This window comes from Salegentibacter mishustinae, assembly GCF_002900095.1.
GTDB classification, from domain to species: domain Bacteria; phylum Bacteroidota; class Bacteroidia; order Flavobacteriales; family Flavobacteriaceae; genus Salegentibacter; species Salegentibacter mishustinae.
The window spans coordinates 2133840-2249182 of record NZ_LLKN01000002.1; the positions used below are offsets into that span (position 1 = coordinate 2133840).

The following is a 115343-nucleotide window of genomic DNA, read 5'->3' on the forward strand; positions in this document are numbered from 1 at the left end:
GAAGAACTATTGTGTAGAGGCTATATTCAAAGGAATTTAATGTATAGTTTTAATAATTATATCGCTTTAATTGTTTCATCTTTATTATTCGCGCTGGCTCATAGTTTTAATCCTAATCTCAGCTGGATAGCGCTTGCAGGCCTATTTGGCGCCGGAATATTATTGGGCCTTTCCTATATTTATACCAAAAACCTATGGTTTCCTATTTCCCTGCACTTTAGCTGGAATTTATTTCAAGCTTATTTTGGTTTTAATGTAAGTGGCCAGGAATTCTATTCTATCGTTGAATTTAATATTGCTGAAGAAAATATTTTAAACGGAGGAAAATTCGGGTTTGAAGCTTCTATTTTTTCTCTTATCCTACAAATAGCCTTGATTCTGCTTATTTTTAGGTACTATCAGAAAAGAAAAAATTTAACCGAAAATAGTTAGCTTCTTTACCAAAGAAAGAATTTTGAAAAACTTGTAATCTTTTAACCAAAACACATATAAAACACCTGTATTTAAGATTAAATTTGGATAAAACATATAGAATTCCTTATATTTACCGTTAGTTTTGTTAAAATTTGTTGAGAAAAACTGAATTTTTCAGGAATTAATGTTTCCAAAATCAAACTGATTTTACTTCGAAACATTTCTCAAAATCTTTGTGTAACTAAAAATATAAATATGAAAGATCGCATCAATACTTTAAAACTAGTAGGAATAATTTTTACCGCATTTATGCTGGTTATTTTCTTAGACTTTGCTTTAAAAGCTATTGTAGCAGGTTAATCTCACCCCATATTTTTTCAAACTGTGAATAAAGCAAGATTATTTGGCCTTTTTCTTATAACCGCCGGACTCATCTGGAGCTCTAATTTTCAAGCTTTTAATTTAAATTTCTTTGCGGGTATGTTAGTCGGTGCAGGAGTGCCTTTTCTGCTCACCGGCAAATTTCGCTTTTGGAAGTGGAAATTTCCAGAGGCCAAACAATAATTCGTTCAGTGCAATCCCGGTTTCAAATATGAATAAAACCACAAAAGCTGGCCTTTTAGTTCTATTGATCGGGATATTAATTTATCTCGTGTTTAGTGATGGTATCGCCGGTATTACTCGTGCAATTATCATTGGATTTTTAATCGGGATTGGTTTTGTCTTAGGTGGTCAATTAGGAAAAAACACCTGAAATAATCTATAAGAATTCTAGATCAAGTTATTTCTCACAAAACCTTCATACATCCAATCTAGATTTAATGCTTATCTTCAACGCATTGCCCTTTAAATTCGTTAATCCATGCGATTAGTTTTTATCATTTTCGGTATTCTGTTTATACTCACTCCGGTTCAGGCCCAGGAATCTACCTTTTCCTTAATAGGGAAAACTAAGGATATAAAAGATGGCAGCTGGCTGTATTTTCGGGACTTGGTTAACGGCGAAACTTTAGATTCCGCAAAAGTACAACACAACAGCTTTGAATTTAACACCAAACTCCCCGAGCCCAGAATGTGGGTAATGCTTCATACTAAAGATCGTTCTAAATTCAAAGAAGTATGGCTGCAGGATAAACCTATGTGTTTTAATGCCAGCAATGTAGATTTCCAGGATGCAGAAGTTACCGGCTCTGTTTCCCAACAACTAGTTGAGGAAGAAAAATCTATTTATAAGGGTTTTGATAAAATTAGTGATGCCGAACTTAGAAAACGCCAGGAAACTTTCATTGAAAACAATCCTAGCGCTCTAATAAGCCTTCGTATGCTTTATGAAGTTTCCGGAAAATGGGGCCAGGAAACTACCGGCAAATATTTCGAAATGTTCCCGGAAGAAATCAAGCAGAGTTCTTTTGGAAAGCGGATCCTTTCCTTTTCGAATAACGATAATATCCCACAACTTGGAGAACAGTACACCGATTTTGAATTACCCAAACCCGATGGTGCAACAAAAAAATTTTCAGAATTAACCGGGAAAGTAACCCTTTTACAATTTTGGGCATCTACCTGTTATCCCAGCAAAATGCAAAACCAAGAACTAAAAAAGCTATATCGAAAATATAAATCAGACGGACTTGAAATTGTTGCTGTTTCCCGAGACACAGAGCAGCAAGAATGGGTTAAGGCTATTGAAAAAGATAATTTAAAGTGGCCACAACTTAGCAGTCTTCAAGGCTGGGAAGGCCCGGTTTTTACCAATTACGGGATTAGAAAAACTCCTTCCAATTATCTTATAAATTCTGAAGGCAAAGTGGTTGCACGCAACCTTAGCGGAGATGAATTGGAAGAAAAAATTCAGGAATTACTATAGCAATAAGGTTTTTATTTATTTTAGATCAAAATTTTAAGCGTGATCATTTACTTCAAAAAGAAACGACTAAACTTCCGGCTATTTAATGGTATAGCTTCTTTAGTAATGGGCCTTATATCATTATTATCCGATTTTCAATTTTTCTTTGTGTATGCCTGGCTTATTCTTGGGCTTCTGGAAATTGGCACCTGGTATTATCAAAATAAATTTTAGTATTTACAAATAGAAAATAACGTTCTTACTAAAAATTCGCTTTTTCCAAAAAGTATTGAGCTATCCAAAATTACAGCGATACGAAAATACAGGAACAGTTTTCTTATAGAATCTAAAGAGAAAAACATTAAGATTTACAAAGATGTCATATCTACCGATTCCCTCTATCAGCTCACCGATCTTCTTAACGAAATTCAAGTAAAAAGCTCCGAAGTAAGCACATAAGAACTATTATTGGAAAATAAATTTTGATTTTAAAGCAATCCCCGGAACATTTAATCCCGATTACCGGGTAAAACCTCAACAGCTATAGTCCTTTTTGTTACCAGGATAATTCATAAATCTGTATTTTTAGACCTTTCTAATATCACAGAAAATGAAAAAACTGCTTTGGTTAGTTTTTATCCTCCTTATCGGTTTTATAGGACTGATTTATTTTTCAGTTTCCAGCACAGATAAAGAATTTGAGACGGTCACTATTCAGGAAGTTGATGATCTGGAAAGCATAGATTTCCGAAGACATGATTCTGTAGAGGTAGCCGCCAGTAGCTTGTATAAAGCGAATGAACTTAAGGATATCATGCAGGGTGACAATTACCGCGAAGCCTGGACTAGCCCGGTAAAAGTTCCCGTGCTTTTTCTAGATAGCCTGTATGGAGGAGTGGAGATTGTAAAAGAAGGTGGCGGCACCCAAACCCACTCGCTTCGCTTAAAAGATAAAAACGGTTTTTTATATTCCCTGCGTAGTGTAAACAAAGATCCATCCACCCACGTTCCCGAATTTGCTCGCAGCCTGGGCCTTCAAAATATCGTTATAGACGCCATTTCGGCCTCGCATCCTTATGGCGCAATTCTGGCAGCTTCTCTTTCTGAAAAAGCAGGAGTTCTGCATACTCACCCTAACGTAGTTTTTGTACCGAAACAGGAGTTTCTGGAAAAGCAATACAATGAAAAATATGGAAATCGTTTATTTCTGCTAGAGTATGAAACCGAAGGCGAAGAGAACTGGACAGACTATAAAAATGTATATAAAATCTTAGACACCAAAAACCTGCAAGAACTAAAAGAAGAAAATCCTGCACAGGTTTCCATAGATAAAAATGCATTTGTAAGAGCGCGCTTATTCGACATGCTTATTGGCGATTGGGACAGGCACGCCAAGCAATGGGGCTGGGTAGTTCAAAAGGAAGGCGAAAATTTTAAAGCCATTCCCCTGGCCGGAGATCGCGATAATGCCTTTTTTAATCTGGGCGGTGTAATTCCGGGGATAATTGCTAATAAAAATATTGAGCCGGAAGTGAGACCATTTGAGAAAGAGATCAAGCATATGCCCGGGTTGGTTTATCCTAACGATGTTTATTTCCTCACCAATACTCCGGTTGAAATCTTTACTGCGGAAGCAAAAAAACTGCAAGATTTATTGACCGATGATACTATTGCCGATGCTTTTAAAGTTTGGCCCAAAAATATCGCGGAGCAGAACAGCAAAGAGATCACTGAGAAAATAAAATCCCGAAGGGATAATTTAGTGGAATATGCAAAGGAGTTTCACCGTATTATTAACGAAAGAGAATTACTAAATACACCTCTTAAAGGCTCTGAAGATATTAAAATAAGTCCTGAATTAATGAAATGCTTTGAGTGTGGGGATTAGCAAGGCCATAGCGAGAAGGGAAGTGCCGACGTGGCAATCTGTATTTGAATAGTTAAGCGCGTCAGTTCGAGTGGCGATATTGGAGTGGAACGAAAATAGCGGCGTATCGAGAACTTTTTGAAGTTGGAACTTAAAACACTTCTCGATACATCCCGACTCACGGCGGGCCACTCGAAGTGACGAAGTCTATTCACTTTTAACAACAAAGATTGCTGCGCTCACAATGAAGGTAAAGCCGAACTGCTATTATCAAATCTCACTTAGTGAGTTAATTAATAATAATATTAGTTTTATCTACGCCAGTGTTGCCGGTTACTGGATCAAAAGCATATACGGTGATGGTGTAGTAACCTTTATCTAAACTCGTTTCTGCCTCAAAAGTACTGGCCTTATCTGTTGGCTTGAGCGCTATTTCCCTGCTTTCTTTTCCTTCGGCAGCTAGAATTGCTTTCACCTCATATTGATTGGCATCCCAGGTACCGCCTTCGGTTACGGGGCAGCCGCACATCATTACAATATTGGCTTTTAAACTTACTACTTCTGATGATTTTATACGCTCGTGGGTTTGTGGAGAAAGAATATCTACCACGAAACCGGGAACTTCCAGCACTACTCCATCGCCGGTAATATTCTTCCCGGGAATCACCCAAAGCTGAGTACTGGACACCACCCTGGTTTGCTTTTTATTAAAAGGTGCGTGGGCTTCTATTTCTATAAATATAGGTTCTGTTATATCTAATTCTGCTTTGAAACCGGCTGTTTCTTCATCGGTTAGACTACCATAACGTTCTTGCGGAGTTTTAAGAATTAGTTTGGTATCTCCAGTACTCCCGGAAGTAAAACCCTGGTCAAGGATTGCTCCTGTTTCAGCATTTCTAACAATAATTTTTGCCCCGCCAATAGAGCTTCCTATAAATTTTGCATCTTTTGCCAGTGCTCTCACCATCACTGTGGTTTCCTGTGCAGCAAGGCTTCCGAAGCAAAATAAAAGAACACTTAATAAACTGAAAACACGAAATCTGAATCTCATAAACCTAATTTCTTACTAAAATACAAAATGCCTTATTAAATCAAGAATCTAATGGCAGGCCAACGGGGAATGAACGGGAAAACCCCTTTGAAATTAAGAATTAATGCCTCTGGAGGGGTTAAAGCACGATTTCTTTCTCGTTTAGATCTTCAAATTTAAAATTCAAAGGATCGTTTTTATAGCGCTGGGCATACACCTTAATCGTGTCCATTTCTTCAGGATTTAGCTCGTTAAACTTATTGTCTTCAGCAAGTTTTAGCCAGGGTTGAACTTCATTAAAATCATATTCCCCAATGACCATAAACGGAGTACCATTTTGTACAATTACATCGTTCTCTAATTCCCACATACTGGCCCATTCGTAAATAAATTTAGCATCTTCCCTGTACATTCTTACACAACCGTGGCTGGCAGGATAACCCGGAAGGGTATATTCGTGGGTACCAATTCCTTCAAAATTCATAAAATTGAAATAATAAGGCATTACCCAGGATTCGTCTATGGTGCTTATTTTTCGCTTAGCTTTATAATTTCCGTAATAAAGACCAGATGGTGTACCTGTAGTTTGTTTTCCGGTACTCACAGGTCCCCATTGCAGTAAATTTCCGTTTTCATAAAGCGCGAATGCCTGGATACGCTGCGAAATTACCACGGTTTTCCCTATAGAATCTAAAGGATCTAAACTCTTTGGAAATGGGGAATATAAATTAAGATCATTTACCAGGGAATCGGGGATTATAAGTTGGGTTCCGGGTTTAATTCGGTGCGCATCAATTCTATTTAGCGCATACACCAGTTTTCGCTCTTCTTCAGAGAAGCTGTTTTGCAGACTGTCAAGGTGCTCCCGGCTGGAAATAGAATCCAGCCTGTAGGTAGTTTTAAAAACCGGTGGTTCCATGGCAATGGTGTCCAGTTGCGTAGTTGGCATTTCCTTTTCCTTTTGTTTTTCCTGTGTATTATCGTTCTTACAAGCGGAAAAAATTATTATAAAAAGCCCTATAAATAACAGGCTTAGTTTCGTGTATTTTTGTTTCAAGACAAGTAGGTTTAGGTTGCGTTCCCGGAAAAATCAACTTCCCGGTATACCTAACGAAATTAGGCAGTAAGCTTATTTTTCGCTGCCAAAGAAGCGTTAATAATTTGTTGGGGGTTTGGTAAAATCAGTTGGCAGTTGACAGTTATCAGTTAGCGGTTATCGGTTATCAGTTTATAGAACGTCAATGCGAGGAGGCTATGGCCGACGTGGCAATCTGTGCTATTACAGTTCTAGGTTTGTTGCTAATGGAGGCCGTCAGTTCGAGTAGCGATATTGGAGTGGAAACGAAAATAACGGTGTATCGAGAACCTTTAGAAGTGGAAACTACGAAGCACTTCTCGATACATCCCGACTCTCGTCGGGACACTCGAAGTGACGAAGTACTCGATACATCCCGACTCGCCTCGGGCCACTCAAAGTGACGAAGTGCTCGATACATCCCGACTCTCGTCGGTACACTCGAAGTGACGGAGTGCTCGCAATGACAAGAAAAAACTACCGGCTATCAATTACAGACTACTGACTACAGCCTACTGACTAATAATCACCCTTTTTACCACTACTCCTTCATTGGTAAAGATCTGCAGGGTGTAAACCGATGATTCTACGCCTTCAATAGTCATTCTGTAGAAACGGGCGATGTCTTTATACTCTTTCTGCAGAATAAAGCGTCCCCTGGAATCGAAAACACGCACCTGTTCTACTTGCATTCCTTCCGGGGTGGCGATGGTGAAAGTTCCGTTATTGGGATTAGGATAGATAAATAGAAATTCCAGGTCTTCGTTATCGGGAATTTCGCAAGCTTCCCCGTTAACTCTCACCTCAATATTTTTTTCGGCTATATTCCCATTTGCGTCTTCTACCTCAACATTTACCGTATTTAAACCTACATCTTCACAATTAAAAACCGACTTACTAAAACGGTAAATGAATTGCTGACCGCAATTATTTTCAGCTAAAACATCATCTTCTTCCAAATAAGCAAAACCTTCATCACCTAAAGTAAGTTCTACAACATCTGTATTGATAAACGGCGGAATTTCATCCCGAACTTCAACATTTATTGAACAGCTGCCGGTTTGTGCGCCGGAATAATCCAATTGAATTTGCACCATACCAAGGTCGCTACAACTAAAGTTTAACCTGCTCGCCTCCAGGGTTAGTCCGCTGGCATTACCGGTGTAAAGCTCCTGCAGACTTAGCATAGCTTCGCCATTTTCATTAAGGCTAACCACCACATTTTCGCGACACTCAAATTCACCCGAATTTTCATCTACCACTTCTACCGTGGTCTCGCAGGTATCCATATTTCCGGCATCGTCCCTAACCGTTAAAGTTATAGGCACTTCTCCAATATCGGCGCGGGTAAAATTAATTTGACTTAAAGCCATGGAAACAATTCCGCAGTTATCGGTAGAATTATTATCAAGCATTTCGGGAGCAAGAGTAGCATTGCCACTTTCATCTAAATTCACTACATAACCCGATACGCAATTCGCTACCGGGTTTTCATTGTCTACGAGGTTTACCATAAAAAAGCACTCGTCGGTTTCGCCATTTAGGGTAGCCGTAAGCTTTACCTGGGTATTTTCGTTTATCACGGTGCCTTCCGGAGGGCTCTGGGTAATAGTAGCTCCGGGAAGACTTACTTCGGCAGTATCAGTATAATCCGGTAAGGTGAAACTACAATCTTCATCCGGACTTACATTTTGATCTATCTGGCAAAAAATATTAAGCACATTGGCTTCAGTAAGCTGCAATTCAAAACTGCAACTGGCCACCTGCTCGTTAGCATCTTCAGCAAAAAGTTGTACCGTAGTGTCTTGATAGATAATTTCACCAGCTTCGGGTTCCTGCCGGAAACTTACTTCCCCGCAGTTATCAGAAAAAGTGGCCCAACTTTCATAATTAGGAACTTCAAAACCTGTTTCGGGATCAAAGTTTTCTGTTTGATCTCCCGGGCAGGAAATATTGGGTGGTAACAGGTCTACGATATTTATTGAAAAAGTGCACTCTCCTACAAGATTATTATCTTCTGCATTTATAACTTCCAGAGTAACCACAAGTGTTTCTCCAAAACGTTCTTCGGTTTGCTCAAAACGAGGCGTAAAATTTTCGGTTTCTACCAGGTAAGAATAATCGGGAATAACATTAATCTCACAATTTTCGTCCAGCCTGAGGTCCGGAATATCACCCTCAAAACATGTATAACCGGGTTCAGTAGATTGGTCGTCTTCTGCTAAAATCTCTATAGACGTTGCACATTCATCGGTATTTCCGGCAGCATCCTCTACAAATAGAGTTATATTTTTGATGCCGGGAGTTGTAAAAGTATCTTCGGAAAGCCTCCTGGCGATCTCACAATTATCTTCGGAATTTAGATCTATGGCCGATGGCGAAATTGTAACACTACCATTTTGTAATCTAAATTCCCGTCCCGGTGCTACACAATTAGCCTCTGGAAAGATAGGGTCTATTACTTCCACTCCTGCAGAGCAGTTACTACTTAAACCCGTCACAGGATCTGTAGCGGTTAAAGTCACGGTGTTTGCTCCTAAATTAGAACAGTCAAAATTCTCCTGAGACAAACTTAATTCTAAATCATCTCGCTCTCCATTATAAACCTTATTAACATCCAAAATGGCCTGTCCGTCTTCATCCAGAAAAATTTCCTGGTTTATACATTCTATTTCGGGAGCAGAAGGGTCTGTAAAGTTTAAAATCACTTCAAAATTACAGTCTACTGAAACTCCCCGATCATCAACTGCGCTGAGAATAACAGTTGTATTTTCGTCTACCACAGTTCCTGCAACTGGACTCTGCGTTACATTAATATTACCGCAACTATTTGCCAAATTGGCTAAATTGGTATAGTCAGGTATTTCAAAGGTATCATTGGCATTAGCATCTTCCGTTTGATCTCCAGGGCACGAAATTGCTAAAGCCGGACGCTGATTGGTAGCCTCAACTATAAAAGTACATTCCCGGGTTTCCCCATCAAGTTCTGCTGTTAAAGTGATCTCTGTATTTTCGGTTATAAAAGTTCCTTCCTCCGGAAATTGGGTTACCGTTGCTCCCGACGTAAAATTAGCATCATCGGTATAATCTGGAAGTTCGAATTCACATTCGCCTTGAAAATCTTCAGTCTGATCATCAGGGCAATCTATAAAAAGTTTTTCCTGAAAATTTAAAATCACTTCAAAACTACAGTCTACTGAAACTCCCCGATCATCAACTGCGCTAAGAATTATGGTTGTATTTTCATCAATCTCAGTTCCTGAAACTGGGCTCTGCGTTACATTAATATTACCGCAACTGTTTGCCACATTGGCTAAATTGGTATAGTCAGGTATTTCAAAAATATCATTAGCGTCAGCATCTTCTGTTTGATCTCCAGGGCACGAAATTGCTAATGCCGGACGCTGATTGGTAGCCTCAACTATAAAAGTACATTCCCGGGTTTCCCCATCAAGTTCTGCTGTTAAAGTGATCTCTGTATTTTCGGTTATGAAAGTTCCTTCCTCCGGAAATTGGGTTACCTTTGCTCCCAACGTAAAATTAGCATCATCGGTATAATCTGGAAGTTCGAATTCACATTCGCCTTGAAAATCTTCAGTCTGATCATCAGAGCAATCTATAAAAAGTTCTTCTTCAACCACCAAATCAAACGTGCATGCTTCAGAAATATTTCCGGTTTCATCGGTAGCGCTTATGCTTACTGTAGTCGTTTGGGTAATAGTTTCTCCAACTTCAGGAGTTTGGCTATAAGTTAGGTTTTCTACACCGCAATTATCATTAAAGCTCACTTCTCCATTTTCAATGTAATTTGGGATTACAAAACCGCTTGGAACTGTTATATCATCTTCAATGCAAATATCTCTAACCGGTTTAGTTTGATCCCATGTGGCAATAAAAGTATCTCCGTTGGCCGGAGTATTATTACATTCTGCATCTTCACCAACATTTGCACCAACACTAGCTTCTGCCGGAATACATTCATCAGTAATTTCTAGGTTTGCAGTAAAGGAATGTGGTAAACGGTTATAATATTCAATATCTACATCTACCTGTGCAGCTATCACATTAGAGCCACTAAAAACCGTATTATGAACTAATAAGGAACTGCAATTATTTAAAGCAAGATCAACCGGAAGATCAACCTCATTTTTAATAGATATTCGATAATTATTATTCTTGTCAAATACATCAATATTAAAAATTTCACCGTTAGCATCTATACCAGCTTTTATACTATTAAATACAATTGAAGCCTGAGCCGGATCAATTGTGAGAATATCCGATAAATTAATATTTTCACCAAAATCGGCCACATAAATAAAACCATAATCATCAATCACTATGCTACCTGGTGATTTTAAATTTTCGTCTTCTAAAACATCTAAAAATATTTCATTTTGAAATGTACTTACATCAAAATATTGAACACGTCCATTTCCCTCATTATCACCAAGATCAGCTATATATAAAATTTCATTATTAACAGCCAATCTATATGGGCTTTTTAACTTATTATCTCCACTTCCAAAAAACTCATCAAATTGGCCATTATCGTAGTAAATTTTTATTCTACTCGGCTCTGTAACCCCGCTATCAGTCCCATCGTAATAATCTGCTACATAAAGATTATTAAATTCATCAAAAGCTAATCCTATCGGACCATAAAACTGATCTTTTCCGCCTCCTCGTCTTCCCTCTCCGAGATATTCGTCGAAAAGTGGATTTCCATTTTCATCAAAAACTTTTACTCTTCTATCTTGAATTCGATTGTCGTTTTCATCTTCATAAGTTCCATTATCAGCAATATAAATTTTATCATCATTACTGATTGCTAAATCGTATGGGGCTGTTAAAAATTCCGCATCAATAAAATCTTCCAATTCTCCATTTACCAATTGTTTTACTCCTTCGCCTTGGGTTAGTATAAAAACTTCGTCGTTACTATTAACATCAATTGAAATGATAATTTTCTCAAATTGAAATAAGAAAAAATTACTTAAATCAACTGAATCAAGTCTTTTGTAATTTGGTGGATCTACAATAAAATCCGTAAGATCTCCATTATCCGTATTAATATCTCCCTCTTCAAAACCATTAATTGGTTCTTCAAATTCAAAAGTTAAAGGGATAGTTTGTTGCTGAGTGAAAACAGGACCTTCATCACCGTCACTAGAAATAGTAACTCCCTGCCCAAATCCAAGCGTAAAATTCAATAAAAAAATAAGGAGAAAAAGGCTGGTGTTCCGGTATAAGGGTAGTAACCGAAAAGTAAAAGTGAAGTTTGTAGGGTAAAGTTGCTTCATAACCGGAAATTAGCGCCTCCGGCAGTAAAGATAAAACTTGTGGTGGGAAAGCTTTAAAAATTACGTTAATTCTACGGTTTCCCGTAATTTAAAAGCAGCATAAAAATACCAGGCCAGGTAGTGGCCGGGAAGGTTTTGTAAAGAATTCCGGGTAGGAAAACAATGAGAGTAGCTTTTTTGCTAAAGCCTATCCTACACGTCAGGCATTCGTCTAAGTATCGTCATGCGGCCACGATAATTCGGGGACCACGTCATCCTGAACTTGTTTCAGGATCTAAGTTGTTGGTATTCCAAACATGCTAGATGCTGAAACAAGTTCAGCATGACGATAGTACGACCCGCGTGGTGCTGAAATAAATTCAGCATGACGATAAATCTTAAATGGACTAAATATACATTTAAGCCACTCTCATTATTCCCGGAAACTGAAAATCACCTCGCTTATGCTTCGGCGTTTTCCTGGTTTTTAACCACCAATCTAAATCCTTCGCCGTGAATGTTTAGAATCTCTACATTCTCGTCTTTCTTAAGGTATTTACGCAGTTTGGCGATATATACATCCATACTTCTGGAAGTAAAATAGTTGTCGTCTCTCCAAATTTTGGTAAGCGCCAATTCCCTTGGCATCAAATCGTTTTCGTGCAGGGCAAGCAAACGCAACAATTCGTTCTCTTTTGGAGATAGTTTTTGTGCTTCTTCGTCTTTAAAAGTTAAGAATCTCAACTTAGAGTTTAAATGAAAAGCACCGATCTCGAATTCAAATTGCTTAGAATCTGCAACGCTATCTGTAGCTTTACGCTGCATAATAGCTTTAATCTTCATAAGCAATACTTCGCTATCAAAAGGTTTGTTCAGGTAATCGTCTGCACCAACTTTATAACCTTTAAGCACGTCTTCTTTCATCGCTTTGGCGGTAAGGAAGATAATTGGAATTTCTTCGTTCTTTTCTCTTATCTCCTTAGCCAGCGTAAAGCCGTCTTTGTAAGGCATCATAACATCCAGGATACAAAGGTCGAAATCGTCTTTTTTAAACTTTTCAAATCCTTCCATTCCATTTTTGGCGTGCGTTACTTCGTAATCGTTCATCGCCAAATAATCTTTTAAGACAGTTCCAAAGTTTGGATCGTCTTCTACTAACAAAATTTTCTTGTCTTCAGTTTCCATATATTAAGATATTAGAGGTAATTTAATTATAAATGTGCTTCCTTTTCCTTTTTCGCTTTCTACCGAAACCTGTCCGTGGTGGTCTTCTATAATTCGCTTGGCATAAGCCAAACCTAAACCGTGACCTTTCACGTTATGGATATCGCCGGTATGTTCGCGATAAAACTTTTCAAATATTTTCTTTTGAACCAGTTTACTCATTCCTGTTCCCTGGTCGCGAATCTTAAGAATGATGTAGTTCTTTACATTTTCGGTATAAATATCAATCTTAGGCTCGTCTTCAGAGTATTTTACGGCGTTATCCAGCATATTCACGATCACATTGGTAAAATGGTCCTGGTTGGCTAAAATTGAAGAGCGCAGGGCTCCAAAATGGGTTTGTACATACCCGCCACGATCTTCTACAATAAGTTCTATGTGGGTAATGGCGTCTTCTACAATTTCGTGTAGTTGAACTCTTTCTTTTTTAAGATCAAGCTCGTTCTTTTCCAGCTTAGAAATACGCAATACATTCTCTACCTGGGCGTGCATTCTCTTATTTTCGTCCCTAATCATTTTAAGATAGCGCTTTTTCTTTTCTTCGTCGCTACTAATCTTAGGGTTTTTAATCGCGTCTAAAGCCAGGTTGATGGTGGCGATAGGCGTTTTAAATTCGTGCGTCATATTATTGATAAAATCGGTCTTTATCTGCGAGATCTGCCGTTGTTTTATCAATTGTGATAGGGCGCTGGAATACGCAATCACAATAATTAGCGTAAATATTATAGAGAGTGCCGCCATTAAAGTTACAGATGAAAGCACTACTTTTTTCTTTTCGGTAAAATTTACCAGTAACTGGTAATTGCTATTCCCCAGGTCGTCTGCAAAAAGCGGTACGCCGTAAGTGGCTGGATGACTTAGTGAAAAATCATCACTATGTAAATTCGTTGAAATACTATTGCTATACACGCCATACTCAAATTCTGAAGCGATCTCCCGGTTGCTTAATTCTTTTGTTAAGAGCGTTTTTATAGTTTCTTCGCTTACTCTTTGGTGCAGTGGTAACCTGCTGGTATGATCGGCAATATATTCTTTCAGCAAATTCTTCTCATATTCGTCCATACGAATAATACGCTCTATTTGCTGTTGTGAACTAAGGCTGCTGCCATCCAAATTATTGCGACTATTTACAATACTGGTCACCTTTTTATTGATAAGCTTGGTGAAGGGGATACTATCTCTTGCCGATTCTATAAAACCCGAAGAAACCTTATAATCTTCTTCCAGGATCGCATCAGAATGAAACAGGGTTTGATTCCTTAACTTATTTTGATTTACGTAAGAATATTCGGTAATGGTAGAAGATTCTAATCGGCTATTAGTGCTATCGGCATCCTTAAATTTCATCCAGTAATCTTCAATTTCCTGGTTTTGAATTTCGGAAGCTACGCGTAAAAGCACCTGTTTAACATCGTAGGTAAACTGCTCTTCTTTATCATCTACAGTACTCTTAATCCAGTATCCCTGAACGAAAATAATGCCAATAAGGGAGAGGCTCATTAAGATTACAAGAAGTAAGAAAAGCTTTTTATTCATGTGGCCAAAAGTAATATTTTAACATTTAGGGCTTCAAGCGTTTAACCAAATGTTAACAAAACTTCTGCTAATTTTTACCTCGTTTTAAGATAATCTCGTGTAATTCGTCAACACGAGTTCTGGTAAGGGCTAAATCGTGATTTTCTATTTCAAAATCGGCCAGTTTTTTCTTGCGTTCGTCACTCCATTGTTTAGCCATTCGGGCTTCAATTTCTTCCAGCGTGCTTTGGTCCCGTTGCCGTAATCTTTTAAGCTTTTCTTCTTTGCTGGCGGTAACCAGGATATTTAGATCGCATTTCTTATAACCGCCGGCTTCAAAGAGAATGGCGGCTTCGTAAAGCACATAGGGTGAATTTTGCTTGCTATGCCAGTTTTCAAAATCTTTGGCTACCGCAGGATGAATTATCTTATTTAAAGCATCCAGTTTTTCTGATTCCTTAAATACTACGGAAGCGATGTGTTTGCGATTGGGCGATTTCCCGGTGTATGCATCTTCACCAATTAATTCTATTACTTTTTCCCTTATTTCTGCTGAAGTTTCTAGGAGGCGTTTCCCGGCATCGTCTGCAATATAGACCGGTACGCCTTTTTCTTTAAAAAAACCAGCCACGGTGGTTTTCCCGCTGCCAATTCCGCCGGTAAGACCTACCACCATCATCGCTTTATTACAAATTGAATTTTACGCTCGTTAAGCCGAAGATTTCTTACAAAAGAGGGAGATTTAACGATGCTGGCAATTATAAAATCATCGCCTTCATCTATATCATTAAAATCACAAACCACTCTAAAATTTTCGGCTTCCACCATTTCATATTGCCTTAAATTCACCTGGAAATAGACTAAAACCTCTTTAGGGAATATAGAAATATTGGTATTCTCGGGCAGGTTCTTAATTTCTACCGGCACTGTAACGCTCCCTTCGGTAAATTTCTCTACTTCCTGGCTATAGGCAACCTCTGTGGTATAAAAGCTGAGCATCCCCAGGTTTGAGGTATCTACTTTTACGCTACCCGAAACATTAGATTTTATATTATTGATCTTTAAATAAACGGTATTTAGACTTTGTAAAGTATCAATAATCCCCTCGGGCCCGCTTACCTTTATGGAGTCGGGGCTTAATTTCACTTTCTCGCTAGCCGAATATCCAACCGCATAACTTAAATTGATTCTAGGATTGAGCTTAACCTTTTTTTCTTTTTTAGGCTGAAAATCAATAAAAAGATTGTCTTTAATAAACCTGGCTCTTTCAAAATCGATATTTACCTGGTCTTCCAGGCTCTCACGGTTAGCTTCAAAATTATAAACCAGCGCGCCGTTTTGTGTAGAAGCTTTCCCGAGGTCTAACTCTACTTCGGGTCTAAAGATCTGGTAATACCAGATAGCAAAACCCTTATCCTGGATCCTTAATTTTAAATTCTCGGGCCTTTCTTTAGAGATACTTTTATCTAAGGGGATATTCACGTAAGAAACGGGAATATCTATTATTTGCGTATATTCTTTAGAAATTTGCACCGAAAACCATATAAAAGAAGAAAACAGCAAAAAGAACCCAAAGGTCTTTAGACTGGATCTTTTTATTGAAATGCGTTTGAATTTTAAGTTTTTAAGCATTTTTAAAGAATAAATTCGGGAATTTGCGTTCCGGATCTTGTTTTAAAACTTGAATATACCAAACCGACTTTATAAAACCGTTACCATAGCCAAAAAATTGTACCAGGGCGGCATAAACTGCCAGCAAACCAATTCCTAAACTTTTATTTTTAATTGTAGCATGAGTGCCAATAAGCATAAAATATAAGGCATATAATAGAAATAGCCACCAAAATTCCAGTGCTGCAAGAATAATGGCAGTTAAAAGACCAAAAGTAAAAACCGTCGGAAACCAATACGTGATCTTAGCCGAACCCGGGTGCCACTTATTGAGAATAGGCCGTACGAGTCCGAATTTTTTGACTTGCATATAAAATTTAGACCAGTCAATTCGGCGTTTATGAAAAACCACAGCATTAGGAATTAAACACAATTTAAAACCCAGTTTTTTAAGCCTAAGGGAAAGGTCTGGATCCTCACCGGGATGAATCTGGCCAAATCCGCCTGATGCTTCAAAAGCTTTTTGGGAAATCCCCATATTAAAACTCCTGGGTTGAAAATCGTTAACCGAAGACTTCTTGCCACGAATTCCCCCGGTAGTAAAAAACGAGGTCATGGTATAATCTATGGCTTTTTGCGTATTGCTGAAAGAAGGATGTGAAGCATCTGGCCCGCCAAAACAATCGCAGTAATTTTTCTGAAGGAATTTATCTACTTCCAGCAGGTAATTTTGCGGGAGTAAAACATCTGAATCCAGAATAAGGCAATAATTGCCTTTTGCTTTTTTCATCCCAAAATTTCGGGAATCTCCGGGCCCAGAATTAGGTTTAAAATAATAGCTGATATTCAGTTTCTTCTGAAATTCTTCTACGATCTCCTTTGAAGTAATACTGGAGCCGTCTTCTACAATTACGATCTCATAATCTCGGTAAAATTGCAGCTGAAGCATACTTTCCAATAATTCCCTTACCTCTTCCGGGCGGTTATATACGGGAATTACAAAGGAATATTCCAGAGCCATGCTTTAATTAGAATTTGAAGATTTTAAATTAAATATTTCTTCTTATCGTCACCCTTTAACTTGTTTCAGGGTATAAGTTATGAGAACTTTTATTCATACTAGACGCTGAAATAAATTCAGCGTGACGTTAATTGTGAACTCTTTATTCAAAATCAATATCACGCTGAAACTACTTTTCTACTTAGCCTGAACTGGTTTTAGTGCTTGCTCCGATTTCATCGGAGGTCTAAGTCGAGGAAAAGTTTATATCATGCTAAATGCTTAAATACCCCGAATTCTCGGAGCAGCATCACGTAAAAAAAAAGTCACCCTGAACTTGTTTCAGGGTATAGGCTCTGTTAAAATCCTATTTATGAAACAAGTCCAGTGTGAAGAAATTTTACTTCTCTTCCTGCCCTTTTACAAAAGACTCCATCACTTCCTGGCTTACTCCCATATTTGAGAAACCACCATCGTGGAAAAGGTTTTGAAGCGTTACTTTTTTAGTAAGATCAGAGAACAAGCTCACGGTATAATCGGCGCACTCTAATGCAGTGGCATTACCAAGCGGCGACATTTTATCGGCATAAGCGATAAATCCGTCAAATCCTTTTACACCCTGTCCAGCAGTAGTTGGGGTTGGCGATTGTGAAATAGTGTTCACTCTTACTTTATGATCTTTTCCGAAGAAATAACCAAAACTACGCGCTATAGATTCTAAAAAGGCTTTATTATCGGCCATATCATTATAATCTGGGAATACACGTTGTGCGGCCATATAGCTAAGCGCTACAATACTTCCCCACTCGTTCATCGCTTCTTTTTTGTAAAGCACCTGCATGGTTTTATGGAAAGAAACCGCAGAAATATCCCAGCCTTTTTGAGTAAAATCGTAGTTCTGCTCGGTATAATGATTTCCTTTTCTCACGTTTACCGACATCCCGATAGCGTGAAGTACGAAGTCAATTTTTCCGCCTAGAATTTCCATAGATTTTTCAACCAGGTTTTCCAGGTCTTCAATTTTAGTAGCATCGGCAGGAATAACTTCAGAACCGGTCTTTTCAGCCAATTCTTTAATAGTTCCCATTCTTAGGGCGATAGGAGCATTGGTTAAAACAAATTCCCCGCCTTCTTCTTTAACACGTTCAGCAGTTTTCCAGGCGATAGAATTCTCATCTAAAGCGCCAAAAATAATTCCTTTTTTTCCTTTTAACAGGTTATATGACATAGTGATATATTTTTCTTGGTTGTTAGCCCATAAATTAGCTCTGCTCTTGATAATTTAATGGGAAAATTATTTAAAAACTCTATTATCGGGTAAATATAATAAAATTAGTTTCGGAACATTGTCTTAATCTAAAAGTGCACGTGCGTGAGCCCGCGCCGATTCTCCAATATTTTTGCCACCAAGCATCATCGCCAGCTCCTCTACCCGCTCGCCATCTTTTAGTTCTTCGATCTTGGTGGTAGTAGCATTAGCTGAATCTTCTTTAAAAATTTTAAAATGACTATTTCCTTTCCCGGCAATTTGCGGCAGGTGGGTAATTGCAATTACCTGCATAGAATTCCCCATGCGCTGTAAAATCCCCGCCATCTTTTGGGCGATATCTCCGGAAACCCCGGTATCTATTTCATCAAAAATTATTGTGGGCAGTTTACTTTGCGCTGCCAGGATACTTTTTACGGCCAGCATAATCCTTGAAAGTTCCCCGCCAGAAGCCGCTTTTTTAATTTCCTTAAAATCTCCGCCTTTATTCGCCGCCAGGTACCAGAATAATTCATCCTGCCCGTTAGCGAGAAAGCTTCCTGATTTTTTAAGTTCTATTTTTAATCGGGCGTTGGGCATCCCCAGGTCGTCCAATAAAGTCTCGGCTTCCTTGATAAAAGTCGGGATAATTGCCTTTCGTTTTTCGTGAAGTTTTGCAGCAACAGTTCCCAATTTGGTTTCTTGTTGTACAATGGCTTTCTCTAATTCTGAAAGTGCATTTTCGGCATTTTCACTTACCGAAACTTTTTCCTGCAATTCCTCTTTTATTTGTAGTAATTCGGCAATATTTTCTGCGGAATGTTTTTTCTGTAAATTATAGATCAACTGAAGCTTTTGATTGGTAGCTTCCAGTTCTTCAGGATTCGCTTCTACCCTATCTAAGGCATCGGTTACTTCAGTAGAAAGATCGTCCAGCTCAATAATTACACTTTCAATACGCTGATGTAAATTTTCATAATTTGAAGATAAACTGGCGATTTTGGCTAAAGCAGTGCGAGCCTGTTTTAAGCTGTCTAAACTTCCTATTTCTTCCTGCTCCAGCAAATTTAAAGCTGAACTCAGGTTTTCGGTTAACTCTTCAACATTACTCAGTTCTTCGTAACGGGTTTCCAGCTCTTCCTGCATCCCGTTTTCTAAACGTGCTTCTTCAAGTTCGTTTAGCAAAAACAAGTTATAATCGTATTCCTTGGTAGCCTGTGCCTGTTGTTCTTTTAATTCAACAAGTTGTTTTTGTAACTTTTTATAGGCTTTAAGTTCGGTTTTATATTCCAGGAGTAAAGCATCGCTATTAGCAATAGTATCGATTACCTGGAATTGGTAATCGTTATTTCCCAAACTTAAAGTTTCGTGCTGACTGTGAATATCTATTAAATACTCTCCTAGTTTATTAAGAGAAGTCAGTTTTACCGGCGTATCGTTTACAAAAGCCCGGGATTTCCCTGAAGCCAGAATTTCACGCCTAATAATGGTGTTTTCTTCATAATCCAGATCTTCGGTTAAAAAGAAATCTTTTAGCCTGTAATTAGAAATATTGAAAGAACCTTCTATCACGCATTTCTTATCGGCATCGCGAATACTTCCGTAGTCGGCACGGTTACCTAAAAGGAGACCAAGTGCGCCCAGCATAATAGATTTACCGGCACCGGTTTCTCCCGTAATAATGGTAAAACCTTCTTGAAGTTTAATATTGATATCTTCAATTAAGGCGTAATTTTTTATGGATAGAGCTGTGAGCAAAGTGAACTAAATTTGGGCTAAATATACGGGAGAAATTATTCCTAATCAACAATAAACTTTGGGTAAACCCGGAAGTTATATCAAAAGGAAAAAATTCGATTATACAGACGTTTGCTAAAGAAATAATACTTTTTAAATTAATATCGATTTCCCTCATAAAAGTTAATTTATGAAAAAATCGTCATGCTGAACTTGTTTCAGCATCTAACACGAATAGTACCTACCCAACTTAGACCTCCGACAAAAATCGAAGCAAACTCTGAAACCAGTTCAGGGTGACGTCTGAATTTTAAAGTATGAGTGTTTACGAATATTCAACTTTTAAACCGCGACGATCGAGTAAAAATCTATTATTGAATATTTCTCCAGTTTCGGGCATATCGCGGTGCCAGGCTACTTAAAGTTTCGCTAAAACGAGGGCGATTAATATCTGGCCCTCCGCTAAAGATCTGGGTTACTTCATCGGCTTTGGCATCAAAGAAAGTTCTAACCAGCAAAGAATTTGCCCGCCTGGAATTCATAGTGGTTAAACCTTCTATCGCATCTGCAATAGCTATTTTCCCGACTTCAGGATCTTTATGCATTACATCTAATCCCTGGCGATGATATTGATACAAAGCATTGCGATACTCGGTAAACATATTGGAAAGCAGATCGGAATTTAAACGAAAACGAGAGCTTTGACCATCGGCGCCACTCCAACCGGTTCTACCGCTTTGTTGCGCAAGATTTACAATTCGATTGGCTTCCTGGTAATACTCGGTGCCGCCTTCGGGTGCGAAGGAATCGGCGTCCATTCCTAAAATGGTATATACATAAAAAGAAACTACAGAAACCAGGTTGCTGGAATAAGAGTTTTGACTATAATTTAAAGGCTGATACTCCCTGTAATTAAAACTGAATTGATTATCATTAAAGTTAAAAATTGGGCTCACCATTCCAGACCCGTATACCGGCCTTGAAGATTGCACCTGGATAGTTCCACTAAAAGACTCACCTTCAAAATCATTTATGGTGATGAACATACTGCAATTAATGCGTTCTCCCGGCTCGAATTCTTTATCGGTCCAGGAAGTTTGATTTACAAATTCCCTAAGCGAACTTTCTAAAGTTCTAAAAACAGAAAGGTTACTTTGCCCTGTTTGCTCGGTATTGATCACTATTTCACAGTTGAGTTCTTGGGCGACAGCAAAAGGCATCCCAGCCACTAAAAGAATAAGAAATAGCAATTTACGCATCTAACAAATGTACAATTTCGTTTAAAATATCGGCTGCAACCTCGGCCTTAGATTTTAGATCAAAAGCCTTTTCAGAATCTTTATAAACCAACGTGATCTTATTGGTATCCTTTTTAAAACCGGCGCCGGCATCGTTCATAGAATTCAACACGATAAAATCGAGATTTTTCTTAAGCAGTTTTCCCCGGGCGTGTTCCAATTCGTTATTAGTTTCTAAAGCAAAACCAATTAGTTTTTGATGGGTTTTCTTTTTCCCCATCGATAAGAGAATATCCTGGGTTTTGGTAAGTTCCAGGCTTAGGTTTTCTTCGGCCTTTTTAATTTTTTGCGCCGCTACAATCTTTGGCTTATAATCTGAAACCGCTGCAGCAGCAATAGCCACATCTACATTTTCGAAATGATTATGTACGGCAGTGTACATTTCTCTCGTACTAACCACTCTAATTAGGTTGATCTTTGGATCATCCATATCCAAATGTGTAGGACCGGAAATAAGGATTACCTCAGCTCCAAGTTCAGCGGCCTTTTTAGCGAGCTCAAAACCCATTTTACCGCTGGAATGGTTTCCAATAAAACGAACCGGATCTATAGCCTCGTAGGTTGGACCGGCGGTAATTAAAATTTTCTTTCCCTGCAGAGGTAAGTTTTCAGAAAAATAAGCTTCCAGAAATTCGATAATCTCTTCCGGTTCTGCCATTCTCCCCTCGCCTTTTAAACCACTGGCAAGTTCACCGGTTCCTGCGGGGATCATGATATTTCCGTAGGACTTAAGGCTCTTAAAACTATTTTTTGTGGAAGGATGCTTATACATATCCAAATCCATTGCAGGTGCAAAGAAAACCGGACACTTCGCTGAGAGATAGGTTGCGAGCAAAAAGTTGTCGCTGTTCCCCGACGCCATTTTAGATAAGGTATTGGCTGTGGCAGGGGCCAAAACCATAAAATCGGCCCATAGGCCGAGTTCTACATGGTTGTTCCATTGCTCATCTTCATCATCTTCTGTAAAAGAAGAAAAGACCTCGTTCTTAGAGAGGGTAGAAAGTGTAAGCGGAGTAACAAATTCTTTGGCAGCCGGCGTCATCACAACTTTTACCTGTGCACCGGCTTTAATAAACAAGCGTACTAAAAATGCAGATTTGTAGGCAGCAATACCGCCACTTATGCCCAAAAGCACTTTTTTGCCTTTTAGTACAGACATCTTAATTAAGCTTCTGCTTCAGAATCTTTGGTGTTTCGGTAATAGATTTTACCGTCTAACCATTCCTGCATAGCAAGTGCATGTGGTTTTGGAAGTTTTTCGTAAAACTTAGAAACCTCAATTTGCTCTTTATTCTCAAAGATCTCGTCAAGACTGTCATTATAGGTAGCAAATTCGTCAAGCTTCTCCAATAATTCTTTTTTGATCTCAGAATTGATTTGGTTTGCTCTTTTTGCAACCACAGAAATAGCCTCGTATATATTATTAGTTGGCTCGTCTACCTTGTTCTTATCGAAGGTAATTGTGTTAATTGGTGCGTCTGTCTTTTTAATATCCATCTTTCTTCTACTATTAAAAATTTTGTAAGCGTGATTTTATATCTTCTGCTGAAGCTTCCATAGGCTCAATATACTCGCCTTCCGGATAATACTTTTTGTAAGTTTGGTAATATTCCAGCGCTTCTCTAAGGCGCTCTTCCATTAAATCCCTAAAACTATTAATAGCTAATCGGTAAGCCGAATCGAACCTATAATAATGCGCGCCTTCTCTAAAGGGAGACCCGGGATTATTAGCTAAAAAGTTTGTAAACGAAGTGATAGCAGCCCGGTAATTTCCGGCTCTTGCTTCTCCCGTTAAATGATATTGTTTGGCAATTTCGTATTCCTTTTTTTCCAGTTTTATACGCAATTCAGCTGCCATATCGTTGGCTTCCTCTACGTGTTCCCCTTCCGGATAAGTATTTAGATAAGCCTGAAGTTCTGCAACTGCCTTATCGGTATCGGTTTGATCCAGAGCATAATTGGGGGAAAGTTCGTAAAAACTTCTTGCCTTTTTAAACGCTGCCTCTTCTACTTTCTCACTATTAGGATAAGATTGCTGAAAACGCTCAAACTCGTATGAAGAAAGGTAATAATCGCCCAATTCATAATAAGTGTTCGCAAACAAAAAGCTAAGCTTTTCTCCCTGGGGTTTCCCGCGATATTCCGGAACAATTTGTTCAAACAACCTTAAAGCTTTGCGATATTTACGTTTGTCGCCTTCTTCCTGGGCTTCGTTATATAACTGCTCGGCATAGCTATATTTCTTTCCGCTATCATCGCTTTTAAGTAATTCCTGATATTCCCCGCAGGACACTGTTAGCATTAAAACTGCCGCTAATAAAATTGCTTTCTTCATCATTTGTAAAAACATCTGGCAAAAGTACATTTTTCTTCAGTATAAAAAAAACTTTGTGTACCCGCCTTAAATAACCTTTTAACTCCTTATTATACTGAAAATGGAAAAATGAAAGTACTTGCTGAAAAAATAAAACTATCTGAAAAGCTTTTAAACCGTCATTCTGAATTCATTTCAAAATCTAAGATGTTGATATTCAAAACATGTTAAAAGCTGAAACAAGTTCAGCTTGACGAAACCAGACTTTATAGACAGTCTCTAAAATTAGTTTTTAAAATTTACTCGATAATCGAGACTTAAATACCCCCGCTCGTTTATTTAAAATTTTTCAGGAAATCTTCAATTTGCTGTTGAAGTCCTAAAGTCGCTTTTACCAAAGGTAATCTTAGGTGATTTTTAATGCTTCCTTTTTGAGCGAGCAAAGCTTTAATTCCGGCAGGATTTCCTTCTGCAAAAATTAGATCTATAGATCGCTGCATTTTATAATGAAGCTCATAAGCTTTAGCCGGTTTCCCTTCTAAACCAAGTGAAACCATTTTAGAAAATTCTGCAGGTATTCCCTGCGCGATTACCGAGATTACACCTTTTCCTCCGGCTAAGGTCATAGGTAAAGTAAGCATATCGTCTCCCGAAATAACAAGGAAATCTTTTGGCACCAGGCTTATTAATCTCATAGCCTGCACCATATCCCCGGCGGCTTCTTTCACACCGATAATATTATCAAAATCTCTAGCGATTCGGTTTATAGTTTCCGGAAGCATATTTGAAGCGGTTCTTCCCGGCACATTATAAAGAATTAAGGGCAGTGGTGAAGCAGCAGCTACAGCTTTAAAATGCTGGTAGATGCCTTCCTGGGTTGGTTTGTTATAAAAAGGCGAAACCGAAAGTATAGCTTCAAATCCTGAGAAATCGCCGGACTCTAGCTCGTCGCATACCACGCGCGTGTTATTTCCCCCAAGACCTAAAACCAAAGGCAGGCGTTTATTATTCTGTTTAACTACGGTATCTATTACAAGTTGTTTTTCTTTTTTATCAAGACTGGCACTTTCGGCGGTTGTACCTAAAACCACCAGGTAATCTACTCCACTTGCGATCTGGTTTTCCACCAGGTTCTCCAGTGCTTGCACATCTACAGATAAATCTTCCTTAAAAGGAGTTATCAAAGCTACACCGGTACCAATAAATGACTTCATTCTATTTTTTGTTTTGATGATAATCGAAAATTATTGCCCTATTTCCTGAAAAGAGTGAAAAATGCAAAATTTTCGGGCAGCAAATGTATTGATTTTGCCAATTTCAGAAAGTAAAATTCACTTCTGGTTTTCAAATGAAGCACATATTTAACAGCTTTGATTTTTCTGTTAAAAAATAAACAGAATTAAAACATCTTTGAGGAAATTACACAAGGTTCATCAGGCGAAGTTTACGCTCTGGTGTGAGGAAAAAGAACAGGCAGAATAACAGGCCGGTAAACCAAAGAAAATTACCTGTTATTAGAATGGCAGAGTCTTTTAAATAGAAATGTGCCGCATCTCTAAAGACATCAGCGAATATAAAAGCCAGCACCAGGGTAATAAAATAAACCGATTTCTTTGAATAGGAGTTTAAATAATAAATAAGCGCTACAATACCAAGAATAAGCAAATTAAGGTAATAAAATATATAAATTCCAAACTCCAGGTCACTACTCATATAACCTTTTAATTCAATAACGTGCGTCAATAATAAATAGGTATTTACACCAATTAGCAAGATAAAATATACAAGTATGGTTTTAGTAGCAGTTTGCCGTTGTGTATGCTGAAAAGCTTCCCTGCTTAAGCCAAAATAGGCACCCATATAACATAACAATAAAAGAAGTTCTAAGTTAAAGCCCGGGAAGGTTAAGCAGATTATTTGGGCTAACAAGAAGAAGCTGAAAAATATAATTGCATTATAAGCTGGTTTTTTATTACGCTTTAAATAAATAGTAAAAACCCCCAGAATAAATATAAGCTGAGTGGCCCGCATTAACCAATCAATATCTCCTATGGTGGCATATAAATTCACCCCCAATAGCGGAAACAGAAGTAACAATAAACACTGAAAAAGACTCATTTCCATTAAATTGCGAGCCGAAAATATAAAAATATTACGGCTATATTTATATTTTTTGCATTAGCATTGCCGTTTTTGAGATCATGCAGGATTTTTTCGATATAATGCTCGATTTTTTCGCTGAATTACTGCCGAATTTTGAAAAGCAAAACTTTAGTTCAGCCAGATAATCTATTTATCTTTGCTTTTTTAATAAAATTTAAATGAAAGAACTCCGCTTAAGTATTTATCTGTTACTAGCCATAATCGTTCTAAGCTGCAAAGGAAATTCGATTAAAACTGCTGAAATTAAAGGCCAGCGCATCGCTATAGACGAAAAGATTGAAGCAAATGCTGAAATAGAAGAATTTATACAGCCCTTTAAACAGCATTTAAACAAAACTTTAGACAGCACCCTGGCTTACAATCCCCGCGCTATGGTAAAAAGTGACGGCGATCTAAATACTGCGATAGGGAATCTAATGGCCGATGTGGTTATGGAGCAAGCCGGCTCTGTTTTTAAAAGCAGAACAGGAAACGAGATAGATATGGTTTTGCTTAATCACGGCGGAATTAGATCTGGCCTAAACAAAGGAAATATTTCTACCCGAAGTGCTTATGCCTTAATGCCTTTTGAAAATGAAATCGTGGTAGCTGAACTTTCCGGAGAAAAAATTAAAGAAATGCTTACTTACCTGGAACGAGCAAAAACCGCTCATCCCGTTAGTGGAATCCAGATTGAAATGGATCAGGATTACAAAGTTACCAGCGCAAAAATAAACGATGAAGAGATTGATGAAGATAAAACCTATTTTGTAGCTACTTCAGATTATTTGCAGCAAGGCGGCGATAATATGAGCTTTTTTAAAAATCCAATCGAATTGTATAAAGTAGACTATAAATTGCGAAATGCTATTATAGATTACTTTAAGAAAGTAGACACCTTAAAAGTAGATAAAGACAATAGGTTTATAAGAAAGTAAAGAGATGAAAAGAAGAAATTTTATACAACAAACCTCAGCAGCAACTGCTTTTATAGGAATTGGTGGCTTAAGCTCACTTTCATTTAAATCAAATTACAAGAAGCATATTACCATTCTGCACACCAACGATGTGCATAGCCATATAGAACCTTTTGGACCCGATGATTCCAGGAATCCTAATATGGGTGGAGTGGCCAGGCGAGCGACTTTAATTCAGCAGATTAAAAATGAAAACCCGAATACATTATTATTAGATGCCGGGGATATTTTCCAGGGAACCCCTTACTTTAATTTCTATGGCGGTGAACTGGAATTTAAGCTGATGAGCAAGATGAAGTATGATGCAGCCACCATTGGAAACCACGACTTTGATAATGGGATAGATGGATTATATGCGCAACTTCCGCATGCCGAATTCGATTTTATCTCTTCCAATTATGATTTCAGCAATACGGTGATGGACGGGCACACCCACGATCATAAAATTTTCACTAAAGACGGAGTGAAAATTGGGATTTTTGGTTTGGGAATTGAACTACAGGGCCTGGTGAACGACAGTCTTTACAAGGAAACAAAATACCTGGATCCTATAGAAATTGCGCAGGATCAAAGCCGAATTCTAAAACAAGAAAAGAATTGCGACCTGGTTATTTGCCTTTCGCATTTGGGCTATAAATACAGCAGCGATAAAATTTCTGATATTAAACTAGCGCAAAGCACCGAGAATATAGATCTCATTATTGGCGGCCACACCCATACTTTTCTTGAAAAACCAACTGTAGAGACCAATAAAGCCGGCAAAAAAGTTTTGGTGAACCAGGTGGGGTGTTACGGACTTTTCCTGGGCAGAATTGATTTTTATTTAGACGATAAAAATAATATTGAAACAAACGGAGTCAAGATTGAGGTTTAAATTTTAAAAGTTTAAACCTCGATCTTTTTTTGAATAAGTTACTCAAGCATCTTTAAAAACTCGTCTTCGCTCACAATTTTAGTTCCTAGTTTTTCGGCTTTTGCCAGTTTGCTTGGTCCCATATTTTCGCCTGCAACCAGATAATCGGTTTTTCCTGAAATAGAGCCGGAAACTTTTCCGCCATTATCTTCTATCATTTTTTTGAGTTCGTTCCTGGAAACTTTTTCAAAAACCCCGGAAATCACAAAAGTATTTCCCTCAAGTAAATCGCTCTGGTTTTCCAGTTCTTCGGCAGCAATTTCCAATTTGAGTCCGTAGTCCTTTAAACGCTGAACGATTTTCCTGTTTTCTTCGGAAGCAAAAAAATCGGTTACACTTTCGGCGATTCGTTCTCCTATTTCGTCAACCGCCGTAAGATCTTCGATTGAAGCCGAAGCCAGGGCATCTATATTTTCGTAATGTTTTGCGAGTTTTTTAGCTACGGTTTCGCCCACATATCTTATTCCAAGAGCAAATAAAACCCGTTCAAAAGGAATTTCTTTAGATTTTTCAATTCCACTAATCAGGTTTTCCGCCGATTTCTCTGCCATTCGTTCCAGCGGAAGAACATCTTCTTTTTTCAGGGTATAGAGATCTGCATAATTGGTGATTAAATTAGCATTCACCAACAAAGCCACGGTTTCACCACCCAGGCCTTCAATATCCATTGCTTTTCGAGAAATAAAATGCTGGATTCTTCCTATAATTTGAGGCGGACAACCATTATAATTAGGGCAGTAATGCTGAGCTTCCCCTTCCTTTCTAATTAATTCGCTATCGCATACAGGACAGGTTTCGGCATATTTGGTTTCAGGAGTTTCCGGATCCCTTTTGGTAAAGTCAACCCCTACGATCTTAGGAATAATTTCACCGCCTTTTTCTACAAAAACGGTATCTCCTTCGCGTACATCCAGTTTCTCAATCTGGTCGGCATTGTGTAAAGAAGCCCGTTTCACCGTGGTTCCGGCTAATTGTACCGGCTCAAGATTGGCAACCGGAGTGATTGCTCCTGTTCTCCCAACCTGGTAAGTAATCTTATTTAGCTTAGTGCTTTCCTGTTCAGCTTTAAATTTATAAGCCATTGCCCAGCGCGGGGATTTAGCGGTATACCCTAATTCATCCTGTTGGTCAAAACTATTTACTTTCACCACTACCCCATCGGTTTCGTAAGGTAAATCGTGGCGGTGCTGGTCCCAGTAGTTTACATAATCCAACACTTCTGCAATACTATTTTTTAACTCGGCTTCAGGCGGAACTTTAAAGCCCCAATCCCTGGCTTTTTCCAGGCCTTCAAATTGTGACTTTACCGGTAAACTATCAGCCACCAAACTATAGAGCAGGCAATCTAAAGGCCTTTTCGCGACCTCTGCACTATCCTGGAGTTTTAAACTTCCAGAAGCGGTATTTCTTGGATTAGCATAAGGTTCTTCCCCGGCTTCTACTCTTTCGGCATTCATTTTTGCAAAACCTTCATAGGGCAAAACAATTTCGCCCCGAATATCAAATTTCTGCGGAAATTCGCCCTTCAGTTTTAAAGGAACAGATCTTATGGTTTTTATATTATTAGTCACATCATCTCCCTGAAAACCATCCCCACGGGTAACCGCGCGTTTTAATTTACCATCTTCATAAGTCAGGCTAATAGAAGCGCCATCGTACTTTAATTCGCAAACATACTGTACTTTACCACCAATAGATTTTTCGATTCGCTTTTCCCAGTCTTCCAATTCTTCTTTAGAGTAGGAATTTGAAAGCGAATACATTCTATAATCGTGAACTACAGTCTCAAAATTTTTAGTTATCGCACCACCTACACGACGCGTGGGAGAATTAGGATCATCAAATTCAGGATTTTTTTCTTCCAGCTCCTGCAATTCTTTCAGCTTCATATCAAAATCGTAATCGCTGATCTCGGGCCTATCTTCTATATAATATAAATAATTATGGCGGTGTAATTCTTCGCGTAACTGCTTGATCTTTTCTTCGGTACTCATAAAAGGTTGGTAAGTTATTGCTGAGCTTTTAGTTTATCGTTTTCAAAAACAAGGGAGTGCTTTTTTCCCTGTTGCGTAAATTCCATTTTAAATTCAGATTTATAGGCTTTATCATCTGTAGGAAACCAATCTTTAAGCTTTTGGTTTATGGTGATGAGCAAACCTTCGTCATCACCAATAGCACAAAAACGCTCAAAATCGCCATCATATTTTTCTAATTCAAAGTTGGTATGTAGAAAGTCGAATTTCTCCTTAATATTTTCAGTTACCAGTCCAACTTCACTAATTCCTAAAATACTTTTTTCTGAAAATAATGCCGACTCCGGTTTACTCAAACTTTCCCGGGAAATGAATTCAATAATATTTTGGTCTCTATCGTAGAAATAGAGTGATTTTGCACTCCAGTCTAAAAAATCTATAATTTCCTGTCCGTTTCCTCGTAAAACGGGAACCCTTTCTTTTACCCATTCCAGGGCTTCGTTATGTTGATTATCGGGAACATGAAATGCGATATGATAAGCTGTTGCGTTTTCTTTCTGCTGAAATCTTAAAGTGGAATATCCGGTTTCAACTTCAAAATAATCATCGCTATTATCGGTGACCTTTAGATTTAAGGTATCGCGATAAAAACGCAGTTGTTCTTTTAAATTCCCGCTATATATTTGAAGTTTCTGGATTTTCATAATGTTTTAATTTAGGTCTGATCTTTATTCATCCATTTGGGAACCGGCATAGGTTTAAAATTATGCATTTTTTCCAGGAGCTCCTCTATATTTTCAGCGATAAGCAAAAGATCAAAGTTCTCTTTTCTAAGCAAACCTTTGCGAACCATTGTTTTAAGCATCGCGATAAGATCGTCGTAGAATCCGTTGATATTTAGAAGCCCAATGGGATTTTGATGCAGCCCCAATTGACCCCAGGTTACGATTTCAAAAAGCTCTTCGAAAGTTCCAAAACCACCAGGAAGTGCTATAAAACCGTCACTTAATTCGTGCATTTTCAACTTTCGCTCGTGCATATCTTTAGTAGTGATCAATTCGGTTAAACCGGTATGTACCACTTCTTTGGTTTTCAAAAAATCTGGAATTACCCCAATTACTTCACCTCCATTTTGCAGTGTTCCGGCAGCTACCTGCCCCATTAAACCAAGTTTACTTCCACCAAAAATGAGTTGAATATTTTTTTGCGCTAAGACTTTACCTAAGCGATAAGATTCGGTATAAATCTTTTCATCATTACCTTCGCTGCTTGCGCAAAAAACAGCAATTCTTTTGAGTTGATTCTTATTATTTTCCAAATCGTTTCTTTTTTATTCTAAAAATTATATTACAAAAGGAACCTTTAAACTTTACCCCAGAAAAGTAAAAATAATTCCAATTTATTAAGCCGTAACGCGATTTTCCAATACAACGCAGTCTAGCTATTTAATAGTAATGTTCTGTACTAAAGTAGACTGTATCCCTTTCAATCTCAAAGATTATTTTATGACTCATTGCAGCCCCATTTGAAAAATATCCATTCATATACTTCTCAATTTCTTCATTTTCTCTTTTAAATTCCAGGATATAACTTCCATCATTTTTATCAGTATCCATTTTTAGAAATCCGGAAACTGATTTGCCTGATTCCACTTTATTGAAAATTGAAGTTTTAGAACCATCGGTTGTTTTAATCTGAACCTTATTTAATGTCCTGCCCGTATTATTTTGAATTTCAAAATCAACTCCGGTTCCTTCGAAAAAGCTACACGAAGTAATGACCAGACCACAGATTATTAGAATTATAAAGTTTCTCATATTTAAATATTATGCGCGATTCCTTTTAGCATCCTGTAATTTCCAAAAATATCTTTTCGTTTCTCGGTAACAAACCCCTGCTCTTGCATCATCTTTTCAGTTTCATCTGCGAGGTATTGATTGATCTCAAAATAAAGCTTTCCACCAGGATTGAGACTTTCTTTGGCCAATCTCGTAATTTTATTATAAAAAAGTAAAGGATCTTCGTCTTTAACATACAAAGCAGTTTCGGGCTCATACTCCAAAACATTGCGATGCATTTCTTTTTTTTCCAGCTCCCGAACGTAGGGCGGGTTAGATACTATAATATCCCAGCTTCCAATGAAAGCGTCGGTTTTTAAAATATCCTCCTGGATAAAATTAATTTCAGCATTGTTAGTTTCAGCATTGTTAGTTTCAGCATTGATTTTCGCTATTTGCAAGGCTTTTTCAGAAATATCAATTGCTGAAATCTGAGCTTTTGGAAGATTTTTCGCCAGACTTATGGCGATGCAGCCGCTGCCGGTTCCTATATCCAGGATCTTCAATGCTTTTTTCTCGGAAGCGAAATCATCTAAAATCCATTGCACCAATTCTTCGGTTTCCGGTCTTGGCACCAGTACATTTTTATCAACTTTAAAAGTCAATCCGAAAAATTCTGTTTCCCCAATAATATACTGAATGGGTTCATGATCTTTTAAACGAACTAAGGCTGCATCTAATTTCTGAATCTGGTTTTCATCAATTTCAGTTTCAGGATTTAGAGCCAGGTCCAGACGTTTTATTCCAAAAAATGCTTCGGTTAATAAAAAGAAAAAGGAAAACACTTCTTCCGCCCGATACTCGCTTTCCAGCTCATTAAAGAAAATTTCTTTTTGTGCTTTTAGTTTCATCTTTCCAGTTGTGGATTGTGGATTGTCGGTTGTAAGTTCTCGGTTTGGTGTTTAAGCTATTCTTTTGTCTTGATTCTTTGCTCTCTTCTCTATTCTCTTTATTCTTGAATCTTAAACTTTGAATTTTAAAAACTTTCAAATATCCTTAATCATCCACATCGTGCAATTGTAATGACCGGTGTCTCCGAGAGGTTTTTCTAAAGATTTAAATCCGCTGCGGGCATAGAGTTTTCGCGCACTTTCCATATAGGGCAAGGTTTCAATATAGCACTGTTCAAAACCCTGGGCTTCCCCAAATTTTAAGCAAGTATCCATCATCTGCGCCCCCAAACCTTTACCTCGAGCTTCAGGGAGAAAATACATTTTTTGCAGTTCACATATTTTTTCTTCCAGTCCAATTAACGGGGCAATTCCGGCGCCACCAATAACCTTTCCATCTTCTTCTACCACAAAATAATTCATTCGCGGGTGCTGGTAAGTAGCGAACATATCGTCAAGTGCTTTGTCCTCATAGGCGGTGCCAACTTTAGGAACGCCCATTTCTACTAAAACCGTTCTAACTACTTCGGCAACTTGTTGATTGTCTTCGGGTTGAATTTCCCGTATTTTTAGCGTGCTCATTCTTGGTAAATAATCCTATTTTAGTGGCGTGAATATACACGAAAAATATATAAAACGCTGTATCGAACTGGCCAAAAACGGACTGGGAGCAACCTATCCCAATCCGCTGGTAGGCAGCGTAATTGTTCATAAAAATAGCATTATTGGCGAAGGCTGGCACCAAAAGGCAGGCGCTCCACACGCCGAGGTAAACGCAGTAAATTCTGTGAAAGATAAATCGCTTTTAAAAAAATCTACCATCTATGTGAGTCTTGAACCCTGCAGCCATTTTGGAAAAACGCCGCCTTGTAGTGATCTAATTATCGCCAAAGGCATTAAAAAAGTGGTGATTGGCGCTGTAGATCCTTTTGCTGAAGTTGCCGGACGGGGCATTAAAAAATTAATGGAAGCCGGTTGCGAAGTGCAGGTAGGAGTTTTGGAGCAAGAATGCCAGGACCTCAACAAACGCTTTTTCACTTTTCATCAAAAAAAACGCCCCTATATTATTTTGAAATGGGCGCAAACCGCCGATGGTTTTATCGCTCCGAAAATTCAGGAAAAAAGAGAACCGGTTTGGATCACGAATCAATATTCAAAACAACTAGTGCATAAATGGCGAAGTGAAGAACAGGCTATTTTAGTAGGCACCAACACCGCGATTGCCGATAATCCTAAATTAAATACCAGGCTTTGGAAGGGCGAAAACCCGGTTCGGGCGGTGATAGATAAAAAATTAAAAATTCCGGAAGAATCTGCATTGTTTGATGGCACTATAAAAACAATTGTTTTAACCGAAAATGAAAAGAAGTCAGACAATAATAATTTAGCCTTTGAAAAATTAGATTTCCAACAGGACCTGCCGAATCAAATTTGCGAGGTGCTTTACCGGCATAACCTACAATCGGTTATTATTGAAGGTGGTGCAAAAACGCTTCAGACTTTTACTGATAACAATCTTTGGGATGAAGCGAGAGTTTTTACCGGAATTTCTGAATTTCATAAAGGCGTAAAGGCACCGGAGTTTTCAGGAAAAATGTTTTCTAAAACCACTCTGGAGCGGGATACTTTAAAATTTTATAAGAATGATTAAAACTATAATATTCGATTTTGGAGACGTATTCATCAACCTGGACAAACCGGCTACGATGCGCGAAATGAATAAATATAAAATCGAAGAACTTTCAGAAAGTTTGCTGGATATTAACCAACAATATGAAAAAGGGCTAATTTCTTCTACTGAGTTTGTAAAATATTATCAAACAGAACACTCTCAACTTCAGGAAAATCAGTTTAAAAATTCCTGGAACGCGATTCTAATAGATTTCCCGGAATATCGTTACCAGTTTTTAAAAAAGCTTTCTGCAGAAAAAAACTATAAGTTAATTCTTTTGAGCAATACCAACGAAATTCATATTGATTGGGTTAAAGAAAATGTACCGTTTTTTGAAGATTTTAAAGCTTGTTTTGATGCTTTTTATCTTTCACACGAGATCAATTTTAGAAAACCTGATGCCGAAATTTATGAGTATGTGCTGGAGCAACACGATTTAAAGCCAGAAGAATGCCTTTTTATAGATGATACCAAAGAAAATACCGAGGCCGCTAAAAATTTAGGAATTCACACCTGGAACATTGAACCTACCCGCGAAGATGTGATCGATTTATTTACTGCTAAAAAAGAGTTATTTTGATCTATCTACTGCTTAGTATACTTTCTTCCACGGTTATTTTTGTGGTTTTCAGGCTGTATAAAAAATATGGAGTAAACACCCTCCAGGCCATCATCGTCAATTATTTTATCGCCTGTATCGTGGGCTTTTTCGGTTATATTGAAAGTGTTGACGACCTGGTTAGAATCCCTTCAGAATCCTGGTTCCTGGGAACAGTATTTCTGGGCGCTATGTTTATAACCGTATTTAATCTTGCGGCAATTACCACACAGCGCAGTGGACTTTCGGTGGTTTCGGTAGCCACCAAAATGTCGGTTGCGATTCCTGTTTTCTTCGGAATCTTTATTTATAATGAAAGCCTGGGTTTTTTAAAAGTCACCGGAATTATTCTCGCACTCGCGGCGGTTTATTTGAGTTCTATTAAAACGAAAAAAGGAATTAGCATCAAGAAAGAAAATCTCATTTTTCCTTTACTGGTTTTTGTAGGCAGTGGGATTATTGACACAACAATAAACTACCTTGAAAATTTCTATGTTTCGGAAACCGATGTCGGGCTTTTCTCTTCCAGCATTTTCGGAATTGCAGGAATCATTGGAACCACGATCTTAATTGGACAGGCAGTTTTAGGAAAACTGAAAATTACCTGGAAAAATATAGCGGGAGGAATTGCGCTGGGAATTCCCAATTATTTTTCGATCTATTTTTTAGTAATGGCACTGCGATCTCCGGGATTTGAAAATTCGGTGATCTTTACCCTGAACCACGTGGGAATTGTTTTAGCCTCAACCATACTGGGAATCGTACTTTTTAAAGAAGTTCTCTTAAAGAAAAACTGGATTGGAATTGCGCTAGCCGTGATAAGTATTATTTTGGTGGCGAGTAGCCAATAACAGTTTCTATTAGTCATGGTGAAGCCATTTTTTTGTGGCTATAGCAATCTCATTTGCGAATGCCTAACCAAATACAGATTACTTCTCCCGATAAAAATCGGGATCGTAATGACGTCGGATTTAAAATTCAGCTATAATGAAAGACACCTATAAAACCATAACCAAAGCTTCGCCCGAAGTCCTGTTTAAGGATAGGAATTCAAAATTCTTTGGCTACGCATTTCCGGTTAGGACAGAAGAAGAAGCAAATATTCATTTAGAAGAATTAAAAACAAAGCACCACAAAGCGAGGCACTGGTGTTATGCCTGGCAATTTGGAAAATCTGAAGCCGATTTTCAATATCGCGCCAATGATGATGGCGAACCTTCCAACTCTGCAGGAATGCCAATCTATGGGCAAATTCAATCTTTTGAGGTTACCAACATTCTAATTGTGGTGGTGAGATATTTTGGCGGTGTAAAACTCGGTGTGGGCGGACTTATAAATGCCTATAAGACCGCAGCGCAAATGGCACTGGAAGAAGCCAATATCGTTAAACGAACCATAGACGAGCTTTTCGAGATTAGTTTTGATTATCCTGAAATGAACATCGTGATGCGATTAATAAAGGAAAATAACCTCAATATTATTGAACAAAAACTGGAGTTAGATTGTAAGATCTATATTTCTGTAAGGAAAAAAGATGCAGCAGCTATTTTTGAAAAATTTGATACTACTTATAAAGTTGAAATTAAGAAATTAGAGGATTAAATTTTCTAGAAATTGTTATCGCAATGACAATTGAGAGAAGCAATTTATAAAATTCCAGTAAGCATTTAGAGATTACTTCGCTCCGCTCTTAATAACGATTCTTTTGAAAGAGAAAGTTTCTATAATTATCTAGATTGCATTATTAAAGTTTATTTCAATTTCTCTAAAATATATTGTGGACAACGAATTGGTTTTTTGGTTTTGGAATCCATAAAAACAAGAGTAGTAAATGCTTTAGTGAGCAACTCTTTATTTTGATTATAAATTAAATATTCAAAAGTAATTTTTACCGAGGGAAGTTCCTTCAGCTGCACTTCAATTTCTAATTCATCTTCAAAAACTGCAGGCCTTAAAAATTTTGTGTTCAATTCGTAAACCGGTAACATTACACCGTTTTCTTCCATCGTTTTATAGGAAATTCCTAGTGCTGAGAGCCAGTCAAGGCGGGCTATTTCAAAGTATTGAGCGTAATTCCCGTGGTGTACCACTCCCATTTGATCGGTTTCCGCATAACGGACTTTAACATAAGATATGTGACTTTTCATATTGAATTTAACAGGTAAAGTGAATGAGGTTTTGTACTTTCATAAGCGGATTTAAGTATGCATAAATTTTTCTTAAAATTCAACCCTAAACAGGTTTTTTTATTAGATAATTTGTTCACATATTTGCTCTACTCAAGTTGAAAGACCCCTATATCTTTTAACTGCTTATAAACCACTACTAATCTAAAATAATACAACACTAAGCATGTCAAAAACTGCGCAATCAGTTTGGAATAGCTGTCTGGCTTTTATCAAAGATAACATCACTCCACAAGCATACAAAACGTGGTTTGAACCTATACAAGCAGTAAAGCTTACGGATTGTGCACTTAGCATACAAGTGCCGTCTAAGTTTTTTTACGAGTGGTTAGAAGAACACTACGTAAAGCTTTTAAAAGTTTCGCTTACTAAAGAGTTAGGAGAAAAAGCGAAATTGGTCTACGTGATCAAAATGGAGAATACCTACGGCAATAAAATGCCATTTACCGAGAAAATTCCAAGTACCCAGCGTAGTAACATGGCTTCCCAGGAAGTAGATGTCCCTATAAAGAATAAAAATCCCGAATTAAAGAATCCTTTTATAATTCCGGGAATTAGAAATGTAAAGATCGAATCTCAATTAAACCCGAGTTACAATTTCGAGAATTTCCTGGAAGGAGATTCTAACCGATTGGCAAGATCGGCTGGATTAGCTGTGGCGAATAAACCGGGTGGAACTTCATTTAATCCGCTGCTTATTTTTGGTGGGGTTGGATTAGGAAAAACCCATTTAGCACACGCAATTGGGGTTGAAATTAAAGATAAATATCCAGAGAAAACCGTTTTATATATTTCGGCAGAAAAATTTACACAACAGTATATTGAATCTGTAAAGAAAAATAACCGAAACGATTTTATTCACTTTTACCAGATCATTGATGTTTTAATTGTGGATGATATCCAATTGCTTTCAGGAAAAGCAGGAACCCAGGATGTATTCTTCCATATTTTCAATCACCTTCACCAAAACGGAAAACAGGTAATTCTCACCAGTGATAAGGCACCGGTAGATATGCAGGACATTGAACAACGCCTGCTTTCAAGATTTAAATGGGGACTTTCGGCAGAATTACAACATCCAGATTTTGAAACAAGGATCTCTATTATTAAAAACAAACTTTATCGCGATGGCGTTGAAATGCCAGAAGAGATCGTAGAGTTTTTAGCTAATAATATTAAAACAAATATTCGCGAACTGGAAGGCGCTATTATTTCTCTTATAGCCCACTCTTCTTTCAACAAAAAAGATATCACTTTAGAACTCGCTAAAAAGATCGTAGATAACTACGTGAAAAATACCAAACGCGAAGTTTCTATAGATTATATTCAAAAAGTGGTGAGTGATTATTTCCAGATGGATGTGCAAACTTTGCAGTCTAAAACCCGCAAAAGGCATATTGTACAGGCAAGACAACTGGCCATGTTCTTTGCTAAAAAGTTCACAAAAGCTTCTTTAGCAAGTATCGGTTCACAAATTGGAAAACGCGATCATGCCACCGTTTTACACGCGTGCAAAACGGTAGATAACTTATCTACTACAGATAAGCAATTCAAGAAATTTGTTGAAGACCTCAACAAGAAACTTACTATATAAACGCATTTTTTATGAAGACTAAGGTATTGATGGTGTGCCTCGGCAACATATGCAGATCACCGCTTGCCGAGGGAATTTTAAAATCTAAAGTAGACCAATCTCAGGTTTTTGTAGATTCGGCCGGGACGGGAGATTATCATATAGACGACTCTCCAGACCCACGATCTATTGCGATAGCAAAAAAGAACAACCTGGATATTACTTATCAGCGCGGAAGGCAATTCCAGGCTGAAGACTTTGATAAATTCGATCGCATTTATGTGATGGACAATCAGAATTTTAAAGATGTGATCTCCCTTGCCAGAAACGACGACGATCGCGCTAAGGTACAATTGATCCTTGACGAAATTTTCCCAGCGGAAAACGTAGATGTTCCCGACCCATATTTTGGTGGCGAGCACGGGTTTGAAAATGTGTACCAAATGCTTGATGAGGCTTGCGAAAAAATAGCAAACCAGCTGAAGGAAGAAAACAAAGCATAATGGCAGACTTTAAATATTCAGGAAAACTTTACCTTATCCCCACTACTATGGGCGCTGCAAATCCCATGCAGGTTTTACCGATACAGGTAAAAGAAATTATGGAAGATCTGGATATTTATATTGTTGAAAATGAAAAAACAGCCCGCCGACATATAAAACAACTACTTCCGGAAAAACAGCAATCTATTTTAAAGTTTTTCAGCTTAAATAAATTTACTGAAGCTACTGAAATACCTTCCTTTCTAAATGACTGTAAAGAGGGAAAAGACATAGGCCTACTCAGTGAAGCCGGTTGCCCCGGTGTTGCAGATCCAGGTGCAGAAATTGTAAAAATCGCCCACAGCGAAGGAATACAGGTAATTCCATTAGTAGGGCCTTCTTCAATCCTTCTGGCAATGATGGGCAGCGGAATGAATGGCCAGCGTTTTACCTTTAACGGCTATTTACCTATAGATAAAAAAGAAAGAAAAAAGGAAATTAAAGATTTAGAGCGACTTTCTTCAGAAAAACAGGAGGCTCAAATTTTTATTGAAACTCCTTACCGAAATAATAAGTTACTGGAAGACTTTTTACATCTTTTACATCCAACCACAAGACTTTGCGTAGCTTGTGATCTTACACTGCCTACAGAGTACATTGTAACCAAACCGGTATCAGAATGGAGTAAAACAAAAACAGACCTCCATAAGAGGCCTGCTATATTTATATTTCAAAAGGAGATCTAAGCTCTAAAAGCTTTCATATTCACCCTGGGATTTTGCTCTGGCTGAACAAAAGAGGTGTCATAACCTCCAAATTTCTTCATATAGTTTCTTATAGAAGTTCCAAAGGCATCGCTAAAAGATTGCGCACCCCAACTTCTCAGGTATTTTTTTACACTTCCGGGACCTGCAAGGTGAGCAGCAGCAAGAATACCAGATTCGGTTACTTTCACTCCATTGATCACTTTACCTTCAAAACGAGCAATATCTCGAATTAAGATCCATTTGTTTCTGGAAGCGTTCGTGTAAAATGCGGCTTCCTGCAGTTCTGGAGAGTTCAGGAATTCTGCTCCATTGTAAATGCCGAGTAACTCGAGAGTACCAATACCAAACTGATATTTTCCCATATAGCCAAACTCATTTACGGTTTGATAGTTTCCACGGGATTCTTTAAAACCAAGTGCTTCTTTAAAACCATCATAGGACTTCCCCAGTTTAGGCAAAGGCCTTTTAAGGCTTAGATCTTTCGCTAATTCGCTTTCCTCAACAAGGGCCACGGTATAGTTTAGATCAAGGTTGGAAGTTGAATATCCTTCAATTTCCAGATTTGCTGCTTCTCTAGTTGAAAAACTGAAAAACATGCAGCCTGCAAAAACAGGCAAGATTGAAAATTTTGCAATTTTCCTTCTCATTACATTTTGTTTCTGAAAGGTTAACGGTTTCAGTTAAAAAATTAAACTTACACCCCTTTCAATTTCGCCGTGCAAATGTACAACAAAATTTAAAAATCTGAAGAACAAGGTGTTAACCAAATTATAAAGTTTCAAGTGAGCTTAACATGGCTATAAGAAAGCGCCAGTCAAGCCGTTAGAGCTTTCTTAAGAGTTATGGAGAAAAATCTTTTTTATCTTTTTACACCTTGCTTATTAATCCAACGCACATATTCCTGCTTATTCCGGTTATGTTGCGCTAAATTCTTAGCAAATTTATGGTAGCCAAAATTCTCTACATCGGCTACAAAATAGAAGTAATCGTGGTCTTCATAATTGAGCACTGCATTTATTGCCGAAATGTCTGCCATAAAAATAGGACCTGGTGGCAATTCTTTATACATATAAGTATTATAAGGTGAATCCAATTCCAGATCTTTATAAAGCACCCTCTTTATTATAGTATCCCATTTTTGCGTTTTGTTTTTAAGCGCATAGATCACGGTTGGGTCGGCATCTAGCTTCCAGCCGTTTTTATATCGGTTCATATAAACTCCCGCTACTTTAGGGCGTTCGTCCACTTTTGCTGTTTCTTTATGTACTACCGAAGCTAAAATGGAAACTTCTTTAGGATTCAATCCAATTTCTTCAGCTTTCTTTCTCTTTTCTTCAGTCCAGAAACGTTCGTATTCACGTTTCATTCTGCTTCTAAATTCTTCGGCTGAACTATTCCAGTATAATTCATATTGATTGGGAATATACATTGCTAAAGCTTCCGCTTGCGTAAAATCATTTTCGGCTAAAAATTCTTCATCTTTAAAAGCTTTAATCAAAGCAGTACTATCGGCTTCAATTTGCTCGGCGATTCTTCCGGCAAGATCTTCCAGGCGCTCCTGGTTATTAAAGGTAAGCTTAACAGGAACATTCCCTCGACGCAAGGCATTTACCAATTCATTATTATTCATACCAGATTTTATATCATATCTACCCGGTTTAATATTGGAAGCATAACCTTTTTTGCTGGCCACAAGATCAAAAGATTCCATATCCTCAATATAAGGCTGAAGGCTATCTATCACGGTTTGATAATCTGCCCCGGTAGGCACATAAACCATCTTTTCTTCTTCTGAAAAACTGGTATTTGCCGAAAATATACTGGTATAAATATAATAGCTAAAAACTGAAAGACCTATAAGTCCAAGAATGGCAATGGCCAGGAGAATTTTTTTAATATACATTATTTATTGATCAATTGATATAGAATTTCATCTTTAAATCGGCCTTCAAAATAAGTCCAATCTTTTTTTACACCTACTCTTTCAAAGCCCAAATTTTCAAAAAGCTTTACACTTTTTTCGTTCCCGCCGGTAATATTCGCATAAACCTGGTGCATTGCAAGATGCTTAAAACAATAATTACAGATAAGCTCAAGAGCTTCTGCTCCATAACCTTTTCCGCGTTCTGAAGCATCGGCTATTAAAATACCAAGGGCAGCCCTTCTATCTTTAGGTTCAAAATCAAAGATATCTATTAGTCCTACTTCTTTATCCTTTAAATCACATATTACCAGGCGAAGTTGTTTTACATCATAAATATCGCGGTGTGCATTTTCCAGGTATTGCTTAATCATAAAGCGAGAGTAAGGAGTTTGAGTAGCACTTACTTCCCAAAACTCTTCGTTATTCTCCACAGCGTGAACAAAATCGAGATCTTCGGGCTCAAGGGCTCTTAGATATATCTTATCTCCTTTTAAACTTAGCATACTATTTCACCTTTAAAAACCTGCTCTGCCGGGCCGGTTAACCACACATCGGTATAGATTTCATTTTCCTTCTTAAAAGAAACCGATAATTCTCCACCGGGAACAATAAGTTTTACGATATTTCCATTCGCTTTCCCCGATGCGTGTGCGGCCAAAGCTACGGCTGTAACGCCGGTGCCACAGGAAAGTGTTTCGTCTTCCACTCCCCTTTCATAGGTTCTAACGAGAAAGGTATTATCTTCCTGCATATCTACAAAATTCACATTGGTCCCGCCCGCACTAAGATACTCATCTGAATACCTAATTACAGCGCCTTCTTTTTTCACATCAAGATCAGTAACATTTTTTGTAAAAACCACGTGATGCGGAGAGCCGGTATCCAGAAAAGCAGTGTTCCCCAATTGCTTTATTTCTGAAAGATTTTGCATTTGCAAGCTCACTTCGTGATCATTAATAGTTGCTTTATGGGGGCCGTCTATCGCGGTAAAAGTTGCTTCGTTTTCTATAATTCCTAAAAACCTGGCAAAAGCTACCAAACAACGTCCGCCATTGCCACACATACTACTTTCGTTCCCATCGGCATTAAAATAGACCATTTTAAAATCATCTCCATCTACCTCAGGATTTTCTAAAAGGATTAACCCATCTCCACCAATGCCAAATTTACGGTCGCAAAGCTTCTTAATTAATTTGGTATTGTTTTTGGATATTAATTGTTGACGGTTATCAATCATCACGAAATCATTTCCCGTCCCTTGATATTTATAAAATGGAATTTTCATTACTTAAATTTTAAGGGCTACAAAGATACTATAAAATACACGATTTTTTGGGGTGTTAAATGGCCGTTAAAGTTAAAAACACCAAATACTAATAGTATAATTTTAAAGTTGAATTATATAAAAATACGTCTTACAAAATGAAAAATTTATCAAAACTACTTCTCGTCTCCATCCTTGGAGGCGCCTTGACCCTGGGGTGTTATAAAATATTTTTCGAGGAAGAAATCCCGGCAGGCTTACCACCGGTTTCCAATACTGCCGCTGAAGCAATTCCGGCGAATTATTCGGGAAATATTTACGGTACTAATGCCGATTTTACTGAAGCTGCAGAAAACACCGTTAACGGCGTGGTTCACGTTAAAAACGTAGCAGTTTTTAAAGGCCCAAGAACCCTGAGAGACCTAATGTATGGAAATAATAGTGGCGGAAAAGCACTTCAGGGTGCAGGTTCTGGAGTTATTATTTCTCCCGATGGATATATTGTAACTAACAATCACGTGATTAGAGAGGCAAACGAGGTTGAAGTCACTTTGAATAATAATAAAACCTACCAGGCTGAAATTATTGGTACAGATGAAACTTCAGATATCGCTTTATTAAAAATTGATGCTGAAGGTTTGGATTATATTCCTTTTGGAGATTCTGACAATGTGAAACTAGGCGAATGGGTTTTGGCGGTTGGAAATCCGTTTAATTTAAAATCTACTGTTACCGCAGGAATTATAAGTGCCACGGCGAGAGATTTAAATACTTATGATGCCACTCCCCAGTCTTTTATTCAAACTGATGCTGCGATAAACCCGGGAAATAGCGGGGGCGCCCTGGTGAATATCAATGGCGAATTAGTAGGAATTAATACCGCCATCACTTCTCAAACCGGTAGTTATGTAGGTTATGCTTTCGCAGTACCCTCCAACAACACCAGGAAAATAGTAGAAGATATTATGGAATATGGTGATGTACAAAAAGGAATTCTGGGAATTAGAGGCGGAAGTATTACTCAACGCGTTATTGAAGAATTAGATCTAAAGACTTCACAGGGAGTTTTGGTAGCCGAAGTTACTAGCGGAAGCGGAGCAGAAAAAGCAGGATTAAAAGAAGGTGATATTATCAAAAAAATAGACGATATAAACATCAATAAATTCTCTGATCTTACCGGTTACATCTACACTAAGCGACCAGAGGATGAAGTTCTGGTAACTTTTTTAAGAGAAGGTAATGAAAAACAAGCCAGGGTAAAACTTAGCAAATTTGAAACTTACGTTATTTCCCCTATTAAAATTGAAGTTGCTAATGTAACAAAAGAAGACTTGAAAGCTTTAAATGTTGAAAACGGCGTTAAGATTCATAGAACTTTATCACCGAAGCTACCGGCTGAAGAACTAGTAGGAACCATTATTACCGCAATAGATAATAAACCTGTTTCTAATGTAGGCGATGTAGAACGAATCTTTAGAAGTAAGAATCCTAAAGAAGACATCGTTATTACCATTGTAGATAGAAATGGCCAAAAACAGCGTATGGTTTGGCGATAAAAATGAAGCAATAAAATTAATAAAAACTCCCTTTTTAACAGGGAGTTTTTTTATGCAGAATTTTCTTTACGAAAACGTTTGAAATATATACTTTTGCGCCATTATTAAAACAACACAAACCACACATGAGCTTTAATAAAGTTTACGAGAAAGAACTTTCTTTTCAGGCAAACCGGCGCAAAGCGACCGTAGAATTCATTAACATAATTAGCGATCTTTGGTATGATAAGTCAATAGAACTTGTGCTTTTCAGAAATCAATTGCTTAATAGAAATGTGAGCGATATTCTTAACCTACACGAATACGCGGGAGAATTTGTAGAAAAACCAATTTCAATTTTTGATTCGGTAGAAATCGCAAAAGCAATCCAGGATATGGATCTCCCACCTGCAAAACTGGATATTGGGAAATTAACTTACGAATTTCACCTGGAAGATCAGGGACATCTTAATGCCATGGCTTTTGTTTCTGATAAATTAAAAGATGCAAAAAAATATGATAAGGTTGTTCCTAAAGACGTTGTGCTTTATGGTTTTGGACGAATTGGCCGTTTAGTAGCCAGGGAACTTATGGCCAGGACCGGTAAGGGGAGTCAGTTAAGGTTGCGAGCTATAGTTACTCGTGGCGCGGTAGATAGAACGGTATTGGAAAAACGTGCTTCTTTATTAAAAAATGATTCGGTTCACGGAGATTTTTCAGGAACTGTTAGTATAGACGAAGCCAATAGCGCACTTATTATTAACGGCACCACGGTAAAAATAATTTCGGCTGATAAACCTGAGGATATCGATTATACGAAATTCGGAATTAATAAAGCTTTAATTATAGACAACACTGGTGCCTTTAGAGACAAAGAAGCACTAAGCAGACACCTAAAAGCAAAAGGGGCGGCAAAGGTTTTACTTTCTGCTCCGGGGAAAGGGATTCCTAATATTGTTCACGGGGTAAATCATAAAGAACATAATCCTGATAAAATTTCGATATTTTCTGCAGCTTCCTGCACTACAAATGCAATCACCCCTGTTTTAAAAGCCGTTCAAGATACTCTGGGTGTAGTTCATGGCCATTTAGAAACTATTCACGCCTATACTAATGACCAGAACCTGGTAGATAATATGCACAGCAAATACCGCCGGGGTCGTGCAGCTGCGCTTAATATGGTGATTACCGAAACCGGTGCCGGGAAAGCCGTAGCCAAAGCTTTACCTGTCTTTGAAGGTAAATTAACCTCTAACGCCATTAGAGTTCCTGTTCCCAATGGTTCTTTAGCTATTTTAAATCTTGAAATTGAAGGTCAAACCACTGTTGAAGGCATAAATAATATTTTAAAGAAATACGCCCTGGAAGGTGAACTGGTAGAACAAATTAAATACTCTTTAGATAATGAGCTGGTTTCATCAGATATTGTAGGCTCTAACGCTCCGGCAATTTATGATAGTAAAGCCACCATAGTTTCTGAAGATGGCAAGAACGTTATTCTTTACATCTGGTATGATAACGAATACGGCTATAGTCACCAATTAATAAGGTTGGCAAAATATATCGCGAAAGTAAGAAGGTTCACTTATTATTAGAACATGAAAACTTTACTCGATAATCGAGATTAATTGCTCCGTCTCGAAGCATTGGGATGTCTTGAAATCAAGCTATCTTTTTGCACAATGCCTCTCGAGACCTGCACCTAGATATTTTATAAAAAACCCACCTAATTATGGTGGGTTTTTTATTTGAAATACTTTACATTTGCGCGCTCAAATTATTAATTTAAAGGAATTTAGCAAATTAATTTTAAAATAGTGAAGGCCATTACAATAAGTAGAAAAAGCAGGCGTTCAAGCATATAAATTCTCAACCAGAAAAACCCCAAATGATGCGTACCATTATTTTTTCAAGTTTACTTTTAATATTTTCAGTTAATGTTTTAACCGCTCAAGACTCATTAGCTACCTCTAATTTTATTGAAGATGAATTTGACAACCTTATCGAATCTTCAAATAATTACCAGGGCTACAAAGTAGTAGATTATGATGCTTTAATTGAATTGCGGGACAATACCAAACGCCACGTACAGGATTTAAAGAACGAGCTTCAGGAAGAACAAAGCACTATTGCCAGCCAGAACGAGGAAATAGAAAATCTCGAAAATCAATTAGCGGAAACCCAGGAAGATCTTAAACGTGTAAACGAAGAAAAAGATGCCATAAAATTCCTTGGAATGCCTTTTAGCAAAGGAAGTTACATGGCAATGATGTGGGGAATAGTTGGTGTTTTAATTCTGGCGCTTCTTTTCTTTATTTATAAGTTTAAAAACTCTAACGCCACCACTAAAGAAGCAAGGCACAGATTAAACGAAACCGAAAAAGAGTTTGACGCCTACCGCGCTAAAGCCCTGGAGAAGGAACAACGCCTAGGCCGTATGCTTCAGGATGAGAAGAACAAAGCCAAAGAATAATTCTTCTTCAGCTTAAATTTTAATTAGCATCTTTGCATTTTATTAGAAAATATGCGCATAGATATAATTACCGTAGTTCCAGATTTACTTAAAAGCCCTTTTGATGCTTCCATTCTAAAAAGGGCTATAGAAAACGGCCACGTAGAAATTCACCTGCATAATTTAAGAGATTATGTAACCGATAATTACAAACAAATTGATGATTATCAATTTGGTGGAGGTGCTGGCATGGTGATGATGGTAGAACCTATAGATAAGTGTATCTCAGACCTTAAAAGTCAGCGGGATTATGATGAAGTAATCTATATGAGTCCCGATGGCGAACGTTTTAACCAGAAAACGGCGAATGCACTTTCCCTTAAGGAAAATATCATTATTCTCTGCGGACATTATAAAGGAGTAGATCAAAGAGTACGCGATCACTTTATTACTAAAGAAATTTCTATTGGTGATTATGTTCTTTCTGGTGGAGAACTAGGTGCTGCTGTGGTTTGTGATGCTATCATTAGGTTAATTCCCGGTGTTTTAGGCAATGAAACTTCAGCGTTAACAGATTCTTTCCAGGACAATTTACTCGCTCCTCCGGTTTACACAAGACCTGCGGAATACAAAGGATGGAAAGTTCCCGAAATATTAACCTCAGGTAATTTTCCGAAGATAGAAGCCTGGAGAGAAGAAAAAGCCTGGGAAAGAACAAAGCGCTTAAGGCCTGATCTTTTGGATGAAACAGAAAAATAATTACAATTTCTCAATTGCATTATAAATTAAAATTAATACTTTTGCACTCGTTCTAAAATAACCTCTGGCGAGGTCCGTGTATGTTGTTTTGGATTTTACATTAAATAAGCAATTATGGAATCGTTAATTAAGTACGTACAAGACGAATTCGTTGAAAGAAAAGATTTACCTCAATTTTCTGCAGGTGATACTATTACTGTGTATTACGAAATTAAAGAGGGTCAAAAAACCCGTACCCAGTTTTTTAAAGGGGTAGTAATTCAGAAAAGAGGAAGCGGTGCTTCACAAACATTTACCATTAGAAAAATGAGTGGTACTGTAGGTGTAGAAAGAATTTTTCCTTTAAACCTTCCTGCAATTCAAAAAATTGAATTGAACAAACGAGGAAAAGTAAGAAGAGCTCGTATTTATTACTTTAGAGAACTTACCGGGAAAAAAGCCCGTATTAAGGAAGCTAAAAGATAAATTACATCTTATTAAATTTATAGAAAGCCCCGAAAATTCGGGGCTTTTTTTATGCCTAATTTATAAGAAAATAAAGCTATAAATCTCTGCCTAACAAAACGTTAAATTTCTTGCGAAAACTTATTTTTGGTTGTATATTTAGTATAGGAATTAGTTGAATAAAGAATGACAAAAGGATTTCTTAAACAGCAGATTCTGAGTAGAGCTTAAAACGCTTTACATACGGTTTTTATCTTCTATATAACGCTCATTTTTGCCAGGTCAAAAGAAGTTTGAAGGATAAAAACCTTTAGATTCAAAAATCTAACTTTACTAAGTTTTTATTTTTGAGTCATTGAAATAATACACACCGGGATTTTTCCCTTAAAGAATTTCGAAAATTCAGTGAGCACGTATTATTTCAGTTGAAGCCATTTCATTTTAGCTAATAAGATGAAATGGCTTTTTTTTGTGCCTTTTAAATAATAATTAACAGGCTTTCATGTTGCTTCAGCTATGATAAAAGCTTGAAAAATATTATATTGCGCAGAGCTCGAACGCCCAATAGCTATTGGGCGTTCATTGAGTTTAGACTATTCATAATTAATCAGCTATAAAAATTACAAAATGACACAGATTGGAAAGATCATTTATACAAAAACAGATGAAGCCCCGGCTTTAGCAACTTATTCTTTTTACCCTATTGTTGAGTCTTACACAAAAGCGGCAAACGTTGCGATGGAAACACGAGACATATCCCTTGCAGGAAGAATTTTATCTCAGTTTCCACAATACCTTTCAGAAGATCAAAAAGTAAGCGATGATTTAGCTGAACTTGGGGAATTAGCCAAGAAACCTGAAGCTAACATTATTAAGCTACCAAATATTAGTGCCTCTATTCCGCAGCTAAAAGCGGCAATTAAAGAACTTCAGGAAAAAGGTTATAAACTACCCAATTATCCAGATGAACCTTCTAACGATGAGGAAAAGAAAATCCAGGCTACTTACGATAAAGTAAAAGGTAGTGCTGTAAATCCTGTACTTAGAGAAGGAAATTCAGACAGAAGAGCACCAAAAGCAGTAAAGAATTTCGCTAAAAAACATCCGCATTCTATGGGTAAATGGAGCTCAGACTCCAAATCTCACGTAGCGACTATGGAGGGCGGAGATTTTAAAGCCAATGAAAAATCTCTTACTCTTAACGAAGAAACCGATGTGAAAATCGAATTCACCTCTAAAAGCGGTGATAAAAAAGTGCTTAAAGATAACTTGCACCTACTTAAAGGAGAAGTTATTGATGCGAGTCTAATGAGCAAAAATGCCCTTTTAAAGTTTCTTAGAGAACAGGTAAAAGATGCCAAAGAGAAAGGTGTGCTGTTTTCACTGCATATGAAAGCTACGATGATGAAGGTTTCTGACCCCATTATTTTTGGCCACGCCGTGAAAGTATTTTTTGAAGACGTTTTCAATGAATACGGGGAAGATATTAAAAATGCCGGTGGAGATCCAAACAGCGGCCTGGGAGATGTCTTAAATGCTATAGAGAAACTTCCTGCCGATAAAAAAGCAGAAATAGAATCTAAAATTAAAGCTGATCTTGAACAGGGACCAGATATAGCCATGGTGAATTCTGATAAAGGAATTACCAACCTTCACGTACCAAGTGATGTAATTATTGATGCTTCTATGCCGGCAATGATTAGAACTTCAGGCCAAATGTGGAATAAAGATGACAAAACTCAGGATGCCAAAGCGGTAATTCCAGATAGTAGTTATGCGCCACTGTACCAGAAGACTATTGAATTCTGCCAGGAACACGGTGCTTTTGATCCTACTACTATGGGAACTGTTCCAAACGTAGGTCTAATGGCTCAAAAAGCTGAAGAATATGGTTCTCACGATAAAACTTTTGAAATTCCAGCTGCCGGAACTGTTCGTGTAATTGATAAAAGTGGAAAAACTTTAACGGAACACGAAGTTGAAGAGGGTGATATTTGGAGAATGTGCCAGGTTAAAGATGCTCCAATTCAAGATTGGATCAAACTAGCGGTTAACAGAGCAAAAGCAACCGGATGGCCAGCTATTTTCTGGTTAGACGAAAACCGTGCTCACGATGCAGAACTTATTAAGAAAGTAAATCAATATCTCCCAGATTACGATACAGAAGGTGTAGATATCAAAATAATGTCGGTTGCTGAAGCTACTAAATACACTTTAGAACGAGTAAAAGCCGGAAAAGATACGATCTCTGTTACAGGAAATGTTCTAAGAGATTATTTAACCGACCTTTTCCCAATATTAGAAGTAGGAACCAGTGCAAAAATGCTTTCTATTGTTCCTCTAATGAACGGTGGTGGTTTATTTGAAACCGGAGCTGGAGGTTCTGCTCCTAAACACGTACAACAGTTTCTTAAGGAAGGCCACTTGCGTTGGGATTCTTTGGGAGAATTTCTTGCACTAGCGGCTTCCCTGGAACATCTAGGTGAAAAATATGAAAATAAGAAAGCCCTTGTACTTTCTGAAGCTTTAGATGACGCCACCAATAAATTTTTGGAGAATAGTAAATCTCCATCCAGAAAAGTGAATGAACTGGATAACCGTGGTAGTCATTTTTACCTCGCTCTATATTGGGCACAAGCTTTAGCAGCCCAGGATAAAGACGCTGATTTAAAAGAGCATTTCAAAAATATTGCTTCTAAATTAGAAGAAAATGAAGAGCAAATCAATAAAGAGCTAATAGATGCTCAGGGATCTTCAGTAAATATTGGTGGTTATTATAAACCTGAAGAAGATCTTACTTCTAAGGCTATGAGACCTAGTAAACTTTTGAATGATATTTTAGGATAATTAAGTTCTAAATAAATTATAGATAAACAACTTTCTAGCAAGCTTACGAAACATTATTGTTGGAAAATACAAATTGATTTCGACGTAAGCCTTGAAGCATTTGATCTCGATTATCGAGTAAAGCCGGGAAATATTTTCCGGCTTTACTTTTTTGAATTAATTTTACTTCAACAATTCTTAATAATTGCATTAAGCTTTTAAATAATAAGCTTCTACACTATATTTACTTAAAAAATTGAAATTCTCTCTTCCTTTTTCCCTTATATTAGTTTTCCTCTTTATCAGTTTAGGTGTAAACGCACAAGAAACTTACTCTTTAAAAGGAACTATTACCAATGCCTCCAGTAATGAAACCCTAATAGGGGTCAATATTATAATCCCTGAAGAAAATAAAGGCGTGGTGACCAACGAATATGGTTTCTATTCCATCAAATTACCTGAAGGCACATATACCGTAGAAATCTCGTACCTGGGTTTTCAAAGCCTTAGAGAAAGAATTACCATAAATGGAGATACTACCTTTAATACAGCACTTACTGAAAGTTCAGAGAGTTTAGACGAAGTAGTTATACAATCTAATAACGAAAGTTTCAACATTAAGAGTCCTGAAATGAGCGTCAATAAACTTTCTATAAATACCATTCAAAAACTGCCGGTTGTTTTTGGGGAGGTAGATATTATAAAATCACTCCTATTATTGCCTGGTGTTTCTAATGCTGGGGAAGGCGCTTCAGGATTTAATGTTCGTGGTGGAGCTGTAGATCAAAATCTTATTTTACTTGATGAAGCTACTATTTTTAATTCTTCCCACCTCTTTGGTTTCTTTTCGGTTTTTAATCCCGATGCAATTAAAGATCTAAAACTTTACAAAGGCGGAATTCCAGCTAAATACGGGGGCAGGGTTTCATCGGTGTTAGATATTTATCAGAGGGATGGCAATAGTAAAGAATTTGAAGCCCAGGGCGGAATTGGCGCTATTTCCAGCCGATTACTTGCCGAAGGCCCTATTGTAAAAGATAAAGGTTCTTTTCTTGTAGGAGGCCGAAGTTCTTATGCTCACTTATTTCTAAAGTTAGCCGATAATCCAAACTTAGCCTACTTCTATGATCTCAATACAAAACTGACCTATTCCCTGAATGATGAGAATAAACTATTGTTTTCAGGATATTTTGGTCGTGATGTTTTTGACATTAACCAGAATTTTATAAATACTTACGGCAATTCAGTTTTTAACCTTAGATGGAATCACTTAGTTTCCGATGATATTTTCACTAATCTATCGCTTATTTATAGCGATTACTATTACGGACTTACGCTTGATTTTGTAGGATTCAACTGGGATAGCGGTATTAAAAACCTGAACATTAAATACGACTTTAACCATTATCTAAATAATACCTTCCAATTGGAATACGGGATTCATAATACTTACTATGAATTTAACCCGGGAGAGATTGAACCAATAGATGAAAATTCTGGTATAAATTATTTTAAGCTTACCAATAAATACGCTTTTGAAAATGCAACTTACTTTTCTGTGGAACATACGATATCTAATCGTTTTTCCGCAGAATATGGAATACGATTCAGCAATTTCTTTAGGCTTGGGCAAGATAGCTTCAATGTATACGAAAATAATAATCCAATAATCTATAATTCCAGCCTTGATATTTATGAGGAAGCCGAACCTGTAGGTCAGGAATCATATTCAAGGTCTGAAGTAATTAAGACCTATTCTAACCTGGAACCGAGACTTGCATTAGCTTATAGTTTTACCGATAATCAATCTATAAAAGCCAGCTATAATAGAATGGCTCAATATCTTCATTTAATTTCTAATACCAGTTCCCCTACTCCACTTGATGTTTGGGCACCAAGCGGCCCATTTATTAAGCCACAAATTCTGGATCAATATGCTTTAGGATATTTTCGTAAATTTCAGGAAGGAAAATATACTTTAGAATCAGAAGCCTTTTATAAAGATATTCAGAATCGAATAGACTATGTGAACGGAGCTAATCTTATTGCGAACAACAACATTGAAACTATTATCTTAAACGGGAAATCAAGGGCTTATGGCTTGGAAATTTTAGCTAAAAAGAATGAAGGTCGTCTAACCGGGTGGTTGGCGTATACTTTATCTAAATCTAAACAACAAACTCCGGGCAGAACACCCAATGAAAGTGGTATAAATAATGGAAAATGGTACGCTACAAATTATGATAAAACACACGACATAAGTTTTACAACCACTTATGATTATAATAAGAAGTGGGATTTTAGTGCAAATTTTGCTTTTCAAACCGGTTTACCGGTCACTTATCCTACCGGTCAATATAATTTTAACGGAATAAACGTTCCGGTTTATGGCGATAGAAATAGCAATAGATTACCGGCTTATCATAGATTAGACATTTCAGCAACCTACATCCCCAAACCGAATAAACAAAATGGGTTGCAATCATCCTGGAATTTTGGTATTTATAACGTATATAATAGAAAAAACGCGAATTCAATAAGCTTTAGAGAGAATGATGACACCGGGCGCAATGAGGCTGCAAAATTAAGCCTATTCGGAATAATACCATCTGTGACTTATAATTTTAAATTTTAAGATGAAAAAATCAACCAATTTATTCATATTCTTTCTTGCTATTAGCTTAATTTCTTGTGAGGAAGTTATTGATTTGGACCTGGAAGAAAGCGAGCCCAGGCTAGTTATAGATGCCTCTATAATTTGGTATTTGAATACTGAAGGTAACGAACAGAGAATTACTTTATCAAAAACTACAGGTTTCTATGAAGACGAAATTGAGCCTGTAATTGATGCACAAATTAGCATTGAAGTAGATAACGGAGAAGAGTTTATTTTCGAACACCAGGAGCAGGGAGTTTATACCAATAATAATTTCAACCCCAGGTTCGAAGAAAATTATAGCTTAGAAATAAATTACCAGGATGAAATATATACTGCAAGCTCGAGTTTTGTTTCTGTTCCCGGTATAGATTTTATTGAACAAAATGATGAAGGTGGTTTTACAAGAGAAGATTTGGAAATCGAACCTTTTTTCACTGATCCAGAAGGAGAAGAGAATTTCTATCTTTTTACCTTTAGGGACTTTTCTATTTCAAAACTTTCTTTAGAGATTTACGAAGATGAATTTACCGACGGCAATCAGGTTTCAGCTACTTATTCTGACGAGGATTTAGCTGCCGGTGATGAAGTATTTGTAACTATGGAAGGAATTTCAGAAGCTTTCTACAATTATTTATTTATACTTAGGTCTCAGGGTGGTGATAACGGCGGCGGACCTTTCCAGTCTCAACCTGCTACGGTAAATGGAAATATTATCAATGAAACCAATCCAAAAAACTATCCTTTTGGTTATTTTAGACTTTCAGAAGCAGATTCAACTACCTATATTGTACAGTATGAAACACACCAATAAAGAAATATTAGGAAAAGGAATTAAATACCTGGCTTTTGCCCTGCCATTAATATTAATAGGACCTTCCGTACTCTTTACGGCATTTAATAACCAGGATCATCCTTATTATATCCCTGTTTTAATCGTGGGAATAATAGCTTTAATTGCGGCTATATTATTATTATTTAAAGGAATTATGACCGTAGTAAAGGCTGTATTTGATTAAATCCTATTTCCTTCTTCTATTTCATCTTCTATTTCATCTTCTCTGAGAGTAGAATAAAATACCATATATATTATTACTGAAAAAATATTACACTCCCAAATAGTCTGATAATTTAGTTAGACGCAAAAAAGTTACAATCTCCATAGACAAAGTCTTTGATTATTATGTGAAGAATATTTCAGATAATAATTTAAAATAATTTTTTAAGCCAACGTAGGCCTTATAAACTCTTGATTGTTTTAATAGTTGAGTCCATCTTCTATAAGAACTTCCCTGAAGTATAGAATAGAGTATCTCTGACTTTCGGATATAAAAAAACCCTTCACCAAATAAATGATGAAGGGTTTCAAAGAAAGGCGGTGACATATTAAATGACCACCTTTGAATACAAGTGCTTGCACGCAGTATGAAAAGCTGTGGGAATTAATCCCGCTACGCAGCGGGACCTCACACAAGATTATGCAAAAAAAAAAGACCCTTACAACTTAATGCAAGGGTCTTAAAAGAAAGGCGGTGACATACTCTCCCACAAATAGCAGTACCATCTGCGCTAACGGGCTTAACTTCTCTGTTCGGAATGGGAAGAGGTGAGCCCCGTTGCCATAACCACCTTAAGTCTTTGAGTTTGGTATAACACGTCTTTAAACGTCCTATCCAACTCCTAATAAGTTGACATATTTAAGAAACAAAGAATATAGAAGAACTTCAAGATAAAGCATTCAAGTCCCCACACCTCTTGCAAGGCGTGGGAATCGCATCAAGCTTTACGGATTATTAGTACCACTCGGCTATGACATTGCTGCCTTTACACCTGTGGCCTATCAACGTGGTCGTCTCCCACGGTCCTTTAAAGAAATCTCATCTTGTGGTGGGTTTCGCGCTTATATGCTTTCAGCGCTTATCCCTTCCCAACGTAGCTACCCAGCAATGCTCCTGGCGGAACAACTGGTGCACCAGAGGTTGGTCCAATCCGGTCCTCTCGTACTAGGATCAGGTCCACTCAAATTTCTAACGCCCACTACAGATAGAGACCGAACTGTCTCACGACGTTCTGAACCCAGCTCGCGTGCCACTTTAATGGGCGAACAGCCCAACCCTTGGGACCTTCTCCAGCCCCAGGATGTGACGAGCCGACATCGAGGTGCCAAACCCCCCCGTCGATGTGAGCTCTTGGGGGAGATCAGCCTGTTATCCCCGGCGTACCTTTTATCCTTTGAGCGATGACCCTTCCATGCGGTGTCACCGGATCACTATGCTCTACTTTCGTACCTGATCGACCTGTATGTCTCTCAGTCAAGCTCCCTTTTGCCATTGCACTCTACGCACGGTTACCAAGCGTGCTGAGGGAACCTTTAGAAGCCTCCGTTACTCTTTTGGAGGCGACCACCCCAGTCAAACTACCCACCAAGCACTGTCCCTCAATAATGAGGTTAGGCTCCGAACAAGTAAAGGGTGGTATTTCAACAATGACTCCACACCGCCTGGCGACGGCGCTTCAAAGTCTCCCACCTATCCTACACATCACTTGTCCAAAGTCAATACTAAGCTATAGTAAAGGTGCACGGGGTCTTTTCGTCCCGTAGCGGGTAATCGGCATCTTCACCGATACTACAATTTCACCGAGCTCATGGCTGAGACAGTGTCCAGATCGTTGCACCATTCGTGCAGGTCGGAACTTACCCGACAAGGAATTTCGCTACCTTAGGACCGTTATAGTTACGGCCGCCGTTTACTGGGGCTTCAATTCAATGCTTCGCCGAAGCTAACATCTCCTCTTAACCTTCCAGCACCGGGCAGGTGTCAGGCCCTATACATCATCTTTCGATTTAGCAGAGCCCTGTGTTTTTGATAAACAGTCGCCTGGACCTCTTCACTGCGGCCCCGCCGAAGCGGGGCGACCCTTCTCCCGAAGTTACGGGCCCATTTTGCCTAGTTCCTTAGCCATGAATCTCTCGAGCACCTTAGAATTCTCATCCCAACTACCTGTGTCGGTTTATGGTACGGGTTGCCTCCACTCGCTTTTCTTGGAAGTCGATCCGCTGGATTATCACGCCGGCCGAAGCTTTTGTGTACTATCGGGGTGTTACCACTCCCTTCAACGTGCTATTCCGTCAGCACGCACCAACTTTTCGCCTCCGTCCGCTTTAACGTGGGGCAAGTACAGAAATATTAATCTGTTGTCCATCGACTACCCCTTTCGGGTTCGCCTTAGGTCCCGACTAACCCCCAGCTGATTAGCATAGCTGGGGAAACCTTAGTCTTTCGGTGTGCAGGTTTCTCGCCTGCATTATCGTTACTTATGCCTACATTTTCTTTTGTAACCAATCCAGCATACCTCGCAGTACACCTTCATCTCTGTTACAATGCTCCCCTACCACTCCATATCTAAATATGAAATCCATAGCTTCGGTAATATGTTTATGCCCGATTATTATCCATGCCGGACCGCTCGACTAGTGAGCTGTTACGCACTCTTTAAATGAATGGCTGCTTCCAAGCCAACATCCTAGCTGTCTGGGCAGTCCAACCGCGTTTCTTCAACTTAACATATATTTTGGGACCTTAGCTGATGGTCTGGGTTCTTTCCCTCTCGGACACGGACCTTAGCACCCATGCCCTCACTGATATAAAACATTTTATAGCATTCGGAGTTTGTCAGGAATTGGTAGGCGGTGAAGCCCCCGCATCCAATCAGTAGCTCTACCTCTATAAAACTATTATACCGCTGCACCTAAATGCATTTCGGGGAGTACGAGCTATTTCCGAGTTTGATTGGCCTTTCACCCCTACCCTCAGGTCATCCCAAGACTTTTCAACGTCAACGGGTTCGGTCCTCCACTATGTGTTACCACAGCTTCAACCTGCCCAAGGGTAGATCACACGGTTTCGCGTCTACCATTACCAACTTAAACCGCCCTATTAAGACTCGCTTTCGCTACGGCTCCACAGCTGAACTGCTTAACCTTGCTGGAAACGGTAACTCGTAGGCTCATTATGCAAAAGGCACGCCGTCACCCCAAAGGGCTCCGACCGCTTGTAAGCGTATGGTTTCAGGATCTATTTCACTCCCTTGTTCAGGGTTCTTTTCACCTTTCCCTCACGGTACTGGTTCACTATCGGTCTCTCAGGAGTATTTAGCCTTGGCGGATGGTCCCGCCGGATTCATACAGGGTTTCTCGTGCCCCGCACTACTCAGGATACCACTATCGTTACATTCTTTACCTATACCGGGCTGTCACCGTCTATGGCCAGGCTTTCCAACCTGTTCTAATTCTGTTTGCAACAAATGTTGTGGTCCTACAACCCCATAAGGTCCGTAAACCTTATGGTTTGGGCTAATGCGCGTTCGCTCGCCGCTACTAGCGCAATCACTATTGTTTTCTCTTCCTCCGGGTACTTAGATGTTTCAGTTCTCCGGGTTTGCCTCCTTGCGGATACTTAACCTTCAGTTAAGTGGGTTGCCCCATTCGGATATCTGCGGATCAACTTGTATGTGCCAATCCCCGCAGCTTTTCGCAGCTTATCACGTCCTTCTTCGCCTCTGAGAGCCTAGGCATTCCCCATACGCCCTTATCTAGCTTGTATGCTTCTTGCTTATGCTCGAATTTCTCGTGACCTTAATCACAATGTATTCTATTAATTTAATTTACCTCGTTATAAAATTTAACTTCTATAACTGTAGTTTTCTCGTATTCTTTGTTTCTCAATATGTCAATGAACTTTTTTCCTCTCTAGCAACCTAAGCTCGATGGTAACCAAACGAATATGCAAAACGCATTTCCTGATTGTTTAAATTACCTATCTCCCTTAAATCTCAAGGAATCGTGGAGAATATCGGAGTCGAACCGATGACCTTCCCGATGTGAAATCGGGACGCTCTAGCACCCTTAATGTGCAAAATCTCTTCAAAATGTAATGAACTTAACAGCAATCTTACTGTTACAGTGGAGAATATCGGAGTCGAACCGATGACCTCCTGCGTGCAAGGCAGGCGCTCTAGCCAGCTGAGCTAATCCCCCGTCTTTTAGTTGCCAGTTAACCAGTTATTAGTTAACAGTACTTATAACGGCTACTCAACCTCTAAAATTTCCTTTCAATTTGTAATGAACATACTTGTCTCAAATTCAAATAACTTTGAACTATTCACCTTTAACTTTAAACTGCGCTTTAGCGCGTCGTAGTCTCAGGCAGACTCGAACTGCCGACCTCTACATTATCAGTGTAGCGCTCTAACCAGCTGAGCTATGAGACTGTCCTTTATTCTTTAAATATTAAATCGACAGCTATAGAATCAAGACCAAAAAAGATCTTTAAGCACTTCCCTTTTGATTATTGCGCATTGCCTTAAAAGGCGTTGCTCTAGAAAGGAGGTGTTCCAGCCGCACCTTCCGGTACGGCTACCTTGTTACGACTTAGCCCCAGTTACCAGTTTTACCCTAGGCGGCTCCTTGCGGTGACCGACTTCAGGTACCCCCGGCTTCCATGGCTTGACGGGCGGTGTGTACAAGGCCCGGGAACGTATTCACCGCATCATGGCTGATATGCGATTACTAGCGATTCCAGCTTCACGCAGTCGAGTTGCAGACTGCGATCCGAACTGTGATAGGGTTTGTAGATTCGCTCCTTCTCGCGAAGTGGCTGCTCTCTGTCCCTACCATTGTAGCACGTGTGTGGCCCAGGACGTAAGGGCCGTGATGATTTGACGTCATCCCCACCTTCCTCGCGGTTTGCACCGGCAGTCTGGCTAGAGTTCCCGACATTACTCGCTGGCAACTAACCACAGGGGTTGCGCTCGTTATAGGACTTAACCTGACACCTCACGGCACGAGCTGACGACAACCATGCAGCACCTTGTAATCTGTCCGAAGAAAAGTCTGTTTCCAGACCTGTCAGACTACATTTAAGCCCTGGTAAGGTTCCTCGCGTATCATCGAATTAAACCACATGCTCCACCGCTTGTGCGGGCCCCCGTCAATTCCTTTGAGTTTCATTCTTGCGAACGTACTCCCCAGGTGGGTTACTTATCACTTTCGCTTAACCACTCAGCCCTCAATTGGGCCGAACAGCTAGTAACCATCGTTTACGGCGTAGACTACCAGGGTATCTAATCCTGTTCGCTACCTACGCTTTCGTCCATCAGCGTCAGTATATTATTAGTGATCTGCCTTCGCAATCGGTATTCTGAGTAATATCTATGCATTTCACCGCTACACTACTCATTCTAACCACTTCATAATAACTCAAGACAATCAGTATCAATGGCAGTTCTCCCGTTGAGCGGAAGACTTTCACCACTGACTTAACTGCCCGCCTACGGACCCTTTAAACCCAATGATTCCGGATAACGCTTGGATCCTCCGTATTACCGCGGCTGCTGGCACGGAGTTAGCCGATCCTTATTCGCAGAGTACCGTCAAACCCCCACACGTGGGGGTGGTTCTTCCTCTGTAAAAGCAGTTTACAACCCATAGGGCAGTCTTCCTGCACGCGGCATGGCTGGATCAGGCTCTCGCCCATTGTCCAATATTCCTCACTGCTGCCTCCCGTAGGAGTCTGGTCCGTGTCTCAGTACCAGTGTGGGGGATCTCCCTCTCAGGACCCCTACCTATCGCTGCCTTGGTAAGCCGTTACCTTACCAACTAACTAATAGGACGCATACCCATCTAATAGCCATAAATGTTTAATATAAACTTCAGGAGAAGTTTATATACTATGAGGCATTAATCCAAGTTTCCCTGGGCTATTCCCCGCTAAAAGGTAGGTTGTATACGCGTTACGCACCCGTGCGCCGGTCGTCATCAGAAAAGCAAGCTTTCCTATGTTACCCCTCGACTTGCATGTGTTAGGCCTGCCGCTAGCGTTCATCCTGAGCCAGGATCAAACTCTTCATCGTTGCTTCTTAAATATAATTACAACAATCAATTGTCTGTACTCAAAGATGACTTATCTAGTCTTAATTCTAAATTATTTGTATCATTCTTCTCTCGAAAAATGTACGCGCTGTCAATTCAATAAATCAATGAACTTCCCCAAGTTTACTCGGGATATTCTTGCCGAAATTAAAGGACTCGAACCTCTTGTTTTACTTACCCACCCGGGATTTCTTTTCAGTATTTTTGGGAACTCAGTTGCGCCGTAAGCGGCTGCAAATATACAATGCTTTTTCTTTATCCGCCAAATCTTTTTTAGAAAAATTTTTGACTTTTTTTTAAAGCTTTCCATTCTCAAAAGAACTTCAAAACAACTCCCGTTTCTATTAAAAACCTTCGCTGTTTTTGCGGCTGCAAATATACACCCTCTTTTGATTCTGGCAAGTAAAAAAATAAGTTTTTTTTACTTTTATTTTTTTAAGCTTTATTTCCTTAAAAAATCACCGTATCCCAATATGTAATGAACTTTCCACTTTACTTCGCAACCCTCGTTGTGTCTCAAAGCGGGTGCAAATATACTGCTGTTTTCTTCCCCCGCAAGCCGCAAATAACTTTTTTTTAAAGAAAACTTAAAACTAATCCCTAATCTTCTCAATAAAAGGAACTTGTAAGATAAAAAAATTTAAAGAAATATTGGGGAGACAAAAGTTAATGTTTCAGCATAAAGAAAAACTACTTCTTTTCTATATTTCAGCAATAAATATCCTCCTTTATATATAAGTATATTGCGCAGACAAAATCAACCTATTATCTTTGCGCTCATTAAAACTACATATACATGATTAAGGTAAGCTTGCCCGATGGCAGTATAAAAGAATTTGAAAAAGGCGCCACTCCAATGGATGTTGCTAATAGTATTAGCTCTGGACTGGCCCGAAACGTAATTTCAGCAAAATTCAACAATAATATAGTAGAAGTTTCTACGCCATTAACTACAGATGGCAGTTTAACCTTATTTACCTGGAAAGACGACGAAGGCAAAAAAGCCTTTTGGCATTCTACCTCTCACGTGATGGCCCAGGCGATAGAAGAAATGTATCCCGGTTCTAAATTAACTATTGGACCGGCCATTGAAAATGGATTCTATTATGATGTAGATTTTGGCGAGCACAAGATTTCTGAAAACGATTTTAAGAAGATCGAAGAACGAATGCTTCAAATTGCTCGCGAAAAACATGATTTCAAACTTCGAGAAGTTTCAAAAGCTGATGCGCTGTCCTATTATAAGGAACAAAATAATCAGTTTAAAGTTGAATTAATAGAAAACCTGGAAGATGGTGAGATCACTTTCTGCGATCACGACAACTTTACAGATCTTTGCCGCGGAGGGCACATCCCAAATACCGGCTTTATTAAAGCGGTAAAGTTAATGAGTGTTGCCGGAGCTTACTGGCGCGGTGATGAAAACAATCCTCAGTTAACTCGCGTTTATGGAATTTCATTTCCGAAGCAAAAAGAATTAAAAGAATACTTAGAACTGCTTGAAGAAGCTAAAAAAAGAGATCACCGTAAGCTTGGAAAAGAACTTGAGTTATTCACCTTTTCTCAAAAAGTTGGACAGGGACTTCCATTATGGTTACCAAAAGGAGCGGCTTTACGAGAACGACTCGAAGATTTCTTAAAAAAGGCACAGAAAAAGGCAGGTTATGAGATGGTGGTAAGTCCGCATATTGGTCAAAAAGAACTTTATGTAACTTCAGGGCATTATGCTAAATACGGCGAAGACAGTTTTCAGCCAATTCACACTCCAAATGAAGGTGAGGAATTTTTATTGAAACCTATGAACTGCCCGCATCACTGCGAAATTTACAATGCTACTTCCTGGAGTTATCGCGACCTTCCAAAACGTTTTGCTGAATTTGGTACCGTTTATCGTTACGAACAAAGTGGAGAATTACACGGATTGACCCGTGTTAGAGGATTTACCCAGGATGATGCACATATTTTTTGTACTCCAGATCAATTAGATGAAGAATTTAAAAAAGTAATAGACCTTACCTTATATGTATTCGATTCTTTAGGTTTTGAAAACTTCACCGCACAGGTTTCTCTAAGAGATCCGGAGAATAAAGAAAAATATATAGGATCTGATGATGTTTGGGAAAAAGCCGAAACTGCCATTATTAACGCAGCTAAGGAAAAAGGTCTAAATTATGTTGTTGAAACCGGGGAAGCCGCATTTTATGGGCCTAAATTAGACTTTATGGTGAAAGATGCACTTGGCAGAAGCTGGCAACTTGGCACCATTCAGGTAGACTACAACCTGCCAGAAAGATTTAAACTTAGCTATAAAGGAAGTGACAATGAGACACACCGCCCGGTAATGATTCACCGTGCGCCATTTGGAAGTATGGAACGTTTTATCGCTATATTATTGGAACATACAGCCGGTAACTTTCCATTATGGTTGATGCCCGAGCAGGCTATGGTGCTCTCAATCAGTGAGAAATATGAAAAATACGCCCAAAAAGTTTTAACTTTGCTGGAAAATAACGAAATTCGCGCTTTGGCAGATAACCGAAATGAAACCATTGGGAAGAAAATAAGGGAAGCCGAAATGAACAAATTCCCATATATGTTGATTATAGGGGAACAGGAAGAACAAGATGGTACGGTTTCTGTACGAAAGAGAAGGGAAGGCGATATTGGTACTATGCCAGTAGAAGACTTTGCCGAAATAATAAATAATGAAATCAAAAAAACGTTGAAGACGTTTAAAGTTTAACCAAAAATAGATCAGCCATAGCAATACGTAGAAAAAAATCGAAGAGACCGCTTAGAGCAGTCAAAGAGAATCAACACCGGATTAACCAAAAAATCAGGGCAGAAGAAGTTCGTCTTGTAGGTGATAATGTAGAAATGGGCGTTTACCCAACTAAACAAGCATTATCTATAGCTGAAGAATTAGACCTGGATTTGGTAGAAATATCTCCAGATGCTAAACCACCAGTGGTAAAAGCAATGGATTACAAAAAGTTTCTTTACGAACAAAAGAAGCGCGAGAAGGCTATGAAAGCCAAAGCGAGTAAAGTTGTGGTAAAAGAAATACGTTTTGGCCCTAATACAGATGATCACGATTACGAATTTAAAAAACGTAACGCAGAGAAATTTTTAAAAGACGGAGCTAAATTAAAAGCTTTTGTATTTTTTAAAGGACGTTCTATCGTTTTTAAAGATAAAGGTGAAATTCTACTGCTAAGATTAGCGCAAGATCTTGAAGAACTTGGAAAAGTAGAACAAATGCCGAAGCTGGAAGGAAAACGTATGACTATGTTTTTATCTCCCAGAAAAGCAAAATAGTATAATAAGAGAGTTATAATATAAAAAAGAGGATAACATGCCTAAAATGAAGACAAAATCTAGTGCTAAAAAGCGTTTTAAGCTTACAGGTACTGGGAAAATAAAAAGAAAGCACGCGTTTAAAAGCCACATCTTAACAAAGAAGTCTAAAAAACGTAAGCTAGCCTTAACGCACAGTACATTAGTACACGATGCAGATAAGGACAATGTTAAACTTATGTTGCGTTTAAAGTAACAATAAGCTCTTAACGGTTTAATTAATTTAAAAACCCTGGAGTTGGGCAACACTTCGACTGCGCTTAGTTTGACAGTTTGAAGTTTAAGTTAAAAGTGTCGATTATCGACCGCCTGCTACAAAACACATAAAAATATGCCAAGATCAGTAAATTCAGTTGCAAAGAGAGCCAGAAGAAAAAAGGTTCTTAAGCAAGCAAAAGGTTACTTCGGACGTCGTAAAAACGTTTGGACAGTAGCAAAAAATGCGGTTGAGAAAGCAATGCTTTACTCATACAGAGACCGTAAAGTAAAGAAGCGTAATTTCCGTTCACTATGGATTATGCGTATTAACGCTGCAGCCCGTGAACACGGTATGTCTTATTCTCAATTTATGGGAGCTGCAAAAGCCGGTGGAATAGGTTTAAACCGTAAGGTACTTGCCGATTTGGCAATGAACCATCCAGAAGCTTTTAAAGCAATTGTAGATAAAGTAAAGTAATTACAAATTAGTTATACTCTCTTATTTAAAAATCCGGTTCAATAAAGAACCGGATTTTTTTGCTCTTATTTTCTTTGGAAATTGAATTATCGAATACTTTCAAAGTTTCTTAAAAAATGACCTTCAAGTTTTTTGCCACTAATACACAAATATTCATATAGAACTTATTAGTGAATTCGCGGCTTCTTTGTTCCCTACATAGTTCCTTGCAACCGCAATAAACTTAAATCCCGTAAAGGCTTAAAACCAATTTTCGCGAACCTCCATTATTTCTATGTTCCGCCAAATAAATTCCCTGCCAGGTTCCCATATTTAATTTTCCATTGGTTACAGGGATCTGAAGTGAACTTCCCAACAAGGAAGCCTTAATATGCGCCGGCATATCGTCTGATCCTTCCAACGTATGTTTGTAATACGACATATTTTCTGGCACCATTTCATTAAAATGACTTTCAAAATCTTCCCGAACCGTAGGATCGGCATTTTCATTAATGGTTATTCCTGCTGAAGTATGTTTTATAAACACATTTAATATTCCTGACTTCATTTCTTTTAGCTCCTCTATTTTACTTTCAATCTCATCTGTCACCAAATGAAAGCCTCTAGACCTTGCTTTTAATCTTATTTCCTTTTGAAAAAGTTTCATAGTTACTTCTTATTATTTTCTTTTAGATAAATTCCTGTTGCAGTTAAAATCCCGACTGAAATTAATAATATTCCATATACTAAAGAAGGCAATGTAATTGCATTAGTCAAATCTAAAATGAGAAATACCACCAAAATTAAGTTGATGACACTTAGTATTTTTAACAACCGGCTTAGTTTTATATTAAGTTTTTTGAGGCTTTTTCTTGGCCGCCGGGAAAAGCACATTATTTAAAATAAGTCGATAGCCCGGCGAAGTTGGGTGTAAATCAAGTTCGGTCTTTGGATCCCCTACCCTATGCTGATAATCTTCAGGATCGTGGCCTCCGTAAAAAGTAAAAAATCCTTTTCCTTTTATTCCGTGAATGTATCTTGCTTCACCATTTAATTTACTTTCTCCCATCACCAAAACATTGGCTTTAATATTATCTGGATTATAGGCTGTTGTTTGCCCCATAAATCCTTTGACCAATCGAGTGTGGTTTTGGGTTAACATAGTAGGCACAACATCCCATTTTGCTGAAAAATCCATAAGGGTAAAATAATCAGTTTCCTTAGGAATTTTTCTTTTAGCAGTCATATCTATAGAGGAAAACTCGTAAACCATCGGGCTTCGTTCCAGGGTGAAATCGGTAAAGGCGAAAGTATTACTGAAATCTATTTTAGATTGATAACCGGGTTCACTGGGATCGCCATCAAACATAGTTTCGGCAATATCTACTCCTTCTGCGGCGAGGGCAATATCAAAACTATCGGTAGCGCTACACATCGCAAACATAAAGCCGCCGCCAACAACATAATCTCTAATTTTTAAAGCAACATCCCGCTTCTCTTCAGAAACCTTATTATACCCCAACTTCTGTGCTAAGGCTTCAGCCTCTTCTTTTTCCTGGATATACCAGGGTGTAGTTCTAAATGTTCTATAAAACTTCCCGTATTGCCCGGTGAAATCTTCGTGATGCAGATGTAACCAATCATATAAAATGAGCGCATCATTTAATACGGCTTCATCATAGATAATTTCATAAGGAATTTCGGCATAAGTAAGTGCCATCGTCACCGCATCGTCCCAGGGTTTATTTCCCTGTGGAGAATACACCGCAATTTTTGGAGCCTTTTCTAATACTACAGTTTCCATATTCTGGGAAGGACTACTTATTTCTTCTAAAATGGACTGGGTTTTATCATCGCTTATTATTTCAAAAGAAACTCCACGTATCTGGCATTCTTTACGCAATTCTTCGGTATCTGAAATTAAAAAGGAACCACCGCGATAATTCAGTAACCATCTCACTTCTAACTCTTCTTCTAAAGCGAAATAGGTTATTCCGTAAGCTTTTAAATGATTCTTTTGGGAGTCTCCATCCATAGGAATTAGCAACTGGGATGCTGAAACCCTGAAAGAAGTTAAAGCCAATAAAACAAAAAAGACCAGAAAAACGGTAAATTTCCCGCTTTTCTGGTCTTTTAAATCAATATTATTAAACTTAGTCTTATTTATTTTGTCAGAATTTTTAGAATGGAACTTCGTCATCATCGTCATTATTAAACCCACTATTCATTGAGCTGCCAAAAGCTTCATTCGCACTTGGGTTAGGCAGGTTTGGCGAGCCAAACTCATTCTCTTCATTCTCACCGGTATTCATTTTAGAATGATACTCAAAAGGCGAATCGAACTCTTCTAAGTTATCAAATTTACCAAGATGACCAATAAATTTAAGACGTATATTTTCCAGTCCACCGTTCCTGTGCTTAGCTACAATAAATTCACCCTGTCCATCGGTTGGTGTTCTTTCTTCATCATCCCATTCTTCAATTTTATAGTATTCTGGACGATAAATAAAGGATACAATATCGGCATCCTGCTCAATCGCTCCAGATTCCCTAAGGTCAGAAAGCAATGGACGTTTACTGCCACCCCTGGTTTCTACCGCACGCGATAGCTGAGAAAGTGCAATTACCGGGACATTGAGTTCTTTAGCCAAAGCTTTAAGGTTACGGGAGATCGTTGATATTTCCTGCTCCCTGTTTCCGCCACCTTTTTGGCTTCCACCAGCCGTCATTAACTGCAAATAATCAATAACAATAAGCTTGATCCCGTGTTGGGAAGCCAACCTCCTGGCTTTTGCTCTAAGGTCAAAAATCGAAAGTGAAGGTGTATCATCTATAAATAAAGGAGCATTTTCAAGATCTTTTACCTTTACGTTAAGTTGCTCCCATTCGTGCTTTTCAAGATTTCCGGTTCTTAATTTTTCTGATGAAAGACCGGTTTCCGAAGAAATTAATCGGGTAATTAGCTGCACGGCTGACATCTCCAAAGAGAAAAATGCCACCGGCATATTTTGTCCAACCGCAATATTCCTGGCCATAGATAAAGTTAAAGCCGTTTTACCCATACCTGGACGCGCTGCAACAATAATAAGGTCACTGGGCTGCCAACCGGAAGTTAACTGGTCTAACTTATCAAATCCTGAAGGAACACCACTTAAACCTTCTTTATTAGAGATTTCTTCAATTCTATTTTTCGCCTGGATTACCAAACTCTGGGCAGTCTCGGTAGATTTTTGAATATTCCCCTGGGTTACTTCATACAATTTTGCTTCAGCGCTATCTAAAAGGTCAAAAACATCGGTAGATTCATCGTAAGCTTCCTCAATAATTTCGTTTGAAATTTTAATAAGGCTACGCTGAATATATTTTTGAAGAATTATACGGGCGTGAAACTCAATATGGGCAGAAGATGATACTTTTTGGGTTAATTGAATGAGGTAATAATCGCCGCCGGTTTTTTCAAAATTACCATCTTTCTTTAATTGGTTAGAAACGGTTAATAAGTCTATCGCCTCAGTATTTTCGAAGAGCTTGTGTATTGCTTCAAAAATTAATTTATGGGAGTTTTTATAGAAAGCATCAGGGCTTAGGATGTCAATTATTTCATCTACCCCTTTTTTATCTATCATCATCGCCCCCAACACAACTTCTTCTAAATCAACAGCTTGCGGCGGAAGCTTGCCTTTTTCAAGGCTAATAACATTACTTTTTTTTGCCGAAAATTGCTGCGGGGCGGTCATTTTATCCATATTACGAAAGTATAAAATTTGTTAAGAGCATCTTAATATTAGAATGGTTAGTTAATTAACCGGTAATCAACAATTCACGTGTTGAAAACTTAATAATAGTGTTGATAAGTGCAAAAAAAACCGAAACCAGGGTTTCGGAAATTTAATAGCTTATGATATGTAAGGTATTAGCCTTTAAAAACCCCCATATCCAAATACTTATCCATCCTCTTATTAACTAAATCTGTTGGTGATAAGTTTTTAAATTCATCATATGCCTCTAAAATTGCATTTTTTACCGTATCAAAGGTCTCTTCTCTATTACTATGAGCGCCTCCAACTGGTTCTTTTACAATCTCATCTATAAGCTTCTGTTTTTTCATATCCTTAGCGGTGAGTTTTAAAGCATCTGCCGCTTGTTCTTTATACTCCCAGCTTCGCCAAAGAATAGAAGAACAGGATTCAGGAGAAATTACCGAATACCAGGTATTTTCAAGCATCATCACTTTATCTCCAACGCCAATTCCCAAAGCACCACCACTAGCTCCTTCTCCAATAATAACAACAATTACCGGCACTTTTAGCCTGGTCATTTCAAGAATATTTCGGGCAATAGCTTCTCCCTGTCCGCGCTCTTCAGCTTCCAGACCTGGATATGCTCCCGGAGTATCCACAAATGTAACTACAGGAAGACCAAACTTTTCTGCAGATTTCATTAAACGTAAAGCTTTGCGGTAACCCTCAGGATTTGCCATCCCAAAATTTCTATACTGCCTGGTTTTAGTATTATAGCCTTTTTGCTGACCAATAAACATAAAACTTTGGTCTTCAATTTTACCAAGACCCCCTATCATCGCTTTATCATCTTTTACATTTCTATCACCGTGAAGTTCTAAAAACGTATCACCGCAAATAGCATTAATGTAATCTAAAGTATAGGGCCGGTTAGGATGCCTTGAAAGTTGAACCCGTTGCCAGGCCGTTAAGTTCTTATATATGTCTTTTCGGGTAGCCTTTAATTTCTTCTCAATTTGCCTGCAGGTAGCCGTAACATCAACATCACTCTCTTCACCTATGTTACAGGCCTTTTCGTACTGCTCTTCCAACTCTTTAATGGGTAATTCAAAATCTAAATATTCCATAAGTTGTTATGGTTTGTTTTTTATTAGCCTACAAATATAACAAACTTTAAAAGGAAGAATTATACTGAAAGAGCATTAAATTTTCAGAAATTTATTCAACTACCTCTTAGCCCTGTAAAGTAGAAAAATAGCAAGGACACCAAAGCTGATGTTTGGAAACCAAACCGCAATTAAGGGAGAGAAGGTAGATTGCTCTGCCATGGTACCAAAAACTTTATCGAAAAATATAAATATAAAAGCAAGGGTAATCCCAACAGCAAGGTTCACACCCATTCCTCCGCGCCGTTTCATAGAAGATACAGCCACAGCAATAATCGTTAAAATAAATGCTGAAACCGGGATACTCCATCTTTTATAAGCTACCACCAGGTATCTATTTATATTTCCTGAACCTCTGCGGCGCTCTTGTTCTATAAATTCGTTTAATTCGGTATAATTTAAGGTTTCAGCGATATAGGTTTCCGGGGTGAGTTCATCAAATTCAAACGGCAGTATCGTATCCAGCTTATTTTGATGAAAAATAGAATCCCCGTCAACTCCAACGATACGCTTATCTACATTGGTCAGAGAATAAGTGGTATCCCCCTCGTTAAACCTTAAACTGGTAGCGCTAATTTTAAATTTGAGCTTGTTACCTTCAAAATGCTCCAGGGTGAAATTTCGTGCCGATTTACCTATGGGTTGAAAATGACTCGCGTAAATAAATTCATTATCGTTAATTTGCCGGTATACATCCCTGGTTTCCTGGGTTTGCTCGTTCTTCTTAAGATATTCGTACTTAAACTCATTAAAACCTTTACTGGCTTTAGGCGCAAGGAACATTCCTAGGAATAAAGCCAGAACGCAAACAATACTGGCACCAATAAGATAGGGCCTTAGAAATCTCCAAAAAGAAACACCACTACTTAAAAAAGCGATAATTTCGGTATTATTAGCAAGTTTCGAGGTAAACCAAATCACCGATAAAAACAGGAAAAGTGGGAATAATAAATTGGCAAAATAGATCGTGAAATCTACATAATAAAGCGCCACTTCAATAAAAGGCACTTCATTATCCAGTATTTTACCAATTTTTTCGGCAAGATTTACCGTGATCCCAATTGGTATAAATAGTAAAAGCATCAGGAAAAATGTTCCTAAATAGCGTTTTAATATGTACCAATCTAATATTTTCAAGTTTTACAGTCTTTTGTCCATTTGTTTTACCATCATATTCTTCCAGGTGGTAAAATCTCCGGCTAAGATATGTTTTCTGGCTTCACGCACCAACCACATATAAAACCCGAGGTTATGAATTGTAGCAATTTGCTTGCCGAGAAGTTCATTCACACTAAATAAATGCCTAACATAAGCTTTGCTGTATTCAGTATCTACGAAAGTGATTCCCATTTCATCTATTGGAGAGAAATCGTCTTCCCATTTTTTATTTTTGATATTGATGGTACCGTGGGCCGTAAAAAGCATTCCGTTACGGGCATTTCTGGTTGGCATCACACAATCAAACATATCTACTCCCAACGCAATATTTTCCAGGATATTAATAGGAGTTCCCACGCCCATTAAATATCGCGGTTTATCCTCCGGAAGAATTTCAGTAACAACCTCTGTCATCGCATACATTTCTTCAGCAGGTTCTCCAACTGAAAGTCCGCCAATTGCATTACCCTCTGCTCCAACTGAAGCAATATATTCGGCAGATTGTTTTCTTAAATCTTTATATGTACTCCCCTGGACAATTGGAAAAAGCGTTTGATCAAATCCATAGAATGGATCTACTTTCTCAAGATGATTTACACATCTATCAAGCCATCTATGCGTCATATGCATAGAACGTTTGGCATATTTATAATCACAGGGATAAGGTGTGCATTCATCAAAAGCCATAATGATATCGGCCCCAATAGCACGCTGAATTTCCATTACGTTCTCTGGAGTGAAAGTATGGTATGATCCGTCTATATGAGATTTGAATTTTACACCTTCCTCCTTAATTTTTCTTCTGGCAGAAAGAGAATATACCTGGTACCCGCCACTATCGGTTAAAATATTTCTATCCCAGTTCATAAACTTATGTAAACCGCCGGCTTTTTTAAGAATTTCGGTTTGGGGACGTAAATAAAGGTGGTAGGTATTTCCTAATATAATATCGGGATTAATTTCTTCTTTAAGTTCCCGCTGGTGCACTCCTTTTACAGAAGCCACGGTACCAACAGGCATAAAAATAGGAGTTTCAATCTTACCGTGATCGGTTGTAATGGTCCCGGCACGGGCTTTACTACCGGCATCGGTACTCAACAAATCAAATTTCATAGTGTATTTTAAGTGAGTGCAAAGATACTCAAGTAAACTACCTTTAGGCAAACCCACGAAGCATTTTTTTGTTTTCGAGGCATCCCAATTTGAAGGGACGAAACATTTAAATCTCAATTATCGAGTAAATATCAGGTAAACTATCTCGGGGCAAGCCCACGAGGCATTCGTTGGAAACAAATTTTTAATTTCGAGGCAAGCCCCCGGAGTATTATACTCTTTGGCGGTGCCAATAAAAGAAGTTAAAACGGGAAATTGTTAGTTACTTGAATAGTTTTCTTGATAACTGACTCGCAACCACTTTGACAAAGCTTTATAAAAACCTATTTTTGTGGCTATTATTTTAACAACACAATTTTACTTTAATGTCAAAAATCAAAGAATTAGAAGATTTTGCCACCCAGGTTCGCCGGGATATTTTAAGGCAGGTTCACAAAGTGAATTCGGGACACCCGGGAGGTTCGCTTGGTTGTACAGAATTTTTCACCGCTTTGTACCAGGGTGGGATTATGGAGCACAAGCCCGAGTTTAATATGGATGGGAAAGAAGAAGATATTTTCTTCCTTTCTAACGGCCATATCTCTCCGGTATTTTATAGTGTTTTAGGCCGTAGCGGTTATTTTCCTGTAGATGAATTGAATACTTTTCGCCTTATTAATTCCAGGTTACAAGGTCACCCTACAACACATGAAGGCCTACCGGGAATTCGCGTAGCTTCAGGCTCTCTGGGTCAGGGAATGTCAGTTGCTCTTGGAGCTGCCCAGGCTAAAAAGCTTAATAAGGACAATCATTTGGTATTCGCCCTTTTAGGTGACGGTGAACTGCAAGAAGGCCAGAACTGGGAAGCTATTATGTATGCTGCCGGAAATAAAGTTGATAATCTTATTGCTACAGTAGACTTAAACGGCCAGCAAATAGATGGAAGCACCGAAACCGTTTTACCTATGGGTAATATGAAAGCTAAATTTGAAGCCTTTGGCTGGGATGTTATGGAGATTGATGATGGTAACGATATGCAACAGGTTATTGATGGTTTAACCGAAGCAAAATCTCGCACCGGAAAAGGAAAACCGGTTTGTGTACTTATGACTACTGTAATGGGCAACGGCGTAGATTTTATGATGCATACGCACGCCTGGCACGGAAAAGCGCCTAACGATGAGCAATTGGAAACCGCGCTTGCACAAAATCCTGAAACTTTAGGAGACTATTAAAGGTAAAATAAAATTGATTTCTCGCTTATTCTGAAATAAAATCAGTTTAGCTACGGAAATGACAAAGAAGACAAGAATGAAAACATATATAGATACAGGAAAGAAAGATACCCGCTCCGGTTTTGGCGCAGGACTTACCGAACTTGGCAGAACCAATCCTAACGTAGTAGCACTTTGTGCCGATCTTGTGGGATCTCTTAAAATGCAGGATTTTATAGATGAAAATCCAGAGCGTTTTTTCCAAACGGGAATTGCTGAAGCCAATATGATGGGAATGGCTGCCGGCCTTACCATTGGCGGAAAAATTCCTTTTGCCGGGACTTTCGCTAATTTTGCTACCGGTAGAGTTTACGACCAGATTCGTCAATCTATTGCTTACTCAGGGAAAAACGTAAAGATTTGTGCTTCCCACTCGGGAGTAACTTTAGGAGAAGATGGTGCCACACACCAGATCCTAGAAGATATTGGACTTATGAAAATGTTACCGGGAATGACGGTAATTAACACTTGCGATTTTAACCAGACCAAAGCAGCAACTTTAGCAATTGCAGAACACGACGGCCCAGTTTATCTTCGTTTTGGAAGACCAAAAGTGGCCAATTTTACTGCCGAAGATCAAAAGTTTGAAATTGGAAAAGCAGTTCAACTATATGAAGGGAAAGATGTAACCATTATCGCTACCGGCCATTTGGTGTGGGAAGCGATACAGGCTGCACAGAAGCTTTCAGAAAAAGGGATTAGTGCTGATGTCATCAATATTCACACGATCAAGCCTTTAGATGAAAAAGCCATTATCAAGTCGGTTAAGAAAACCGGTTGTGTGGTAACCGCTGAAGAACATAACTTCCTTGGCGGACTTGGAGAAAGCGTTGCGCGTACTCTAGCTGAAAATAATCCTGCACCACAAGAATTTGTGGCCACCCAGGATACTTTTGGAGAAAGCGGTACACCAGAACAACTAATGGATAAATACGGACTTAATGCAGCAGCAATTATTAAGGCCACTGAAAAAGTATTAAAAAGAAAATAAAAAAATCTTTTTAAGTATATTTAAAGCCTTTGAGAATAAGATTCTTGAAGGCTTTTTTATTTTATTTAGAATAATGAGCACTATTTGTGCGTTATCAAAAACTAACAATAAAACAATCTACTATGAAGAAATTAATGTTTATCGCTGTTTTTCTGTTTTCCTCTGCGGGGCTTATGGCACAGGAAGCAGATTTTGGAATTAAAGGAGGTTTCAATTACGGAGCTACAGGAGATTATGAAAGCCTTGGTGATGGAGCTGACGATTTTAGCCAAATTATTGAAGGAAAAGAAAAATCGGGATACCATATAGGAGTTTTCAGTCGATTTGAAATTATAGGTATTTTTCTGCAGCCAGAATTAATGTTTACCCGTTTGAATACCGAATATGAAACTTTCAATTATAAGATTGATAAAATTGACGCTCCTATTTTGTTAGGTGTAAATGTTTTTGGTCCCCTTAACATAAAAGCAGGCCCTTCATTTCAATATATTATAAATAATGAACTTGAGGACACCACGCTTAAAATTGGTGATGTTGAAAAAGATATTACCGTAGGTTACCAGGTAGGTGCAGGCATAAATCTTGGACGCTTAGGTTTTGATGTAAGATATGAAGGGGCGTTTACAGAAAACACTGCTTTTGGAGCTACTGAAACTGCTCAGGAAAACTTTTCGATAGATTCAAGACCATCTCAATGGATTTTGAGTTTATCGTATGCTTTTTAATTTGAATTGATATTTTATAAAAAAAGCGCTGATATAAATATTTACATCAGCGCTTTTTTATTTTTAAAATTATCTTCAGCTACCTATTGAAAGGTATCAGGATCTAAATAATCTGGAGTTCCATTTCCGTTAGCATCCGGAAATTCTAAACTACCATCTTCATTTATAATTATTTCGTCGCGAGTTGGAGTACCATCACCATCATCATCTCTATCAGCAAAATTTGGAGTACCATCTTCATCGGTATCATCATCTATAATATCGTTGTTTTCATTAAGATCTTCCATCCAGCTAGGAATACCATCACGATCGTGATCAGCCTCGTTTACTCCTAATAACTGCACATTAAAAATTAAAGGGCTATAAGGTGGAATGCTAGGCTGAGAGCTCGAAAAATATCCCAAACCTGAAGGAAAAATAAGTGCTCCAATGCCATAATCATCATTAAAATCTACAGTGTTATCAGGATTAACGGTGTAACCGGTAGCACCTTTAAATTCTACGACGCCTGCAGAAAAGCCTTTAATTAACGTAGTAAGATCAAACCAAACCGGAGTACTGGCATTATCAAAAGCACTAAGATTTAATAATTCCCCGCGGTAATTAACCAAAGTAGAATCGGTGAATTTGGGCTGTTGCCCTTGCCCTTCTCTAACTTTAAGTACATACATACTATATTCTACATCATTATTCACCACCGTTTTCATCTCCAGGTTTTCTTCTTCAGAAAGCGGCGTTTTATCGGCATTTTCTCCGGCTATAGTATCGAACCTAACCATATAATCAAAATCATCAGAAGGGTTTTCAAACTCCTCATAATTGTAAAAATGGGTGTCCAGGAAATTATTAATAGAATCTTCATCAGCTATAGCCTGCTCTTCAGGATCCCTTTCTTCAAATTCAGGGGCATTTCCGTTATCATCTTCGTCACAGGAAATTAAAGTTAAAGCTGAAATAAAGCTTAGAATAAAAAATTTGTTTAATTGCATTGTCTCTATTTTTGGCGCGCAAGATACAATATTCTTGTATTTTTGTTTAAGAATAACGCAGTTTTTAAAGGAGAGATTTTATGAGAATTGACAAGTTTTTATGGTGCGTAAGATATTTTAAAACCCGAAGCATTGCCACCAACGCATGCAAGCAGGGAAAAGTGAAAATGGATGGCACCAGTGTAAAGCCATCTAAAGAAGTTTTCCCAAATGATAAACTTAGCGTACGCAAAAACCAAATAGATTATCAAATTGAAGTTTTAGACCTTCCCGCCAGCCGGGTTGGCGCCAAATTGGTTAATCTTTATCTAATAGATGTTACGCCAAAAGAGGCTTTTGAAAAACTGGAACTTTTAAAGTATTCTAAAGATTATTACCGTAAAAAAGGAACCGGCAGGCCTACCAAAAAAGATCGTCGTGATATAGACGATTGGTTTGAAAATACAGATCCCAATCCAGATGACATCAAATCGTAGTTTTTCTAATGAATTCTGGTCTCTACGTTATGAGCAGAACCAAACCGGCTGGGATATTGGTGAAATTTCCAGGCCGTTAAAAGCGTATATAGATCAGCTTGAAGATAAGGACTTAAAAATATTAATTCCGGGAGCCGGAAACGCTTATGAAGCAGAATATTTATTTAAGCAAGGTTTCAAAAATGTTTACGTTGCCGATATTAGTAAAAAGCCATTACAGAACTTAATAGCTCGTGTACCCACTTTTCCCAAAAATCAATTGCTAAATATTAATTTCTTTGAAATTGAAGATAAATTTGATCTTATTTTAGAACAAACCTTCTTTTGTGCGCTACCAATAGATTCCAGGAAGGATTACGCCCAAAAAACCGCTGAGCTCTTAAAGCAGAATGCTCTATTAAGCGGATTACTTTTTAGTTTCCCTTTAACTGAAGACGGACCACCTTTTGGCGGCAGTAAAGAAGAATATTTAACGTATTTTAGTCCGTATTTTGAGATTGAAATCCTTGAAACTTCTTACAATTCTATCAAACCAAGACAGGGAAACGAATTGTTTTTTAAGTTTAGAAAGAAATCGGCATAACGATCAACGACTATTTTTTACAAGTAATTAAAAGCCTGTATTGAATTCCCACATTGGGATTAAAATTATCAAGAAAATGAAAGAACGTGTACTTATTTTAAATCACGACCAAATTCAGCATAAAATAAAACGCATAGCCTACCAGGTTTATGAAAGCAATATTGACGAAAAAGAAATTATCCTGGCCGGTATCGCTAAAAAAGGCTATCAATTGGCTACACTTTTAAAAGAAGCTTTAGAGAGCATTTCACCCCTAAAAATAAAGCTTTGTGAAGTTCACGTGAATAAGAAAAATCCGCTGGAAGAAATCACTACCTCGCTTGAGCCTGAAGTTTACCGCGACAAATCGGTTATCCTTGTAGATGATGTATTAAACTCGGGAACTACCTTAATTTATGGAGTAAGACATTTTTTAAATGTTCCGCTTAAACAATTTAAAACCGCAGTTTTAGTAGATAGAAATCATAAAAAATACCCGGTAAAAGCAGATTTTAAAGGAATTTCTCTTTCTACCTCTTTAAATGAAGTAGTAAAAGTTTCTTTTGAGCCCAATAAATTTAAAGCCGAACTTTTATAGCCGCTCCATAATTTCAGCTACAATAGTTTCAGGAGTTTTCTCATCTACAGTAACACTAATATCTGACTGGCTATAATAGTAGGCACGTTCAAAAAGGTGTTTTCTAATAAACTCTTCCAGAGCTTCCCTGGTTTCGAGATGACTAATCACCGGGCGATGAATTTTTTCAACAAAAAGCCTGTCGGTTAAAGTTTGAATGGAAGCTTTTAAATAAATGCTCTTAGTATCTTTTTGCTCGCAAATTCGCTCAAAATTATTTCCATAACAGGGGGTTCCTCCGCCTAAAGAAATGATCATATTGGAAGTATCTTCTAGAATATCATCTAAAATCTGCGATTCTAACTTTCTAAAAAATAATTCTCCTTTAGATTCAAAAATAGCATTGATACTCTTCCCCTGTATCACTTCTATTTGATCATCTAGGTCTACATATTTGTAATTCAGTTTCTTAGCAAGCATTTCGCCTATTACCGATTTGCCAGAACCCATATAGCCGGTTAAAAATATTTTCATTGTTAAAGTACTTATTATTAGGAAGATCCAAATCTAATATAAATTTATCTCAATTTAGGCTTGAAAAATAAATTAATGAATGTATATTTGCACCCGCATTCGCAAAAAGACGGATGCTTTTTATTGATCTGGTAGCTCAGTTGGTAGAGCATCTCCCTTTTAAGGAGAGGGTCCTGGGTTCGAGCCCCAGCCAGATCACTTTTTAAGTTCAGATTTTGTTGGGCTAGAAGTTTATTCCGATTTAAGCGGTAGCGAAATATCGGAAAGCCCCAGATCACATTTTAAGTTCAGAATTAAAATATTGAAAACCGATCTGGTAGCTCAGTTGGTAGAGCATCTCCCTTTTAAGGAGAGGGTCCTGGGTTCGAGCCCCAGCCAGATCACATTTTTAAGTTCAGAATTCTTAACTCGTAGAATTCGATTTCTTGCTACAGCCCTTGGAAATTTACTTTTTCCAGACTTGTTTTAAGCCCGGGTGCTGGAACTGGTAGACAGGCATGGTTGAGGGCCATGTGTCCATTAGGGCGTGCGGGTTCGACTCCCGCTCCGGGCACTTTCAAATTACTTATCCTACTATTTTCTTAATCAAACCAAAAAACTTATAAGGCGGATACTTTAAAGGTATATCCAGTTTTGTTGAAGAATTCACCACTCCCCTTTCGTGGGTAAAAGCCAGGTAACTCTCTTTGCCGTGATATTTCCCCATCCCGCTATTCCCAACGCCGCCAAATGGTAATTTATGGTTTGCCACGTGAATAAGCGTATCGTTAATACAGGCGCCGCCAGAACTTGTTTCCCGCAGCACTCTTTTTGCAGTTTTATCTTTTCCAAAATAATAAAGCGCAAGTGGTTTTTCATTCCCATTAATATAGGATATAGCCTCTGTTAACTCACCAAATTCCATTACCGGTAAAATAGGACCAAAAATCTCCTCCTGCATAATTTCATCTTCGGAATCTATATTATTTAAAATTGTAGGTTCTATATATTTTTTCTCTAAATCAATTTTTCCCCCGTAGTAAATATCTCCGTTCAGGTATTTCTTTAAACGATTCATTGCCGCAGGGGTTACAATTCGGCCGTAATAATTACTATTAGCAATATTTCCTCCCAGCATTTCTTCAAAAGCCTTAGAAATTTCAGCTAAAAGATCTTTTTTAACTTCTTTATGAACCAACAAATAATCTGGTGCGATACAGGTTTGCCCTGCATTCATAATTTTCCCCCAGGCAATACGCTTTCCGGCGATCTTTAAATTTGCATCTTTATTGACAATGCAAGGACTTTTACCTCCCAGCTCCAGTACAACCCTACTCAAATGTTCCGCAGCCGCTTTCATCACTATTTTACCAACGCCTGGGCTGCCGGTAAAAAACGTGACATCAAAAGCAAATTTAAATAATTCCTGGTTTGCTTCCTTTCCACCCTGAACTACCGTAATATATTCGGAAGAAAAATGTTCTGATATCATTTCTTCAATAACCCTTGCTACATTTGGAGTATCTGGCGAAGGTTTTAAAACCGCACAGCAACCCGCAGAAATCGCTCCGATTAGAGGATTAAGCGTTAGCTGAAACGGGTAATTCCAGGGCGCAATTATTAAACCTATTCCCAACGGCTCAAAATAGATCTTTGAACGCGAAGGTTTAATTTGTAGAGGCGTCCCTACTTTTTTAGGTTTGGCCCAGCTTTTTAGATTTTTAATATGATAATTCAGTTCTTCTATAAGCAGGCTGGTCTCGGTAAGAAATGCTTCCTCTTTAGATTTATGCAGGTCTCTCCATAATGCCTCATTTACTTTATTTTCATATTGAAGAATAGCTTCCTTTAGTTTTTTTAACTGCTGAAGCCTGAAATCTATACTTTTTGTTTCCTGAGAAGCGAAAAACGTTCTTTGCTTCTTATAAATTTTGGCTATATCTTTTGCTGAAGTTTCTTCCATATTTCTATTTTTTTCGACCTTTAAATTCATCCATAGTTTTATAAACACCAATTATCCTTCCTACAAACCAATCGTAAAACCAGATAGGAAAAAGTCCTTGTGAAAATCTTACAAAGCGCATACTCCACGGCATACTTAAATATATCCTTTCCTTTTCTATTGCATTTATTATTCTTTTAGCCACTTTATTTTGATCCAGAATAGGAATGTTAGATTTTACGCCATCAAACATTCCTGTATTTATATAATAAGGAGTTACAGTAGTAACTTCAACCCCGGTTTTAAGTTGCTGCATCTCCAAACGCAAACTATCAGACCAACCGGTTGCAGCCCATTTACTTCCTGCATAAACAGCCATTTTAGGATTGGAGACCAGGCCTGCCGAAGAAGTAATATTGCAAATATGGCCTTGTTTCCTTTCCATCATTCCGCTTAAAAAAGTTCGCGCAAGTTGCATGGGAGCAATGGCATTGACATTCATGACCTTTTCTATGTTTTCTGAAGAATTTTCGTGAAAATAACCTCCAAATACAATTCCCGCATTATTTATAAGAATATCAACGGGACCAACTTCATCCGCCACCTGTGTGGCAATTTCTTGAATCCAGGCGGTATTAGTGATATCTACGGTATAGCCATAAACTTCCCCAAACTCTTCAAATTCCTCCAGGCTTTGCTGTAAGTTGATCTTATCTACATCCCAGATTACCAGCTTACTGCCGCGTTGCAATACCTCGCGCCCCATTAATTTACCAATGCCAGAGGCACCGCCGGTTATAAGTACAATTTTAGAGGAGAACTTCGTCATAAAATTTACTGTTTAACTTTTTAACTAAACAATTAAACATTTTAACAATTCAATAAAGTGTTTAATGTTCAAATTTAGTTAGATTTGACTATCTTAAACACATTATGGAACTAATTAAACAAAATTTCAGCATAAAAGACCTTGAAAATTTAAGCGGAATCAAGGCTCATACCATAAGAATTTGGGAAAAAAGATATAATATCTTAAATCCCGAACGTACTTCTACGAATATAAGAACATACGATAGTTCTAACCTACAAAAGATTTTAAACGTTGCTTTCTTAAATGAACACGGCTATAAGATCTCCAGGATTTCTAAATTAAGTGAAGAAGAAATTTTTAAAATGGTACGAAGTATTTCTGCTCGCGCAAGTAAAGAGAATCGCGCTCAAAATTCATTCAAACTTTCTATGATGAATTTTGATGAAGATCTTTTTAATAGTACTTATGAGAGCCTACAGAAAGATAAAAGTTTCCGTGAAATTTTTCACCAGGTATTTCTTCCGCTTTTAGAACAAATTGGAATGTTATGGCAAACTGATACCATAAAACCAATTCACGAACATTATATAGTAGATCTCATCAAACAAAAACTCTACTTGAATCTTGCAGAAATTAAAAAGGAGGTTGAACCAACTTCAGATAAACTTTATGTGCTTTTTCTTCCTGAAAATGAAATTCACGATATAGGAATTATTTACCTGTATTACGAACTCTTATATCACGGGAATAAGGCAATTTACCTTGGGCCAAGTTTACCTTTAAGTGACCTTGATTATTTATTGGAACGTCATAACAAAATTAGTTTCGTAAGTTATTTTACCACCGCACCGGGTGATGTTGAAGATTTTATTAATGAATTTAATGAACAGGTTTGCGAAAAAGAAAAGTATGAACTACTACTTTTTGGACATAAAATAAGGGAGATACAGCACAAAGAATTACCTCCATTTGTGAAAACTCATAGCAGTTTAAACCAATTTATAGATAACTTATAGAATACTTATGAAAAAGAAAGTTGCTATTATTGGTTCGGGATTCGCTTCTCTGGCAGCCGCTTGCTACCTTGCTAAAGACGGCTATGAAGTAGAAATTTTTGAAAAAAATTCAAACATAGGCGGCCGCGCGCGTCAGCTCAAAAAAGACGGATTTTGTTTTGACATAGGGCCGACCTGGTATTGGATGCCCGATGTTTTTGAACGTTTCTTTGCCGATTTCGGCAAAAAACCTTCAGATTATTATGAGCTGGAAAAATTAAGCCCGGCGTACAAGGTTTTCTTCGGAGAAGAAGACAGTATCACCATAGAAGATAGCCTGGATAAAATTTGCGCTGCTTTTGAAGCTGAAGAACCGGGAAGCTCAAAAAAACTGAAAGAGTTCATTAAAGAAGCTAAAGATAATTATGATATTGCTATCAAAGACCTGGTATATCGCCCGGGAGTTTCTCCCCTGGAATTGGTAACTCCAACTACAGCCGGGAAAATAGGTCAGTTTTTTAGCACAATCTCTAAAGAAGTTAGAAAAGAGTTCAGCAATACAAAATTGGTTCAAATTCTTGAATTTCCGGTTTTATTTCTTGGCGCTAAAGCCAGTAATACCCCGGCCTTCTACAGTTTTATGAATTACGCAGATTTTGGCCTTGGAACCTGGCATCCAAAAGGTGGAATGTATAAAGTTATTGAAGGCATGGAAAGCCTGGCTAAATCGCTGGATATAAAAATTAATGTGAATGCGCCGGTTTCCGAAATTTTTGTAGAAAATAATACGGCAACCGGTATGCAGGTTAATGGCAAGAAAATTAAAGCCGATTATATTTTAAGTGGTGCCGATTATCATCATACCGAAACTTTATTGCCAGAATACAAAAGACAATACAAAGAATCTTACTGGCAGAAAAAGACCTTTGCTCCTTCAGCTCTATTATTCTTTGCCGGTTTCAATAAAAAATTAGAGAATGTAACACATCATACCTTGTTTTTTGATACTGACTTCGAAAAACACGCAAAAGCAATTTACGATGATGCTGAATGGCCTGAAAATCCACTTTTTTATGCTAGCTTTCCATCAGTTACAGATGATGCCGCTGCACCGGATGGTAAGGAAGCAGGAATATTTTTAATTCCACTGGCACCAGATGTTGAAGATACTCCTGAAATTAGGGAGAAATATTTTCAGAAAATTATTACACGTTTTGAAAGTTTAACCAATCAAAATGTAACCGATCATCTTCTTTTTAAAGAATCGTTTTGTGTAAAAGATTTTAAAGAAGAATATAATAGCTACAAGGGTAATGCCTATGGCCTGGCGAACACCCTTTTGCAAACTGCATTTTTAAGACCTAAATTGAAGAGCAAAAAAGTGCATAAATTATTTTTTACCGGGCAGCTGAGTGTTCCCGGACCCGGTGTACCGCCCTCCCTCATTTCAGGAAAGCTTGCCGCCGGATTAATTCAAAAAGAAGATTAAATTATGAAAGCCATTTTTGACACGGTTTCACGGGCTTGTAGCAAAACTGTTACGCATCATTACAGCACCTCGTTCTCAACAGCAACAAGGATGCTAGCCCCCTCAATACGCCAGGATATTTACAATATTTACGGCTTTGTGCGCTTTGCCGATGAAATTGTAGACACTTTTCACGATTACGATAAGGAAAAACTTTTTAATGATTTTGAAGTAGATCTTTACAAAGCCATCGAAGATAAGATTAGCCTAAATCCTATTCTAAATTCTTTTCAGGAAACCGTGCATAAATATGAAATAGATGAATCTCTTTACCGCTCATTTATGAAGAGTATGCGCCTTGATTTGCATAAATCTGATTATCTTAGTGTAGCCGAATATAAAGAATATATCTACGGAAGCGCAGATGTGGTTGGCCTTATGTGTTTAAAGGTTTTTGTAAATGGAGACCAGCAAAAATATGAATCGCTAAAAGATTCGGCGATGAGTTTGGGTTCTGCTTTTCAAAAAGTGAATTTTTTAAGAGACTTAAAAGCCGATTTCGAAGATCTTAGCAGAAGTTATTTTCCAGGTACAAACCTTGAAAAATTAGATGAAGTTAGTAAGCAACGAATTATAAAAGAAATTGAAGAAGATTTTAAACACGGTTTAAGCGGAATTGCGCATTTACCGGTAGAAGCAAAATTTGGTGTTTATACCGCTTACATTTATTATAGAAAATTATTACATAAATTAAAGAAAGTACCATCTTTGGAGATTAGAAACAGCAGGATTCGTGTTCCAAATTATCAAAAAGCAGGTCTCCTGGCCAAATCGTACATTTCTTATAGATTAAAACTTATTTAGTATGACTATTTTATTATGGATCTTAGTTTTTCTGGGCACCTTTGCAGCAATGGAAGGAATGGCCTGGTTTACCCATAAATATATAATGCACGGACTTCTTTGGAAGCTACACAAAGATCATCACCATAAAGATCACAGTCACTGGTGGGAACGCAACGACCTTTTCTTTATATTTTATGCATTAGTAAGTATCGGTTTTTTCCTGCTATGGCGTTATGAAGATGTTTGGATAGGATTACCCATTGGTCTTGGAATTTTAGCTTATGGGATCACTTATTTTACCGTTCACGATATCTTTATACACCAGCGTTTTAAAATGTTTAGAAATGCGAATAACTCTTACGCGAAAGGAATAAGAAGAGCTCATAAAATGCACCATAAACATCTTGGAAAAGATGATGGCGAATGTTTTGGGATGTTGTTTGTTCCTTTTAAATATTTTAAAAAATAAAATTATAATATAGCTTTTATAAGCCTATGCTAGGTCCCAGGTATTTTTATGTAATTATTGGCGGAGGACTCGCAGGCCTACAACTCGCCCGGCAACTTAGCCGGGATGTTTTTTTTAAAGGAAAAAAGATAGCTATAATAGATTCCGATTTTTCCATGCCGGTTAAAACCTGGTGTTTTTGGGAAAAAGGCAAAGGTAAATGGGACGATTTACTCACTAAATCCTGGAATAAAGGCAAGTTTATTTCTTCCGAAGAAAATATTGATCTGCAACTTTCACCTTATACCTATAAGATGATAAAAGCTAAAGATTACCACCAAAAATTACAGGACGAAATTGAAGAATCTGGGGACATTGAATTTATTACCGATGAAATTCAAAAAATAGATCCTGTCACGATGAAGGCCAAAGGCCAGAAAAAATCTTATGGTGCCACACACTTCTTTGACAGCAGGGTTGACCCTTCTTACCTGGAAAGTAAAAAGCACACGACTATTTTTCAGCATTTTAAAGGTTGGGAGGTAGAAACCGAAAAACCGGTCTTTACGCCAGATTCTTTTACAATGATGGATTACCGGATTAAATATCCAGATGCGACTGCGTTTACTTATATTCTCCCTTTTACCGAAAAAAAAGCTTTAGTTGAATATACCTTCTTCTCTCCCTTTTTAACTGAAGACAAGGTCTATGACGAAATGCTGCAGCAATATTTTGAGAAGGTTTTAAAAACAAAAGATTTCAAGATCAAAAGCACAGAAACAGGCGTTATCCCAATGACCGATTTTCCTTTTGATAAAGCTAATACCGAGCAAATAACTAAAATTGGTACCGGCGGTGGCTGGGTAAAACCTTCAACCGGTTATTCCTTTAAAAATACCGAAAAACGTATTGCGAAGATTATTGATAATATCAAAAGCGGAAAACAACCCGGTGAGAATTTAATCAATAATAAATTCAGGAAATATGATGCGATCTTTTTAGATGTGCTCGCGCAGAACAACCAAAAAGGAGAAGAGATTTTTACAAAATTCTACACTAAAAACTCTCCCCAGGATATTTTTAGGTATTTAGACGAAGAGACTTCGGTTTCAGAAGATCTAAAAATTATGTTGTCTCTTTATAGTTTTGATTTTGTCGCGTCTTTTTTTAGAAAAACTTTTTAGCCTTATTCCGCTAAAAGCTGATTCAATAAATTTCTAAAATTCTGACTATTCCAATCGGCTGCACCTTTTTTATCAACTACAATAGTTCCATTCTTATCAATTACATAAGTAGAAGGCAGCGTATAACCATCTAAAGGTTTTGGATCTTCAGAAAGCATCCGGTAACTGGAAAAACGATAGCCTTTACGCTTCAGAAAATTATTAGTGGTTTCGTGATCTTCTCCAGAAATAAAATAGAATTCCACTTCATCTTTATAATCGGTATAAAGTTCCTGGAAACTTGGCATTTCGGCAATACAGGGTGGGCACCAGGTAGCCCAATAATTTACAATGATCACTTTCCCCTTAGATTCAGCAAAATCTACTCTTTTACCCGATGCTTTTTCTAACGCCCAATTATAGGTTTCAAGCTCCTTTCTATCTTCTTCATCGGTCGCAGAAGGGCTAAATGCAAATATCTTATTTACTACAATTTGAATGGGTTTACGAGTTTGGGGAATAATCATCGCGAGGATAATTACAATAAAGATTATATTACTCCATTGATTCTTGAAAAGCTTCTTCATTGCCAAATTTTAATACTTAGACGTAAAAAGCAAAGGTACTTAACATCTGAATTTTGGGCATAAAAAAGAGGCTGATTAATATTGATTTCTCATCACGTCACCCTGAACTTGTTTCAGGGTCTAACTCCTAAGAATTTTAGATTCTGAAACGAGTTCAGAATGACGAAACGATCAAATATTGATCAGCCTCTTTATAATTATAATCCTAAACTAATTAAGCAGCGTTTTGCTTCTTAATCAAGTTAAGTGCTGAACCGTGCTTATACCACTCAATTTGAGGTTTGTTATAAGTATGGTTTGTTTTAATAGTGTCTTTGCTGCCATCGGCATGTACGATTTCTACCGTAATTTGCTTGTCTGGAGCAAAATCTTCAAGGTCTATAAAGTTGAAGGTATCGTCTTCCTGGATAAGGTCATAATCGGCCTCGTTAGCAAAAGTTAATCCTAACATACCTTGTTTTTTAAGGTTTGTTTCGTGAATACGGGCAAAAGATTTCACCAATACCACTTTCACTCCCAGGTGACGAGGCTCCATAGCCGCGTGTTCTCTAGAAGAACCTTCACCATAGTTATGATCTCCCACAACTACCGTTGGAACTCCTTCTTTTTTATACTCTCTTTGTACCGCCGGTACTCCATCGTACTCTCCGGTAAGTTGGTTCTTTACAAAGTTCGTCTTCTTATTAAATGCATTGATTGCTCCAATTAGACAGTTGTTAGAAATATTATCTAAGTGTCCTCTGTAACGCAACCAGGGTCCTGCCATAGAAATATGGTCAGTTGTACATTTACCGAAGGCTTTAATTAGCAATTTAGCGCCGGTAAGGTTTTTACCATCCCATGGCTCAAATGGAGTTAACAATTGAAGTCTGTCGCTATCTTCAGCTACTTTTACCTCAACAGAACTTCCATCCTCCTTTGGTGGCACATAACCATCTTCTTCCACATCAAACCCATCTGATGGCAATTCAATTCCTGTTGGTTCATCCAACATTACTTCCTCACCATCTTCGTTCATCAATTTATCGCGAGTTGGATCAAAATCAAGACGTCCTGAAATTGCAATTGCGGCAACCATTTCTGGAGAACCTACAAAGGCATGGGTGTTTGGATTACCATCTGCACGTTTCGAAAAGTTACGGTTAAAAGAATGTACAATTGTATTTTTCTCTTCACCCTTTCTATCACTTCTATCCCACTGGCCTATACAAGGTCCGCAGGCATTGGTGAAAATTGTAGCATCAAGATCTTCAAAAATCTTTAGCAAGCCATCGCGCTCTGCAGTAAACCTAATTTGTTCAGATCCAGGATTAATACCAAAATCAGATTTTGCTTTTACCTTTTTTTCAACCGCCTGTTTCGCGATTGAGGCAGCCCTGGTTAAATCTTCGTAAGAAGAGTTTGTACAGGAACCTATTAATCCCCAATCTACATTAATTGGCCAGTCGTTTTCTTTTGCTTTAGCCGCCATTTCTGAAATCGGTGTTGCCAAATCTGGAGTAAAGGGTCCGTTAAGGTGAGGCTTTAATTCTGAAAGATTAATCTCAATTACCTCGTCAAAATATTGTTCAGGGTTTGCATAAACCTCATCATCTCCGGTAAGGTGCTCCTTAATTTCGTTCGCAGCATCTGCAACATCTGCACGATCTGTAGCTTTTAAGTAACGCGACATAGACTCATCGTAACCAAAAGTTGAAGTAGTTGCTCCAACTTCAGCTCCCATATTACAGATAGTTCCTTTTCCGGTAGCCGACATAGAGCGGGCTCCTTCGCCAAAATATTCTATAATCGATCCGGTTCCACCTTTAACAGTAAGAATTCCGGCTACTTTTAAAATAACATCTTTAGAGGAAGTCCATCCAGAAAGTTTTCCGGTTAATTTAACTCCAATAAGTTTTGGGAATTTAAGTTCCCATGGCATTCCGGCCATTACATCTACCGCATCAGCACCACCAACACCTATGGCAACCATTCCCAGTCCACCGGCATTTACCGTGTGCGAATCGGTACCAATCATCATTCCTCCAGGGAATGCATAATTTTCTAATACCACCTGGTGAATAATTCCTGCTCCTGGCTTCCAAAATCCTATTCCATATTTATTAGAAACAGATTCCAGAAAATCAAAAACTTCACTACTGGATTTATTAGCAGCTTGCAAATCTATTGCAGCTCCCATTTTGGCCTGGATAAGGTGATCACAATGCACTGTAGTTGGAACAGCAACCTGCTTCTTCCCGGCTTGCATAAATTGCAACAAAGCCATTTGGGCAGTTGCATCCTGGCAGGCAATCCTGTCGGGCGCAAATTCTACATAGTCTTTTCCTCTTTGGTAAGCCTCTTTGGCAGCACCATCCCATAAATGCGAATAAAGAATTTTTTCTGAAAGGGTTAAAGGTTTTCCAACCACCTCACGTGCAGTATTTACACGTTCGGCCATTTGGCTGTACACCTTTTTGATCATATCAATATCGTATGCCATATTATTATATATTTAGTTCTAAAAAAGTCTAGCAAATTTAAGGATTTCGAGTGGATTTTGAAAATAAGAAGTGATTATCAAAATTTAATGAAAATAATTTTACAATTCGCAATTATCAATAGCTTAAATTTAGCTAAACCTAATAATTAGGTTGAAAATTATGAATTCCGTAAATTAATTAGATCAAATTATAAAAAATATAATCTAAAGCGACAAAGAAACCAGAATTTAAACCCATTCTTGATAAGAACGGTTTTCAAAACGTTATTTAGGCTACCTAAACATATTATTTTGAAGATGCAGCAGCTTGTTTCTTCTGAATAAATAAACCACCGGTGCGAAAAAGGGAAGCAAAAACATAGAAAGTATCCAGAATGTTTTATCTTTTAAATTCTGTTTAAACATATCTATAAGTATGAATAACCAGAATATAAAAAGCAGTACTACTGTTGTCCAGTTAATAAAACTAGTTGTTTCTTTATTTAAATCAAGAACATTAGCAACAAAATCGCTTCCCCACAAAAGATAGAAAATCACGCTTACTAAAACCCTGTATTTAATAAAGGTACGCATCATTAAAATAGGTCTCGAATTATTTTTTCTTCGGAAATTCCTTCGGCTTCAGCTTTGTAATTTTTAATAATTCTATGGCGTAATATTCCAATAGCAACGGCTTGCACATCTTCAATATCGGGGGAAAATTTTCCATGAACCGCTGCGTGAGATTTGGCGGCCAGAATAAGGTTTTGCGAGGCTCTTGGCCCTGCACCCCAATCTAAATAGTTTTTTACAAACTGTGGTGCTTCAGCAGCATCCGGCCTGGTTTTCCCTACCAGTTTTACCGCATATTCCACCACATTATCGGCAACAGGAATTCTACGAATCAATTGCTGAATTTCTACGATTTCTTCCGCAGAAAATAAAGCATTTATTTTTTGAGTTTTATCTGAAGTGGTACTTTTAACGACATCTACTTCTTCCTGAAAACTTGGATATTCCAGTAAAATAGAAAACATAAACCGGTCTAATTGCGCTTCGGGCAATGGATAGGTTCCCTCCTGCTCTATTGGGTTTTGAGTAGCCAATACAAAGTAAGGATTGGCCAGTCGGTAATTATGCCCGGCAACGGTTACAGATCTTTCCTGCATAGCTTCCAGTAAAGCGGCCTGTGTTTTGGGAGGAGTTCGGTTAATTTCATCGGCCAGGACTATATTTGAAAAAACCGGACCTTTTATAAACTTAAAATTCCTGTTTTCGTCCAGGATCTCTGCACCAAGAATATCACTTGGCATAAGATCTGGCGTAAATTGAATTCTTTTAAAATCAAGTCCTAAGGCTTGAGAAATGGTGTTTACCATCAATGTTTTTGCTAAACCGGGAACTCCCACAAGCAAAGAATGTCCTCCTGAAAAAACAGAAAGCAGGATTTGGTCTACAACCATATCCTGCCCTATAATAACTTTAGCAATTTCCTTTTTTAAATCCCGGTGCTTAACTACCAGTTTTTCTACAAGAGCAACATCTGACATTGATAAATTACTAATTTTTTAACCAGTTACTACTATACTCACAATCTTTAAATTTACCGTTCACCTTGATATAAGTATCACCAATTTTTTCTTTCTGCCATTCTTCAATAGCTTCAAGCTGTTTGTCGCGTAGTGCCAGCTCTTTTATTTTAGAAAAATCTGTAGCATAATTAGCTTCGTGCTCAGAAATTCTATCATTTACTTTTATCAGTTTAAAATATGGGCGTCCGGTTCTATCCTGGTCACGTAATCTTAATGAAAGTTCTCCTTCCTGTAACTCTCCTACATCATCATATAACTTAGGGTCTATTTTAGATAACTCAAATCGGGTATCACCTGTTCTTGGGTTAATAAGCTTCCCGCCGTCTGCCCTGGTTTCTTTTTCATCAGAAAACTCACGAGCAGCTACGGCAAAATCCAAAACGCCTTCATCTACCCTTTTTCTAATACTGTCAATTTTTGCTTTGGCTTCTTCTACAGAGGCGTTTGTAACATCTGGAATAAGCAAAATATGTCTTAAATCTACATTTTGACCTCTAATTCTATCTACCTGAATAATGTGGTATCCAAATTCAGTTTCAAAAGGTTCACTTACCTCTCCTTCCTGAAGACTAAAGGCAACATCTTTAAATTCTTTTACAAAATTATCTTTTCTGGAAAGCGAAATTCTACCACCGTCCCTTGCACTTACAGGATCCTGTGAATACAAAACAGCTTTAGTAGCAAAACTTGCATCGTTATCCAGAACATCGGCTCTAAATTCATTTAGACGCTCTATCACTTTTTCTTTTTCACTCTCTGGAATTTCAGGCTTTATAACAATTTGAGAAAGTTCAATTTCTTCTCCAAAAACCGGACGTTCATCTTCCGGAATACTTTCGTAGTATGCTCTCACTTCTTCGGGAGTAATTTCTACCGTTTCAATAATGCGTTGTTGCATACGGCTGGCTAACTGGCGCTCTTTATTAAGTTCGAACAATTCGCTTCTAAATTCAGCTTCATTTTCTTTGTTATAGAATTCAAGTACTTTTTCCATTGAACCTACCTGGCGAACCATTTCAGAAATTTGCTGATCTATATAATTGTTCACCTCTGCATCCATAATAATAATACTATCCTGAATAGCGTGGTGCGCGTAAAGTTTGTTTTCCATTAAAGAACCGGCAAGCTGGCAATCGGTAACATCAGCGGTAGACATTCCCTGGCTTTGCATATCCTTGTACATCATATCTACATCGCTGTCAAGAATAATATAATCACCAATTACAGCCGCAATTCCATCTACTTTTCTACGTTCTGAGTTATTTTCTTCGGCAACGGTATTTTTTGCGATCTCATCTTCAGGCTGGATAGAAGTACTATCGGTCACGATCACATCTTGAGAGTAACCACTAAACCCAAGTAAAATGGCTAAAAGAAAGCCGGTGGTATTAATTATAGATTTCAAATTGTTCATTTTTAATTGCATCTTTTGTAATATCTTTTTCAAGTTCCTTTATCAAATTTAATTTTTGCTTGTTAAGCAAAATCTTTTCTATGGTTGGTTCGGCATATTCAAAAGGAGCATCCTGCCCTCGTTCCAACACGTCTCTTACATAGATCAAATATACACCTAATGAATCTTCTACCTGAAGAAAATTAGATTTGTTTAAGAGTTTATCCCTATGATCTAAAGTTAAAGCAGGAATTTTATTATAGACCGTTTTTAACTTCACCCAAACCGAATCATTAAAAGAATAATTTTTAAACTGAAGAGAGATTTTATCAAGCTCTTCCTTATCCTCCTCCTCAAAGCTGGTTAGGTAAGATTTTATTTCATTTATATTGGTGTTATTTTCGGCAAGGCTTACATATCTTAATTTCAATAGATCTTCGGTAAGCTTAAAATTGCCTTTATTTTCTTCAAAATAAGCTTCCATCTCCTCTAATGGCACAGTACTATCTAATTCCCTGCTTACCACCGCATCTTTGTAAGCACTTGTATAAAGCTCATTTTTATAATTTTCTATAAGATCTCTAAACTCTCTTTGTTGACTTTCGGGAAGATTCAATTGTGCCCTGTCTATAAGTAATTGTTGTGTGGCCCAGCGATTTATATAATTGGAAACAATAATAGCGCTATCTTCCGGGGAAGTATTTTCGTTTATTAGCGCGTTAATATCCTCTTCATATAAATAAGCATCGTTAACCCTTACTATAACTATGCGATCTTCTTCTTTTTCAAAATAAGAACAACCCGCAAGCATAAAACCGGCCAGCAGAAAAAAAATAAAAACAGGTGATATCTTCAAAATCATCAGTTATTGAGATAGCAATTTACATACCATTTTTAAATGACTAAACGCCTGTAATTTGCCAGTAAGCAAAAATAAGAATTCATTTAGGTTCCACAAGCTTAAGTTTAAACGATTACAGCCAGTTAAAAATTATAATTGTTTTATCTTAAGTATCTTTAAATGAAGTTTAAAAAGTATTTTTTTGAATTCTTTAAAAATTGATTGACATGAAATATACCACTGAAATTAAGATAATAAAGCCACGTACAGAAGTTGTTGAGAAATTTAGCAATCCCGATAATATGAAATATTGGCAACGCGGGTTTATTTCTATGGAACCTATAAGTGGAAAATTAGGAGAAGAAGGCTCAAAAAATATGCTGAAATATAAGATGGGAAAGCGAGAAATTGAAATGGAAGAAAAAATTATTAAAAACGATCTTCCTGCGCAGTTTCACGCAAACTATTCAGCAAAAGGTGTTTACAATATTCAGGAAAACTTTTTTGAAGAAACTCCAGAAGGGCATACACTGTGGATTTCTCACAACGAATTTAGATTTAGTGGCTTTATGAAATTAATGGGGCTCTTTATGCCGGGCGCCTTTAGAAAACAATCTTACCAGTATATGAAAGATTTCAAGGATTTTGTAGAAAACAACCAAAGTGTTTAAAAAAAGAAATAGTTTTAAGATTTAATATGAATAATTAAAAGCTGCTATTATATTTGCCAAAAACAATTTTATTATGATACGAAGCAGTTTATTAATTGCCTTTTTAACTTTTAGCATTTTTGCAAGCGCACAAACCAAAGTAGGAACTATAGACACCGATTACATTCTTTCCCAGATGCCCGAAATGGAAGCTGTGAACAAAGGTTTAGAAACTTATGACAAGGAGTTACAACAAGATTTCCAGGCTAATGTTAAACAGTACGACACTCTGGTAAAAACTTACCAGGCCAATGCCGAAAGCCTTGCTGCAGAAGCCCGCCAGGAAAGCGAGTCTAAAATTATTGAACTTGAGAACCAGATCAAGCAGTTTAGACAAAGAGCCCAGTTAATGATGCAAATGCGCAGAAATGAGCTTACAAATCCACTTTACAAAAAAATTGACGCTGCAATGCGAGCTGTAATAGACGAAGAAGGATTTACTCAAATTCTGCACGCCGGCGGAAATAGCCTTGCTTTCTCTGCTGAAAAATATGATATTACCGAAAAAGTGATGACTAAAATGGGAATTGAAATTCCTGTTGCGGCTGAAGAAGAGTAGCAAGAAATTACATCCTAAAATAAATTCAGGATAAAGCATTTAAAAAGCCCTATCAGATTATAAAATTTGAGAGGGCTTTTAAATTTATAAGGCAATAAGTTTACCTGCTATAATTAGGTGATTCATTAGTAATGGTAACATCATGCGGATGCCCTTCACTAATTCCCGAAGAGGTAATTTTTACGAATTTCGCAGTCTCCTTTAAGGTTTCTACATCTTTAGCACCACAGTAGCCCATTCCGGCTTTTAGACCGCCAACAAACTGGTGAATACTTTCTTCCAGTTCCCCTTTATATGGAACACGCCCAACAATACCTTCAGGTACTAATTTCTTAATATCATCTTCTACATCCTGGAAATAACGATCTTTAGAACCTTTCTGCATCGCCTCTACAGATCCCATTCCGCGGTAAGACTTGAATTTTCTTCCTTCGTAAATAATGGTTTCACCCGGAGATTCTTTAGTTCCTGCAAGCAATGAACCTAGCATCACACAATCGGCTCCTGCGGCTAATGCTTTTGGAATATCTCCTGTATAACGAATTCCACCGTCGGCAATAACGGGAACGCCACTACCTTTTAGCGCTGCAGCTACTTCGAGCACGGCAGAAAATTGTGGAAATCCAACCCCTGCAACTACCCTGGTAGTACAAATAGAACCCGGACCAATTCCAACTTTAACTGCGTCTGCACCGGCTTCAACTAAATATTTTGCGGCTTCTGCAGTGGCTATGTTTCCCACTACCACCTGCAAATCTGGGAATTTAGATTTTATATCTTTTAAAACGGTCACCACTCCTCTTGTATGCCCGTGAGCCGTGTCAATAATTATGGCATCCACACCGGCATTTACCAAAGCTTCAGCACGCTCTACCGCATCTGCAGTCACACCTACGGCGGCTGCTACGCGAAGTCTTCCGAAGCTATCTTTATTCGCATTAGGCTTTAATGTAAGTTTGGTAATATCCCTAAAGGTAATAAGCCCAACTAATTTATTATTATCGTTAACTACTGGAAGTTTTTCGATCTTATATTCCTGCAAAATATCTTCTGCCTGATCCAGGGAAGTTCCCTCTGCAACCGTTACCAAATTTTCTGAAGTCATAACCTCAGCAATTGGACGTTTAAGATTTTTCTCGAAACGCAAATCCCTGTTCGTTACAATTCCCAACAATTTTCCGTCTTCATCTACAATAGGAATTCCGCCGATACTGTGTTCGCGCATACTCGTTTTTGCATCGCTCACATTAGCTGTAATTGGCAAAGTCACGGGATCTATAATCATTCCGCTTTCGGCTCTCTTCACTTTTCTCACTTTAAGCGCTTGTTGTTCAGCAGTCATATTCTTATGCAAAACACCAATTCCACCTTCACGCGCCATAGCAATAGCCATCCTGGATTCGGTTACCGTATCCATCGCTGCCGAAACAATAGGAACGTTTATTGAAATATTTTTAGTGAATTTTGTGCGAATACTTACTTCTCGGGGTAGTACTTCAGAATAAGCAGGAACAAGCAATACATCGTCGTAAGTAAGGCCTTCTCCTAAGATTTTGGATTCGTGTGCGATCATAGCAATTAAAGATTTAATTGCGTGCAAATATACGGTTAAAAACTGAAATAGAGGAGTTTTCCGGGTTTAACTCTCATCTAATTTCATACAAATTATTATCGCATTTGGGAACCAGCCTTATGAGCGAGTTTAAAATAAATTAAGCTTAAATAAATCTTTAAAACTTAAACTGAATGCTTGAATACCAGCTAATTGGTTGCGCCGGAATGATACCGGGACCTGGATAACCCGTAGCTCTCCTCGTGAAATATGAATTATCTAAAAGATTGTTCACCCCGGTTTCCAATTTAAACTTCCCAAAACTATAGGAAGCCGAAAAATCTAAAATACCGTAAGCCGGGATACTCCCTTCTATTCCACGTTGATTATCATTAATATCCTGCGGCGCATTCGTAGCATCTGTGTACTGTTTTGATAGGTAGGTATACTGGAAACCAGCCAGGAAATTAGAATATCCAAAATTCAAACCTGTTTTAAGGTTCACGTAAGGGATAAATTCAACCTGGTTTCCTTCAACATTAGTTTCTCCAGAAGCAGTATATTCAGAATTTGTAAAAGCCGTGTTCACAAAAAGATTCAAGCGATAATTTTCAGCTTGTTCAAAAAAGGTATTTCGAATATTCCAATCGGCAAAAGTCTCTACGCCATAGATAAAAGCATCTCCAATATTTCCACGCTTTCTTACTATAAAACCATCTTCAACTCCCAGGACTTCTCCAATTCTATCCTGATACCATAAACCGAAGATACTGGCATCATAAGACAAATAATTCTTCAACCTTCCCCTAATTCCAAAATCTGAAGTAAAACCCCTTTCTTCTGAAATATTTGGGTCTACCACAAAACTGGGATTTACTATCCTAATGTCACTAAAGGTAACCGACCTATAATTTTGAGAAAAATTCCCGTATAACTCATTAGAAGCATCTAAATTATAACTGGCTCCAACGCCTAATAAAGCAAAACTTCTTTCCAAATCTTTTTCCTCTTCCCGGGTTTCATTAATCAAAGGATTATTGGCCAGATCGAGAATTATTTCTTTGTAAGAACCGTTGGCCTTCGTATTAATATATTCGATTCTGAAACCGGGAGTAATAGATAGTTTATTCGTTAGGTTAAAAATGTTCTCTCCAAAAAACGCCAGGTTTTTATTCGGGAAATTGTATTCTGATTGCCTTGGGTAATTCGGAAATTGATCGTTTGTAAATGTAAATTCCGCCTTGGCCGATGTTGTTCCTGGACCTTGTTTCTGAAAATTATTAGCATCGTAATATTTACTTCCAACCAGTAAAACCGATTCTTCATCAAACAAATTATACCTTGTTAGCAACCTTGCCTCTGCTCCCCAGTTAGAAAAATCGTCTACCAATAATTCCCTTGGTGCAGAAAGATCGTCTGGCTGTGAGACCCTATTTTCTCTAAAACCAACCGCTTTTCGCGAAGCATCTAAACCGAACAGATTTAGGCTAAAATCTGTTTTATCAGAAAAACTGTGCTCAAATTTTAACGCATATAGATTCCAATTTACATCAAACCAGTTTCTTTCCCTATTGCTATAATCTGGGTTTTCATAAAACTGCGCATCTGTAAGCCCGCCGGGTTGCTGAGCCAGATAATCTAAATAAGTATATTCAAAACTCAGCTTGGTTCTATCGTTAAAATCCCAGGCGAGATGAGTAAAAAAATTATTAGAATCATATTCTGAATTTGGCCTGAATCCTTCTCCCGATTTATAGTTGTAATAGGTATAGTAGCTAAATTTCCCAATAGTACCGGCCAAACTATTAAAACTGGTAAAAAGATTATAAGAACCAACAGATTGCCTGGAGACTAACTCCACTTTCTTATCACGCGGAGGTTCTTTAAATTTAAAATTGATGAGACCGCCAAATTGTGTTCCATATTGGAGAGAAGCTGCACCACGAACCACCTGGATTTCTCTAAGTGCTTCCGGCGGTGGTGTATAATAACTTTCGGGATATCCAAGTACATCTGCCGAGATATCATAACCGTTCTGGCGGGTATTAAAATTCTGGGTTCGGTTAGGATCAAGACCACGACCACCAATATTCAATTGAAGTCCTGCATCACCATTATCGTATATATTTAAACCAACCACCTGGCTGTAAATTTCCCTGGCATTATTTGCTGCAAGATTTCCGGAAACCTTATCCATTACTACCACCTCACTTTTTTTCCCGGCATAAATCGCAGTCCCCTCTACTTTTCTAAGTTTCCGTAAAGCGAAAAGCTGCTCCCTCCTATTGGTGATCATCACTTCGCTTAAACTTTCGGCTAAAGGCGAAAGGCTGAATTCCATTTCAAGATCACCATTTATAGTTATTTGCTTTTCCAGAATGGCATATTCGTAACTAAAAACAGCAAATTCATAAGTGCCTGAACTAATATCTGTAATTTCAAAATCACCATTTTCATTGGCTACAGTTACTTCAGATTCCGTTTTATTCCAAACTTCAGCATTGGGAATGGGTTCCCCGGTTTCTGCAGAAATCACCTTTCCGCTAAACGTATGCTGGGCGTAAACGAATGATCCCAAAAAGAATAATATACTAAAGACCTTTAATTTCATCTTCAAATGGTAAAATGAATGTTTTATGTTTAAAAGAGTCCGCGAAATTAAGCAAATTAACTTCCGGGTCTATATAAGGAGTGCTCTTTCTTCCGTTGAGAGCTACATAGTTCTCTACATAGATCTCTATATTTTCGTGACCATCTTTTTCAAAATGATCAGCTAAAAAATGAGCATATTGAAGAATGAAATCTGGCTGAAATGACATTTGTTTCTCCTGAAAAGGAGTAAGAAAATCTGAATTATCTACATAAAATCTATTTCCGGTCTCTGCATTTACAACTTTAAACTGCGCGTAGCCGGCTTTTTCCATAAGCATTACTCTCCAGGAAAATCTAAAACCTTCTTCTGTCCAGAATAATTCTCCAGGATATAATAGATACCTCCACGGAAATAAAAGCTGAATAACAAAAAATACTGAAAGCACACTAATACTCACCTTCTTCTTTATTCCTGAAAATTGATAGATTTTTAAGTTATCAAATCTATGTTTTGATATCCTGAACCATTTCGATATAAAATTCAATATTTTATGGTGAACCTGCGGACTAAAAAAGATCAATGCGCTAACTATCATAATAAATGGAAACATCCCTATTGGGAAAAGCACGCGCGTAAGCACGTGAAAAACTATCACCATTAAAAAAGCTATAAAGCGGGTTCTTTTCCAAAGCAAAAGAAAAGGGATAAAGAGATCATAGAGCATACCGCTCCAGCTAAATGCATAATGCACCCATTCCTCTTGCATTAGATCTCCCAGCAAAGGGAGGTCGTATTTTGAAGGCAGCCATATTTTTAACGGCATAGCTTTGAAAAGCCAATCGGAATTAATTTTTGCAAGTCCCGCATAGAAATACACAATCCCCAGCAATAGTTTTATTGCATCTATACACCATTGCGGTATCTTTTGAAAAGCCCTGGCGGGATTTCGCCAGGCATCTATAGAAAAATAGGCATTAGCCGGTAAGAAAATCATCAGGAAACTAAGGATACTGATGAAGTAGTAATGATTTAGATAAGTGGTTTTATCAATCAGCTCGATATAGGTGAAACTGAGGAAAAACAGAATAATCGCGACGCGGTATTTATAACCTACGGCCACCATTAAGGCGGCAATACCACAAAATATAAAAAGTAAATAAGTGAAATCTCCCAGGGGTTTCACCCATTCAAATCCATAATAAGAAAAGAAGAATTTTGGAGCGATATATAATTTTTCGATCCAGCCATTTAGCCAGAATCTAACTATACTGGCAAACATCATAAACCCAAAAAACAAACGAAAAACCGCCAAAGGGGCGGCTTCCGTAGTCTTTTTTAGATATTTGCTCAGCGAAAGTTGCATCAACGATTTAGTCTCCGTCAGAATCTACATAATCTACGCTAATAGAAAGTGCCTGCATCATATCTACTTTCAATAGAACCACTTCTTTTTGAAGTTCATCAAATGCAGCTAACATCTTAGAATTATCTGTTTCCACTTGCGATTTCAGGTTGCTATCCAATTCTGAACTTTGAGCTCTAATTGCTGAAAATTGATCGGCTATAGAAGCAGTAATACTTTCTGAACTTGTAGCATCTTGCATATATTTAAGATACTGATAGTAACTGAGACCATTTTCACCTCCATTAACTTTAACGCCATAATAGAAATCTTCAAAACTATCTAAAGCTTGTAGATACAGATTTTTAGAAATATCTCCGGCATAAAGAGCCTCTACATTTGTTGGGGAAGGAGAACCGGTAAAAGCACCGGCCGGATAGCCGATTTTCCCAGACCTTAGGATCTTCTCAAAATACATTACATAATCATTGGTAAATCGGTCTACAGATCCTGTGCTAGAAGAGCTCGTGTTATTCACAAAAGTATCTCTATAATCACCTTCCCAGGAAGCTGTAACTTCAGTAGTTAACGCATTTATTCTTTCGGTGACTGCTACGATATAATTAATATATTCTGGATTTGCAGCAAAAACTTCCAGGGTTTCTTCTGTTGATCCGTATGAATACAGTAAATAATCTAAAGCAGGAAATCCTTGTTCTGCAAAATTTGAAGGCAGCTCAAGGTTATAACTTCCGGAAGCTATTTTAGATTCAATATTTTCTGTTTTTGTAGGATAGGTATTAAGGAAGCTGCGATAATTCAATTCTTCAGCTTTTCCTATTTGAAACATCTCAACGGTTTGAAATTCCTGATAAGCTACTTTGTATTGCGCTCTAAGAACATTTAGCTCGGTAGTTCCGGGATTTTCAGCAAAAGCTTTTGCAATATCTTCCAACTTCTGAGTTTCTTCCTGGAAAGCTACAAAAGAAGGCACAATAATATTATCTGCCCAATTTGCCAGCATTTCACCTCTGTCAAAATTGTCGCCGCCATTAGAATCACCTCCATTATCACCATCATCTTCTGTACTACAGGCAACAGCAAATAATAATGTTGCAATCAATAAAAATTTTGAAATCTTAATCATAGCTATAAATATTAAAAACCGGAGCAGACTAAGCCTTACTCCGGCTAATTTTTTTAATTATACATCGGCTACAGTAAACTCAAAGGGAGCAGCAATCTCTTCAGCGATACTATCCAAAGTTTCTGGAGTTACGTCCCAAAAACCGTTTCCATTCATTAACTGTTCTAAATAATTCTCTACATTTCCAGCAGAAATATACGGTGCGCCAGTCTCTGGGTTATGGGTAAACTTAAGACTATAAATAAAACCGTAACCTTCAGACAGGGAATGGAAAGCAGCTCCATACTCCTCATTTGCCAATTGATTTTTACCGGCCTGCAGATAATATATCGCTCTAACAGCGATAAGCGTTGAAATATTCTCACGAATAATTTCCACTTGTTCATCACGGGTTTGATAATCTCCAGCAACAATTGCAGCTCTACCGACTTTAAAGGCCTCAAAAGTTTCTTCTGCAATACCTTCAAAATCACTATCACCATCTACGCTACCCATATATTTAAATAATAGCGCATCTTTATTATCGTTTAAAACTGAATTAGGATCTTCTGCCGGGATAGAAGGATCCCCATAAAGATACCCATAAGCTTCATCCCACTTGTGTTCCATAGTAGTATAAGCTTTTCCTTCTTCAACTACACCGGCATCATTGTTCTCACGATTATCAGCTTCATCTAAAACTGCCTGAGAAAGGTAGTTATTCAATATCTGATCGGCCAACAAGCCACCAATTAAACCTTTTGCAAAAGCCTGGTTCATTTCCAAACCTTTTGCATTTATATACCTAACATTTGTACCCTGGGCGATCTGGCCTGCCATTCCAGCTTCAGCCAACTCATTCCTATTGTCTTTTACCGCAGTAAATTGCTCTGTAATATATGAATCGAAATCACTTTTTATTTCTGCACTTTCAACCGTATTTGCTGAGAAATACAATTTAGAAGCAGCTACTTTAGATTTTACACTTTTAGAAGATTCGTTAAGGCTTGCATTTTCAAAAGGAGCGTTTTCATTTGCAAACATATTAAGCAAAAGATCTTCACTTCCATTTTCAAAATCGGTAAACTTAGAGAGAATTTCAGAAGTCATTTGAAGTCTCGTAGTTTGCCCCGAATAGCTTACTGTAGAAGCACCTTCTCTTTCAAAATTGTAGGTTGCAGGAATTTCTAATTCCGTATTTTCTGGAGAAACATCATCATCAGATGAACAAGAGGCAAGCGTAAGCCCGCCTAAGATTGCTGAGAAAAACAGCTTTTTCATAATGCTTTATTTAGACTGATTAAAGTTATTGAGCAGCAAATATAAAAACACATTTTCTTTAGGGCAAGTTTATTTAGATTAATTTTAAATAGCTTTTTCTAATAATCTTTAAAATTAAAATAAACACTACTAATGGTAGACGTTGAAAATTTTAGAAGCTTCGTTGAAGGCCGACTCAAAACTGGTCATTTTAATATTGGAATCTGCCTTTTTGGAGTTGAAGTAAGAGAGCATTTTTTCTGAAGGCATATTACCGGTAAGCTCATCTTTAGCCATTGGGCAACCACCAAACCCCTGTATTGCGCCGTCAAATCTTCTGCAACCGGCTTTGTAAGCCGCATCAATTTTTTCGTGCCATTTTGTGGGCGTGGTATGCAGATGCGCTCCAAATTCAATTTCAGGATATTTAGGAATCAAATTTGAGAATAAATACTCAATAATATCCGGGGAAGAAGTTCCAATGGTATCAGATAAAGAAAGAATTTGCACACCCATCGCCGATAACTTTTCGGTCCACTCACCTACAATTTCCACATCCCACGGATCACCATAAGGATTGCCAAACCCCATAGAGAGATAAGCCACCACTTTTTTATTAGATCTTTCAGCGATCTCCAGGATTTCACTTAAAATCTCAACAGATTCGGCTATGGTTTTATGCGTATTACGCATTTGGAAATTTTCGGAAATAGAAAAAGGATAACCCAAATAATCAATTTCTGGATGTAACGAGGCATCTTGCGCCCCACGGGTATTCGCAACGATAGCCAGCAGCTTGCTTTTTGTAGTAGAAAGATCTAATTTGGATAAAACCTCAGCAGTATCAGCCATTTGCGGAATCGCTTTGGGAGAAACAAAACTTCCAAAATCTATGGTATCAAATCCGCAACGGAGCAAAGACTGAATATACTGTACTTTTTTTTCCGTAGGAATAAAGGTTTTTATTCCCTGCATCGCATCTCGCGGACACTCGATAAGCTTGATTTTATCCATATCTCCAAAGATAGTATTTTAAGGAATATTTAAAAACCAATGCAAAATAATTCATTTTATTAAATTGATAGCATTCAAAACAGCGTACTATTAATTTTCCTTTAAGGCTATCCGATAAAAATACTCTAAATAAGGATAAAACTTGCAATCCCAATAAAAGCTACAATTTGCAGCCATTTTAATACAATCCCGGAATGCTTATGCTTTTTAAGGTAGTTAGATATTTTTCCCGCCAATAAGGCTACACTTCCAAAAATAAGAATAGTTAAAAGCATAAAGAAAGCACCTAAAATATAGAATTGTAGCACGGTATTGCCGTTTGACTCCCAAAGAAAACCCGGAAAAAAAGCAAGAAAGAATATAGTCACTTTTGGATTAAGCACATTCATAATAAATCCCTGCTTAAAAAGAGAAAACAAGGATTTCTCTTTTATCCCTTCCGCAGAATAGGCGATCTCTGGATCGCTTTTAAAAACCTGCCAGGCAAGATATAGTAGGTAAATTGCCCCAAATAGTTTGATGATAAAAAAAAGCGTATCAGAATTTTTAATTATTGCTGAAACCCCAAATGCGACCAGGCTGGTATGAATTATAATTCCGGTTGCAAGACCAAGAGCGGTTACAAAGCCATGTTTTTTACCATTGGCCATTCCCTGAACCATAACGTAAATAATATCTGGTCCCGGAGAAATAGTGAGGACCGCCGAAGCGGTTAAAAACGGAATAAGTTGTTCTAACAAAATTTAGCGTCTTTCAGATTTCTTTCTCGTCAACACAAAATAAAGTACGTAAAACCAGCTAAAAATCCCGTGTATAACCATTAATAAAACCGACCGGTTACGAGTCCATGAGGTAATTGCAGCTATTACAGTACCAAAGCTAATTCCATTGATGATCACTGATTGCTGAACTTGCGAGGTACCATCAGAAAAACTATATGCATCCAGGCTAATTAAAACTAAGGTTAAAAAAGTAAGGTAGAATTTCTTCATTTATTTATTATTTTCTGCCTAAAATAGCTTGATTTATCTTTTTAATCAACCCCGGGCCTTCATAAATAAATCCGGTGTATAATTGCACTAAACTGGCACCTGCATCCAGTTTTTCCAGGGCGTCTTCAGCCGTATGAATTCCACCAACCCCAATAATAGGAAAAGCCTTATTGCTTTTATCTGAAAGAAAGCGAATTACTTCTGTAGCACGATTCTTTAAAGGTTTACCGCTTAGTCCGCCGGTTTCGTTCTTATTTTCAGATTGTAAACCTTCCCGAGAGATTGTGGTGTTCGTCGCAATTACCCCTGCTATCTTTGTCTCCTTTACAATATCGATTATATCTAAAAGTTGAGCATCGGTAAGATCGGGAGCTATTTTGAGTAAGATAGGTTTCTGCTTTGGTTTTTTAGCATTTAAGTTTTGCAGGGTATTCAACAAATTAGTGAGTGGCTCTTTATCCTGTAACTCACGTAAATTTGGCGTATTTGGTGAACTCACATTCACCACAAAATAGTTTACGTAATCGTAAAGCGCCTCAAAACATATTTTGTAATCTTCTACCGCATTTTCGTTTGGCGTGATCTTATTTTTCCCAATATTCCCCCCAATTAGTACATTTTTATTCTTTTTTAAACGCTTAACCGCAGCTTCAACCCCGTCGTTATTAAAACCCATTCGGTTAATAATCGCATTGTCTTCTTTTAACCTGAAAAGTCGCTTTTTTTCATTTCCCGGTTGCGGTTTTGGAGTAACTGTTCCTATTTCAATAAAGCCGAATCCAAGATCTGAGAGTTCTCGAAAAAGCTTCGCATCTTTATCAAATCCTGCGGCAAGACCCACCGGATTTTTAAATTTTAAACCGAAAACCTCCCGTTCTAACCGCGGATCTTCAAGCTGAAATTTCTTTTTTATAATACTTCTGAAAGCGGCAGTTTTGCCTAATTTCTTTAAAGTTTTAAAAGTGAAGTGATGCACCCATTCCGGATCGAATCGAAATAACAGAGGTCTAATCGAAGATTTGTACATAAAAGTTGATTTGTGCAAAAATAGAAGGAAATCATAAAAAACCAGTCCTAATTCTTAAAAGGTTTTGAGGCTGAAATACGAATGTTTAATTTTGAAAATGAAGAACCTTAGTGCTAGCACGTGAGGTATAACTTGAAAAGAACAAGAACACGAGGACAGCCTCGGATTCCCGATATTTCCCGGGATTAATTCTCGATTATCGAGTAAACTACTAACCAAATGATTAACAAACAGCGCATCATAGATCGTTTTATCAGTTACATAACCATAGACACCCAAAGCGATCCAGAAAGCCAGACTACACCAAGTACCGAAAAGCAATGGGTTCTAGCCAGGAAATTAGCCGATGAATTACAGGAAATGGGCATGACCGAGGTTAGTATAGACGATCACGCCTACGTAATGGCTACGCTACCCGCAAATGTACCACACCAGGTTCCGGTTATTGGCTTTATTTCTCATTTTGATACTTCTCCCGATTTTAATGCTACCGATATCAAGCCTCAAATTATTGAGGATTATGACGGAAAAGATATTGTGCTGAACGAAGAGAAAAATATTATTCTTTCTTCTGAATATTTTGATGACCTGAAACAATATAAGGGTCAAACCATAATCACTACCGATGGTACCAGCCTTTTAAGCGCCGATGATAAAGCAGGGATTACCGAGATTATGACAGCGATGCAATATTTGATTGATAATCCAGAGATTCCACACGGGAAGATTCGAGTAGGTTTTACGCCAGATGAAGAAATTGGTCGCGGCGCACATAAATTTGATGTTGAAAAATTTGGCGCTGAATGGGCATACACAATGGATGGCAGCCAGATTGGAGAGCTTGAATTTGAAAATTTTAACGCAGCCAAAGCTATTGTTAAAGTACGCGGGAAGGGAGTGCATCCCGGCTATGCCAAAGATAAAATGGTAAACAGCCAGTACATTGCTGTAGATTTCATCAACTCATTACCAAGGTTAGAAACACCCGAACATACCGAAGATCGGCAAGGATTTTTTCATCTAAGTAGTATGAAAGGTGACGTTGAAGAAACCTTGTTGGAATATATAATTAGAGATCATGATCTGGGACATTTTAATGCGAGAAAAGAAATGATGCAAGACCTGGCTTCAGAGATTTGTTCTCAATATGAGAGTGACTGTATTTCAGTTGAAATTACGGACCAGTATTTTAATATGCGAGAAAAAATTGAACCGGTAATGCATATTATAGAGATTGCTAAAGAAGCCATGAAAGAAGCAAATGTTGAACCACTTCTAAAACCAATTCGTGGCGGAACCGATGGAGCTCAACTAAGTTATATGGGACTTCCCTGCCCTAATATTTTTGCCGGAGGCCATAATTTCCACGGAAAATACGAATATGTGCCGGTAGAAAGCATGCAAAAAGCCACAGAAGTGATCGTGAAAATCGCAGAAATGACTTCAATGAAATACAAATAACCCGTGTTTTAATAGGCTGAAAAATGGCTGTAAAATCTGTACAGGAATATATTGAAACTCATCCTATCTGGGAAAAAGAGCTGGAGTCTTTAAGAGCTATAATGCAAAATACTGAGCTAGAAGAATGCATAAAATGGGGTGCACCTGTTTATGCACTGAAAGGAAAAAATGTTGCAGGCATCGCAGCTTTTAAAAATCATTGTGCACTTTGGTTTTTTAATGGCGCTCTATTAAAAGAAAACACGATTTTACTCCATAACGCGCAGGAAGGAAAAACCAAAGCTTTAAGACAAATAAGGTTTGAGAAAGGCGATAAAATAGAACCTGAAATTCTTCAGAAATACGTTCTTGAAGCTATCCAAATTCAGCGGGAAGGCAAAGAAATAAAACCGGTACCTTCAAAAGAGCTAGTCGTTCCTTCGGAATTACAAGCTGCTTTTAAAGAAGATAAGAATCTGGAGACATCCTTTCAGCAATTAACAAAAGGAAAACAAAGAGAATACGCCGATTATATTTCTCAGGCAAAGAGAGAAACTACAAAACAATCCCGTTTGGAGAAAATTAAACCGATGATTAAAAACGGCGAAGGACTTCACGATAAGTATAAAAACTGCTAAACGAGGTAGACGGTATTTTATCTCGAGCGTCGGGAGGTCACAAAATCTAAGATATTAGACCCTGAAACAAGTTCAGGGTGATGTGCCAAAAACTTCTAAAAAATAAAAATCCCCAGGCATTAGTGCTGGGGATTTTAGATTCTATATTAAAACAGGGAAACTATTTCTTTTCTTTAATGGCTTTTGCCTTACTTTCTTTTTCTGGCTTGGCCGGTTCGTTGAGTTTTTTACTCATTTCCATCGAGATGGAAGAACGATCAAAAGTTATTTTTCCTGCTCCGGTTTCTATAATAACCGCATTATTTTTTTCGCTAAAGTCAACGACTTTGCCGTGCATACCACTTTTGGTTACCACACGATCTCCGCGTTTTAATTCGGAAGCATAATTACGCTCTTGTTTAGCTTTTTTCATTTGCGGGCGTATCATAAAAAAATACACCACCACAAACATTAATATTATTGGGGCAAACTGGGTTAATTGATCCATTTACTAGCTAGCGTTTTGTTCGGTTTCTACAAAGGCTTTAATTCTAAGACGCTCTGTACCTGCTTCTGTGTTTGCAGTTACTGTAACTGTTTTAGTTACCTGCCCGTTTCCAGAACCATTAAATTTCACCAACATTTCACCAGTTTCTCCCGGTTGAATTGGCTCTTTAGTATAAGAAGGTACTGTACAACCACAAGTACTTCTTGCATTTGTAATTACCAATGGTGCCTGGCCGGTATTGGTGAAAGTAAAAGTATGCTCTACATTTTTACCTTTTGGAATATTCCCAAAATCGTGTTCAGATTCTTCAAACTCCATTTTTGGATAAACGGTAGCCTGCGCATCACGCTCTGCAGCGCTTTCTACATTTTCAGCTTTTACTTTTTCTGAGGCGTTATTGTTGTTATCTTTACAAGAAGTAAATAGCAGCGCCCCCACTGCAGCTAACATTAAGATTCCATTTTTCATAATAGTGAACTTTATAATTTAATTTTTAAAATTAAGAAATTTTATTCATTACATAAGGCCTCGCCCTACTTTATTTAACTTATTGTCTTCCTTATATTCTTTAGATAATTTATCTAATACTCCATTTATAAAAATACTGCTTTTTGGCGTACTGTATTCTTTTGCCAGCTCCAGGTATTCGTTGATAGTAACCTTTACCGGTATTGAAGGAAATTTAAGGAATTCACAGATCGCCATTTTCATAAGGATCATATCAATTTCTGCAATTCGGTCTTTATCCCAGTTTGGGGTTTTACCCAGCATTTCTTTTGCAAGCACATCATCATTCAAATAAGTTTTTCTGAATAACTCTTTAGCAAAATCCTTGTCATCATCATTTTTATAAAGATTCCCAAGCTTCATATTCTCAGCAGAATTCGGCTTTAATTTCTGAAGGAACTTTAAAACGGCGGTATTTACAATTGGTAAATCGTCAATCCAGGTAAGTTTTGCATCTTCCAGGTAATCATAAAGCTTTTCATTAGGAGCGATAATTTCTTTAAAAACAGCGATGATAAACTCTTTATCTTCCTTGAAACTGGATTCGCGAGTTTCCATATAATTTTTATAGATATCGCTTTTCTTTAATGCTTCCCAGATAATCTGCACATAATCATCATCCCTTTTCCAATGTGTTATTTTTCTTGATTCCAGGGCATCCTGTAGACTCTCATTATTTTTGAAAATCTCAAAAATAGCGTTGGAAATAAATTTTTTGTTGGGATCTTTTTCCTCGCTGGTAGCAAGGTGCTTTTGTTGAGATTTTTCTAAAAAGTTTTCGGCCTGGCCTTTCAACTCTTCAATTAGGCTTAATTGAACCAGAAAAAGATCGTACATCTCTTCCATACTCTTGAGCAGGAATTTCTCCTCGGTTCCCAGGTTGTCGTTTTGGCTTTGGTTAAAGGCGTAAAGTGACTGCATTACTTTAACCCGAATATGTCTTCTTGTCAACATAAGTGTAAAAGAACTTTTTAGAATTAGAAAAGGCGAAAGAATATTCTTTCGCCTTGCAAAAATACCAAACTTTTGAAATTGACTACTTCAAATTCTGATTTTTTCTATCATCAATTCGTTGTTGTGCAATTTTAAGTGCAGCAAAGTGTGAGGTCATATCATCCTTATCTGCTTTGCTTAGAATTTCTAATGTTGTATTGTAAATATTTTCTGTTTTACGCATAATTTCCTTCCTGTCGTAATTCTCAAGTTCTGCGTAAACATTTATAATTCCGCCGGCATTAATTAAGAAATCTGGAGCGTAAACAATCCCTCTTTCTCTAAGAATTTTTCCGTGAGTAAGCTCATCGGCTAGCTGGTTGTTTGCGGCACCAGCGATTACTTTAGCTTTAATGCGCTTTACAGTTTCGTCATTAATAGTTGCACCAAGAGCGCAAGGTGCATAAATATCTACTTCGGCCCCGTATACATCAGAACCTTCAAAAATTATAGCGCCGTACTTATCTCTTACTGCTTCCAGTCTTTCTTCATTAATATCACTGATATAAACTTTAGCACCATCCTGGGTTAAATGCTCTACAAGTGTTTCACCAACATGTCCAATCCCCTGAACTAAAACTGATTTCCCTTCAAGATCGTCACTTCCAAATTTATGCTTTGCAGATGCTTTTAAGCCCATAAAAACACCATAAGCTGTGATTGGAGAAGGATTTCCCGCACCACCTTTATCTTCAGAAATTCCGGTTACGTATTTAGTAACTTCACGCACGGTATCCATATCGGCAGTTTCCATTCCCACATCTTCTGCGGTGATATATTTTCCGCTTAGAGAGTCTACAAAACGTCCAAAACTCTTCATTAGTTCTGGAGTTTTTTGAGTTTTAGCGTCGCCAATAATAACAGCTTTACCACCTCCAAGATTAAGTCCTGTAATTGCACTTTTATAAGTCATCCCACGAGAAAGGCGTAAAACATCGTTTAATGCTTCCCATTCACTACTGTAGTTCCACATTCTGGTTCCTCCAAGCGCTGGTCCTAAAACCGTGTTATGGATACCAATAATTGCCTTTAAACCTGTATCTTTGTCGTTGCAAAAAACTACTTGCTCGTGGTCGTTAAAAGAGAGCTGACCGAATACTGGTGCAGACTTTTTTAGTTCATTTGCATTTAGAACATCAACTTGCATAACTTGTTACGTTTTATAAATTAGCGTTTTCATTTTTCTGAAAATCACTGTGCAAAAATAAAGAATATTTCAATAAAGAGGTTTTTAAAACGTGTTAAAATAACATATCCTCAAAATTTAGCTTTTTTACCCTTAAATGAAAAACCTTAAGCACCTTAATAAATATTTCCTAAAATATAAATGGAAGCTATTAATTGGTCTTGTGATCACAATAGTAGCCCGTATTTTCGCCCTGTATTATATTCCATTGATTGGGGATTCTACCGATGCGATAGAGCAATTTATAAATGGCGAAATAAGTACTATGGAAGTACTTAAAACCGAACTTGCAGTAAATATTGCTCTTATAATTGGAGCTACATTAATTGCAGCATTCCTTACTTTTTTAATGCGGCAAACCTTTATCGTGGTTTCCAGAGATATTGAATTTGACCTTAAAAACGAGATCTATAAACACTACCAGGAACTCTCTCTTAATTTCTATAAAAAGAACCGTACCGGCGATTTAATGAATAGAATTAGCGAAGATGTTAGCAAAGTAAGAATGTACCTTGGGCCAGCAATTATGTATACGGTAACTACCTTTACTTCTACGGTTGTTGTTTTAATTTTTATGGTTCAGGCAGCGCCAGAACTTACTTTGTATACAGTTGCTCCACTTCCGGTTTTAGCATTTTCTATCTATAAAATTAGTGTTGCCATCCATAAACGCAGTACTGTAGTACAACAATATCTTTCCCGGCTTAACACTTTTACACAGGAAAGTTTTAGCGGAATCGCTGTTATAAAATCCTACGGGATGGAAAAGCAGATCAACCATAATTTTGTAGATCTTGCTAATGGAAGCCGCGATAAAAACATAGACCTTGTTAAAGTACAGGCTTTCTTTTTTCCGCTTATGGTTTTATTGATTGGGATTAGTAACGTTTTGGTAATTTACGTTGGTGGTAATCAATATATAAATGGAGAAATTGAAAACATTGGGGTTATTGTAGAGTTTTTACTCTATGTAAATATGCTTACGTGGCCTATTGCCTCTATTGGTTGGGTAACTTCCTTGGTGCAACAAGCTGAAGCTTCCCAGGAACGTATTAACGAATTCTTAAAGGAAAAACCCGAAATAACCAATAAAAAGGAGACACCAGATGAAATTCACGGTAGCATTGCATTCAAAAATGTAAGCTTCACCTACGATGATACAAACATCACCGCACTTAAAAATGTTTCTTTTGAAGTTAAGAGTGGGGAAACACTGGCGATAATCGGGAAAACTGGTGCTGGAAAATCTACTATTCTCGAACTTATTGGAAGATTATATGATGTGCAAAATGGAGAGATTTCCATTGACGGTAGAAACATCGAAAACCTTAATCTAGATAGTTTAAGGAATAGTATTGGCTACGTGCCACAGGATGCATTCTTATTTAGTGACTCTATTAAAAGCAATATCAAATTCGGAAAAACCAATGCCAGCGACGAGGAGATTTTTGAAGCCGCTAAAAATGCTTCGGTACATAAAAACATCATAGGCTTCAGCAAAGGTTATGATACCGTCTTGGGAGAGCGTGGGATCACACTTTCTGGCGGACAAAAGCAAAGGGTTTCTATTGCTCGTGCTATTATTCATGATCCTAAAATCTTATTGTTTGATGATTGCCTTTCAGCCGTAGATACCGAAACAGAAGAAGAAATTCTAAATAACCTCTTTAAAATTTCAAAAGAGAAAACAACGATAATTGTAAGTCATAGAATTTCTTCAGCAAAAAATGCCGATAAAATAATTATCCTGGAAGACGGCGCCATTGTACAACAAGGCACTCATTCCCAATTATTAAACCAGCAAGGCTATTACAAAGAATTGTATGCAAAACAGTTAAATGAAAAAGAAATGTGAAAATTTTTTGCTAGATGTTAAAAATTTTTAGATTTTTGAGCAGTACTAAACCAAAATATTTAAAGAATTTATTTTATGAGCGACAAGGGAATGATGGAGAAAGAAGAAATATTCTCTAAAGTGCTGAGAGCCGGAAGAAGGACTTACTTTTTTGATGTTAGAGCAACTCGTGCTGACGATTACTACCTAACTATCACTGAAAGCAAAAAGTTTACCAACGACGATGGTTCTTTCTTCTACAAAAAACACAAGATCTACCTTTACAAAGAGGATTTTGCCGGTTTCAATGAAATTCTGCAAGAAATGACAGATTTTATCCTGAATGAAAAAGGAGAAGAAGTAATTAGTGAACGTCACCAGAAAGATTTCAAAAAGGAATATGAAACTTCTGAAACTGGAGTAGCAGAAGGAGCATCGCCAGAAAAGTTTACCGATGTGAGTTTTGACGACATTTAAATTTTAGCTTCAAGATTATATAAAACCGTCCCGAGATATTCAGGACGGTTTTTTTATATTTATATCCCAAATAAAAAACCACATGCAAAAACTTCTACCTTTTCTAATTTTCTGTATTTGTTTTAACTCATTTGCACAGCAAGAATTTGAGGATCTTAGTCTCGAATATTACCTGCCTCAAGATGTAAGCTATAATGAAGAAATCCCCAAACCACAGGATGTTATTGGTTATATACCGGGAGAATGGCACGTTACCCACGATCTACTTTTAAATTATATGCGGGAACTCGCCAGGGTTTCGCCAAGAATAAGTATTGAAAACCGAGGGGAAACCTACGAGGGGCGTCCACTTATTTTACTCACTATTACTTCAAAAGAAAATCACGAAAATTTAGAGGAAATTCGCAAAAATCACCTAGCATTAACTCAAGAGAATGCCTCTTCCTTAAATGTAGAGGAAATGCCTATTGTGGTAAACCAGGGATTTTCTATTCACGGAAACGAAGCCAGCGGCTCTAACGCCGCACTTTTAGCTGCTTATTACCTGGCTGCTGCTGAAGGTGAAGAAATAAAAGAGTTATTAGAAAATACTATAATTCTTTTTGATCCTGTCTTTAATCCCGATGGTTTGCAGCGTTTTGCTTACTGGGCTAACACCAATAAAAGCGAAAATATAAATCCCGATCCGCAAGACCGGGAATACAGCGAAGTTTGGCCAGGTGGTAGAACTAATCACTATTGGTTTGATATGAACCGCGACTGGCTGCCGGTACAGCTACCGGAATCCCAGGCTCGCATTGAAACTTTTCATAAATGGATGCCGAATATATTGACAGATCATCACGAGATGGGCTCTAATTCCAGTTTCTTCTTCCAGCCGGGAATTCCATCGAGAACGCACCCATTAACTCCAGATCTTAACCAGGAACTTACCAAAGAAATAGGGACTTATCACGCTGAAGCTTTTGACCAACTGGGCTCCTTTTATTATACCGAAGAAAACTATGACGATTTCTACTACGGAAAAGGTTCTACTTTCCCCGATATTAACGGAAGTATAGGAATTCTTTTTGAACAGGGAAGTTCCAGAGGCCACGCCCAGGAAACCGAAAATGGTGTCCTAACCTTTCCGTTTACAATTAGAAACCAGTTTACTGCGGCACTTTCAACCTTAGAAGCCGCTAAAAATATGCGCAAAGAAATCCTGAATTATCAGCGTAATTTTTATAAAAACGCTCGCAATTCAGCTGAAAATGGCGCCTATGTTTTTGGAAGTAACAAAGATGCATCTGCAGCTTATGAACTGGCAAAGATCCTTGAAAAGCACAAAGTAGAAATCCACAAATTAGAAGAGGATTTAAAAACCAATGGAGAAACTTTTAATAAGAACACGGCTTATGTAGTTCCTAAAAATCAGCGTCAACACAGGCTTGTAAAAGCAATGTTTGAACGCCGCACCGAATTTGAAGATAGTTTATTCTACGATGTTTCGGCCTGGACGCTTCCGCTAGCCTTCAACCTGGATTTTGCTGAAGATATTAAAATGAAGAATGCGGGAGAGAAAATAGAAAAGCTCTCAAAACCGGAAATTCAAACCCTGGAAAAAAGCAGCTACGCATATGTTATGCAATGGCACGATTACTATTCGCCCAAAGCTTTAAATATGATCCTGGAAAAAGGGCTTCGTACAAAAGTAGGCATGCAGCCTTTTACTCTGGCCGATACAGAATATGATTACGGTACAATTCTTATCCCGGTTCAAAATCAAAAATTAGATGCAGAAAAAATGTATGAATTTCTGCAAAACGTAACCGAAAAATCTAATGTGCAAATTGATGCCATAAACACGGGCTTAACCCAGGGTGTGAACCTTGGAAGCAACCAGTTTAAAGCACTCGAACTTGCAAAAGTAGCTTTAATTGTTGGAGACGGCATCACCCCTTACGATGCCGGGGAGATATGGCACTTATTTGACCAGCGTTACGATATGAAGATCACGAAGTTGGACACAAGGAGGTTTTCTCGCGCAGATCTAAGTCGATATACCGATATTATTCTGCCAAACTCCTGGGGTAGTGCTTTAGAAAAAAATGATATAGAAAAACTTAAAGAATGGGTTCGTGCAGGCGGAACTTTAATTGGTTATCGCAATGCAGCACGCTTTTTTGAAAGACAAGATTTTATGGATCTGAAAATTAAAAAAGATAGTTTGGTAGCCGAAAATATTAGTTTTGAAGAACGAAGAGATTTTAGAGGCGCCCAGGGAATTGGTGGCGCTATCTTTGAAGCAAATATAGATCGCTCACACCCGGTAAATTTTGGTTACACCAATAATAAACTTGCTCTGTTTAGAAACACTACAATTTTTGTAGAAGCCGATGAACAAAGCTATAACAACCCAATTCAATACACCGAAAATCCTTTATTGAGTGGTTACATTAGCGCTCCCAGGCTAGAAGCTATTGCAGGTACAGTTCCATTTAAACATACAGGAATGGGACGCGGTAATGTAATTCTATTTACCGATAATACTAATTTCAGGGCTTTCTGGTACGGCACCAACAAATTGTTGATGAACGCTATCTTTTTTGGTGACGAAATGTAATTTTTAGTTTACATCGCGCAACCATTATGGCATTGTTGCATCTATAGAATAGAACCTATACCTTAAAAGATGAAAAACTTATTTCTAATATTTCTATTTGCAACAATAACAAGCTGCTCTACCACTTTTAATAGTCCAGCAGATCTGGACAATAAAGAAATTGTCGGGAAATGGCAATTAACAGAAGCCCTTGCCGATCCCGGTGATGGAAGCGGTACCTGGCAAACAGTAGAAAACGGTAGAACCCTGGAGTTTGATGAAAACGGAATGGTTTATTCTTCTACAAGTTTCTGTTATGGTGAGCAAATTAATGAAGCTACTTTTGATGCTTCAGAGAAGATGATCAGCTCAAATTGTGCTGACAGAAATGTTGAACTAAGCTACGAATTGAAAGAAGGTAAGTTATTTATTACTCCACATAATCCAAGATGCGCTGAAGCCTGTGGTACCAAATATAGTAAGGTGGAGAGTTAGGTTTTATCCAACTCGCAGTCCGTTTTCTACTTTAAAATCGGGGTTTAGTAGCACGATATCGTTATCTTCTCCTACTGCCCCTAACACCAAACATTCGCTCATAATATTTGCAATTTGTTTCTTCGGAAAATTAACCACCGCTACGATTTGGCGATACAATAATTCTTCCTTTTTATAGCGTTTGGTTATTTGAGCTGAAGTCTTTCTTTGGCCTATTTCCTCTCCAAAATCTATAAGCATTTTATACGCAGCATTTTTAGCTTCAGGAAAATCTGAAACTTCAGTAATAGTTCCAATTCGCATTTCTACTTTTTCAAAATCCTTCCAGGAAATTTCCATTATTTAATTTTTGCCTTCAATTTAGAAAAAAAGCAGATATTCCGCAGTGAATTCGTAAATTACCTGTAGCGAACCAGTGTGAAATAAAATTTTAATTTTGAGGAA

General features: G+C 37.8%; 102 protein-coding genes, 5 tRNA genes and 3 rRNA genes (1 of these 110 only partly in view). 48 read left to right on the plus strand and 62 right to left on the minus strand.

Annotated features, from left to right (window positions below):
* The 4 genes from APB85_RS12400 to APB85_RS12415 all read left to right on the plus strand — a co-directional run.
* A protein-coding gene (locus tag APB85_RS12400) for a CPBP family intramembrane glutamic endopeptidase (RefSeq protein WP_057481408.1) crosses the window boundary here: on the plus strand, positions 1–432 show its 3' portion. The gene continues 420 nt to the left of window position 1, outside the view; the window shows 432 of its 852 coding nt (coding positions 421–852); the start codon falls outside the window, past its left edge; it ends in the stop codon at positions 430–432.
* Between the two features lie 574 nt (positions 433–1006).
* Complete coding sequence (locus APB85_RS17365) at positions 1007–1168, plus strand: hypothetical protein (RefSeq protein ID WP_160319240.1); 162 nt, start codon at positions 1007–1009, stop codon at positions 1166–1168.
* A 108-nt stretch (positions 1169–1276) separates the two neighbouring features.
* Positions 1277–2281, plus strand: coding sequence for a TlpA disulfide reductase family protein (locus tag APB85_RS12410; RefSeq protein WP_057481406.1), 1005 nt, complete (start codon positions 1277–1279; stop codon positions 2279–2281).
* Between the two features lie 589 nt (positions 2282–2870).
* A complete protein-coding gene (locus APB85_RS12415) occupies positions 2871–4148 on the plus strand; it encodes a hypothetical protein (protein ID WP_057481405.1) in 1278 nt (425 codons plus the stop codon).
* 268 nt (positions 4149–4416) lie between these two features.
* Here APB85_RS12415 and APB85_RS12420 read toward each other — a convergent pair whose 3' ends face one another.
* From APB85_RS12420 to APB85_RS12495, 16 genes are all read right to left on the minus strand, one after another.
* Positions 4417–5178, minus strand: coding sequence for a hypothetical protein (locus APB85_RS12420; RefSeq protein WP_057481404.1), 762 nt, complete (start codon positions 5176–5178; stop codon positions 4417–4419).
* A 118-nt stretch (positions 5179–5296) separates the two neighbouring features.
* Positions 5297–6214 carry a L,D-transpeptidase gene (locus tag APB85_RS12425; protein ID WP_057481403.1) on the minus strand — a complete coding sequence of 306 codons (918 nt, stop codon included), beginning with the start codon at positions 6212–6214 and terminating at the stop codon, positions 5297–5299.
* A gap of 530 nt (positions 6215–6744) precedes the next feature.
* Positions 6745–11535 carry a T9SS type A sorting domain-containing protein gene (locus APB85_RS12430; protein WP_057481401.1) on the minus strand — a complete coding sequence of 1597 codons (4791 nt, stop codon included), beginning with the start codon at positions 11533–11535 and terminating at the stop codon, positions 6745–6747.
* Positions 11536–11976: 441 nt separating this feature from the next.
* Positions 11977–12699, minus strand: coding sequence for a response regulator transcription factor (locus APB85_RS12435; protein ID WP_057481400.1), 723 nt, complete (start codon positions 12697–12699; stop codon positions 11977–11979).
* 3 nt (positions 12700–12702) lie between these two features.
* Positions 12703–14274: a sensor histidine kinase gene (locus APB85_RS12440; protein ID WP_057481399.1), complete on the minus strand. Its 1572-nt coding sequence runs from the start codon at positions 14272–14274 to the stop codon at positions 12703–12705.
* Positions 14275–14341: 67 nt separating this feature from the next.
* Complete coding sequence (gene coaE, locus APB85_RS12445) at positions 14342–14932, minus strand: dephospho-CoA kinase (protein WP_057481398.1); 591 nt, start codon at positions 14930–14932, stop codon at positions 14342–14344.
* Complete coding sequence (locus APB85_RS12450; RefSeq protein ID WP_057481397.1) at positions 14929–15885, minus strand: CdaR family protein; 957 nt, start codon at positions 15883–15885, stop codon at positions 14929–14931. The genes coaE and APB85_RS12450 overlap by 4 nt, the downstream gene beginning before the upstream one ends.
* Complete coding sequence (locus APB85_RS12455; protein ID WP_057481396.1) at positions 15878–16885, minus strand: glycosyltransferase; 1008 nt, start codon at positions 16883–16885, stop codon at positions 15878–15880. Before APB85_RS12455 ends, APB85_RS12450 begins: the two co-directional genes overlap by 8 nt.
* Positions 16886–17264: 379 nt before the next feature.
* Positions 17265–18092: an enoyl-ACP reductase FabI gene (locus tag APB85_RS12460; RefSeq protein ID WP_057481395.1), complete on the minus strand. Its 828-nt coding sequence runs from the start codon at positions 18090–18092 to the stop codon at positions 17265–17267.
* A gap of 123 nt (positions 18093–18215) precedes the next feature.
* Positions 18216–19868, minus strand: coding sequence for a DNA repair protein RecN (gene recN / locus APB85_RS12465; RefSeq protein WP_057481394.1), 1653 nt, complete (start codon positions 19866–19868; stop codon positions 18216–18218).
* A 350-nt stretch (positions 19869–20218) separates the two neighbouring features.
* Positions 20219–21106 (minus strand): type IX secretion system protein PorD, encoded by an 888-nt coding sequence (gene porD / locus APB85_RS12470; protein WP_057481393.1) that lies wholly within the window; start codon positions 21104–21106, stop codon positions 20219–20221.
* Positions 21099–22304 (minus strand): bifunctional phosphopantothenoylcysteine decarboxylase/phosphopantothenate--cysteine ligase CoaBC, encoded by a 1206-nt coding sequence (coaBC, locus tag APB85_RS12475; RefSeq protein WP_057481392.1) that lies wholly within the window; start codon positions 22302–22304, stop codon positions 21099–21101. The genes porD and coaBC overlap by 8 nt, the downstream gene beginning before the upstream one ends.
* 5 nt (positions 22305–22309) lie before the next feature.
* On the minus strand, positions 22310–22642 hold the full coding sequence (locus APB85_RS12480) for a DNA-directed RNA polymerase subunit omega (RefSeq protein ID WP_057481391.1): 333 nt from the start codon (positions 22640–22642) through the stop codon (positions 22310–22312).
* A 13-nt stretch (positions 22643–22655) separates the two neighbouring features.
* The gene (locus APB85_RS12485; protein WP_308429999.1) at positions 22656–23483 is read right to left on the minus strand and encodes an outer membrane protein assembly factor BamD; all 828 of its coding nucleotides are present in this window, start codon (positions 23481–23483) and stop codon (positions 22656–22658) included.
* 311 nt (positions 23484–23794) lie between these two features.
* A complete protein-coding gene (gene dapA / locus APB85_RS12490; RefSeq protein ID WP_057481389.1) occupies positions 23795–24673 on the minus strand; it encodes a 4-hydroxy-tetrahydrodipicolinate synthase in 879 nt (292 codons plus the stop codon).
* A gap of 205 nt (positions 24674–24878) precedes the next feature.
* Positions 24879–25577, minus strand: coding sequence for a hypothetical protein (locus APB85_RS12495; RefSeq protein WP_103294462.1), 699 nt, complete (start codon positions 25575–25577; stop codon positions 24879–24881).
* Positions 25578–25780: 203 nt separating this feature from the next.
* On the opposite strand from APB85_RS12495, the gene APB85_RS12500 reads away from it, so the two are divergent.
* Complete coding sequence (locus tag APB85_RS12500) at positions 25781–26539, plus strand: 5'-nucleotidase C-terminal domain-containing protein (RefSeq protein ID WP_057481387.1); 759 nt, start codon at positions 25781–25783, stop codon at positions 26537–26539.
* A 4-nt stretch (positions 26540–26543) separates the two neighbouring features.
* Complete coding sequence (locus APB85_RS12505; RefSeq protein ID WP_057481386.1) at positions 26544–27452, plus strand: bifunctional metallophosphatase/5'-nucleotidase; 909 nt, start codon at positions 26544–26546, stop codon at positions 27450–27452.
* A 38-nt stretch (positions 27453–27490) separates the two neighbouring features.
* Here APB85_RS12505 and ligA read toward each other — a convergent pair whose 3' ends face one another.
* From ligA to APB85_RS12535, 6 genes are all read right to left on the minus strand, one after another.
* Positions 27491–29485, minus strand: a complete 1995-nt coding sequence (gene ligA, locus APB85_RS12510; protein ID WP_057481385.1) for an NAD-dependent DNA ligase LigA — start codon at positions 29483–29485, stop codon at positions 27491–27493.
* Positions 29486–29499: 14 nt separating this feature from the next.
* Entirely contained in the window at positions 29500–30168 is a 669-nt protein-coding gene (locus APB85_RS12515) for a VOC family protein (RefSeq protein WP_057481384.1), read from the minus strand.
* Between the two features lie 11 nt (positions 30169–30179).
* Positions 30180–30782 carry an LOG family protein gene (locus tag APB85_RS12520; RefSeq protein ID WP_057481383.1) on the minus strand — a complete coding sequence of 201 codons (603 nt, stop codon included), beginning with the start codon at positions 30780–30782 and terminating at the stop codon, positions 30180–30182.
* A gap of 127 nt (positions 30783–30909) precedes the next feature.
* Positions 30910–31281 carry a hypothetical protein gene (locus APB85_RS12525; protein ID WP_057481382.1) on the minus strand — a complete coding sequence of 124 codons (372 nt, stop codon included), beginning with the start codon at positions 31279–31281 and terminating at the stop codon, positions 30910–30912.
* 2 nt (positions 31282–31283) lie between these two features.
* Positions 31284–32153 (minus strand): peptide chain release factor N(5)-glutamine methyltransferase, encoded by an 870-nt coding sequence (gene prmC, locus APB85_RS12530; RefSeq protein ID WP_057481381.1) that lies wholly within the window; start codon positions 32151–32153, stop codon positions 31284–31286.
* 135 nt (positions 32154–32288) lie between these two features.
* Positions 32289–32774: a GNAT family N-acetyltransferase gene (locus APB85_RS12535; RefSeq protein WP_057481380.1), complete on the minus strand. Its 486-nt coding sequence runs from the start codon at positions 32772–32774 to the stop codon at positions 32289–32291.
* A 28-nt stretch (positions 32775–32802) separates the two neighbouring features.
* Here APB85_RS12535 and ribD point away from each other — a divergent pair, with 28 nt between their 5' ends.
* The 4 genes from ribD to APB85_RS12555 all read left to right on the plus strand — a co-directional run bounded on the left by ribD (position 32803) and on the right by APB85_RS12555 (position 36064).
* Positions 32803–33843, plus strand: a complete 1041-nt coding sequence (gene ribD, locus APB85_RS12540) for a bifunctional diaminohydroxyphosphoribosylaminopyrimidine deaminase/5-amino-6-(5-phosphoribosylamino)uracil reductase RibD (RefSeq protein ID WP_057481379.1) — start codon at positions 32803–32805, stop codon at positions 33841–33843.
* On the plus strand, positions 33836–34444 hold the full coding sequence (locus APB85_RS12545; RefSeq protein WP_057481378.1) for an HAD family hydrolase: 609 nt from the start codon (positions 33836–33838) through the stop codon (positions 34442–34444). The genes ribD and APB85_RS12545 overlap by 8 nt, the downstream gene beginning before the upstream one ends.
* Positions 34441–35313 (plus strand): EamA family transporter, encoded by an 873-nt coding sequence (locus APB85_RS12550; protein WP_057481377.1) that lies wholly within the window; start codon positions 34441–34443, stop codon positions 35311–35313. The genes APB85_RS12545 and APB85_RS12550 overlap by 4 nt, the downstream gene beginning before the upstream one ends.
* A gap of 136 nt (positions 35314–35449) precedes the next feature.
* On the plus strand, positions 35450–36064 hold the full coding sequence (locus APB85_RS12555) for an IMPACT family protein (protein WP_057481376.1): 615 nt from the start codon (positions 35450–35452) through the stop codon (positions 36062–36064).
* A 149-nt stretch (positions 36065–36213) separates the two neighbouring features.
* Here APB85_RS12555 and APB85_RS12560 read toward each other — a convergent pair whose 3' ends face one another.
* Positions 36214–36609 carry an acyl-CoA thioesterase gene (locus APB85_RS12560; RefSeq protein WP_057481375.1) on the minus strand — a complete coding sequence of 132 codons (396 nt, stop codon included), beginning with the start codon at positions 36607–36609 and terminating at the stop codon, positions 36214–36216.
* 205 nt (positions 36610–36814) lie between these two features.
* Here APB85_RS12560 and dnaA point away from each other — a divergent pair, with 205 nt between their 5' ends.
* Genes dnaA through APB85_RS12575 form a run of 3 tightly spaced genes read left to right on the plus strand, consistent with a single transcriptional unit; the run spans position 36815 to position 39449 of the window.
* On the plus strand, positions 36815–38242 hold the full coding sequence (gene dnaA / locus APB85_RS12565) for a chromosomal replication initiator protein DnaA (protein WP_057481374.1): 1428 nt from the start codon (positions 36815–36817) through the stop codon (positions 38240–38242).
* A gap of 11 nt (positions 38243–38253) precedes the next feature.
* A complete protein-coding gene (locus APB85_RS12570; RefSeq protein WP_057481373.1) occupies positions 38254–38724 on the plus strand; it encodes a low molecular weight protein-tyrosine-phosphatase in 471 nt (156 codons plus the stop codon).
* Entirely contained in the window at positions 38724–39449 is a 726-nt protein-coding gene (locus APB85_RS12575; RefSeq protein WP_057481840.1) for an SAM-dependent methyltransferase, read from the plus strand. Before APB85_RS12570 ends, APB85_RS12575 begins: the two co-directional genes overlap by 1 nt.
* Here APB85_RS12575 and APB85_RS12580 read toward each other — a convergent pair.
* The 4 genes from APB85_RS12580 to dapF all read right to left on the minus strand — a co-directional run bounded on the left by APB85_RS12580 (position 39446) and on the right by dapF (position 42679).
* Positions 39446–40117: a hypothetical protein gene (locus tag APB85_RS12580; RefSeq protein WP_057481372.1), complete on the minus strand. Its 672-nt coding sequence runs from the start codon at positions 40115–40117 to the stop codon at positions 39446–39448. The two genes, APB85_RS12575 and APB85_RS12580, sit on opposite strands and share 4 nt — an antisense overlap.
* 212 nt (positions 40118–40329) lie before the next feature.
* Positions 40330–41373 (minus strand): endolytic transglycosylase MltG, encoded by a 1044-nt coding sequence (gene mltG / locus APB85_RS12585; RefSeq protein ID WP_057481371.1) that lies wholly within the window; start codon positions 41371–41373, stop codon positions 40330–40332.
* Complete coding sequence (locus APB85_RS12590; protein ID WP_057481370.1) at positions 41373–41897, minus strand: GNAT family N-acetyltransferase; 525 nt, start codon at positions 41895–41897, stop codon at positions 41373–41375. The genes mltG and APB85_RS12590 overlap by 1 nt, the downstream gene beginning before the upstream one ends.
* Positions 41891–42679, minus strand: coding sequence for a diaminopimelate epimerase (gene dapF / locus APB85_RS12595; RefSeq protein WP_057481369.1), 789 nt, complete (start codon positions 42677–42679; stop codon positions 41891–41893). The genes APB85_RS12590 and dapF overlap by 7 nt, the downstream gene beginning before the upstream one ends.
* Before the next feature lie 137 nt (positions 42680–42816).
* Here dapF and APB85_RS12600 point away from each other — a divergent pair, with 137 nt between their 5' ends.
* From APB85_RS12600 to APB85_RS12640, 9 genes are all read left to right on the plus strand, one after another.
* Positions 42817–44214, plus strand: a complete 1398-nt coding sequence (locus APB85_RS12600) for a trypsin-like peptidase domain-containing protein (protein WP_057481368.1) — start codon at positions 42817–42819, stop codon at positions 44212–44214.
* A gap of 125 nt (positions 44215–44339) precedes the next feature.
* Positions 44340–45788: a glyceraldehyde-3-phosphate dehydrogenase gene (locus APB85_RS12605; RefSeq protein ID WP_057481367.1), complete on the plus strand. Its 1449-nt coding sequence runs from the start codon at positions 44340–44342 to the stop codon at positions 45786–45788.
* A 293-nt stretch (positions 45789–46081) separates the two neighbouring features.
* Positions 46082–46666, plus strand: coding sequence for a hypothetical protein (locus tag APB85_RS12610; RefSeq protein WP_229792193.1), 585 nt, complete (start codon positions 46082–46084; stop codon positions 46664–46666).
* Positions 46667–46717: 51 nt separating this feature from the next.
* Positions 46718–47404: a tRNA (guanosine(37)-N1)-methyltransferase TrmD gene (gene trmD, locus APB85_RS12615; RefSeq protein ID WP_057481366.1), complete on the plus strand. Its 687-nt coding sequence runs from the start codon at positions 46718–46720 to the stop codon at positions 47402–47404.
* 114 nt (positions 47405–47518) lie between these two features.
* Entirely contained in the window at positions 47519–47869 is a 351-nt protein-coding gene (rplS, locus tag APB85_RS12620; RefSeq protein ID WP_057481365.1) for a 50S ribosomal protein L19, read from the plus strand.
* A 606-nt stretch (positions 47870–48475) separates the two neighbouring features.
* Positions 48476–50695 (plus strand): NADP-dependent isocitrate dehydrogenase, encoded by a 2220-nt coding sequence (locus APB85_RS12625; RefSeq protein ID WP_057481364.1) that lies wholly within the window; start codon positions 48476–48478, stop codon positions 50693–50695.
* Between the two features lie 235 nt (positions 50696–50930).
* Positions 50931–53309 carry a TonB-dependent receptor gene (locus tag APB85_RS12630; RefSeq protein WP_057481363.1) on the plus strand — a complete coding sequence of 793 codons (2379 nt, stop codon included), beginning with the start codon at positions 50931–50933 and terminating at the stop codon, positions 53307–53309.
* Position 53310: 1 nt separating this feature from the next.
* A complete protein-coding gene (locus APB85_RS12635) occupies positions 53311–54144 on the plus strand; it encodes a DUF4249 domain-containing protein (RefSeq protein ID WP_057481362.1) in 834 nt (277 codons plus the stop codon).
* Positions 54128–54349, plus strand: coding sequence for a DUF6095 family protein (locus APB85_RS12640; RefSeq protein ID WP_057481361.1), 222 nt, complete (start codon positions 54128–54130; stop codon positions 54347–54349). The genes APB85_RS12635 and APB85_RS12640 overlap by 17 nt, the downstream gene beginning before the upstream one ends.
* 505 nt (positions 54350–54854) lie before the next feature.
* Here APB85_RS12640 and rrf read toward each other — a convergent pair.
* From rrf to APB85_RS12665, 5 genes are all read right to left on the minus strand, one after another.
* A 5S ribosomal RNA gene (gene rrf, locus APB85_RS12645) occupies positions 54855–54963 on the minus strand.
* A gap of 139 nt (positions 54964–55102) precedes the next feature.
* Positions 55103–57935, minus strand: a 23S ribosomal RNA gene (locus tag APB85_RS12650).
* Positions 57936–58294: 359 nt separating this feature from the next.
* A tRNA-Ala gene (locus APB85_RS12655) sits at positions 58295–58368 on the minus strand.
* Between the two features lie 159 nt (positions 58369–58527).
* Positions 58528–58601, minus strand: a tRNA-Ile gene (locus tag APB85_RS12660).
* Positions 58602–58712: 111 nt separating this feature from the next.
* Positions 58713–60242, minus strand: a 16S ribosomal RNA gene (locus APB85_RS12665).
* Together the 16S, 23S and 5S rRNA genes with 2 tRNA genes alongside form the textbook arrangement of a ribosomal RNA operon.
* Positions 60243–61057: 815 nt before the next feature.
* On the opposite strand from APB85_RS12665, the gene thrS reads away from it, so the two are divergent.
* The 4 genes from thrS to rplT all read left to right on the plus strand — a co-directional run bounded on the left by thrS (position 61058) and on the right by rplT (position 64294).
* Positions 61058–63004, plus strand: coding sequence for a threonine--tRNA ligase (gene thrS, locus APB85_RS12675; protein ID WP_057481179.1), 1947 nt, complete (start codon positions 61058–61060; stop codon positions 63002–63004).
* A 23-nt stretch (positions 63005–63027) separates the two neighbouring features.
* Positions 63028–63579: a translation initiation factor IF-3 gene (gene infC, locus APB85_RS12680; RefSeq protein WP_083482178.1), complete on the plus strand. Its 552-nt coding sequence runs from the start codon at positions 63028–63030 to the stop codon at positions 63577–63579.
* 37 nt (positions 63580–63616) lie between these two features.
* The gene (rpmI, locus tag APB85_RS12685; RefSeq protein WP_037319922.1) at positions 63617–63814 is read left to right on the plus strand and encodes a 50S ribosomal protein L35; all 198 of its coding nucleotides are present in this window, start codon (positions 63617–63619) and stop codon (positions 63812–63814) included.
* A 135-nt stretch (positions 63815–63949) separates the two neighbouring features.
* Positions 63950–64294 carry a 50S ribosomal protein L20 gene (rplT, locus tag APB85_RS12690; protein WP_057481181.1) on the plus strand — a complete coding sequence of 115 codons (345 nt, stop codon included), beginning with the start codon at positions 63950–63952 and terminating at the stop codon, positions 64292–64294.
* Between the two features lie 223 nt (positions 64295–64517).
* On the opposite strand, the gene APB85_RS12695 is transcribed toward rplT, so the two are convergent.
* From APB85_RS12695 to tgt, 6 genes are all read right to left on the minus strand, one after another.
* On the minus strand, positions 64518–64940 hold the full coding sequence (locus tag APB85_RS12695) for a secondary thiamine-phosphate synthase enzyme YjbQ (RefSeq protein WP_057481182.1): 423 nt from the start codon (positions 64938–64940) through the stop codon (positions 64518–64520).
* 183 nt (positions 64941–65123) lie between these two features.
* Positions 65124–66476 carry an asparagine synthetase B gene (locus tag APB85_RS12700; protein WP_373295145.1) on the minus strand — a complete coding sequence of 451 codons (1353 nt, stop codon included), beginning with the start codon at positions 66474–66476 and terminating at the stop codon, positions 65124–65126.
* The gene (dnaB, locus tag APB85_RS12705) at positions 66454–68019 is read right to left on the minus strand and encodes a replicative DNA helicase (protein WP_057481183.1); all 1566 of its coding nucleotides are present in this window, start codon (positions 68017–68019) and stop codon (positions 66454–66456) included. The genes APB85_RS12700 and dnaB overlap by 23 nt, the downstream gene beginning before the upstream one ends.
* A 167-nt stretch (positions 68020–68186) precedes the next feature.
* Positions 68187–69140 (minus strand): acetyl-CoA carboxylase carboxyltransferase subunit alpha, encoded by a 954-nt coding sequence (locus tag APB85_RS12710; protein ID WP_057481184.1) that lies wholly within the window; start codon positions 69138–69140, stop codon positions 68187–68189.
* Between the two features lie 99 nt (positions 69141–69239).
* The gene (locus tag APB85_RS12715) at positions 69240–70316 is read right to left on the minus strand and encodes an LptF/LptG family permease (protein WP_057481185.1); all 1077 of its coding nucleotides are present in this window, start codon (positions 70314–70316) and stop codon (positions 69240–69242) included.
* Positions 70317–70319: 3 nt separating this feature from the next.
* Positions 70320–71450 (minus strand): tRNA guanosine(34) transglycosylase Tgt, encoded by a 1131-nt coding sequence (tgt, locus tag APB85_RS12720; RefSeq protein WP_057481186.1) that lies wholly within the window; start codon positions 71448–71450, stop codon positions 70320–70322.
* A 365-nt stretch (positions 71451–71815) separates the two neighbouring features.
* Between tgt and APB85_RS12725 the strand changes: the two genes are divergently transcribed.
* The 3 genes from APB85_RS12725 to APB85_RS12735 all read left to right on the plus strand — a co-directional run bounded on the left by APB85_RS12725 (position 71816) and on the right by APB85_RS12735 (position 74419).
* Positions 71816–72664, plus strand: a complete 849-nt coding sequence (locus APB85_RS12725) for a transketolase (protein ID WP_057481187.1) — start codon at positions 71816–71818, stop codon at positions 72662–72664.
* Positions 72665–72740: 76 nt separating this feature from the next.
* Entirely contained in the window at positions 72741–73694 is a 954-nt protein-coding gene (locus tag APB85_RS12730; protein ID WP_057481188.1) for a transketolase family protein, read from the plus strand.
* A gap of 122 nt (positions 73695–73816) precedes the next feature.
* The gene (locus tag APB85_RS12735) at positions 73817–74419 is read left to right on the plus strand and encodes an outer membrane beta-barrel protein (protein ID WP_057481189.1); all 603 of its coding nucleotides are present in this window, start codon (positions 73817–73819) and stop codon (positions 74417–74419) included.
* Positions 74420–74502: 83 nt separating this feature from the next.
* Here APB85_RS12735 and APB85_RS12740 read toward each other — a convergent pair whose 3' ends face one another.
* The gene (locus tag APB85_RS12740; RefSeq protein ID WP_057481190.1) at positions 74503–75408 is read right to left on the minus strand and encodes an FKBP-type peptidyl-prolyl cis-trans isomerase; all 906 of its coding nucleotides are present in this window, start codon (positions 75406–75408) and stop codon (positions 74503–74505) included.
* 80 nt (positions 75409–75488) lie between these two features.
* Between APB85_RS12740 and APB85_RS12745 the strand changes: the two genes are divergently transcribed.
* The 3 genes from APB85_RS12745 to APB85_RS12755 all read left to right on the plus strand — a co-directional run bounded on the left by APB85_RS12745 (position 75489) and on the right by APB85_RS12755 (position 77044).
* Entirely contained in the window at positions 75489–75884 is a 396-nt protein-coding gene (locus tag APB85_RS12745) for an RNA-binding S4 domain-containing protein (protein WP_057481191.1), read from the plus strand.
* Positions 75844–76467 (plus strand): class I SAM-dependent methyltransferase, encoded by a 624-nt coding sequence (locus APB85_RS12750; RefSeq protein ID WP_308429991.1) that lies wholly within the window; start codon positions 75844–75846, stop codon positions 76465–76467. The genes APB85_RS12745 and APB85_RS12750 overlap by 41 nt, the downstream gene beginning before the upstream one ends.
* Before the next feature lie 76 nt (positions 76468–76543).
* Entirely contained in the window at positions 76544–77044 is a 501-nt protein-coding gene (locus APB85_RS12755) for a phosphoribosyltransferase family protein (protein WP_057481204.1), read from the plus strand.
* On the opposite strand, the gene APB85_RS12760 is transcribed toward APB85_RS12755, so the two are convergent.
* Positions 77039–77557 (minus strand): shikimate kinase, encoded by a 519-nt coding sequence (locus APB85_RS12760; protein WP_057481193.1) that lies wholly within the window; start codon positions 77555–77557, stop codon positions 77039–77041. The genes APB85_RS12755 and APB85_RS12760 overlap by 6 nt on opposite strands.
* Before the next feature lie 125 nt (positions 77558–77682).
* Here APB85_RS12760 and APB85_RS12765 point away from each other — a divergent pair.
* The 3 genes from APB85_RS12765 (at position 77683) to APB85_RS12775 (ending at position 78110) form a co-directional block, all read left to right on the plus strand.
* Positions 77683–77755 (plus strand) — tRNA-Lys (locus APB85_RS12765).
* Between the two features lie 112 nt (positions 77756–77867).
* Positions 77868–77940, plus strand: a tRNA-Lys gene (locus APB85_RS12770).
* An 86-nt stretch (positions 77941–78026) separates the two neighbouring features.
* Positions 78027–78110: transfer RNA gene (locus tag APB85_RS12775), tRNA-Leu, on the plus strand.
* 12 nt (positions 78111–78122) lie between these two features.
* Here the strand turns inward: APB85_RS12775 and APB85_RS12780 are convergent.
* Both APB85_RS12780 and APB85_RS12785 read right to left on the minus strand, forming a co-directional pair.
* Entirely contained in the window at positions 78123–79499 is a 1377-nt protein-coding gene (locus APB85_RS12780; protein WP_057481205.1) for an aldehyde dehydrogenase, read from the minus strand.
* Between the two features lie 4 nt (positions 79500–79503).
* Positions 79504–80307, minus strand: a complete 804-nt coding sequence (locus APB85_RS12785) for an SDR family oxidoreductase (protein ID WP_057481194.1) — start codon at positions 80305–80307, stop codon at positions 79504–79506.
* A gap of 104 nt (positions 80308–80411) precedes the next feature.
* Between APB85_RS12785 and APB85_RS12790 the strand changes: the two genes are divergently transcribed.
* From APB85_RS12790 to APB85_RS12810, 5 genes are read left to right on the plus strand one after another with little or no spacing between them, the layout of a single operon-like run.
* Entirely contained in the window at positions 80412–81305 is an 894-nt protein-coding gene (locus APB85_RS12790) for a MerR family transcriptional regulator (RefSeq protein WP_057481195.1), read from the plus strand.
* Positions 81306–81312: 7 nt separating this feature from the next.
* The gene (locus tag APB85_RS12795) at positions 81313–82773 is read left to right on the plus strand and encodes a phytoene desaturase family protein (RefSeq protein WP_057481196.1); all 1461 of its coding nucleotides are present in this window, start codon (positions 81313–81315) and stop codon (positions 82771–82773) included.
* A 3-nt stretch (positions 82774–82776) separates the two neighbouring features.
* Positions 82777–83616 carry a phytoene/squalene synthase family protein gene (locus APB85_RS12800; protein WP_057481197.1) on the plus strand — a complete coding sequence of 280 codons (840 nt, stop codon included), beginning with the start codon at positions 82777–82779 and terminating at the stop codon, positions 83614–83616.
* Between the two features lies 1 nt (position 83617).
* Positions 83618–84067 (plus strand): sterol desaturase family protein, encoded by a 450-nt coding sequence (locus APB85_RS12805; protein WP_057481198.1) that lies wholly within the window; start codon positions 83618–83620, stop codon positions 84065–84067.
* Between the two features lie 26 nt (positions 84068–84093).
* Positions 84094–85230 (plus strand): lycopene cyclase family protein, encoded by a 1137-nt coding sequence (locus tag APB85_RS12810; protein ID WP_057481199.1) that lies wholly within the window; start codon positions 84094–84096, stop codon positions 85228–85230.
* A 2-nt stretch (positions 85231–85232) separates the two neighbouring features.
* Here APB85_RS12810 and APB85_RS12815 read toward each other — a convergent pair whose 3' ends face one another.
* From APB85_RS12815 to APB85_RS12840, 6 genes are all read right to left on the minus strand, one after another.
* Positions 85233–85796 (minus strand): TlpA family protein disulfide reductase, encoded by a 564-nt coding sequence (locus APB85_RS12815; RefSeq protein ID WP_057481200.1) that lies wholly within the window; start codon positions 85794–85796, stop codon positions 85233–85235.
* Between the two features lie 214 nt (positions 85797–86010).
* On the minus strand, positions 86011–88278 hold the full coding sequence (locus APB85_RS12820; RefSeq protein WP_057481201.1) for an aconitate hydratase: 2268 nt from the start codon (positions 88276–88278) through the stop codon (positions 86011–86013).
* A 273-nt stretch (positions 88279–88551) separates the two neighbouring features.
* Positions 88552–88854: a PLDc N-terminal domain-containing protein gene (locus APB85_RS12825; protein WP_083482179.1), complete on the minus strand. Its 303-nt coding sequence runs from the start codon at positions 88852–88854 to the stop codon at positions 88552–88554.
* Positions 88854–89807 carry an AAA family ATPase gene (locus tag APB85_RS12830; RefSeq protein ID WP_057481206.1) on the minus strand — a complete coding sequence of 318 codons (954 nt, stop codon included), beginning with the start codon at positions 89805–89807 and terminating at the stop codon, positions 88854–88856. The genes APB85_RS12825 and APB85_RS12830 overlap by 1 nt, the downstream gene beginning before the upstream one ends.
* 10 nt (positions 89808–89817) lie before the next feature.
* Positions 89818–91275 (minus strand): peptidylprolyl isomerase, encoded by a 1458-nt coding sequence (locus APB85_RS12835; protein WP_057481207.1) that lies wholly within the window; start codon positions 91273–91275, stop codon positions 89818–89820.
* Positions 91238–92104, minus strand: a complete 867-nt coding sequence (locus APB85_RS12840) for a hypothetical protein (RefSeq protein ID WP_057481208.1) — start codon at positions 92102–92104, stop codon at positions 91238–91240. The genes APB85_RS12835 and APB85_RS12840 overlap by 38 nt, the downstream gene beginning before the upstream one ends.
* Positions 92105–92310: 206 nt before the next feature.
* On the opposite strand from APB85_RS12840, the gene APB85_RS12845 reads away from it, so the two are divergent.
* Both APB85_RS12845 and APB85_RS12850 read left to right on the plus strand, forming a co-directional pair.
* Positions 92311–92754 carry an SRPBCC family protein gene (locus tag APB85_RS12845; RefSeq protein ID WP_057481209.1) on the plus strand — a complete coding sequence of 148 codons (444 nt, stop codon included), beginning with the start codon at positions 92311–92313 and terminating at the stop codon, positions 92752–92754.
* Positions 92755–92827: 73 nt separating this feature from the next.
* A complete protein-coding gene (locus tag APB85_RS12850; RefSeq protein WP_057481210.1) occupies positions 92828–93352 on the plus strand; it encodes an OmpH family outer membrane protein in 525 nt (174 codons plus the stop codon).
* A gap of 100 nt (positions 93353–93452) precedes the next feature.
* On the opposite strand, the gene guaB is transcribed toward APB85_RS12850, so the two are convergent.
* From guaB to APB85_RS12895, 9 genes are all read right to left on the minus strand, one after another.
* The gene (guaB, locus tag APB85_RS12855) at positions 93453–94925 is read right to left on the minus strand and encodes an IMP dehydrogenase (RefSeq protein ID WP_057481211.1); all 1473 of its coding nucleotides are present in this window, start codon (positions 94923–94925) and stop codon (positions 93453–93455) included.
* A gap of 157 nt (positions 94926–95082) precedes the next feature.
* The gene (locus APB85_RS12860; protein ID WP_057481212.1) at positions 95083–97515 is read right to left on the minus strand and encodes a TonB-dependent receptor; all 2433 of its coding nucleotides are present in this window, start codon (positions 97513–97515) and stop codon (positions 95083–95085) included.
* Positions 97496–98860, minus strand: a complete 1365-nt coding sequence (locus APB85_RS12865) for an HTTM domain-containing protein (RefSeq protein WP_057481213.1) — start codon at positions 98858–98860, stop codon at positions 97496–97498. The genes APB85_RS12860 and APB85_RS12865 overlap by 20 nt, the downstream gene beginning before the upstream one ends.
* Positions 98861–98867: 7 nt before the next feature.
* A complete protein-coding gene (locus tag APB85_RS12870) occupies positions 98868–99986 on the minus strand; it encodes an imelysin family protein (protein ID WP_057481214.1) in 1119 nt (372 codons plus the stop codon).
* A 57-nt stretch (positions 99987–100043) separates the two neighbouring features.
* Positions 100044–101246 carry a DUF4856 domain-containing protein gene (locus APB85_RS12875; protein WP_057481215.1) on the minus strand — a complete coding sequence of 401 codons (1203 nt, stop codon included), beginning with the start codon at positions 101244–101246 and terminating at the stop codon, positions 100044–100046.
* Between the two features lie 129 nt (positions 101247–101375).
* Entirely contained in the window at positions 101376–102239 is an 864-nt protein-coding gene (locus APB85_RS12880; RefSeq protein WP_057481216.1) for a hydroxymethylglutaryl-CoA lyase, read from the minus strand.
* Positions 102240–102364: 125 nt separating this feature from the next.
* Positions 102365–102979, minus strand: a complete 615-nt coding sequence (locus APB85_RS12885; RefSeq protein ID WP_057481217.1) for a LysE family translocator — start codon at positions 102977–102979, stop codon at positions 102365–102367.
* Positions 102980–102982: 3 nt separating this feature from the next.
* Entirely contained in the window at positions 102983–103231 is a 249-nt protein-coding gene (locus APB85_RS12890; protein WP_063870576.1) for a hypothetical protein, read from the minus strand.
* Between the two features lie 7 nt (positions 103232–103238).
* Positions 103239–104258: a quinone-dependent dihydroorotate dehydrogenase gene (locus APB85_RS12895; RefSeq protein ID WP_057481218.1), complete on the minus strand. Its 1020-nt coding sequence runs from the start codon at positions 104256–104258 to the stop codon at positions 103239–103241.
* A gap of 219 nt (positions 104259–104477) precedes the next feature.
* Between APB85_RS12895 and pepT the strand changes: the two genes are divergently transcribed.
* Entirely contained in the window at positions 104478–105719 is a 1242-nt protein-coding gene (pepT, locus tag APB85_RS12900) for a peptidase T (RefSeq protein WP_057481219.1), read from the plus strand.
* A 23-nt stretch (positions 105720–105742) separates the two neighbouring features.
* Positions 105743–106336, plus strand: coding sequence for a YdeI/OmpD-associated family protein (locus APB85_RS12905; protein ID WP_057481220.1), 594 nt, complete (start codon positions 105743–105745; stop codon positions 106334–106336).
* 160 nt (positions 106337–106496) lie between these two features.
* Here the strand turns inward: APB85_RS12905 and yajC are convergent, their stop codons facing one another.
* The 4 genes from yajC to APB85_RS12925 form a co-directional block, all read right to left on the minus strand.
* Positions 106497–106823 carry a preprotein translocase subunit YajC gene (gene yajC / locus APB85_RS12910; RefSeq protein ID WP_057481221.1) on the minus strand — a complete coding sequence of 109 codons (327 nt, stop codon included), beginning with the start codon at positions 106821–106823 and terminating at the stop codon, positions 106497–106499.
* A 3-nt stretch (positions 106824–106826) separates the two neighbouring features.
* On the minus strand, positions 106827–107291 hold the full coding sequence (locus tag APB85_RS12915; RefSeq protein WP_057481222.1) for a DUF1573 domain-containing protein: 465 nt from the start codon (positions 107289–107291) through the stop codon (positions 106827–106829).
* A gap of 48 nt (positions 107292–107339) precedes the next feature.
* Positions 107340–108284: a transcription antitermination factor NusB gene (gene nusB / locus APB85_RS12920; RefSeq protein WP_057481223.1), complete on the minus strand. Its 945-nt coding sequence runs from the start codon at positions 108282–108284 to the stop codon at positions 107340–107342.
* Between the two features lie 82 nt (positions 108285–108366).
* A complete protein-coding gene (locus tag APB85_RS12925; RefSeq protein ID WP_057481224.1) occupies positions 108367–109470 on the minus strand; it encodes a Glu/Leu/Phe/Val family dehydrogenase in 1104 nt (367 codons plus the stop codon).
* Positions 109471–109606: 136 nt separating this feature from the next.
* Here APB85_RS12925 and APB85_RS17720 point away from each other — a divergent pair, with 136 nt between their 5' ends.
* From APB85_RS17720 to APB85_RS12945, 4 genes are all read left to right on the plus strand, one after another.
* Entirely contained in the window at positions 109607–111364 is a 1758-nt protein-coding gene (locus APB85_RS17720) for an ABC transporter ATP-binding protein (RefSeq protein WP_057481225.1), read from the plus strand.
* 75 nt (positions 111365–111439) lie between these two features.
* A complete protein-coding gene (locus APB85_RS12935; protein WP_057481226.1) occupies positions 111440–111820 on the plus strand; it encodes a PUR family DNA/RNA-binding protein in 381 nt (126 codons plus the stop codon).
* An 82-nt stretch (positions 111821–111902) separates the two neighbouring features.
* Positions 111903–114425: a M14 family metallopeptidase gene (locus tag APB85_RS12940; protein WP_057481227.1), complete on the plus strand. Its 2523-nt coding sequence runs from the start codon at positions 111903–111905 to the stop codon at positions 114423–114425.
* Positions 114426–114494: 69 nt separating this feature from the next.
* Entirely contained in the window at positions 114495–114899 is a 405-nt protein-coding gene (locus APB85_RS12945) for a lipocalin family protein (protein WP_057481228.1), read from the plus strand.
* Between the two features lie 3 nt (positions 114900–114902).
* On the opposite strand, the gene APB85_RS12950 is transcribed toward APB85_RS12945, so the two are convergent.
* Positions 114903–115238 (minus strand): tRNA-binding protein, encoded by a 336-nt coding sequence (locus tag APB85_RS12950; RefSeq protein WP_057481229.1) that lies wholly within the window; start codon positions 115236–115238, stop codon positions 114903–114905.
* Positions 115239–115343 lie beyond the last annotated feature (105 nt).

What these genes read in the sequence shown, in the direction of transcription:
- APB85_RS12835 (WP_057481207.1), bottom strand. Translation starts at nt 91,275, where the DNA reads ATGCAATTAAAAATGAACAATTTGAAATCTATAATTAATACCACCGGC.
- APB85_RS12590 (WP_057481370.1), bottom strand. Translation starts at nt 41,897, where the DNA reads ATGCTAAGTTTAAAAGGAGATAAGATATATCTAAGAGCCCTTGAGCCC.
- APB85_RS12545 (WP_057481378.1), top strand. Translation starts at nt 33,836, where the DNA reads ATGATTAAAACTATAATATTCGATTTTGGAGACGTATTCATCAACCTG.
- APB85_RS12745 (WP_057481191.1), top strand. Translation starts at nt 75,489, where the DNA reads ATGAGAATTGACAAGTTTTTATGGTGCGTAAGATATTTTAAAACCCGA.
- APB85_RS12560 (WP_057481375.1), bottom strand. Translation starts at nt 36,609, where the DNA reads ATGAAAAGTCACATATCTTATGTTAAAGTCCGTTATGCGGAAACCGAT.
- APB85_RS12865 (WP_057481213.1), bottom strand. Translation starts at nt 98,860, where the DNA reads ATGCAACTTTCGCTGAGCAAATATCTAAAAAAGACTACGGAAGCCGCC.
- mltG (WP_057481371.1), bottom strand. Translation starts at nt 41,373, where the DNA reads ATGTATATTAAAAAAATTCTCCTGGCCATTGCCATTCTTGGACTTATA.
- APB85_RS12780 (WP_057481205.1), bottom strand. Translation starts at nt 79,499, where the DNA reads ATGGAAGAAACTTCAGCAAAAGATATAGCCAAAATTTATAAGAAGCAA.
- APB85_RS12795 (WP_057481196.1), top strand. Translation starts at nt 81,313, where the DNA reads ATGAAAAAGAAAGTTGCTATTATTGGTTCGGGATTCGCTTCTCTGGCA.
- APB85_RS12945 (WP_057481228.1), top strand. Translation starts at nt 114,495, where the DNA reads ATGAAAAACTTATTTCTAATATTTCTATTTGCAACAATAACAAGCTGC.
- APB85_RS12430 (WP_057481401.1), bottom strand. Translation starts at nt 11,535, where the DNA reads ATGAAGCAACTTTACCCTACAAACTTCACTTTTACTTTTCGGTTACTA.
- APB85_RS12755 (WP_057481204.1), top strand. Translation starts at nt 76,544, where the DNA reads ATGAAAGAACGTGTACTTATTTTAAATCACGACCAAATTCAGCATAAA.
- APB85_RS12555 (WP_057481376.1), top strand. Translation starts at nt 35,450, where the DNA reads ATGAAAGACACCTATAAAACCATAACCAAAGCTTCGCCCGAAGTCCTG.
- APB85_RS12440 (WP_057481399.1), bottom strand. Translation starts at nt 14,274, where the DNA reads ATGAATAAAAAGCTTTTCTTACTTCTTGTAATCTTAATGAGCCTCTCC.
- coaBC (WP_057481392.1), bottom strand. Translation starts at nt 22,304, where the DNA reads ATGTCTGTACTAAAAGGCAAAAAAGTGCTTTTGGGCATAAGTGGCGGT.
- prmC (WP_057481381.1), bottom strand. Translation starts at nt 32,153, where the DNA reads ATGAAACTAAAAGCACAAAAAGAAATTTTCTTTAATGAGCTGGAAAGC.
- APB85_RS12695 (WP_057481182.1), bottom strand. Translation starts at nt 64,940, where the DNA reads ATGAAACTTTTTCAAAAGGAAATAAGATTAAAAGCAAGGTCTAGAGGC.
- APB85_RS12825 (WP_083482179.1), bottom strand. Translation starts at nt 88,854, where the DNA reads ATGATGCGTACCTTTATTAAATACAGGGTTTTAGTAAGCGTGATTTTC.
- APB85_RS12735 (WP_057481189.1), top strand. Translation starts at nt 73,817, where the DNA reads ATGAAGAAATTAATGTTTATCGCTGTTTTTCTGTTTTCCTCTGCGGGG.
- APB85_RS12820 (WP_057481201.1), bottom strand. Translation starts at nt 88,278, where the DNA reads ATGGCATACGATATTGATATGATCAAAAAGGTGTACAGCCAAATGGCC.
- APB85_RS12760 (WP_057481193.1), bottom strand. Translation starts at nt 77,557, where the DNA reads ATGAAAATATTTTTAACCGGCTATATGGGTTCTGGCAAATCGGTAATA.
- APB85_RS12420 (WP_057481404.1), bottom strand. Translation starts at nt 5,178, where the DNA reads ATGAGATTCAGATTTCGTGTTTTCAGTTTATTAAGTGTTCTTTTATTT.
- APB85_RS12830 (WP_057481206.1), bottom strand. Translation starts at nt 89,807, where the DNA reads ATGTCAGATGTTGCTCTTGTAGAAAAACTGGTAGTTAAGCACCGGGAT.
- dapA (WP_057481389.1), bottom strand. Translation starts at nt 24,673, where the DNA reads ATGAAGTCATTTATTGGTACCGGTGTAGCTTTGATAACTCCTTTTAAG.
- APB85_RS12925 (WP_057481224.1), bottom strand. Translation starts at nt 109,470, where the DNA reads ATGCAAGTTGATGTTCTAAATGCAAATGAACTAAAAAAGTCTGCACCA.
- APB85_RS12905 (WP_057481220.1), top strand. Translation starts at nt 105,743, where the DNA reads ATGGCTGTAAAATCTGTACAGGAATATATTGAAACTCATCCTATCTGG.
- APB85_RS12890 (WP_063870576.1), bottom strand. Translation starts at nt 103,231, where the DNA reads ATGAAGAAATTCTACCTTACTTTTTTAACCTTAGTTTTAATTAGCCTG.
- APB85_RS12575 (WP_057481840.1), top strand. Translation starts at nt 38,724, where the DNA reads ATGGCAGACTTTAAATATTCAGGAAAACTTTACCTTATCCCCACTACT.
- APB85_RS12600 (WP_057481368.1), top strand. Translation starts at nt 42,817, where the DNA reads ATGAAAAATTTATCAAAACTACTTCTCGTCTCCATCCTTGGAGGCGCC.
- coaE (WP_057481398.1), bottom strand. Translation starts at nt 14,932, where the DNA reads ATGATGGTGGTAGGTCTTACCGGCGGAATTGGCAGCGGGAAAACCACC.
- APB85_RS17365 (WP_160319240.1), top strand. Translation starts at nt 1,007, where the DNA reads ATGAATAAAACCACAAAAGCTGGCCTTTTAGTTCTATTGATCGGGATA.
- APB85_RS12435 (WP_057481400.1), bottom strand. Translation starts at nt 12,699, where the DNA reads ATGGAAACTGAAGACAAGAAAATTTTGTTAGTAGAAGACGATCCAAAC.
- APB85_RS12740 (WP_057481190.1), bottom strand. Translation starts at nt 75,408, where the DNA reads ATGCAATTAAACAAATTTTTTATTCTAAGCTTTATTTCAGCTTTAACT.
- APB85_RS12805 (WP_057481198.1), top strand. Translation starts at nt 83,618, where the DNA reads ATGACTATTTTATTATGGATCTTAGTTTTTCTGGGCACCTTTGCAGCA.
- dnaA (WP_057481374.1), top strand. Translation starts at nt 36,815, where the DNA reads ATGTCAAAAACTGCGCAATCAGTTTGGAATAGCTGTCTGGCTTTTATC.
- APB85_RS12415 (WP_057481405.1), top strand. Translation starts at nt 2,871, where the DNA reads ATGAAAAAACTGCTTTGGTTAGTTTTTATCCTCCTTATCGGTTTTATA.
- APB85_RS12535 (WP_057481380.1), bottom strand. Translation starts at nt 32,774, where the DNA reads ATGAGCACGCTAAAAATACGGGAAATTCAACCCGAAGACAATCAACAA.
- APB85_RS12500 (WP_057481387.1), top strand. Translation starts at nt 25,781, where the DNA reads ATGAAAGAACTCCGCTTAAGTATTTATCTGTTACTAGCCATAATCGTT.
- yajC (WP_057481221.1), bottom strand. Translation starts at nt 106,823, where the DNA reads ATGGATCAATTAACCCAGTTTGCCCCAATAATATTAATGTTTGTGGTG.
- APB85_RS12570 (WP_057481373.1), top strand. Translation starts at nt 38,254, where the DNA reads ATGAAGACTAAGGTATTGATGGTGTGCCTCGGCAACATATGCAGATCA.
- APB85_RS12480 (WP_057481391.1), bottom strand. Translation starts at nt 22,642, where the DNA reads ATGGATATTAAAAAGACAGACGCACCAATTAACACAATTACCTTCGAT.
- APB85_RS12870 (WP_057481214.1), bottom strand. Translation starts at nt 99,986, where the DNA reads ATGATTAAGATTTCAAAATTTTTATTGATTGCAACATTATTATTTGCT.
- APB85_RS12800 (WP_057481197.1), top strand. Translation starts at nt 82,777, where the DNA reads ATGAAAGCCATTTTTGACACGGTTTCACGGGCTTGTAGCAAAACTGTT.
- APB85_RS12840 (WP_057481208.1), bottom strand. Translation starts at nt 92,104, where the DNA reads ATGATTTTGAAGATATCACCTGTTTTTATTTTTTTTCTGCTGGCCGGT.
- APB85_RS12505 (WP_057481386.1), top strand. Translation starts at nt 26,544, where the DNA reads ATGAAAAGAAGAAATTTTATACAACAAACCTCAGCAGCAACTGCTTTT.
- APB85_RS12640 (WP_057481361.1), top strand. Translation starts at nt 54,128, where the DNA reads ATGAAACACACCAATAAAGAAATATTAGGAAAAGGAATTAAATACCTG.
- APB85_RS12845 (WP_057481209.1), top strand. Translation starts at nt 92,311, where the DNA reads ATGAAATATACCACTGAAATTAAGATAATAAAGCCACGTACAGAAGTT.
- APB85_RS12460 (WP_057481395.1), bottom strand. Translation starts at nt 18,092, where the DNA reads ATGTCATATAACCTGTTAAAAGGAAAAAAAGGAATTATTTTTGGCGCT.
- APB85_RS12935 (WP_057481226.1), top strand. Translation starts at nt 111,440, where the DNA reads ATGAGCGACAAGGGAATGATGGAGAAAGAAGAAATATTCTCTAAAGTG.
- dnaB (WP_057481183.1), bottom strand. Translation starts at nt 68,019, where the DNA reads ATGGATAAAATGACCGCCCCGCAGCAATTTTCGGCAAAAAAAAGTAAT.
- APB85_RS12815 (WP_057481200.1), bottom strand. Translation starts at nt 85,796, where the DNA reads ATGAAGAAGCTTTTCAAGAATCAATGGAGTAATATAATCTTTATTGTA.
- APB85_RS12940 (WP_057481227.1), top strand. Translation starts at nt 111,903, where the DNA reads ATGCAAAAACTTCTACCTTTTCTAATTTTCTGTATTTGTTTTAACTCA.
- APB85_RS12790 (WP_057481195.1), top strand. Translation starts at nt 80,412, where the DNA reads ATGGAACTAATTAAACAAAATTTCAGCATAAAAGACCTTGAAAATTTA.
- APB85_RS12710 (WP_057481184.1), bottom strand. Translation starts at nt 69,140, where the DNA reads ATGGAATATTTAGATTTTGAATTACCCATTAAAGAGTTGGAAGAGCAG.
- APB85_RS12455 (WP_057481396.1), bottom strand. Translation starts at nt 16,885, where the DNA reads ATGGCTCTGGAATATTCCTTTGTAATTCCCGTATATAACCGCCCGGAA.
- APB85_RS12495 (WP_103294462.1), bottom strand. Translation starts at nt 25,577, where the DNA reads ATGAGTCTTTTTCAGTGTTTATTGTTACTTCTGTTTCCGCTATTGGGG.
- APB85_RS12725 (WP_057481187.1), top strand. Translation starts at nt 71,816, where the DNA reads ATGTCAAAAATCAAAGAATTAGAAGATTTTGCCACCCAGGTTCGCCGG.
- APB85_RS12875 (WP_057481215.1), bottom strand. Translation starts at nt 101,246, where the DNA reads ATGAAAAAGCTGTTTTTCTCAGCAATCTTAGGCGGGCTTACGCTTGCC.
- APB85_RS12915 (WP_057481222.1), bottom strand. Translation starts at nt 107,291, where the DNA reads ATGAAAAATGGAATCTTAATGTTAGCTGCAGTGGGGGCGCTGCTATTT.
- dapF (WP_057481369.1), bottom strand. Translation starts at nt 42,679, where the DNA reads ATGAAAATTCCATTTTATAAATATCAAGGGACGGGAAATGATTTCGTG.
- APB85_RS12410 (WP_057481406.1), top strand. Translation starts at nt 1,277, where the DNA reads ATGCGATTAGTTTTTATCATTTTCGGTATTCTGTTTATACTCACTCCG.
- APB85_RS12580 (WP_057481372.1), bottom strand. Translation starts at nt 40,117, where the DNA reads ATGAGAAGGAAAATTGCAAAATTTTCAATCTTGCCTGTTTTTGCAGGC.
- nusB (WP_057481223.1), bottom strand. Translation starts at nt 108,284, where the DNA reads ATGTTGACAAGAAGACATATTCGGGTTAAAGTAATGCAGTCACTTTAC.
- APB85_RS12730 (WP_057481188.1), top strand. Translation starts at nt 72,741, where the DNA reads ATGAAAACATATATAGATACAGGAAAGAAAGATACCCGCTCCGGTTTT.
- rplS (WP_057481365.1), top strand. Translation starts at nt 47,519, where the DNA reads ATGGAATCGTTAATTAAGTACGTACAAGACGAATTCGTTGAAAGAAAA.
- APB85_RS12605 (WP_057481367.1), top strand. Translation starts at nt 44,340, where the DNA reads ATGAGCTTTAATAAAGTTTACGAGAAAGAACTTTCTTTTCAGGCAAAC.
- APB85_RS12525 (WP_057481382.1), bottom strand. Translation starts at nt 31,281, where the DNA reads ATGAGAAACTTTATAATTCTAATAATCTGTGGTCTGGTCATTACTTCG.
- thrS (WP_057481179.1), top strand. Translation starts at nt 61,058, where the DNA reads ATGATTAAGGTAAGCTTGCCCGATGGCAGTATAAAAGAATTTGAAAAA.
- APB85_RS12785 (WP_057481194.1), bottom strand. Translation starts at nt 80,307, where the DNA reads ATGACGAAGTTCTCCTCTAAAATTGTACTTATAACCGGCGGTGCCTCT.
- APB85_RS12485 (WP_308429999.1), bottom strand. Translation starts at nt 23,483, where the DNA reads ATGATGAAGAAAGCAATTTTATTAGCGGCAGTTTTAATGCTAACAGTG.
- trmD (WP_057481366.1), top strand. Translation starts at nt 46,718, where the DNA reads ATGCGCATAGATATAATTACCGTAGTTCCAGATTTACTTAAAAGCCCT.
- APB85_RS12700 (WP_373295145.1), bottom strand. Translation starts at nt 66,476, where the DNA reads ATGATGACGAAGTTCCATTCTAAAAATTCTGACAAAATAAATAAGACT.
- APB85_RS17720 (WP_057481225.1), top strand. Translation starts at nt 109,607, where the DNA reads ATGAAAAACCTTAAGCACCTTAATAAATATTTCCTAAAATATAAATGG.
- rplT (WP_057481181.1), top strand. Translation starts at nt 63,950, where the DNA reads ATGCCAAGATCAGTAAATTCAGTTGCAAAGAGAGCCAGAAGAAAAAAG.
- APB85_RS12810 (WP_057481199.1), top strand. Translation starts at nt 84,094, where the DNA reads ATGCTAGGTCCCAGGTATTTTTATGTAATTATTGGCGGAGGACTCGCA.
- APB85_RS12450 (WP_057481397.1), bottom strand. Translation starts at nt 15,885, where the DNA reads ATGCTTAAAAACTTAAAATTCAAACGCATTTCAATAAAAAGATCCAGT.
- APB85_RS12895 (WP_057481218.1), bottom strand. Translation starts at nt 104,258, where the DNA reads ATGTACAAATCTTCGATTAGACCTCTGTTATTTCGATTCGATCCGGAA.
- APB85_RS12515 (WP_057481384.1), bottom strand. Translation starts at nt 30,168, where the DNA reads ATGAAAATCCAGAAACTTCAAATATATAGCGGGAATTTAAAAGAACAA.
- APB85_RS12635 (WP_057481362.1), top strand. Translation starts at nt 53,311, where the DNA reads ATGAAAAAATCAACCAATTTATTCATATTCTTTCTTGCTATTAGCTTA.
- rpmI (WP_037319922.1), top strand. Translation starts at nt 63,617, where the DNA reads ATGCCTAAAATGAAGACAAAATCTAGTGCTAAAAAGCGTTTTAAGCTT.
- APB85_RS12625 (WP_057481364.1), top strand. Translation starts at nt 48,476, where the DNA reads ATGACACAGATTGGAAAGATCATTTATACAAAAACAGATGAAGCCCCG.
- APB85_RS12610 (WP_229792193.1), top strand. Translation starts at nt 46,082, where the DNA reads ATGATGCGTACCATTATTTTTTCAAGTTTACTTTTAATATTTTCAGTT.
- APB85_RS12880 (WP_057481216.1), bottom strand. Translation starts at nt 102,239, where the DNA reads ATGGATAAAATCAAGCTTATCGAGTGTCCGCGAGATGCGATGCAGGGA.
- APB85_RS12950 (WP_057481229.1), bottom strand. Translation starts at nt 115,238, where the DNA reads ATGGAAATTTCCTGGAAGGATTTTGAAAAAGTAGAAATGCGAATTGGA.
- APB85_RS12860 (WP_057481212.1), bottom strand. Translation starts at nt 97,515, where the DNA reads ATGAAATTAAAGGTCTTTAGTATATTATTCTTTTTGGGATCATTCGTT.
- ligA (WP_057481385.1), bottom strand. Translation starts at nt 29,485, where the DNA reads ATGAGTACCGAAGAAAAGATCAAGCAGTTACGCGAAGAATTACACCGC.
- guaB (WP_057481211.1), bottom strand. Translation starts at nt 94,925, where the DNA reads ATGATCGCACACGAATCCAAAATCTTAGGAGAAGGCCTTACTTACGAC.
- porD (WP_057481393.1), bottom strand. Translation starts at nt 21,106, where the DNA reads ATGCGTAAATTGCTATTTCTTATTCTTTTAGTGGCTGGGATGCCTTTT.
- APB85_RS12850 (WP_057481210.1), top strand. Translation starts at nt 92,828, where the DNA reads ATGATACGAAGCAGTTTATTAATTGCCTTTTTAACTTTTAGCATTTTT.
- tgt (WP_057481186.1), bottom strand. Translation starts at nt 71,450, where the DNA reads ATGAAATTTGATTTGTTGAGTACCGATGCCGGTAGTAAAGCCCGTGCC.
- pepT (WP_057481219.1), top strand. Translation starts at nt 104,478, where the DNA reads ATGATTAACAAACAGCGCATCATAGATCGTTTTATCAGTTACATAACC.